Raw genomic sequence first — 115,343 nt, 5'->3', positions numbered from 1 at the left:
TGTCTGACAGTCCGTTACCTGGTCAAAGATGTCAGATAACGAAGGAGGAAACAGAACAATGGCTAGAGGGACAGGACCAAAGGGAAAAAAAGTGACAGTCAGATTAACAGAAGATGAGTACAACAGACTTAACAGTGAAGCAAACAATAATCATATAAGTATCAGTGAGCATATCAGGAAAAAATTAGAAAATAATATTCAAAATACAGAGTTATTAGTACAACTGTGCAATTATTCGACATCATTAAACAAGATTCTTAATAAATATGATATTGCACAAGAAGATAAAGATTTTTTGAATCAGGAGGCACGCTTGGTATGGCAGCATTTGAAATAGGGATTCCCAAAGGTAATTATAAAAATGAAGATGCGGTAAGTAGGGTAATTGACTATATCTGTAGGCTGAATAAGCCTGAACAGGTAGGAGGCATGGGAGTATTTCCGCTGTATGTGGAAGATATGGTAAACCAGTTTTTGGCCGTAAAGCGGATATACCATAAAGAAGAAGGAAAGCAGGTATTCCACATTTTTATATCCTTTGAAAAAAGCCTGGGCTTTACGGTTGATGAAGTAATGGAAATGGGGTATGAGATAGCGGCATATTGGGGATATGACAGGCAGGTCATGTTTGCCGTACATGATGATACGCAAAATATACATATCCATATGGCGATTAACACAGTTGCGTATACGAATGGTGAATACAAGGCTTATTATCCTATCGAAGATATCATAGAGTATGTAAAGCCTATTGTAAAGAGGAAAATCTCAAGTAAATGGTTTGGGAAATAGCCGATATTAAAGAGAAGGTAGGGTAATGCATAATTGTAATGATTGGGAATATCTCGGTTGGCGGGATATTCCTTGCTTTATGCGGCATATTGTAATTGTTATGGTTGGGGACTTTAATTGCATATTATTCTAATGATATCAATAAAAGGGCTGGACTGGGATGTCCAGTATTTTTGTGCTTATCGTAGTAACTTTATCATTCTATTTTAAATTTAGTATTGGAGGTAGAAAAGATAGTGAGAAGTAAAGAAAGGATGAATCAGGTACAGGATGATAGGGCATTAGAAAGTCTGGATTATGTCATGGATTGCTATGAGACGCCAGATTTTGTGGAAGTGACAGGCAGTATGGGCGAGGACGTGATTACTTACAGAGTCTTTGACGATGGCAGGATGTATGTGAAATAGGAGGATGATATTAGAAAAAAGAGTTAGGGCAGAGAATGTTCTGGCTTTTTGTCTATGTGCTGCCGGAAAAGATAGAGAGGGAGAATTTCAGATTATGGAAAAGCCTATGACAACGAAAGAATTATTCTGTAAGATTCTTGATATTTTAAAAGACAAGGGCAGGCTGCCGGAGATTCTGGATTACAGCCTTGCGGATGGAAACCCGGTTCCAATCAGAACTTATGAATTTGAGTTGAGCAGCAATCTTAATTATGGAGGCAATGAGGGGATTTATTTGGACTTATGGATTGAGTATTTTAACAAAAGGGAAAAATGCCAGCATGGCCTCGGTACATTCAAGACGTTATATGAAGATAATAAGGCCATGTATAGGATGGCCGAACTGCTGGCGGATTTTGTGATGGAAGAACGTGCTTACGTCAATGGGAACCTGGATGATTTTACATGGGAAGGGGCGGATGTTTATGTGTTAGATGATGAAGGGAAAAGGCTTCCCTGGGGATATTCCTGCGGCAGTATGGAGAGGGCTTTGAAAAGGAAAGACCAAATGCTGGAAAAGTATCATCAAGTAGTGGTAAGGGACAATGCGACACGGAAGGAGGAGCGGTTTCAAAACCAGAGAAAAAGATAAGGTGTAAATCTGAATGAGGGTTATCTATACATTAATGGACGAAGTCCACCAGCCCGAAGGGCATGTATTACGGTATGCCCTTTGGGTATGGTTTAGGGTGTCCGAATCGGACACAATTTTTTAGTATGAAGGATTAAATATTACGATAGGATTTCTAGCGGAACTTTGATAGAGGGATTGGGAAGATAAGCTATTGAAGAATAGATATTTTTAGAAATTGTGAGTATATTCCTTCTTCGTCATTTTAAAATCTCTTAGAGTCGATGCCATATGTCTATGCCATATCATAATAAAAAATCAGTAAAAATATAGGATTTCAATTATATATTATTCTATTGATACTTGTAAAAGTACCAGAGTAGTAACATTCTAACTTTTGGTATGTTTCATTTCAGTAAAAATCTGATATGGACAGTATCTGTACTATATAGATATATGAAGAAATTGGTCATAAAGATTTCAAAGCAAAAGGAGTAGAATTGTTGGACAAGAAACGGAAGGAGATGTTATGGGTAAAAGGAAAAGGATGGCTATTTGCGAGTTCTGTAAAAATTTAATAGCGACCGGAGAAGGGGATTTCCTCTGCTGTGAATGTGGGGAACCTGTAGTTGTAATCAGCAATTACATATCGACCAAAGATTATCTCAAATGCAGAAACAGTAAATTCAAAAAGACGGGGAGACAAACATGTGCGTAAAGAGATTAGAAACCGATAATTGAAACCCCAAATGAAGTATGGTAGTATAAAGATAAAGGAAAGGCAGGTGCAGGAAAATGGAGAAGGAGAACCGAGAACATAAAGATAGTCTCTTTGTTGACCTCTTTTACCAGGATGAAACGGCAAAGAAGAATCTGCTGAGTTTATATAATGCGTTGCATGATACAAACTATGAGGATGAAACGATCATTCGGAAGGTAAAGATTGATGATGTCTTATATAAGAACTTCAAGAATGACATTTCTTGTGAGGTGAATGGTCTGGTGCTTGTTTTCGGAGAACATCAAAGCACTATCAATAGAAACATGCCCTTGCGCTGCTTGATGTATGTGGGAAGGGCATATGAGCAGTTGGTAGACAGCAAGGCACGCTACAGGACGACATTGGTGAAGATACCGACCCCAGAGTTTTATGTATTTTACAATGGCGAGAAGGAACAGCCGTTAGAGCAAGTGCTGACTCTGTCAGACGCATTTATGAATCCGGTAGGAGAAAATTCTGTAGAATTAAAGGTGAAGGTTATTAACATCAATTCCGATAAAGCGCATGGGATTCTGGATAAATGCGGGATACTAAGGGAGTATAGCCAGTTTATCAGTATGGTGAGAAAGTATTCGGAGGAAGAAAGCGCCATTAAAAAGGCAATCAAGGAATGTATTGAAAAGGGGATTCTGGCAGATTATTTAAAGAGGAAAGGAAGCGAGGTGGAGAATATGTTGATTGCGGAGTATAGTTATGAGGAAGATATGCAAGTGAAATTGCAGGAAGGAATATGGCAGGGAATCACGTTATCGGCAGATATTTTCCAGATGGTTAAGAAGAACCCGGATTTAGCAAATGTGCAGATTGCCGAGAATCTTGGCTGTAGTGTGGAAGAGGTCGAAAGTACAAGAAAAATGTTTGGCATTTAGTTTTATAATCGTTTTTAACGCTATCGGAGTAAATCTGGTAGCGTTTTTTTGTGTGCAGAATTTCTAAAAAATACAATTTATCAAATATAAATCAAGGATGGTGAGGAATGGTATGAAAACGATTAGTTTGCTAAATTTAAAGGGAGGGGTTGCGAAAAGTTTTACTTCGGTAAATATGGCTTATGAATTGTGGCGCAGGGGAAATCGGGTCTTATTATGGGATAACGACAAGCAGGGGAATCTGAGCAAGGCATTTGGCCGGTATGAGGCAGAACAGACTGCACCTACCGCAAGGATATTAAGTGGTGATTGGCAGAATCCAGAGGAATTGATACAGGCAACAGATTATGAAGGGATAGATATTATTACGGCGAATCTGTCATTGTTTGGCGTTTCTTGGAATCTGATGAAAGAGAGTGGGGAGGACATGACAGGGAAATACCGGAGATTTGTAAAAGCCAGTATCAATAACCAGACAGAAGATAATATTTGCGGAAGATATGATTATTGTATCATAGACAATCCCCCGGATATTGGAATCAATGTAGTCAATGCCCTTGGGGTGACGGATGAAGTTATCGTTCCTGTGAAGATTGATGAAAATGCGTTAGAAGGGCTGGATATTGTGGACGGACAGATTGAGGACGCAAAGGCGCTGAATCCGTCTTTGACATTAAAAGGCGTACTGATTACGATTTACCAGAATACGGACGGAGAAGCGGCAGGGTTAGAATGGCTTAGGCAGGAATGGGACAATGCAGAAAGCAAGCATTACAGGCAGTATAAGGTTCTTGGCAGGATTCGGTATTCTGCAAAGGTGGCAGAAAATTCCTTTGTGAAGAAACCAATCTACGAGTACAGCCCATGCTGTGGTGCGGCGCAGGATTATAAGCATTTCGTGACCAGTTATACGGGAATAGGGAGATGATGGGGCATGGCGAAATTTGGAATTAACGATTTGATAGACATTAAGAAAAAGGAGTCCGAGTCAGGGACAGTGAATGCGTGCAAGGAGATATGGCTGAACCCCATGGATGTGAAGCCTTCGGAGAGTAATTTTTATTCGCAGGAAAATATAGAAGAACTTGCAGACAGCTTCCTTGCGGTGGGACAGCAGCAGCCGACGGTCTTGGCGAGAGTGAATGGGGAGTTTTGTATCGTGAGCGGGCACAGGCGTAACCTTGCGAATATCAAGAACCTTGAACGGGGGTATCGGGAATACGAGAAGGTGCGCTATCTATACAAAGACATGACTCCTGCAATGCTGGAACTGTCCCTTCTGATGGGAAATGCCTTGAATCGGGAACTATCGCCATGGGAGAAGACACAGCAGGCACAGAGATTGAAAGAGGCATTGATAAGGGCAAGGGATGAAGATGGATTGGAGATACAGGGAAAGCTGAGGGATATGGTAGCAGACCTTATGAATGAAAGCAGTTCTGGTATTGCAAGAATGGATCGGATTCATAATCATGCAGTGCCAGAGATTCAGGAAGAGTTCCGGAAAGGAAACTTGAATATCAGTGCGGCATATGAGGCGTCGAAATTACCAGAGAAAGAACAGAAAGCCATTGCAAAGGCAGTGGCAGAAGAAGGCGGTATGAAGGCAAAGGAGGTCACAGAGAGGGCAATGAAGAACCAGGAAGGAAAGGATGGAAGAAAAAATGAGGGATTTTCCGTGGTGTCCAAATTGGACACCGATTTACAGCCCCAAAGTGGGAAAGAAATACAAAAGAATGATTTTGCGGGTAAAATAGAAAAAAAGAAGAACGAATGGACTGCAGGAGGCGGGAATATTAGACAGTTCAAGAAAGGAAACCGCCATCAGGAGATATTGCGGGAGTGGGGAAGGGAAAATGTGAGCCTGACAGTCATTACACAAGCCGTTACGGAGGCAATGCAGAAGGTGTCTAAATTGGACACATCAGAAGAATGGTCAGACATAGAGTGGGCAGTATTCCTCACAAGGGCGATTATGAATCGGGCGGATTGCGTAAGCGAGGAAGATTTGTATCTGCTTCACGATATTATGATCCGGTGTCAGGAAGAATTGTGAAACGACAATAGAAACATGCGGTGTCCAAATTGGACACCATATTATATAGGCAGAAATAGATAATGAGATTAAGAAATAGCGAAGCCGGGGCAGAAATGTCCCGGTTTTTTGATGCTTGGGAAGGGAGAAGGAAATACAGATGAAAAATATGCGCATATTGACAGAGGAACAGAAGATATTTGCAGAACAGCACCATGTACTGGTGGAACGTTTTTTATGGAAGAATCATTTAGAACGGTCTGAGTTTTACGATGTGGTAATCTTCGGCTATCTGGAGGCTGTTCAAGAGTATCTGGAAAAGCCGGAGTTATCAAAGTATCCGTTTTCCTCTATTGCGTGGAGAAAAATGCGGTTCTGCATAATAAACGAATATATTTATCGGAACTGCCCGAAACGAAATGCCCTTATGGAGACATACCGTGAAAATTATGACTGTGTGTTTTCAAGAGAGCAGGTTTTAGAGCAGGTGAATTGCGTTGCGAGTGAATTGGAAGATCGGGTGCAGTTACAGCAGTTGATGTCCCATATGACGGTGAAAGAGAAGGAGGTTGTCTGCATGAGGGCGGCAGGATATACTTATCGGGAGATTGCAGAGCATTGCAATATTACCATGCGGGGAGTTTCCGCAAGGCTGATAAGGATGAGAAGAAGATTCCGGGCATTGGCGTTGATTTAGATGGAATTGTGTGAGATAGGAGAAAAGAGAATGAGGTATCAAGCAAATGAACTTCGTTATGAACAGGTCACAGTATTGGAGAAGGAGGCAATTTTTACAGAACTGAGAGTATTAAGGGATTCCGTACCGAAAGGGTTTTCCTGTTATGAGATCAGGCATGATGATGAATGTCAGGGAAATCCAGTAGAGATTGCAAAAGGAATCTTAGTTAATTTTTATGGAACCTTATTGGTTCAGGAAAGTCTGGAACAGGTGGAGAAGGAGGGACGATGTTTTCTCGAAAGAGAGGACTGGAACTATAGCGGAGAAAGAAGTTTTACGTTAGAAGAATATATGGAGGTCAGGGGGATTGGATAGTGGGAAAAGCAGGAGTGAAAAATTACGTGCCGTTTGTACGGGTAAGGATGGTTCGGGAAAGAGAGCTTCCGTATGCGATGGAAGAAATTGACGGACCGGAAAAAGTTGCGGCATTTACAAGGAAGTTTCTGGCGGGTGCAGACAGGGAGTATCTGCTGGTGCTGTCCATAGATAATGCAGGGATGCTGGCGGCAATCGAGGTGGTGTCCATCGGGACGGTAAATGCGACATTAGCAGAGCCAAGGGAAATCTTCAAACATGCGGTTCTGGCAAATGCGGCAGGGATTGTGATGGTGCATAACCATACGTCGGGAAGGTGCGTGCCGAGTGAGGAAGATATGGCGATGACGAAAAGGATAGAAAAGGCGGGAAAAATCCTTGGGATACCGTTGATGGACCATATCATTGTGGGGGACGGGTATTTTAGTTTTCAGACAGAGGGCTTGCTGGCATAGGGGAAAGAGGTAAAAGTCTTTTATGTCGATTTTTATCACGTTATTTAAAAAAATATCGATTTTGTCAGCATATGTCGGATATGCTGTAAATTAGTTTATAATGTGTTTTAGTAATATAGCATAAAAGAGCTTTTGGTATGAGGAGGAGATAGGTGTGAAGGAACAGGAAGAATGGATAGGAAATTTAGAACATGATATATATCAGGAAATCGTAAGGATGACGCAGCCCTTCCCAGTAAAGGAACAGCGGGCAATCCAAAGGGCATTGGCTGAAATAGTAACCAAAGCTCAGGATAAGGCGTTTATGAGGGGATATGAGTATGCCATAGAAGTGTTGGAAAATGGGCGTGCGGAAAAATAACCGCTTATATCCCCTTGATATCGTCAATAATCTGGCGGACATGGGCTAACTGTACATCGGTAAGGCCGGTTACTTCAATGTAACTCCGGCTGTCCAGTTCAAGCAGGTAGTCGGTACTTACGGAAAAGAACTGTGAAATCTTGACCAGCATTTCTATGGAAGGGAGAATGTTATTATTCTCCCAGTTGGAAACCGTCTGTTTCGAGACGTTGAGCGAAACCGCAAGCTGGACTTGGTTGAGGCTTCGGGACTGCCGTAAATTTTTAATCATATCACCAAACATAAGAAAACTCCTTTTTCATAGGCTACTCTAAAGAAAGTATATTTACAAAATACAAAAGTATTGATATAATGGACACTGTAAGATGTCAAAATCTGTAAAAAATTGGCAGTCAAGTGGAAGGGGAGATGTGAAAAAGTGGGAAGGATGGTGAGAAACCAAAGGAAAAGAGAAGTAGTGCAGGTAGTAACTACAGGGAAAAAATGTATCATGATGAAAATGAAAAGGAGTAAATAGCGAATGAAAAGAAAATTGATAGCCGCACTGATGGCAATGACGCTAACCTTATCGTGCGGTGTGACAGCATTGGCAGAGGAACCGTCAGAAGGTGAGACGGAGATATCACAGGTTGGAAATGGAGAGGATGAAGATGAGGGAAAGGTAGAAAGAGAGGGCATAGTCCCCAATGATTCTGCAAATCCGTCAAAGGATGATACGGTTGTAACAAAGGATAGTCTGAAAGAAATCGAGGAGAAGGATACGGAAAAGCCGAATCCTGCTGCGGACGGAGAGGATACGGCAGAACAGGAACTTCCGATTGATGAGGCACATTTTCCGGACGCAAATTTTAGGGAATATATCAAGGATAAAATTGATTTGGATGGAAATGGCAGTTTAAGCCAGGAAGAAATTATAGCTGTTGAGGAAATTTCTCTAAGTTCGATAAATGGGAAAGTTTTTAGTGATGTGTCTGGAGTTGAATATTTTATTAACCTGAAAGAGTTTTCTTGCTTTGATTGTCAACTAACAAGTCTAGATTTGAGTAAAAATCTGAAATTAGAACGCTTGGTATGTAGCAAAAACCAATTAACAAATTTAGATGTAAGCCAGAATTTAGAGCTGGATACATTACAGGCTTGGGGAAATCGGTTGACTTCATTAGATGTAAGCAATAATAGGAAATTGAGGTTTTTGGTTTGTGGAAAAAATCCATTAGCAAAGTTGGATGTAAGTAATCTTACAAGTTTGGAGCTTTTAGATTGTCGTGAGTGTAGGCTTACAAATCTAAACTTAGATAATAATAAAGAACTTATTGAACTGGATTGCGCAGGAAATCAGTTGGTTAGTTTAGATATTAGAAATACAGCTTTGTATGCTTTGTGGTGTGCCGATAATCAACTTAGAAATTTGCAGACAAATTCTAAGTTAATATATCTGGAATGTGATGGCAACACTTTATCTAATCTGGATTTAACTAATGAAACAAAAATGACAATGCGGGATGATGAGAAAAAAGGTGGAGGTGTTGCACATCATGGAGAATTAGCAGGGGCATATGTAACTCCACAGACCTTATCCAGAACGGTTAAATCAGTGAATGGAGTGTGGACGTTAGATATGGCTTCTATTGTAGGCAAAAGTTATCTGGACAGGGTAACGCTTGCTACAGAAGGTGCGAAGATGTCAAAGGATGGTCTGGTAACGTTCCAAGGCAGCGAGGCTCCGAAGGAATTGGTCTATCACTTTGATACCAAGAACCCAGTGGAAACGACACTGATGGAAGTTACGGTTGCACTTTCCGGTGTGAATGACCAGACAAAGGAAGAAGTATCTGTGGATACAAGCGGCATGGATATAGACAGCATTTGCAAAGACAATAACGTAAGCCCGGACAATGCAGAGATTGTCGTGTCACAAGAGACTCCATCTAAGGAAAACTCTGACAAACTGGCAGGAGAAGCAGCTTCCAAGGGACTTAAAGTGACGGCTACATATGAAGTTCTGTTAAAATTATTTTCACAGGGAAATGAGATTGCCCAGATTACAGAGAATTTCGGCAATGTAACTTTGACATTACAGGCTGGAAAGGAATATGCAGGACATAAAGCCGTTATTTTCCAGTTACATAACGGGCAGGTAATTGAGCATGACGGACTGACCGTAAAAGCAGATGGAACAGTTTCAATTACTGTGGATAAATTTTCGACCTTCGCAGTTGCAGTAAGCGAGGAGAAGGATTCCAACATTGAGAAGCCGGGACAGACTCTGGGTACGGCGAATCCACCGACAGCCAATCCGAAACCAGTATCTACCGATAACAAGAATAAGACGACGGGTGCAGGAAGTGTCAAGACAGGAGACGAGACAAATATCGTATACTGGATGGTACTTGGGATGATTTCGTTAGGTGTATGCGGATTCTTTGGCAGGAAGAAATTTTACAGGGGCTAATAAGAATCTGTGAAAAATCAAATGAGTTTAGCTTTATGATAAAGAACGGCAGGGAGACTAGAGACTAGCTTCCTGCTGTTTCTTTCACAGAAGCATTGTAAGAGATTTGAATGTTGTTAGGGTAACAGAAAACAGCTATGATTAAAAAGAGGGCTACAAGGAATGAGTGAAAGAGAAAAAGCAATTCAGTTAATAAAAGAAATGCCAGAAAACAAAATGATATTTGTAGTGAAGATACTTCGGGATATAAAAGGTTTGCCGGCAGAAGAAAATGAGCCGGATGGGGAGAAGCAAATACGGGAAGAAGCATTCCTGCAATTAGAATCGGTGAGGAAAAATGTACCAGACTTGGATTATGGGAAAGAACTGGCAGAATACCAGAAGGGAAGATATAGTAGATAGAACAATTAAGGGTAGATGGAAATGACACTGAGGATAGTTGTGCTTTTTATCAATCATGTAATAAGGCGAGAGTTTGTGAAGGCTCTTAGGTTCCCGTATCTTAGAAGCGAAATATTTTCAGATGAAAGAGGTGTCCAAATTGGACACCCTATTTCTATTAGTGGTAGTTTTCAGAAGTATCAGTAAAAGTAGCAAGGTTCAGTTATATATTATTATCATGAAACCATTCATTGAAGTGGCAGGAGGAAATCATCTTCTTGCCATTTGTTATGCCCAGAGAGGAGGAATGGCATATCTGGGAGATTATCATTATAGTAAAGAACATTGGCAGAGCTATCGTTAGGATTGTCCTGCCGTGTTGGGGAAAGGAGGCAGAAGGATGAAAGGAATTGAGATTGCTTTATTCATTATCGGGTGCGGCGTTAAGCTGGCAGAGATTATAGCGGAAGAAGATTAATTAAGAAATATCGTCTGATAGTTGCCGGAAACTGGCGGCAGTCAAATTTAATGGGACTGAGCTACCGCCAGAACCGGCAAGAGGTAGAAAAGAATACAAAAACAAAGGTTGATTGAGAGAGGAGATTTCGATTATGGCGGCAAATGTTGAGAGTATGTTTTATGTAAGGGAAACCCCATGGCATGGGTTAGGGACGAAGGTATTAGAAGCCCCGGCTTCCAAGGACGCATTGCAGTTGGCAGGATTGGACTGGCGTGTTTTGCAGGAACCGATTTATACAGCCATGGAAGAACTGGTAGACGGCTACAAGGCAAATGTGCGGGATTCTGACCGCAAGGTGCTTGGCGTTGTCACAGACCGTTACCGGGTGATTCAGAACGACGAAGCCTTTGCGTTTACGGACGAATTATTAGGGGCAGGTGTGAAATACGAGACAGCCGGAAGTTTGCAGGGTGGCAGGAAGGTATGGCTGCTTGCCCATATGCCCCATGAGTACATCATATCCGGGGAGAGAATCAGCCCCTATCTTTTGTTTTCCAATACCCATGATGGCTCTGGTGCAATCAAAGTAGCGTTGACACCGATTCGTGTCGTATGCCAGAACACCTTGAATCTTGCGTTGGCAAATGCGAAACGTTCATGGTCTATGATTCACACCGGGGATATCAAGGAGAAAATGCAGGAGGCGAGGGATACCTTGTTCCTGGCAGAAAACTACATGGACGAGCTTGGCAAAGAGTTTGAAGCACTCCGCATGAAGAAGCTGACGGATAAACAGGTCATGGAATATATCGAGATTTTACTTCCGATTGAAGACGGTTCCACGCCTCAGCAGGAGAAGAACATGAAGCGGTTACGTGAAGATATGAAAATCCGTTATTTTGACGCACCGGATTTACAGGGCGTGGGGAAAAATGCCTACCGCTTTGTCAATGCGGTATCTGATTTTGCGACCCATGCAGAACCTCTCCGTAAGACGGCGAACTATAAAGAGAATTTGTTCTCCCGTACCGTGGACGGGAATCCGATGATTGACAAGGCGTACCAGATGGTAAGTGCGGCATAACAGGGTTGGGAAAAGCAGAAAAATTCAGTTTTCAAAAGAGATTATCTGATATATAATAGAAGTAGCGAAAGAAGGTGGCATTTTGAGTACAGCGGCGCAGATACATCAACAGGATTTAGAGCGTCTGAAATCACTTCGGTATATGGAGGATGATTTTATGACCGTCTGTTTGGCAGATAATTTTGAGGGCGTAGAACTGATACTTCGGATTGTTTTAGGACGGGCAGATATCACGGTTAAATCGGTTCGGACACAGGAACTAATGAAGAACCTGCAAGGACGTTCTGCTGTTTTAGACGTCCATGCGGTTGACAGTGCCAATCAAGAATTTGATATAGAAATACAAAGGTCAGACGCAGGGGCAGGCGCAAAAAGGGCAAGGCATAACAGCAGCCTGTTAGATACGCATATATTAAAGCCTGGAGATGATACAGAGGATATTCCCGACAGTTATGTGATTTTTATTACAGAAAATGATGTCATGAAAGGAAACCAGCCCCTATATCCGGTAGAGAGATATGTTGTGATTGGGGAAGAAAAAGTATTATTTGGAGACGGTTCGCATATTTTATACGTGAATGGGAAATACAGGGGCAATGATGAAATCGGAAAGTTAATGCATGATTTTAGATGTACCAATCCCGAAAACATGAATTATGAGGCGCTTGCTAAAAGAGCCAGGTATTTCAAACAGGACGAGAAAGGAGTTGCTGTCATGTGTAAAATTTTGGAAGATATGAGAAATGAAGCTGCATTAAACAATGCAAGAGAAACCGCCGAACGACTGATAAGAAAAGGGAAAATGACGCTTGAGGAGATTGCAGAGTGCATTCCAATGTTATCACTGGATGAACTAAAAGAGATTGAAACGAGAGTCATGCAGTTTGTATAATCAATCCTGTCAATGAAAATAAAATATAGTAACAGCGTCAGGGCATATAGAAACCGGAAATCTATATGCTCTGTTTTTTGCTATAAAGAGAGAGGTATGAGCGATAAGATTTAGGCTTATACCACAGGGCAGATACCATTTTGTTTACATCAGATGGTAAATGCGGTGTCACAGGATTGGGAAAGGCAGAGAAAACAGGTATATGTATAGGAAACAGTTGGAACAAGCCTTCTGCTTGAAACTAAGCGGAGAATTAGCAATCTTCCGGTATGAGATTCTTGAGAAGGAAAAGGAGACCATTTATGAAGCAGCTTATCAGATTGACAGTATCATCAGCATTTATGAACTTCTGGCAGAAATGAGCAGCAGGTTATCAACCGAAACATTAGAGGCGGCGGTGATGTTTCCCAATATCCTTACCTTCCTTTATCGGGAATGGCTAGGATACGAGGATTCCTATACCGCAGATATCCAGTATTGCTTAGATAAGGAACTGGCAAAACTTAGGAGGGATTACAGGGATATAAAGGAGGAGAACATTATATGAAGAAATTGGTATCCACATTGAATATGGAAAAAGCAGAATGGCTAAAGTACCGGAAACAGGGGATTGGAGGCTCTGACGCCGGGGCGGTATGCGGGTTCAACCCCTACCGCACAGCCCTGCAGGTGTACCAGGACAAGACCACGGACGAAACCGAAGAAATCGACAATGAGGCAATGCGCCAAGGGCGGGAGTTTGAAGATTATGTGGCAAGGAGATTCACGGAGGCGACAGGGAAAAAGGTACGCAGAGCCAACGCCATGTTTTATGATGAAGCCAATCCCTTTATGCTGGCAGATGTAGACCGGATGGTAGTCGGGGAGAATGCAGGGCTGGAATGTAAGACCGCAAGCCCCTACATGGCAGATAAATGGAAGGATGGGAAAATTCCCTTATCTTACCAGATTCAGTGCTACCACTATATGTCCGTCTGCAATGCGCAGGCTTGGTATATCGCAGTTCTGATATATGGAAGGGATTTCAAGTTTTACCGCTTGGAGAGGGATGAAAAAATGCTTGCTGATTTGGTAAGGATTGAGGAGGATTTCTGGGAGAACCATGTATTGAAGCGTGTCCTGCCCGACCCCGACGGTTCCAAGCTGGCGGACAGCGTGATTGCGGAGTATTTCAAGAAATCCTCGGCTAAGACCATCCCCTTAAACGGTTTCAATGAGAAATTAGAACGTCGGCAGGAATTGGTGGACATCATGGCAGAGATGGAGACGGAGAAGAAGCAGATAGAGCAGGAGTTAAAGATGTATCTTGGGGAGGCAGAGCTGGCGGAGAATGAGAAGTACCGTGTATCATGGAAAGCGGTAGACAGCCAGAGGATAGACGAGAAACGTCTGAAAGCAGAGAAGCCGGAGGTATATGCAGAGTACCAGAAGATTGTCCGTAGCCGGAGGCTTACGGTGAAAGCAGCGTAGGGGAGATTGTGATTTTACAGATATAAAAAGTGTATAAACGGAATATGCAGGTATGGAAGGTATTTGGATGAGACTGAAATAAAGGAAGTTTCTAATAGAATGAAGGATTTCGTGAGGAGAGGCAGAAAAAGTCTCTCCTTATCTTATATTGTGGAGGTGAAGTATGCCAGATATCAAAGAAGAATTAGCAAAGAGAGCGTCAAGCCTCAGAAAGAAGGAGTCTGGGGATGAGCCGGAACGGGAAGAAACCGTTGGCGAGGTAGACTGTGAGAAAGCGTTTGTCCGGTTATTGAGGGCAGACGAAATCGAATGCCGGGTATCGACCATCAATGAAAGGGGCTTGAGCCTTCTTTTATTTAAGGACGCACGGGTAGACCAGAAGATTCTGGATGAGACGTTTACGCCCTTTGGATGGAAGCGGACACATCAAATCATAGATGGGAATTTATATTGCACCGTGGAAATCTGGGACGGTGAGAAATGCCAGTGGATTGCCAAGCAGGACGTAGGGACAACCAGCTATTCGGAGAAGGAGAAAGGGCAGGCTTCGGATTCATTCAAACGGGCCTGCTTTAACTGGGGCGTGGGAAGGGAATTGTATACGGCGCCGTTTATCTGGATTGGTGCGGGAAATGCCACGATTCAGAAGAGAGACAATAAGTTTACAACCAGTGACAGGTTTTCGGTACAGTCCATTTCTTACAATGAACAGAGGGAGATAACTGCCCTTGTGATTGTAAATGGAAAAGGCGTTAAGGTGTTTGAATTAAAGCCGAGGCAGAAAAGCAGACAGGATACAGGAAACCAGCAGAATACCGGAGGTAAGCCAGATGAAGGACAAAAAGCAGAATGTAAGGAGAATACCAGCCAGGAGACGGGAAACAGGGAGAAAGCCGGACAGGAATTGGAAAATCGGCAGAATCCCAGTCAGAAGCCAGAGGAAAGCCGGATTACGGACATGCAGAAAACCGTTTTAGAGCAGGAGTTAAAGCGTACAGGGGTTCCGGTTGAGAATGTGTTAGCCAGATACAAGATACATAAGCTGGAACAGATGACGCCGGAGATTTATACGAAGGCATTAAGCGGGCTGAAAAAAACCAAAACAAAAGAAGCGGCATAATGCTGTATTTACAGAGGAAAGGATAGAGTCATGTTAATTAGAGATATCTATAATAGAATATTTGCAGAAACAAAAGAGATGGAGAAGAATGACCATGAGATAAGCGATGAATTGTCTGCGTTGTTCAAAAATGTGGATTTAAAGGAGATTACAGATGAAGAATTTACAAATCTGATGTGCCAGGCATGTGCCATCGGGGAACGGCAGGGATTTGTATCCGGATTCCGTGTTTTCGCAAAAATCATCTGCGAAGCCATCTCTTAGGAAGAATAAAGATTATTTATGTATGGAAAGGGAAAGAAAATGGAGAAAAAACGAATGAATTATGCGGAGTTTAAAGAAGCGTTAAAAGACGCCCTGCAAACACGTTTCCTTGGAAGGGCGGAAGTATATTTTCAGAGTGTGAAGAAAACAAATGATACGGCAAAAGAAGCAGTCGTTTTATGGAAGAACCAGAAAGAACCATGCCCGACCATCTATCTGGAGGAACTGTATCAAGGATACCAGCAGACAGGAGGTTTTGAAAAATATGTAGAAATGATTGTACAGATATGCGAGAATCCTTTGTTTTCCGTTAAAGAACAGATTCCAAAGAAGTGGGAGGAGGTAAAGCACCGGCTTCAAATGCGGGTCATAAATAAGAACTGGAATACAGAGCTTCTAAAGCAAGTACCTTATAAGGAATATCTGGATTTTGCAGTTGTATTTTATATTCTTGTGAAAGAAGAACAGGAAATGATAGCCTCAGTGCTTGTGAATTGGGAACAGATGGAAACTTGGAAGGTAGGGTTAGAGGGGCTGTGGAAAACAGCTCTGAGAAATCTAAAGAAAGAAAGTTTCCGAGTAGAATCCGTAATGGAATTTGTTAGGAAAAAGCTGCTTCGGGAAACGGCTGACCCAGGCATGGCAGAACTGCTTACGAAGCAGGTAGAAGCAGGAGAAATAGAGGCTTGCCTGGCAGGGCTTGAACAATTACATGTGGTGAAGAATCCAAGCGAGAGTTATGGAGGGAGGGCAATCTTACGGGAGGATTTGCTGCGGGAATTTGCGCAAGAGCAAGGTGGGGATTTCTACATCCTGCCTTGCTCGGTACATGAACTATTGTTACTGAAGGATACCGGACGAGTCACAGCAGAGGAATTGAAGAAGATGGTTTGTGAAATCAACCATGGTTTCGGTATGGTAGAGCCAGAGGCAAGGCTGTCGGATTCTGTTTATTATTACAACAAGGAGACGGAAAGAGTTGAGATAGTTGCATAACAGGGTAAAATGAAACGAACAGGGGAGGACGAAGCCATGCAGAGAGTCTTTGGATATGCAAGGGTCAGTTCAAAAGAGCAGAATCTTGACCGTCAGATTGGCCGTTTAAAGCAGTTTGTCTTACCTGAGAATATCCTGATGGACAAGGCAAGCGGAAAGGACTTGGACCGACCGGCATACCAGGCATTGAAGGGGACATTGGGATTACGTGCAGGGGATACGCTTATCATTACATCATTAGACCGCCTGAGCAGAAGCAAGGCGGATATACGGAAAGAATTACAGTGGTTCCAAGACCATCAGATACGGTTAAAAGTTTTGGATTTGCCTACATCACTGGTGGAAGTGCCGGAAGGCCAGGAGTGGATTGTGGAGATGATTCATAATATACTCATCGAAGTGCTTTCGTCTATGGCAGAGCAGGAAAGGCTTCTAATTAGAAAGAGACAGAGTGAGGGAATCGAGGCGGCGAAGAAGAAGGGAAAACATCTTGGACGACCCAGAATGCAGATTCCGGAGGAGTTCCCAGAGGTTTATGCCAAGTGGAAGGAGGGACAGCTCAGTGCGAAATCTGCCATGATAATGCTTCGGATGGCAAAAACCAGTTTTTATCGGCTGGTGAACCAGTATGAAGCATGTGTAGTTCCAAAAGGTGTAGATTGATTGGGACATGTTCCAAAAATAAAAATAGACTTTTGGGGAGGCCAATCCGAGGCGGGATTGGCCAGTCCCAAAAGGTAGAGGTTTTGGAATGGATATTTTAGTTTTATACCCTTCTATTTTTTCGGAGTTTATGATAATCTAAGATATAATAAAAATAGTTGTATGAGAAAAACAGACTCGGCGGTATCGTAATAGAAGAAGCATTTCAATATGAAATGGATAGGTTAATAAGGGAGAGTGAAGGGAATGGTAAGAGATAATAATCCGTTTTATATATTGGCAAAAAAGTTTGATGAAGAAGGATGTATTGCATATAAATGTAAGAATATGAATGAAGCAAGAAATGTTCCGAATACATTGGAAGCGCTCAGAGGTAAAGATGTGCAGATTGTGATATTAGATAACCCCGAAATATATTCAGAGTATGCGCCATATAAATATATTGACGACCTCAGAGAATTCATGAATCAGGCCGGAAATTTGAATCTGGTAGTATAGTTGGTTCTATTGATACGGGTTTTAGTGGTTAGATAAATGAATTATATTTTGGCAAAATACTCTAATAAAAAAAATTAGTGAAGATAGGCTCAAAAATAACCGTTATAATTGATAGGTGATAGATGATTTTTTTAAAGTGGAGTATTTTGTATTTACGAAAGAAGGTTAATAATATGGAACGGTATTGTTTTGCAGAGAAAGAATTAAGTGGAAGTAAGTTGGAAGTTTGTCCGTATATTAGAGTTGATATTTTTACGATGATGGAGTGTGCTAAAAATTATGCGCCATCTAATTTGGCAGGAAGTGAAGGAGTAGTGAAAGAAATCTTACCGCTATTTCCAGAATGTGAAGCAGAGATACAGAAATTGTTTTCTCCTAGAAATGATGAGGATTATGCAGAGTCAGATAAAGACATGTATTATGATATTTTGGATTCTAGCTTTTCTTCAAAATTAGTAGACTTAGATGTATATCTACATATTTATTATACATTATTATATAAACAAAATAGAGATTGTTATATACCATTCACAGAAACAAGATGGCCACCAGAGCAGATAAAGAAAATACGTGAAAAAAGAAAAGACTGTAAAAAATATATTAAGGACCATCCGGAAAAGGTTATACCTTTTATCATTAAAGAAGAAAATATAGAAACTTTTAAAGAGGCGAAAATACAGGATTTTGCGCCTAATGTTACTAGGCTATATTATCTATCTAGCAAATTTCGGTTGCTTTTTACGGATACAGAAAAAACAAATGCAGGAAAATATAGTTATGAAGAAATGAGAAGAATTTTTGATTCAGATGATATTTCAGTTAATAGAATAGAAGAAATTTGGCTATGTGAATATTTAGTGGGGATTAATCTAGCTATGATGTTTTATTCCTTTTTTAATCCAATATTGAAAGATATTGGTTTCCCGGTTATTGAAAAGGAACTTAGTGATATAATATGTAAAATTATCCGGGAAATTATGAAGGTGGACGGGATATATACTCGGTGCTTATTAGTACATAAACTGAAGATAGTATATGAAATAAAATTAAAGTCAGAGTTATTTAACAGTAAATTTAATTATAAGGAATTATTGTATTATATATATGAAGAAATATTGCATAAAAGAATGACTGTATATGTTGAAACAATGGAACAGTTAAAAAGAGAGGTACTCAGCTATGGAAATGGTGAGGAATTGGAAAAAACTTTTTTAAAAGAGTTGAAAGAAAGCAGTGAATCGTTAATTCAAGAATATTTAGGCTGTTCGGATGGATATTACTTGCTAAAAAAATTACCAAGGGTTACTGTTGGTGAAAAAGACAGAATGTATATGTTAATTCAAAAGATAATATTAAGTGAAAGAAAAGAATGGGTGCTGTCCTAGTGGGCAGCACTTTTTGTATGATTAGACAAATAATATTTAATATGAGCAAAAGTTTTTAATTGCTTCTTTTGTGTCAAGCTACGAGGGGAAAAAATAGATGGGGTGTTTTTAAAGTCCCCTTTTGTGAGTGGATTTTGTTTGGTCTATAATTGGGGTACAAACATTAAAGGAGGCAGACGAAATGGTATCAATTTTTGATGAAGTACCCAACCGGAATGATATGGCAGAGCTGATACATGAGGTCAGAGAAGGAAATGGGCTGGCTGTAGAGATGGCGCAAGCCTTGAATCAGCGTATAGACCAAGAAGCAAAAAAATACCGGAAAAAGAGGCGGAAGGAGGTGAGGTCATGGATGATAGCACAGGCTGATCGGTTTAGTATTGTCAAACATTATGATGATGATACACAAGATATCGAAGATTTAACGCTGAATATTATCCCGGATTGCGAAACATTTCATATCAAATTTCAAGGAATAGACGCTGAATTTCTCTATGTTGGCTTCTATTTTACATCCTCTGATTTTTGGATTTTTGGATTGAAGGGGAAAATTGATGGGAAGTTTCTGTATAATGCAATGATTGCAAATGGTGTTGTTTTCAATGCAAGAATTAGACAAGGTACTATTCAAGATTTACTATTTCAGTTTTTTAAACCGGAGATTGCAAAAAGTAAAAGAACACTTGAAATTCCGGCTTTGGGAGGCTGGTTCAACAAAGTTTTTTATTACAGGGAAATGTTTATGTTTCGGGAGGAAGAAGGGCTACCGAAGTTGCCGATACATAAGAAGAGTCTCAGCGAATATGAGAAAAATGAAGGGTGGGAAAAGAGATATTTCGATAAAATTAACCAAATTACGGACTGGGAAATTCGACTATTGGTGGTAACTTATTCGCTTGGTGGTATGCTTAGCAGCTTGTTGGAAGAGGGCGGATTATTCCTTGAAAAATTTTTAAATTTTGTTCTGTTATCTGATTTGAAAATTGGCGAATTGACAACTTTTTTTCAAATTTTTAATAGAAAAAAGTTAGAATTTAAGGCTCCCACCATAGAAAAAGCATTGGAAGCGAAAGATGAAATTTTCCTGTTGGATGCACGTTTGGATGATTCTCGAACACCATACAAACAGAAGCGGCAAGAAAATCAGTGCAAAGGAATTGCGGAAAAAATTGTGAAAAGAGAGTGCACTTCGGAGGATGGTTATGTGGTAAGTTGTCCGGTTGTTGTTTTTTCAGACCATTTATCCAGAAGCCGTTACGCCTGTAACATTTTCATTGATGAATTTATGATTCATAAATCTAATAGCAAGGATGAAAATGATGTAATCGGAGTCTTTTTCTATCAAATTGCAAAGTTCTGTGAAAAGAAATATGATGTCATCAAGGAATTATTCCAAAAAGCCGCAGTAGAGAATCACGAAAATGCGTGGTTTTATGCAGCCTTTAGAGTTTATAAAGAATTTTGGTTTTATTTAGGATTCGATGTCAGAGAGAGGTTAAATCTTCCGCAAGAGATTAACTTCGATGAGCTTTTACAGGATATGATGACCTTAAACGATGATTTTGTCGATGATTTTGTGACGGTTATTCGCCGGGGAATCTCAGATTTTCCAGTTAAGGAAAAACGGCGTGGCGAGAAAATCGAGGGGTATATATGCTATACGGAGGAAGATTTAATAATTCCGACCGATATATTAAACCAAATGCTGGAAACTTACGGCTTATTGCGTGAAAAAAAGAAGATGTTATCAGAATTGCGTGAAAAAAATTATCTTATTGCAGATGATGGAGGCTATTCTAAGCAAATTAAAAGCGGAGAGAAACGTATCGAAGTCGTGCAAATTAAGCGTCGAATCTTTGAGCGACAAGGGTTGGCAGATATTGTTGACTTAGGAAAGGAGGAAAAATACGATGATTAAGGACAAGGAGGGACATGAGGTTCATTTGATGGGGGAAGCGAACGGACATAAACTGATTTACGGCAATTCTGGTCAAGGGAAAACGTTCTTCCTTATGCGGGAGTTGGAAAGCTATTGTGAGCAAGGAAAGACAATCTTGATTCTGGATTATTCCGGAAGTTTTACGGAGAAAGAAATGGTGGAGAAGAAATTTTTATATCCAGATAAAGTTAAACGCTTCAACTTAGACGAGGAGGAGTCGTTTCAATGGACATTCTGCGCCGACAGCATAGAACTGTGCATAAAAAATGTCGCAGACGCTTTGGGGGAAGTTTTGAATTGCGGCAGCTATTATCAGAAAAAGTTACTGGAAGAAGCCGTTAGGCGTACTGTGGAATCTGGAAACGGTCTTTGTATTTCACGTTTGCTGAGGATTGTCGAGGAAATGCTTCTGGAACGGCAAATAAATGAGAACGCTGGCAGAACAGTGGAGAATCTACAGCATTTGTTGACGAGATTATTTCCCTATGAAGATATCGACAACTTTGTAATAAGAAATCAAGAGGCGCAAATAGATATGGATGACCCTCTTACTATCATTGATATTAGTTGTTATCCTGAAGGTCAGAGGCGGTTTTTGACAAGATTAATAGTATCGTTGTTATGGAGAGAAGCATACCGCCCCAAAGCGAAAAGCCGGTATGAGATTCTGGTGCTTGATGAAATGCAGTTTTTAGCTGTGAAAGAGGGCAGCACACTGAATTCCATGTTGCATGAAGGCAGGAAAAAAGGATTATCCCTTCTTCTCAGCACACAATACATCAGCCATTATGGTGAGGATGAGAAAAGTGCGCTTCACCAGGCGGATACGAAGATTATCTTCCGTCCGACCCCGGAGGACCGCAGATATTCGGCAAGGATAATCGCCCCAATGAATCCTCGGATATGGGAAAGGGAGATGGAGAGTTTGAAAAAAGGCGAGGCGCTATTAAAGGGGCATTACCGCTTGGATAACCGAAACAGAATTCTTGATACGCCGCTTATAATCAAAGCATTTCCGTAAAACAGTGCTAAAAAGCCATGAGATGGCATACGTTAGAGAAACCAGTTGAAAGAGATAGTAAGGGAGGCGGAGACAATCAGCAAAAAAAGTAAATTAAATTTTAGATTCCACAATCCAAACACCCCAGAGGCGACGGCAGATTACATAGTTCAGATTTTTATTGCTGCTAACACGGGGAGAGTGGAGAAGGTTTTAAATCAAAATGCCTCCAAGGGAGACAAAGAAGAAGAAAGAGGAGAAGGAGAGAACCGCTGCGTAAGTTAGCGGTTCTCTTACTTGTATGGAAAAAGCAAAGGTATCATAAAATAGCCTTGTCTTTTTTTCCGCTACATTATATAATGGAGTTGTAACAGAACGCTATTATTTAGTTAGAAAGGTCTAAGATATGAATATTGCTGCTTATTGCCGTGTTTCTACAGATAAATCCGACCAGCTCAATAGTTTAGAGGCACAAAAGAAATTTTTCACTGAATATACGCAGAAAAATGGTCATGACCTTGTAAAACTATATGCAGATGAAGGAATTTCCGGTACAAAGATTAAAAACCGCAAAGAATTTCTCCAGCTTATGAAGGATGCGAAACAAGGATTATTTGATATGGTGGTCGTAAAGGACATATCCCGTTTTGCGCGTAATACGGTAGACCTTTTACAGAGTATCAGGACTTTGAAAGCATTAGGTATTGAAACGACGTTCCTGACGGCGAATATGACCGTCTTGGGGCAGTCGGAGTTCGTTCTGACAATATTCGGCGCACTGGCGCAGGAAGAAAGTGCGAATACTTCCAAACGTGTGAAGTTTGGGAAAAAGATGAATGCCGAGAAAGGACGAGTGCCGAATATTGTATACGGTTATGATAAGACAAATGGCGACTATTTTAACTTGGCAATTAATAAAGAAGAAGCAAACATAATCCGCCAGATATTTACATGGTATATCGAGGAAGGATATGGGGCAGCTAAGATTGCGAATATGCTCAATGAGAGAGGATGTAAGACGAAGCGGGGCTATAGCTTTAGCCAGAATGCAATCTGTCGTATTTTAACGAATGAACTGTATACCGGAAAGATTATTAATGGGAAAGAAGAAGTAACGGATTTTTTGACTGGCACAAGAGCAGAAAAAGACCAGTCTGAATGGCTGGTAAAAGACCGCCCGGATTTGAGGATTATTGAGCCGGAACAATTTGATAAAGCACAGGAAGTATTGGCAGGACGCCATGGGGCATTTAATATGAAGCGAGAGAGACAAAGCAACAAATATCTTTTTAGTACACTGATAAAATGTAAGGAGTGCGGGTGGTCGTTCCGGCGGACAGTCCGTACCTATAAGAACACATATGTACGGTGGGTATGTTCCGGGCATAATGGAAAAGGTGCGGATAACTGTCCAAATGCAGTCACGATTGATGAAGAAGAATTGATACGGGCATTGGAAGAATATTTTGCAGAAATGCTGAAATCAAAAAAGAATGTCATTGCCCATGTAGTAAAAGAATTTGTCAAGATTTACAAAGCAAAAGATGAAAATGAGAATTATGAGAAGGAATTAAATGACAGCCTTGCAAGAATGAAAAAGACCCGGCAAAAATATATGGATATGTATACGGATGATTTAATCAGCAGGGAAGAACTGAATGAGAAGATTGGAGGGATGAAGGCAGAGATTGAGAAGTTGGAAAATAATCTGAAGCTGGTTCAGTATAATCTGGACAAAGGCGGCCAGTTAGAAGATGTGATAAGAATGACCTTCAAGCGTATAGAGGATATCGTGTCTGTCAGGGATATGACGAATGAGCAGTTAAAACAGATTGTCCAGAAGATAGAGGTAGACAAAGAAGGAAATGTTGATATTTACCTGCGTCTGTTTGGAGATTTGGGACTGGATGAAACCGTTCTAATTAGCAACAACCATACATAAAGATGTAACAGAACGTCTCCTCCAAGTCAATCCGTCCTTAGCGGCGGAAGCCCGTAAAATACTGGATCTCAACAAGTCCGAGCGTCACATCCGCGGTGGACTTGCTACCCGGGAGAAATATCTCCATCTGGAACACAGCTAAAGGAGGCTGCTGCAAAATGTAAAGGGTATCAGCAGCCCCGTCCCAACTGAAAAATCAATTCGCTACACGTATTGATAAAACAGCCCATGCTTCGTACAATACCATAGCAGTTTTCCATGTGCAAATGCAGGTATCCGCACCTGAAGATCCCATTCCGGATATTGTTTGCGAAGCATAATGCTGTCGCCCGTCAAGAGCGCCGTAAACGCAATATAGTGTTCCCGCGTCATCGGATGATTGCTTGTAATAAAATAGTTATCATCAATCATTTCTACATTCAGTTTCTCGTCCTCACCTGCTTTTATTGGCTGCTGAGGACTTAGCTTTTTGCCGCAGCAAGAAACGTTCGTATCTGTCATTGCGGTAATCATATTACCACAAGCCGGACAGATATAAAAATTCATTTTCTTCATATTCCCTCCTAAAATCTCATTTTCATCCATCTCCCCGGAAAGCAGTTTTTCCAAATCCACATGAAATATATTCGACAAATCCGTAAGCAAAGAAACATCCGGACAGCCCATGCCCCGCTCCCATTTTGAAACCGCCTTGTCACTGACGCCCAATTGTTCTGCCAACTGCAATTGAGTCAGCCGATTCTCTTTCCGCAGCCTGTAAATGAGCTGCCCGATTTTTACATTATCCATCTTATTTTGCTCCTCCTCATACCATTATAATACAGAAACTTTTAATTTCAATAAACGTTCCGTAGAGAATGCTCAAAGGTGTGCTTGATAATATGAATCGTAAGGAATATAATATGTTTACGTAGCAACCGTAAAGTTCTGTAAGCGTACACAGGAACGCGAATTTTGAAAGGAGAAGGCGCTTATGTTTTGGGATAAAGTATCTGGATTTTATGATTTTTTTGAAACAGTGTATAACCGTAAGGTGTACCGTGGATTAGGTAAAAAAGTGGCAGAGGAAATTATGCAAAACGACATTGTCTTGGAATGTGCCTGTGGGACAGGCGCAATCACCAGATATATTGCACCGAAATGTAAGCGAATGATTGCAACGGATTTATCCAAAGGAATGTTAAAGCAAACTTCAAAAAAATGCAGGAAATATCAAAATATTAAAATAAAATGTGCAGATATGACACGGCTCAACTGCTATGATAATAAATTTGATAAAGTAATCGCAGGAAATGTGATTCATTTGTTGGAAGACCCCTATCGAGCAGTCAAAGAGCTGGAGAGAGTATGTAAGCCGGGCGGTAAAATCATTATTCCCACATATATTAATATGTCTGACGGGGGAAATAAAAGAGCAGTGCGTCTGCTTGAGGCGGCGGGCGTAAATTTTAAGCGACAGTTTAACATCGATTCCTACCGAAAATTTTTTGGAGATGCAGGGTATAAAAATGTTGAATATTCTATCATTGACGGAAGAATACCTTGTGCCGTAGCCGTCATTACAAAGCAATAGGGGAGAAACTTCATGCAGATAGAATTATTTTCAAATCAATATAAAGTCCTAAGGCTTGCCGACCGGAACGTGGATGAAATATATGGGCTGCTCAGTAAAAATGTCTTATACTATGAATATTGCCCGCCCTTTGTTACGCGGGATTCCATTCGTGAAGACATGAGAACTTTGCCGCCCGGAAAGGACGGTAAGGACAAATATTATGTCGGATTTTATCAGAATGAAAAGTTGATTGCAGTTATGGATTTGATAGACGGATATCCTGAAAATGACATTGCGTATATCGGATTTTTCATGACAGATATTTTGCGGCAGAACGAAGGCGTCGGAACCGCAATCATTGAAGAGCTGTGCGGTTATCTTGCAGAACAAGGATATCGTTCTGTCCGTCTTGCATGGGTAAAGGGAAATCCGCAGTCGGAACATTTTTGGATGAAAAACGGTTTCATTCGGTTAAGGGAAACGACGAGTAATGCGGCAGACGAGGTGATTCTGGCTGAAAGAATTCTAGACACGAAATAACCTTAGGTTATACTTGTCTGTTTCCGCCAATGGTACATGCCGAAAAGCCTCAGCGTAGCCCGCTGCTTGGCTCAGCGGGCTGAATCCGTCGGCGGAAACTTACACAATCCAGCGCTGGATATCTTTTGCACCGGCATATTTTTCCAGATATTTCTTCCCGTATTCCATTGCCTGCTCCAAATCCTGATTCTCTGAGAAAGAATAGATAAGGGTTAAGACTTCGGCTGCCTCTTCCGTAATCATGGCGCGTTCAGAGTCGCTGGTAGAGCTTCCGATTGCCCCTTCGTCATCTGCCAGCACGGGAAGCCCGCCAATCTTGATTTCATCCTTTCCGATGCCCTTATAAGTCTCATTGTCCCTGCCCACACGGAAAATTAGCTCAGCCCCGATTTTGCCTGCGTCATACGAACCCACCGAGAACCCGGACTGAATAGAAATTAGGTTGTTGACGTCAACCACCGTATTTACCTCATAAAGCCCTTTCCCCTGTCCAATTCTGCGAATCAGAGCCTCGGAGGAAACGCGGTAACGGCTGGGGTCTTTCCCGAACGCCTTGTAAGCCTGGCGGGATTCCTTGATATTGGGAATCTCATTGACACCGTAGTCAAAAATTGCGTCCTTCACTTTTTTGAAAATTTCCTTCTTGAGGTATTTCCACATCTCTTCGTTCTTCTTCTCCACTTGAACGCTGTACTGAAAGCAGCCTACCCTTGTTGCAGGCCAGAGCGCTTTCATATTCGGATCAATCTGTAAATGTTTCATTGTATCGACTCCTTTTTTCGATTCTGTAATATCAGTGGCATTATCGGTATCTTTTGATATCATTTCTGCTTTTTCTATCATAAATCTTTTCCCTGTGTTTTGCAACTTTGCGGCTGTAAAAATATTGCGTTATGTTCTTTTGTTTTTTATAATAGATAGTGAAAGGTAAAGCGTATGGACGAAAATAAGGAGGAGAAATGAATCATTTAAACATGTATGCGGCAAAACAGGAACGTTATGAGAAAATGGAATATCACAGAGTAGGCAGGAGCGGATTAAAATTCCCGGCAGTTTCGCTGGGGCTTTGGCACAATTTTGGCTCTGGGGACTCCTATGATAATATGCGGGCAATGTGCAGGACTGCTTTTGACAACGGCATCACCCAGTTTGATTTGGCAAATAATTATGGGCCTGACAGCGGCAGCGCGGAGGAAAATTTGGGGAGGCTGATGGAGGACGATTTCAGGCTCTACAGGGACGAACTTTTGATTACCACAAAGGCAGGATATCATATGTGGGAAGGACCTTATGGAGATTTTGGGAGCAGAAAGTATCTGATGGCAAGCCTTGACCAGAGTTTGAGGCGGATGAAACTGGATTATGTGGATATTTTCTATCATCACCGGATGGACACGGAGACGCCGCTTGAGGAGACCATGACTGCGCTTGCGGATATCGTAAGGAGCGGGAAGGCGCTCTATGTGGGAGTGTCCAACTATGATAAGGAATATACGGAAAAAGCCTTGCATCTTTTGCGGGAACTGCATTGTCCCTTTATTGTGAACCAGAGGAGGTATTCCATATTCGACAGAAAAATCGAGGAGGACGGGGTGAAATCATTCTGTAAAGAGAATGGAGTCGGGATTATTGCGTTCAGCCCGTTGGCACAGGGACTTCTGACGGACAGATATCTCCATGGAATCCCTGGGGACAGCCGGATTGCCCGGGACGGCAGGTTTCTTCATGAAAGTGATTTGACAAAAGAGCGGCTGAACCAGATTAAAAGGCTCAATGAGCTGGCAGGACAGCGAGGGCAGACGTTGGCGCAGATGGCGCTGTCCTGGGTCTTGAAGGATGATGAAGTATGTTCGGTTCTGATCGGCGCATCGAAGCCGGAGCAGATTTTAGAAAATATTTCCGCTGCGTACAGGGCAGACTTTACGCAGGAAGAGTTGAGGGCAATAGAGGAGATTTGCGGCAGTATATCTGCGTGAAAAGCATTGTTTAAATGAGTTTCAGATGTTTTTTCCTGTAAAAATAATAGAGTATCAGCAGAACTGCCGTAGCTATCCATGACATGGGATAGCTGACGAGTATTGCCGACAGATCGTGCCACCGGGGAACAACCAGCAGAATCCAGGGAAGGCGCACACAGCATACGCCGCCCAGCGTAATCAGGGTTGGAAACAGCACGTCGCCGATTCCGCGCAGCGCCCCGGAAAGAATTTCGACGAATACGAAAACAATATAGCTGGGCGTTATATAGCGCAGCATATAGACTCCGATGTCAACCACATTTAAGTCCGTCGTAAATATATGGTACAGCGGTCTGCAGAAGACCATCAGGAATACCAGCAAAAGCCCGCATATGCCAAGGGACATGCCGAGACAGACGCGGACGCTCTTGAATACCCGGTCGTACCGCCTTGCTCCGTAATTCTGGCCGGAAAATGTGGTGATTGCGATACCGAAAGCCCCGCATACCGTCCAGAAAATGGCGTCCAGTTTGCCGTATGCCGCCCATGCCGCGGCGGTATCCGTCCCAAGTCCATTTACCGCTGCCTGAATAATGATATTAGTAATACCGTACATGCAGGATTGAAGCCCGCTGGGGAATCCAATGCGAAGCTCGGATTTCAGCATGACGGGAGCGATGCGGATAGCGGGAAGGGACAGTTTCAGCGCGTCGTAACTGGTCATCAATGCCCGCGTGACCAAAACAGCGCTGACTGATTGGGAGATTACGGTTGCAACTGCGACGCCGGCGATGCCGAGATGGAAGACCAGAACCATGACGATATCCAGAACAATGTTCAGCAGGCAGCAGATAATCAGGTAGTACAAGGGACGTCTGGAATCCCCGATTGCCCGCATGATTCCGGAACCCATATTGAAAATCAGCACAGAAATCATTCCCAGAAAATAAATCCTGAGATACAGGATGGAATCGGTCAGTACGTCTGCAGGTGTTTTCAGGGCAGTCAAAAGCCAGGGGGTCAAAAACCAGCCGAGAACAGCGATTGCCAGGCTTGCAATGATTGAAAATGCATAGGCTGTATGTAAGCTCTCGTGGAGGTTCCGTTCATTTTTGGCGCCGTAATGCTGGGAAATGATGACGGTCGCCCCGGCGGAAAGCCCGGTAAAAAATCCGATAATCAGATTGGACAGAACGGCGGCCGAACCGCCCACGCTCGCTAAGGCTTGTTTCCCTACGAACCTGCCCACAATGACGGCGTCTACCGTGTTGTATAGCTGTTGGAATAAAGTCCCTATTACGATTGGAAAAAAGAAGATTAATAATTGCCGCCAGATAACGCCTTCGGTAATCTGGTTTTTTGCTGTTGCTTCATTTGTCATGTTATACCCGCTCCTTTGTACCGACTATATCATATTTGGGAAAATAAGACAAGCTGTCTGGGAAGTTCATGTGTTGGTAGAGCAGCTCGCTTGCGTAAAAAGATTTCTTTTTTATGCCAAATATGTTAAAATACAAAGTACAAGCAAATAGAATGCTAAAAAAGTTTGTGAAGACGAGGTGCTTTTATGAACATATTAATTATTGACGCCCAGGGGGGCGGCATGGGAAGACAGCTTGTCACTTCTGTAAAAAAGGAATTCCCACAGGTGGAAGTTACGGCCGTAGGCACGAATGCCTTGGCGTCATCTAATATGCTGAAAGCAGGCGCAGATCATGCGGCGACAGGGGAGAATGCAGTGATTGTTGGATGCAGAAGGGCGGATTTGATTATCGGTCCCATTGGGATTGCTATTGCGGACTCTATGTATGGTGAGATTACTCCTGCGATGGCGGCGGCGGTCGGGCAGAGCAATGTCAAGAAGCTGCTGATTCCAATTAACCAATGCAATAATGTGATAGTCGGGGTAAAGGATATGTCCATGAGCGATATGCTGGAGGCTGTGATTGAACAGTTAAGGGAAATCATTGACATAAGAGGAATTAAGGTAGTATAGTATTTTTGATGTAAGAAATTGGCAAGCAGGTGAATCGGAAGGCAGAAGTCTTCCAAAGAACACAGAAGTGTTGAAGATATCGCGATGCAATTCAATCATTACATGAAAATAGAGTATGTCAGAAGGCATACGAATTCCCAGAAGGGAATTTGTGTGTCTTTTTTATTGTGCAGACCCGTGCAGAGGAAATATGTCCCTGAGGCGGAGCACGGGCCGCGCAGCGTGTAGAGGAAGATGGCTCTTCCCTACTCGGTTTTGGGATATATTTTCTGTGGAAGAAAAGGCATTTTAGGAGGGAGAAGAATGGAAGTAAAAGAAGTATTGGAGCAGGTAAGAACCGGCGAAATCTCAGTAAATGATGCGGAGGCCTATTTCCGCAGACAGCCATTAGAGGAATTAGGCTATGCAAAATTGGATACCCACAGAAAAATCCGTTCTGGCTATGCAGAGGTGGTATTTTGCAGTGGCAAAGCAGATGAACATCTGGTTCAGATCTATGAGAGAATCTATGCGGCGGAAGGAGAAGTGCTTGGAACAAGGGCATCCAAAGAACAGGCGGCATTGATACAAAAGAAATGGAAGGACGCGGAGTATGACCCTCTGTCAAGAATCTTGAAGATTGAGAAGAAAGATAAGGCAAGAGTAGGAAAGATTGCGGTATGCACGGCGGGTACAGCGGACATACCGGTAGCAGAGGAAGCGGCACAGACGGCGGAATTCTTCGGAAACCATGTGGAGCGTATCTATGACGTGGGAGTCAGCGGCATCCACAGGCTGCTTTCAAAGGTGGAAACCATCCAGAGCGCTATGTGTGTTGTGGCAGTGGCAGGAATGGAGGGAGCGCTTGCCAGCGTGATTGGAGGATTGGTGGATAAGCCGGTAATCGCAGTCCCGACCTCCATAGGGTACGGAGCCAGCCTGAATGGGCTGTCGGCACTTCTGACTATGATTAATTCCTGCGCAAATGGTATCGCAGTGGTCAATATTGATAATGGATATGGAGCCGGATACATGGCGGCGCAGATTAACAGGCTTGGTGTACACGCAAATGTGTAAGAGGAGATTTTGGTGAAGCAATATATCCAGATTTATTATAGTCTGAAATAGGGAGGAAAAAAGATATGCATATGGCGGACGCGCTGGTATCACCAGCAGTAGCAGGAACCATGTATGCAATGTCAGCAGCGGCAGCGGCGTACGCGGTAAAAAAAATAAGACTGGATGATTTGGAGCAGAAAGTGCCGATGATGGGAGTCATGGGAGCTTTCGTGTTTGCAGGACAGATGATTAATTTCACAATTCCAGGAACAGGCTCATCCGGGCATTTGTGCGGAGGAATGTTGTTAAGTGCGGTTATGGGACCCTACGCCGGTTTTTTGACAATGATTGCAATCCTGGCAATCCAATGCCTGTTGTTTGCAGACGGCGGTTTACTTGCATTGGGATGTAATGTATGGAATATGGCATTTTACGGATGTTTTGTCGGAGGCGCGATAATATGGCGCGTTATGACAGGCAAGAGGATGACGAAAGGAAGGATTGCGGCGGCATCCGTACTCGGGTGTGTACTCAGCTTGCAGTTAGGTGCATTTTCTGTTACGATAGAAACATTGATTTCTGGAATCACAGAACTGCCCTTTCCTGTGTTTTTAGGGATGATGCAGCCGATACATCTGGCAATCGGGCTGGTAGAAGGACTTATCACGGCGGCGGTGTTAGTGTTTGTCTACGAGGCACGTCCGGAAATCCTGTATGGTTATCGGCGTGAAATGGGTGCGAAAGGCCGTATGAGCAGGAAAAGAACGGCGATTGTGCTGGCAGTGCTGGCTTTGGTAATTGGAGGAGTCGTCTCTCTTTTTGCATCCGCAAGCCCAGACGGGCTGGAATGGTCGATGGAGAAGGTTGCGGGAACGACGGAACTGTTGGCAGACGGCAGGCTCTATGAACTGGCAGAGAAGGTGCAGGGACTAACTGCGCTTCTGCCGGATTATGGGTTCCAGGCGTCAGAGAGCGCAGCCGGGACGTCATTTTCCGGAATTGTCGGGGGCGTGGCAGTGCTGGCCGTGTGCCTTTCTGTATGCCTGGCAATCAAACGGGCGAAACAAGCCGAATTAAAGAAAAGGAATGCAGTAAATGAATCGAATTAGAGAGGCAATTTCTGATTTATATAAGATGGATATGGAGGCGGGAAAAACCGGATGGCTGCAGGAAATCCATCCGGTTTCTAAGCTTCTTGTTACGGTTCTGTTCATTTTGCTTACGGTTTCCTGGGGAAAATATGATTTGCCTGGGCTTTTGAAAATGGGGAGTTATCTGGTCGTATGTTTCGTGCTTGGCGATATTTCCATAAAGCTTCTGTTGAAAAGGATGAAGCTGGTGCTGGTCGTAGTGTGTATGGTGGGGATTGCGAATCCGTTTTTTGACAGGGAAATTATGTTCAAGCTGGGGAGCCTGGGCGTCACAGGCGGAATGGTTTCGGCTGTGACGCTTATGATAAAGGGAGCCTGCGCGGTTTCTGCCTCATACCTGCTGATGGTAACAACTTCTATGGATGATCTGTGCTATGCCCTGAGGAAGCTTTGTGTGCCGAAAACAATTGTGACAGTCCTTATGCTGGTATATCGGTATATCATTGTTCTTCTCAAGGAGACGGAGCGGATGACGGACGCCTATATGCTCCGTTCGCCGGGGCAGAAAGGACTGCACTATAAGGTCTGGGGGACGATGGTCGGGCAGCTTCTTCTGCGCAGTATGGACCGGGCGCAGATAGTCTATGACAGTATGCGGCTTCGGGGATACTGTGGAGAGTTTCATCTGAGGTGCAAAAAGGCGGCGCAGATGGGAGATTATCTGTATGGACTTGGGTGGAGTGTAGTACTTACGGTAATCCGGTTTATTTAACTGGGGAGGATGCAGAAAATGAATATATTAGAAATAGAGAATCTTTCTTTCGGATATGGGAGTTTTCATCAAAGGTTGGGAGATAAGGTTTTAAAAGATATTAATTTTTGTATTGATGAGGGAGAGAGCGTAGGGCTGATTGGGGCAAATGGAGTCGGAAAATCTACGATGCTCAAACTTCTTTCGGGTCTGTTAGATATGCAGGAGGGCAGAATCCGGATTGCCGGGCTTGAGATGAAAAAGGAGAACTTGGCACAGATCCGCGCGGAGATTGGTTATGTCTTTCAAGATTCTGACAGCCAGCTTTTTATGTCAACCGTTTATGAGGATGTTGCGTTCGCTCCCCGCAATTACGGGAAGAGAGAGGAGACGGTGGAACGGTTGACGATGCGGGCGCTTGGGCAGGTGGGGATGGAAGGGAAAAAGGACCGTCAGATTTACCGTTTGTCCGGAGGTGAGAAGAAACTGGCGTCAATTGCCACCGTTCTTGCTATGGAGGCGAAGCTCATGCTGTTGGATGAACCGTCTGTGGCATTAGACCCTAAGAACCGCCGGAATCTGATACAGGTATTAAAGGGGCTGCCGGGAGCGAAGATTATCGCAAGCCATGACCTTGATTTTGTATATGATACCTGTGAGCGGGTTTTGCTGTTGTCCAATGGATGTATTGTAAAGGAAGGGGATGCAAAAGAAATTCTGACCGACCGGATACTGTTGGAATCTCAGGGGCTAGAGCTTCCGTTATCATTTTCACGGCTTCCCTGATTCATTTATAATATATTTCTTATGGCAAATAGATGAATGTGTGCAAGACGAGAGAGGAGATAGAGTATGATATTAATTGCAGCGGTAGACGATAATTATGGAATGATGTTCAACAACAGAAGGCAAAGCCAGGATCGAGTAATAAGGGAGCGGATTCTTGAATTGGCGGCCGACAGATGTCTCTGGATGGATTCGTATTCAAGGAAACTGTTTGGAGAGATACCTGATAAACCGAAAATAAAAACAGATGAAGATTTTCTTGAAAAAGCGCCGTCAGGAGATTATTGTTTTCTTGAGAATCATTCGGTTTCTACGTGTGAAAATAAGGTTGAAAAGATTATTTTGTTTAAATGGAACAGAAGATATCCGTCGGATTTTTATTTTGACCTCAATTTAAAGCAGGGATGGAGTCTTACTTCGTCTGAAGAATTTGCAGGATACTCACACGAAAAAATTACAATGGAGGTATACGTTAGATGAAGAAATTCAATAGAATTTTAGCGCCGTTTCTTCTCATTCTAAGTATGATGTTGTCGGGATGCGGAGGGGATGTGGGAGGTTCTCAGACGGAAGAACCTGCAAAGTCATCGGATATGCAGGAAGCATCTGCAGCACATCAGGATGTAAAAGAATCGGAAACAACTCCGCAGGAACCGGCGATAAGTTTGGCGGATATTCCGGATTACACAGGAGATGCCGCGTATGTAGTAATTAATGGAAATGTACCGGATTTTAAGGATTCAGATATGGTTACGGATTCTTTTGAGACCTATAGTGAGTTAGACAGTCTTGGGAGATGCGGCGTGGCATATGCCAATGTGGGGACAGATCTTATGCCAACCGAAAAACGGGGAAGCATAGGGCAGGTGAAGCCGACAGGCTGGCATACTGTAGAATATGATAATGTAGATGGGAATCATCTATATAACCGATGTCATTTAATCGGGTATCAGCTTACGGCGGAAAATGCCAATGAAAAGAATCTGATTACAGGAACCAGGTATATGAACGTAGATGGAATGCTTCCTTTTGAGAATATGGTGGCAGATTACGTCAAAGAAACGAATAACCATGTCTTGTACAGGGTAAGCCCGATTTTTGAAGGGGATAATCTGGTGGCATCCGGTGTGCAGATGGAAGCAATGTCTGTGGAAGATGGCGGAGAAGGGATTCTTTTTAATGTGTTTTGCTTCAATGTCCAACCGGATATTACGATTGACTATCGGACTGGTGAAAGCAGCCAGGGTAGTAAAGGAACGGAGAATGTTTTGCCTGCTGGACAGGCCCAGGATAATACAGGAAACGAAACGGGCATAGAGAGTACGGAGGAAACATATATTCTCAATACAAATACAATGAAATTTCATTACCCTGCATGTGGAGATGCTGAAAAAATGAAAGATGCAAATAGGAAAGAATATATAGGGAATCGGGAGGATTTAGTAAATCAGGGATATGCACCTTGTAAGCGTTGTAATCCATAGAGGAGTCGGCTTTTCAATAAATAAGTTGTATCATGAGAGATGATTTCGATGGTGATGTCAGAGAGATAAATGACCTTCTGTAACATTTCCCTCAGCAGTTCATCTTCTGCAAAGTCCTTGCTACAATTCAATAAAGGCTTAACACCACAATCACCGATTGATATAATAAAAGTATCAAAGTAAACGGCACTTATAGAAAGTAGGTGAAAAAAGATGTCAGACAAAGAAATGATGAAAGTATCGGTTGAAGAGTTTGCAAGGGTACAGAAATATATGATTTTAACTGATAATAAGGATTCGGCCGCTTATAAGGAAATGCGGGGACGTTATATTGAGTTAAAAGTTATCTTAACAGCTTTCGGTATTAATCTGGCAGAGCTTGATGTAATTAAAGAGTAGTAGTAATCAAGGTGTAAAGTCTTTATTGAATTATTATAGACTTCGCACCTTTTTCTTTACCTGTGGTGGTAAACTATTTAAATAGCGAACAGCAGGAGTTAGGGAATATTGGATTGTTGATCCAGCAAAAAAGTTAGTGATGGTATATCAGTTTGAAAAGGAGACGATAATAGACCAGTTCTAAGTTGTGGACTGGTTTTATTATGATAGACGCTCAAATGAACAAGTTGAAGAACAACTGGAAAATGCGTTTTGTATGAAAGGGATTAGTATATTTAACAAAGGAAAAAATAAAAGAACCCTTGAAAACCAAGGATTCTTATACTTATAAAGGATGCGGAGAAAGGGACTTGAACCCTCACAGGATTGCTCCCACTAGAACCTGAATCTAGCGCGTCTGCCATTCCGCCATCTCCGCTAACAAAAATTATTCTATCACAGAAACCCTCATTTGGCAAATACTTTTTGAAAAAATATTCTAAAAATTTTATAAAATTCATAAGATAAGATATCAAGTTGATAATATGAGAAAGATATGATAGTGTGTATATGCACAGTAAATACGTACATATTTTCAGAAGGAGGGTCATAATGTTTATTCAGGAAAAGCAGGCAGAAGCAGAGGCGGTAATCCAGACAGCAAAGTCAATGTGTCAGGCGGCAAGGACGGCACCTAAGGCGAAGGGAATGGATTTCGTACATACGGCAATCCTGACTGACGAGGAAAAAAAGAAACTTGCAGACGAGATGGATAGGCTTGCGGACGTATTTGGCTACCAATTCTTCCATAGAGACGCAGACAATCTCCGCAAAGCGCAGGCGGTAGTCCTGATTGGCCAGGAAAATGCAGTTCATGGATTGAATGAAGGATGTCAGTTCTGCGGGTTTAAGAACTGCAAGACATGTCTGGAAGCAGGCGGAAATTGCGCATACACGTCAATGGATCTGGGAATCGCCATCGGTTCGGCAGTCAGTGTGGCAACGGATGCACGGGTGGATAACCGTGTGATGTTCTCCATCGGACGGGCTGCTATGGAAATGAAACTGTTAGGGGACAGGGTATGCCAGATGGTGGGAATCCCGCTGAGCGTCTCCGGGAAATCCCCTTTCTTTGACCGTTGAAAGATGCGCACATAAGGGAAGAAAGCAAAATTGCGAACTACAGATTCCATACTATGGGCAGTATGAGAAATGCAGCTCGCAATTCTTCGTTCCTATTTGTGGATTTCGATTCCATTTACCTCCAGATGGTCGTCAATCGCGATGACCAGACAGCGTCTCCCGTCGATTTCCCTTGTCTCCACAAGGTCGGACCGTTCCGGATTCACCTTCACGATTACATCCGGCGTCTCAATCTGGAAGGTCTTGACGCTTGCGATATTCGATGCAAGCAGCGTATTCTTTTCCCCGACCGTCTCCTCGAATTCTTCATCAAAGGACGTAAGCCGCTCCTCAGGTACGCCGCTTTTGGCAAGGAGCCTGCGCACATCCGGCTTGGACAGCTTCAGCGGTTCCGGCTCTTCCTTCGTCTCTTCAATCATTTCATTCAGGTTATCGTGGATATTCCGGATAACTTCGTAATCACATTCTTCCCCAAGAGTATCGCTGATGATGGTCTGGAACGTCGTCTTCTGGTCGCCGGCAGTCAGCGGAATCGTGCTGCCGAGTACATTTGCAATCAGCTCCGGCTGGATGTCTTCCGGTTTCTTGGTGTAATACAGGATGCTATGGATGTCGCTTGAACGGTCCTGGAAGGCGGGAAACAGGAATCCTTTTACCGGAGCTTCCACAATCCAGTCCCGAATCCGGTCTTCAATATGATTGGTCTGTGCATTATATGTAAGCCCTGCCTTCGTCAGATTTACAGGACAAATGCTGCACAGGATATGCTCATATACCGTATCCGAAGCGTCGAACATCTCCATGCCGTCCGAGGATTTGCCCGGAACGTCATATACGGCATGAATCAGGATAATGTAATAATTTTCCGCGTAAATGTAATTATCAATCACCCTGTCATAGAATTCCTCAAGCAAGAGGTCGTCTTGCAGCTTGCTGTCCCGAAGCTTCAGGAGAAATTCCTGAGTGCCCCCCTCAAGCTCCTGATCGAGAGGGAAATCCATATTGATGAGGTTCTTCCCCAGGGAGCCGGACAGGGTATGTTTGAAAATGTCAAAGTATTTGAAAGCCTCTTCCTCCGGCAGGGACAGGAAGGCTTCCTTGAGTTCCGTTTTCTTTTCTTTTTCATGGTCCACATAACAGCCGCAGATACGTGTGATGGCACAGTTCTCCGGAGTAAATTGTTTGCGGATTTCAAGCACTTCTTTCTTATTCATATTATTTACACTCCCCTTTCAGAAACTTCTCCAATCTTAGCATATTTGGGGCAGTTTTACAAGAACCCTGTCGGGACATGGAAAACGGCGCACATTATTATGATTTTTTTATATATTATTTTATAAAAGAGTAGGAGAAGAATAAAAATGGAGGAAAAAAAGAAAACAATCGCGTGTAACTGTAATTTCGCCGGAATGCGTCCTGCTATGGCAGATTTGCCTTATCCGTCGATTCAGGTATGGGGAAGGAATCCGGCATACGCTAACCTGCTGACCATCGATTATTGCGGGCAGACATCCGAATTATCTGCAATCATGCAGTATATTAATAACGAAAACCGTCTCTCGTATGAGAATTGTTCTGTGGCGCGGACCTTGCTTAGCATCGCTATGGCGGAAATGATGCATTTGCAGAAGCTGGGAGAATTAATCGTACTCCTTGGCGGAAATGTGAATTATACGGCAAAGCACCGGAATGGGGCGAAACGGATGTGGACGCCTGAGTACCTGACGATTCCAGAGCATGCCGCCAAGATGATCCAGGCGGATATTGCGGCGGAAAAGGATGCAATCGAACAGTACCAGATGCATATCAAGATGATACAGGATGACTGTGTGGACGCTGTGCTGGCAAGGATTATCAAGGATGAGGAGTATCATATTATGCTGCTTCGGAACCTTCTGGAAGAATTGTAGAAGAATAGAGTGGGCTTTTGTACCTGCTATGATAATAACCGCTCAGAAAAAATCAGAAGAATCCCACAAGAGAAGGAAGACCCTAAGTTTCCTTTAATTCTTGTAGGATTCTTCTAATTTAATGTTCACATATCGCTTACAGATTCAGCTCGAAGGGACCGGACAAGACTTCCCGCGTTACATAAAGCGTCCGGTCCGGACGTGTTGCCAGCGTCCATTTCACCAGTTGGATTTTAAGACTTGCAATCTCAATGCAGGTGACGCATCTCGGATGCACGCAGCTTCCCGTATTACAGTAGGAAACTGACTCATCCAGCATGGGTCTGTGGGTATGCCCGGTAATAAGCACGCACCCAGTCTGCCCCGCCCAGTGGGACAAGGTCTGCTCCACTTTCTTCTTTTTCGTATTATTTTTTGCCGCGCTGGTAGGGTCCAGAAAACCGGCTGCTTCCAACGGTTTCCAGAGATATCTGACCAGAAAGCGGGAGGTGCGCCATAGGACGCTGTTGAAGAAATCCGCCTGATGGCCGTGGGTCAGATACACTTCCTTTTGGCAGTTCGCATTTTTCAGAATCACACCGGGGTAAAAGACCATTCCCGGAAACAGCTCCTCCTCGTGGCATGTGCTGCAAGGATAGGAAGCACAGTTTTGGTCTGCGAACTTGGGGTTCCGTTTGACAATATCATGGTTCCCATACAGCATAATCAGGCGGCGTTCCTGATAGAACCGGGACAAAAGCCAGAACACATTGTTGTGGATAGACTTGATGGCGCCAAAGGAACGGTTCTCCCATAATTCATCACCGTCCCCCAGTTCGACATAAGTGAAACCACGTTTATAGTAATATTTCAGCGCCGCAAAATACAAGTTCTGGTTCTTCAGGAAGTTATCGTTATTCGTACCGCATCCTCTGTGGCAATCGCTGAACAGGACGTAGCGGGAGGAAGAAGTAAGGGGAAATACGGGCGCGTGGGCAAACGCAGCGTTAAGCCGTCTGTCAGCAGACATGTTTCTTTCTCCTTCTTCGTTTCTTCTTCTTGTGCCGGATGTGCATCATGTGCCGGAATGCAAACGGCAGATACTCATACAGGTACAGCAATTTGTCCATGGTAAAACAGAAATGTTTTGTGACATGACAGTAAATCTTCAGGAAAATGCGGTTTTTCCACATCGCAAATGCGTTGCGGATACCGTGTATGCACCTGGGCTGCCTGGTGTGTGGACGCGAGAAGCTAAATGCAACCTGTAAGTTCCATACATGAATGTCTTCTTGGGCATAACCGCAGTCAATCAGGCCTCGCACGAACGCATGCTGCATTTCGCAGGATGGGAAGGTAATCTCCGTCTTCATGAGCAGGCAGTCAGGACTTACATACTGTCCCATACGGAAACCGGTCAGCCACCAGTGGCGCTGGGCAATCCGGTACATTGCACAATTATCTTGGTACAAAGTATATTCAAAGAACGGCAGGTCGCTGTCTGGTACGGTGTGGAACATGGCGGCAGTGCGCTGATGCCTGGAAACAAGGCCGTCTGCCCGATAGATTCCAATCTCTGCGCCTGCGTTGATGCCGTATTGTCCTTTCCACAGCTCAATCATCCAAGTGCATCCTTCATAGTCGAAGTAAATGGGTTCACAGTCGAATACCATATTGAATAGGTCCGCACTTTTGTCATAGAGCCAGCAGTAGCCGAAATCTCTCTGCCAGGCATCCTTGCATGAAGTGAAAATGTCCTGGGAAAGCAGATATTCAAATCCGAACGGATTTACCAGTTCATTTAACCGGCAGAGCTTTTCCTGAACGGACATGCAGCATATTTTCTTGATGATACATTTTTTACGCCATACCATCAGAAGGGCGCAAAGCACCATGATGAACAGGATACATGGAAAAATAATATACATAATCGGCTCCTTTCTTTCATACTAATATTAGTTACTGCATTGTATGCCGGGAATGTGACGGATGTGCTATTGGCAATTATAGTTGTAGAGTGAATTGATGATTGTAAACGCCATTCGTTTCAAGTATAATAAAAGAAAAACATGTCAAAATAAGAAAGAAAGAGGAAGAAAAAATGGGAAGTATATTTGACATCTTAGGACCGGTCATGGTAGGGCCGTCAAGCTCCCACACAGCAGGAGCGGCAAGAATCGGGATGGTAGCCAGACAGCTCTTCGGGAGACAGCCCGAGAAGGCGGCGGTGTATCTGCATGGCTCATTCGCGGCGACAGGAAAGGGACATGGGACAGACCGGGCGCTGATTGCGGGACTGCTGGGCATGAAGCCGGACGACATGAGGATTCCGGACAGTTTTGAGGTCGCAAAAGAAGAAGGAATGGAGTTTACCATTGAGTCGAAGGAAATCAAAGAGGCTCACCCGAACACCGCGCTGGTCTGTATGGAGGCGGAGGGTGTGAAGCCCATGAAGATTCAGGCGTATTCCATTGGAGGAGGCCGCATCAGAGTATGTAAGCTGGACGGGCTGGACGTGAGTTTCAGCGGGGAGAGCAACACTTTGATTATCCGGAACGTGGACGAACCGGGACGGATTAAGGAGGTGGCGTCCGCGCTTGCCAATGCGGAGATTAACATTGCAACGATGCAGGTGTTCCGCGACAAGCGGGGCGGCTCTGCGATTATGGTAGTCGAGACGGATCAGATCGTACCTAAGGAGGCAATGGAGGAACTGGAAAGCAAGAAAGGAATTATCAGGGTGAAGTTCCTGATTGCGAATTAGTATTTGTGGAAAGAGAGGATAACAAGGAGTTATGTCTTATCAATCGATGGAAGAGGCACAGTTAAGGTGCGAGAAGGAAGGAATCGAATTCTGGAAGGCGGTTCAGTTAGAAGACGCCGATGAGCGGGGAGTCACGGAGGAAGATTCCTGGAAAGAAATGAAGCGTATGTGGCAGGCGATGTTAGACGGACTTGACGCCTATGACCCGGAACTGATGTCCAGGAGCCGGATGGTAGGAAGAGAAGGGGGACTGATGGACGCCTACCGGGAGGCGAAAGATACATTGTGCGGGGATTTCATGGCGAAGGTCATGAGCAATGCGCTGAAGATGGGATGCAACAATGCCTGTATGAAGCGGATTGTCGCCGCGCCTACAGCGGGGGCGTGCGGCGTGATGCCGGCGGTCCTGGTCACATATTACAGGGAGTATGACGTGCCGGAGGAGAAGATGATAGAGGCGATGTATGTGGCGGCGGGAATCGGACAGATTATCGCTAACCGCGCCTATCTTGCGGGGGCATCCGGCGGCTGTCAGGCGGAGATCGGTTCTGGTTCCGGTATGGCTGCATCCGCAATCTGTCATGTTAAGGGCGGAGATACGGCAAAGATTGGCCATGCCTGCGCAATGGCGCTCAAGAACCTGATGGGGCTTGTCTGCGACCCTGTGGGCGGATTGGTGGAAGTTCCGTGTGTGAAGAGGAATGTAGGAGGCGCTTTCAATGCGATTGCGGCGGCAGATATGGCGTTGGCAGGGATTGAGAGTCAGATTCCGGTGGATCAGGTGATTGACGCCATGAAGGAAGTGGGCGACAAGATGGACGTGAGCCTGCGGGAGACCGGTTACGGCGGCGTGGCAGGAAGCGCGAAGGCGGCAGAGATTGTTGAGAGGATGAATATGTAAACCTAGTGTGCTGACACATTTACTTTCAGTCAAATGACGCAGAATGAATTTTCAGTCTGCAAGGCGGAGGAGGGAGGCGATGCGGTGGCATCGTTGACCGACAACAACGTGGCAGATGGAAATTCAGGCAAGTCATTTGACGAAATGTAAATGTGTCAGTACACTAGTACTCCATCCGGCTAGAAATTGAACTCCTGAACTGTCTGATCCGCACCATTGCGTCGTTAAAAGTTCTAGTCGATGCGCCCACATCGCCGTCGAACTTTTGCCTAGCACTGGCACGAACCAGCCAGCTCATTAGTTCAATTTCTAACCGGACGGAGTACTAAGAGCAGCGGGGAAATGCTGATAATGGCATTTCTCGCTGCCCCATTTGCATGTGGGATAGAATACGGCTTATAGTTTTGGCCGCTCCGTTGTCTCCCGCCGTATAAGGACGGGCGGGATAATCTTATGAATCGGCTCGTCTAAGGGAACAGGTTTCCTCTTTTTGCGTTCATTCATCTGCTCCACCAAAAGACTCACTGCTTCATAGGCAATTTTATCAATCTGCTGTCCGACGGTGCTGATTGGAACCACTGCCTCCTGTGAAATCGGCGAATTGTCGAAGCCCACGATCAGGTAATCGAAAGGAAATTTGCCATGCTTGCGGAACAGCAGGTTTAGGAAAATATTTGCGTGGGTATCATTGGATATAAAGATTCCTTTTTTCTGCCCGGCATAGTCCCGGTCAAGATCGTCAATGATTTCGTTAAACTCTGCCTGTATGGAGTCATAGTTCGCCTTCAAATCCTTGGATATAATCCGGTGTTTCAAGCCATGCTCCTTGCAGAAATCCAGAAATCCCTGAATACGCCCGTATGCAGGAACATTTTTTTCAGTAGGCGAATTAATGTGAATCAGGACGTCGCAGCCATGGCCTGCAAGCAGGCCGGTGGCCTGTATGCCCCCCATATAGTTGTCCGTATTGACGCTGCAGATAAATTCGTCCTCCCGCTCAATCGAAACGATTGGGATGGAGAGCGCTGCCAGAGATTTGGATGGGATGGTATGGCTCAGCACAATCAAGCCCTCAATCTTATAGGCAAGAAGTTCCTGAATGTATTGCTTTTCAATCTCTTTCTTTTCATTTCCCACAAAAACAAGAAATTTATATCCGAACGTCTCATAGGTAGAAAGAATCTGGTTCAATATCTCGGAATAATAGTGAAGATAAAGGCTTGGGATAATTATACCGATGAATTCCGTTTTCCCATTTGCAAGGATACGGGCGACCTTATTCTCCTTATAATTCAGCTTGACAAGGGCGTCCGAGATAATTGCCTGATTTTCGAGGGTAAGGGAGTCTGGATTGTTGAAATATCTTGAAATCGTCGTCTTGGAAAAATGTGTGTATTCTGCAATATCGCTGAAAGTTACGTTTTTTTTCTGTGCCATGGTAAATCAATTTCCTTAAATCTAAATAGTTTCTGTATTTAGTATAACAAAAATCAAGAAAAAGAACAATAAATAACTGGTTAAGTAACCGGTTTTGTGAAGAATATACAATTTTGGATATGGATTATGGTATAGGATTCACAAAGATATTTTTTATGATTGACGGTATTATGGAAGCGTGTTATGATAAGTCTATAAAGTAACCGGTTACTTTACCGATTACTTAACCGGTTATAATGTAGTTATAAATATGCAGAGAATGCAGGAAATCAGGAGGAATGGTCATGAAAAGAAAACTTATGACAAGAGTTACGGCATTTGGGGTTGTAACTGCGCTGGCCGCCGTTACGCTGACCGGATGCAGATTCGGGTTTGCCAGTGACCCGGACGATCCCAATGAGGTGGAGAAGGAGATTCCCATCGATACCTCTGTGGATACGTTTGAGTATGATTCCGCATTGGACGGGACGAGTATCACGCTTTTGAATTCAAAGGCAGAGATACAGGTGGCGTTAGAGAAGATGGCGGCAGAATTTGAGGATAAGTCCGGCGTCCATGTGGAGGTCATGCCTGTGACAGACGGAGATTCCCCTTACACAAAGGTCGTAAGCATGTATAACTCAGGAAATGCGCCGACACTGTCGATCTTAGATACTACGGATGTCATTGCCCTTGCCAAGGAGAAGGCGGAGGATTTGACCGATGAGGAATGGACCTTGGAGGCAGAAGGGTATCTGACAGAGGTTGACGGCAAGGTGTACAGTTTCCCGCTGTGTATTGAAGGCAGGGGGCTTATCTACAATAAGGCAGTCATCGACGAGGCTTTAGGAGAGGAATTTGATCCGGATTCTATTACGACGCAGGGGGAATTTGTGGAACTGCTTGACCGTTTGGTGGAGGGAGGCATTGCGAAGCCGGTTTCCTTGGCGAAAGAGGATTGGTCGCTGGGAGCGCACCATTTACAGTACATCTATGAGACGAACGAGGGCACGTCAGAGGGCGCGCAGGAGGTCATTGAGTCTATCAAGGACGGGAAGATGGATCTGGATTCTTATGACCGTCTGTCAGATTTTTTGGATATGTTCGATGTGCTTAGGAAGTATAATGTGGCCAAGGGAGACCCTCTTGGCGCAGATTACGACGAGATGGCCATTGACCTTGTGGACGGCAAGACGGCAATCTGGTTCAACGGGAACTGGGCGTGGCCCAATCTGGAAGAGGCAGGAGCCGAGACGGAGGATGAATATGGATTCCTTCCCTATTTCATGAATGATGACCCTAAGGATTTTGCGAACCAGAAGATTCAAGGCTCTCCTTCCAAACAGATTATGCTGGACGGGCAGCTTGCCACGGAAGACCAGAAGGAGGCGGCAAAGGAATTCTTGAACTGGATTGTGTTTAGTGAGATTGGGCAGCAGATGCTGGTAAAGACATGCAGCATCATCCCGCCCTTCAAGAACAATCCCTATGAGCCGAACGACCCGCTGAGCCGGGATATTTACGAGAAAGTGCATGAAGACAAGGCGTTCAATGCCTCGGCAATCGTGCCGAATGACCACTGGGCAGTCCTTGGGGCGGCGATGCAGAAGTATCTGGCCCAACGCAGCGACAGGGAGGAGCTTACAGAGTCCATACAGGAATACTGGGACGAGCAGGAGTAAGGCTTGCAAAGCCGGGGAGATTGAGAAATCTATATTACTTAGACAGGAATAGAAAAGAGGGATAAGACATGAGATCAAAAAATAACGGAAAAGATTTCTGTATGTTTGCACTTCCGGGGATGTTCTGTTTCTTTGCAGTGGTCATAGTTCCATTTATCTATGGTATCTATCTGACGCTGACGGACTGGAACGGAGTCGCGAAGGAAAAGAATTTTATCGGCCTGAAGAATTTTGCCGGGGTAGTTAAGGACGGTCAGTTCTGGACGTCGTTATTGCTGACTTTTAAGTATGTAATTCTGGTGGTGGTATTGGTAAATGTGCTTGCGTTTGCCATTGCGTACCTTCTGACCAGGGGGATGAAGGGGCAGAATTTCTTCCGGGCAGGTTTCTTTACGCCGAACCTGATTGGGGGTATCGTACTTGGATATATCTGGCAGTTCGTGTTCTCAAGGGTCTTTGTGAGTATCGGAGAATCTACGGGATGGAGCCTGTTTGAAGTGTCGTGGCTTTCAGACCCGTCGAAGGCGTTTGCGGCGTTGGTGCTGGTGTCTGTATGGCAGTTGTCGGGATATATGATTCTGATTTATGTTGCGGGGTTCATGGGGCTGAGCGAGGATGTCATGGAAGCCGCAAGCATAGATGGGGCTTCCGGGTTTATCAAACTTAAAAATATTATTATGCCGCTGATGATGTCATCTGTGACCATCTGTCTGTTCCTGACGCTGTCCCGGGCGTTTATGGTATATGATGTGAACCTGTCATTGACGGCGGGCGCGCCTTACGGGACAACGGAGATGGCGGCGATGCATGTATATGAGAAGGCATTTACCTCCAGGCAGTTCGGAGTGGGGCAGGCAGAAGCATTTATCTTGTTCATTATCGTTGCATGTATCAGCGGTATCCAGGTTTATCTGACGAAGAAACAGGAGGTCGAGGCATAATGAAAAACACGACAATCGGCGGAAATAAGAGAAAAGCTGTGAATTTTCTTGCAATAACGGGACTGGTAATTATTTTTGCGGCATATATGTTCCCGTTCCTTATGGTGGTGATTAATTCTCTGAAACAGAAGAGGGATATTATTAAGAGCCCGTTTTCCTGGTTATACACTATTAAGGGACTGTCCTTTGATAACTTTGTAAAGGCATTTACACAGATGGATTTCCTGAATGCCTTTAAGAACTCCTTAATCGTTACGGTTTCGGCAACGGTGCTGGTGACATTACTGGCGGCGATGCTTGCATACTATATTGTGCGTCACAATAATGGGATTTCCAAGCTTACGTTTGCCTTGATGGTAGCATCCATGATCATTCCATTCCAGGCAATCATGATTCCTCTTGTCAGCATATACGGAGGTACGCTGAATGTTCTGAACCACAGGATTACCTTGATTTTCATGCACACAGGATTTTCCATGGCAATGTCTGTGTTCATGTTCCATGGGTTCATCAAGGGGAATGTCCCGATTGCGCTGGAAGAAGCAGCGTACATAGACGGCTGCACACACTCTCAGACATTTTTCAAAATCGTGCTTCCGTTGCTGAAACCGATTATATCAACGATGGTGATTTTGAACTCGATGGCTTTCTGGAATGACTTCCTTCTGCCGTCGCTGGTGCTGTCAGATAAGAAGCTGCTGACGCTGCCGCTCTCTACCTATAGTTTCTATGGAACGTATTCGGCGGATTACGGCACGATTATGGCTGGGCTTTTATTGTGCGTAGTGCCGATTCTGGTGTTGTATGTGGCACTGCAGAAACAGATTATCGGCGGCGTCGTTGCAGGGGCGGTAAAGTAAATAAGATATGGTATGGGAAAGGGGGCTTTTATTGCCCTCTTTTTTTCTTTCTCAGACCGGCCGGTATCTTGCCGGAGAGGAGAAGGAATAGTATAATGGTATCTTAATAGAATGGTGGTGGTTAAATATGAAGAGAGATAGATTGCATTTGAGGGCGCCGGGGAATTGGATGAACGATCCTAACGGGTTTATTTATTTTCAGGGGAAATATCATCTGTTTTATCAGTATTTTCCCTATGCCCCGGTGTGGGGGACGATGCATTGGGGACATGCGGTGAGCGAGGATCTGGTTCATTGGGAACATCTGGGGACGGCGCTGTTTCCCACGAAGGCATATGACCAAAACGGCGTATTCTCCGGGAGTGGGTTAGAGAAGGACGGGAAATTATATCTTTATTATTCGGCTGTGAAATATCTGGAAACGGATGAGGAGAATATCCATGTTGCGTATCAAGACCGGTATGAGACCAGCCAGGTAATCATTGTGTCCGAGGATGGGTATCATTTTGATAACTGGAAGGATAAGAGGAGGATAGTTCCGGTTATTTCAGATAAGGAGATTGGGGATAGGACGCATACAAGAGACCCCAAGGTCTGGAGGGATGGAGACACTTATTATATGGCCCTTGGAAGTACTTATGAGGAGCAAAAAGGGCGTGTGTTGTTCTACCGAAGTAAGGATGCAAATGAGTGGGAATACGTGAACCAGTGCCGGGCGGAAGGGTTTGGAAGGATTTTGGAGTGTCCGGATTTGTTTCAAGTGTCCGGCAGTTATGTTTTTATTGGATCGCCCATGTATGCCACGGAAGATGGATTGGAGTATGCCCATCATGCAATGTGTGCTTTGGCCAAGTTTAGGTCTTTGGATTGCGAGATGGGACTGCTTTCAAAGAGCAGGCTGGTGGATTATGGAATGGATCTATATGCGCCTCAGACCAATGTGGACAAAGAGGGAAGAAGAGTGATGATTGGGTGGATGCGTATGCCGGAAGCGGTGGTAAAGGAAGGGGAGGAGCCATGGATAGGGATGATGAGCCTGCCGAGGGTCGTGGAGGTGGTGGATGGGCATATCTATTTCCGGGTGCATCCGGAGGTTGACAGATATTTTGAAGATGAGGTTCCGTTAGGGGAGCTGTATGACGGAAAGCGTGCCGTAATAAAGCGTCCGGCATTGCGGCGTCCGGTATGTGGGAGGGAAGAACAGGAAGATGCCGGACAGGCTTGTGACGATGTGCCTTACCGCCTGAGGACAGAGCTTTGGGAAGGCGGAGAATTGAATATCGGCGGATACCGTCTTTGGAGGGAAGGAGATATTGTCAAGGCGGACAGAAGTCAGGTGTATAGAGGGCTTACCGGATATCGCCTGACAGGAAGTACGCCAAAGCTTGGAGGAAGGTGTGAGCTGGATATATTTATAGATGGGAATCTGATAGAGGTATTTGTCAACGGGGGACAGTATGTACTCAGCCATGTAGTATACGGGCTGGGGGATGAAATCGAAGGGCATATTGAGCATGTGTATGTAGGTAAATGAGAAGTCGTTGGAAAAGAGGAGTGAGATGGGGAGAGTAGAGAAATGTATGTCGGAGTGCATATTGTGTCCCAGAATGTGCCGCGCCCATCGGATGGCGCAAGAAACGGGATTTTGCCGGGAGACCGCAGGGCTTGTTGTTGCAAGGGCTGCGCTGCATATGTGGGAAGAGGAGTGCATATCCGGTGAGAATGGTTCCGGGACGGTATTTTTTTCCGGGTGCAGTCTGGGGTGTATTTACTGCCAGAATCAGAATATTTCCAGGGCAAAAGCTGGAAAAGCGATTACAGTTGGAAGGCTTGCAGAGATATTTCTGGAATTGCAGGCACAGGGGGCGAATAATATTAATCTTGTGACACCCACCCATTATGTCCCTCAGATTATTGATGCGTTGGAGCTGGCGAAAAAGGATGGGCTGCGCCTTCCGGTCGTATATAATACAAGCGGATATGAGAGGGTGGAAACACTGGGGATGTTAAGGGGGTATGTGGATATCTATTTGCCGGATTTCAAATATTTGGAGGAAGAGCTTGCAAGAGAATACTCCTATGCGCCGGATTATCCCGCGTATGCAAAGAGTGCGTTAAAGGAGATGGTTTCCCAGACAGGGGAGTTTCGGATGGATGAGGAGACGGGGCTGCTGAAAAGAGGGGTGGTTGTCCGCCATTTGGTACTTCCCGGGAAGGTCAAAAATTCAAAAGAAGTGATACGATATCTGCATGAAACCTATGGGAACCGTATCCTGATTAGTATCCTGAATCAGTATACGCCGATGCCGCAGGTAGAGAACCATCCGTTTCTTGGGCGGAAGGTGACGAAAAGAGAGTATGGGAAGGTCGTGGACTATGCTCTGGATATTGGCGTGGAATATGGGTTTATTCAGGAGGGAGGGACGGCGCGCCAGAGTTTTATCCCGGAGTTTGACGGGGAGGGGGTTTTGCCAAAAAGAGGGGGCAATTGACCGCAGCTTGCTGCGAGGTAGTTTATCGATAAAGAGTTGTACAAGAAAGAGTTTTTGCGAGAAAGATTCTGCATGGATTGAAAATCATGACCTGCTATGCTATCATAAAACTAGAGGAGGTATCCGGATGGCTGAAAAAGACATGGTTGAAAAAACGTTGGAATCGTACAACGATGTATTCGCAGATATTGTGAACGTACTGCTTTTTAAAGGCGCAGAGAAGATAAAAGAAGAAGAACTAAAGCCAGCCGTTGTGAGGTCTGTCTACAAAGTTGATCAGAAACTACGTGAGCAGGAGCGGGATACGGCAAAATATTGGAAAAAACACAACCTTAGGATTTCGCTCTATGGGTTAGAGAATGAAACCAGTCCGGAAGACGATGTACCGCTAAGAGTGTTTGGATATGACGGGGCAGCTTACCGAGATCAGATTTTCTATGAAAAAGGGGAAGACGGGAAGTACCGGAGGAATACCAATCCACGCTATCCGGTTATCACGCTTGTTTTATATTTTGGGACTAAGCATTGGAATAAGCCTACTACGATATACGAATGTGTGGCTGACAATTTAGACGAGGATATGAAGCCTTTTGTAACGAACCTCAAGATTAACCTGTTTGAGATTGCATTTCTGTCAGATGAACAGGTGGCTATGTTTAAGAGTGATTTTCGTATAGTAGCTGATTATTTTGTGCAGATTAGGAAGAATAAGAATTATATCCCTACAGACACGCAGTTTGGGCATGTAAAGGAAGTCCTGCAGATGATGTCTGTGCTGACAAAAGATAACCGGTTTGAAGAGGCAGCCAATGCTGCCATAGAAGGAGAGGTTGTAAAAGATATGTGCGATGTATTAGATTATGTAGAGAGACGGGGAGAGGAGCGCGGCGAAAAGCGGGGAGAAAAGCGCGGCGAGGAACAGGGAGAAAGACGGGGAGAGATGAAAAAGGCAAGGGAGATAGCCGTAAATTTAAAAGCGCGCGGTTTTTCTAACACAGATATCGCTGACTTAATTGGCGTAGAAATCGGAATCGTAGAGAACTGGTTTCCGGGTGGATTGGCAGCCCCGCAAAAGTAGTAAATTTATTTCAGAAAATATTCAGGCAAGCCAATTATCGCTATGGCGGTATGGCTTGCCTGAACTGTATAAAATCATCTCTCATTCGTTTCTCAAAACGTCTGAAGCGCCTCCACAATCTCCGTGAACTGCATCCCATGGGAGGCCTTTACAAGGATATTATCGCCTTCTTTGATAATCTCCCCCATAGCAGCCAGAAAATCCGCTTTGGACTCGAACCAGACCCCTTGCGTGGCGTCGGAACGATTCTCTGCCCCATCTACCAACTCTTTAGAAATCTTACCAATCCCGCACACAAGGTCAATCCCTTTTTCTGCCGCATAGGCGCCGACCTCTCTGTGAAGTTCCCCGGTATTGTCCCCCAATTCTCCCATATCGCCAAGAATAGCGACTTTACGTCCGAGCGCCATATCCAGTACGTCAATAGATGCTTTCATAGACACTGGATTCGCATTATAGCAATCATCTAAAATCATGAGACGTTCCGTCTTAATAATATTGTTGCGCCCCGGAATAGAAGGAAGCCCTTCAATCCCAGCCTTAATCTCCTCCGGCGTAAGTCCAAGGGCATAACCCACTGCCGCCCCCGCAAGGGCATTGGAAACCATATGGATGCCAGGCAGCGGAACGATACAGTTAAAGGAAATGTCCTCCGGAAGATAGATGGTACATGCAGTCCCTTTAAGCCCCTGCGGTCTCATATGGCCGGCGCGGAATGTATTCTCCTCCCCCATGCCAAAGAAAATGGGACTTGCGCCCTTAATGGGAGCAGTCTGGGATAAAAGGTCGTCATCCCCGTTCAGAATGATTTTCCCGCCGCTTTTCATATCCTGAATCATCTGTGTCTTTTCCCTGTAAATGCCTTCTCTGGTCTTAAAAAATTCCAGATGGGCCACACCGATATTCGTAATCACGCAGATATCCGGGCTTGCGACCGAAGAAAGGCGGCGCATTTCCCCGAAATGATTGACACCCATCTCAAGAATCGCGACCTGATGTCCTTCCTCCAACCCGAAGATGGTAATCGGAAGCCCCCACTCGTTGTTAAAATTCCCCAGTGTCTTATGGACGGAGTATTTCTGGGAGACGACAGAAGCAATCATCTCCTTGGTGCTGGTCTTGCCCGCGCTCCCGGTAATGCCCACGACCTTGATATCGAAGGAATCCCGGTAGAGCTTCGCAATGTCAAGCAGCGCCTGACCGGTGGATTCCACAAGAATATAAGGAAAATCCGTCTCCCCAAGGTCTTCATGGGAAACCACGCATAGCGCTCCCGCTTTGACGGTATCAGGGATGAATTTATGGGCATTGACCTTCACCCCGTCAATGGCGACGAAAAGATAGCCGGGCTTCACCTTCCGGCTGTCGATTACGACACCTTCTACCTCCTGGCAAAAAAGACTTTCATCTCCGTAATAAGTCCCCTGACAGGCTTTTGTAATATTTTCAAGCGTAAGGTTCTTCATATAGTCACGCCTCCTTATGCCTCTGTATGGCTTACCGGACGAAGTCCATCGGCATGCATTGTGGTGTGCCCCTGGATATTCTCATTGGCGCCGTAACGTGCAAGGAACGACTCTTCGATAATCCGCTCACACAGCACGTCGTATGCCAGTCCGTCTGCCTTTGCAGCTTTGGGCAGCAGGCTTGCAGGAGTCATTCCCGGCAAGGCATTGACCTCTAAACAGTAGAAGCTGCCGTCCTCATCGTCAACGATAAAGTCAGCCCGAGAGTATACATCCATTCTGAGGGCCTCAAAAGCCGCTTCCCCTGCGCGCTGTATCTTCTGCTGTGTCTCCTCATCGATAGACTGGGGAGGACAAATCTCCTGCGCTCCTCCGTCTTGATATTTATTCTCATAATCGAAGAATCCGCTCTTAGGAATAATCTCCACCAAAGGCAGGGCCTTCCCGGCAATGATACCGCAGGCGAACTCCCGCCCTTTGATATACGGCTCAATGACAACTTCTTCTTCTTTGTCAATGTCAAAAGATTTATGTATTGCCTCTTCATACTCTTCCTCTGTATGTACAATATAGACTCCGATACTGGAGCCGCTTGCACAAGGCTTGATGACAAGAGGCAGATAGTAACCAAGTTCGGCAAGAGGCGTATCCTTAGTCTTTCTCGTGAGGGAAGTTCCCCGCGGGGTCGGCACACCGGACATCTTAAAAATCTGCTTTGCCACCAGCTTATTCATGGACAGGGAGCATCCAAGGGCATTCGGTCCGGTGTAACGGATGCCGAGAACGTCAAAAGTGGCCTGAAGTTTGCCGTCCTCCCCGATGGAACCGTGAAGCCCCATGAAAGTAATGTCAGCCATCTGGCACAGCTCAATTACATTTGGCCCAATCAGGCTGTCAGACTGATCCGGACGGGATTTTCTAAGAGCCTCAAGGTCTGGCGCCGTGGTCTTGATGCCCTCCGCTATCTCAAGCCCATGCCCCGGAAGGTCGAATACGTCTTCAAGCTTATCCGAATCACAGGGATATCCGAAAAACACATCCATCAAAAACACCTGATGACCTTTTTCCAGCAAAGTCTTGCAAATCCCTGCGCCTGAGGTCAGCGATACGTCGCGTTCCGGGCTGAGTCCGCCCGCTAATACAATTATCTTCATAAAAAATGTCTCCTTTTATTCGGTAATGCTCATCTGGTTCAGCAAAGCAGTCTTCACTTCGTAAAGCTTCGGCGATAGGTCCACATAGACCCGGTGAGGGTAGAACAGACGCTTCGTCTCTTCCCACAGCGTCTTCTTTTCCTGCCTGCAATAGTCCGCAATCTCAGTTACAGAAGGCGATTTGTAGATACATTCGCCGTTTTTGAAGACCGGCACAAGAATCTCGCGCATGGTGTAGGAGCCGCCCGGAAGTTTCGTCTTCTTCCACGTCTCGATTGGGTCGAACAAAAGCATATCTTCGCTGGTATCGAAGGTTTCCTCCGCAAAACAGATGAGGTCTGCCTTTACCTTTCCTGTTGTTTTATCATAGATTCTAAAAATAGTTTTGTTACCGGGATTGGTGATTTTCTCCGTGTTTTCGGAAATTTTTATCTTGGGGACAAATGCGCCTTCCTCATTCTGGATGGCGGCAAGCTTGTACACGCCGCCAAAGGACGGGTTGTCCTTGGAGGTAATCAGGTTCGTCCCCACGCCCCAGGAGTCGATGGCAGCGCCCTGCATCTTCAAGTCATGCAGAAGGTACTCGTCCAAATCATTGGAGGCACAGATGGACGCGTCGGTAAAACCGGCGGCATCTAACATCTTGCGGGCCTCTTTGGACAGGTAGGCAAGGTCCCCGCTGTCCAGACGGATTCCATATTTTTTAAATGGTTTCCCGGCGTCCCGGAATTCCTGGAATACACGGATTGCATTGGGGACGCCGGATTTTAAGGTATCGTAGGTGTCCACCAGCAAGGTGCAGTTGTCCGGATACATTTCTGCGTAAGTCCGAAACGCCGTGTATTCATCCGGAAAACTCATAATCCAGCTATGGGCATGGGTTCCCATTACCGGGACGTCAAAGAGCCGCCCGGCAAGGACGTTGGAGGTGCCGACGCATCCGCCGATCATAGCCGCCCGTGCGCCGTACAATCCGGCGTCCGGGCCTTGGGCCCGCCTTAATCCGAACTCCATGATTCCGTCCCCGGAAGCGGCGAAGACGATACGGGACGTCTTGGTGGCGATGAGGGACTGGTGGTTAATGATGTTCAGGATTGCAGTCTCCACCAGCTGCGCCTCCATGATAGGAGCGATGACTTTCAATAAAGGTTCTTTTGGAAATACGACCGTTCCCTCGGGGATGGCATAGATATCACCGCTAAAATGAAAACCGCTTAAATATTGAAGGAAATCTTCGCTGAATATGCCAAGCCCCCGCAGGTAATCCACGTCTTCATAGGTAAAGTTAAGGTTCTTAATATACTGGATGACCTGTTCAAGCCCGGCGCAGACCGAGTAACCGTTGTTGCAAGGGTTCTGGCGGAAGAACACGTCGAAAATGACCTTCTCGTGCTGGCCCTTCGCATAATATCCCTGCATCATAGTCAGTTCATATAAGTCTGTCAGCAAAGTTAAATCTTGTCTGTTCATCTCTACTTTTGCTCCTTTGGCTGTTAAGCTGAATTTTTTCTATTATAGCACTTGTATGTGTAAATGTAAAATGTTGAATCGAAAAAAGAAAGATGAAACCAAGTAATTAAACAAAAAAGTAAAATCTTAGTGACTCATTAATAAAAATTTGTTTGAGGTCACTATTTGAATATCATGACCATAATTTGCATAATCAGCATCGTTAGTAATTAATATTGCGATATGTTGTCGTGCAATTTCGACAAGAAGCGAATCATTAAAATCGTATGAAAATCCGTATACGAAAATATTTTGACGATTCATTTGACTAAAACCGTCATCAATAAATATAAAATTGTCTGATATATCTGTTTTGATTATATCTAAAATGGCATTCATTTTTTTACGGTAATCATTTGTGGAACGATAATCCCTTTTGAATTCCAATGTAGTGTCTTTTGTTGCGTTTTGATATAATTTAAATTGAATTCTGATACACCTATTAATGAATTCAGATATTTGGATTGAGGAAATTAATAGATGCGATTTTTTCTTAATTAAATTTTCAAACAGCATTTCATATTTATTGCTTGTTGATTCAAAATCTAAAGGATAAAATAAATTCAATAAAATGTTAGTTATTTGTTTGCAGCTCATATATTTCACTATCAGAAATCAATATAAAAGATCCATTATTATGTTTAAGAAAATCTAATAATGTACTAAACCCAAGTCCGCCGGGAGCTTCCAATGCCTTTGTGGAGTTGCCTGGAATAATTGCCCATTTCAAAGCATTACTAGGGATATCCATGGAAGTAGTTCTTAAATACGACGTTACATTCTCAGAGATTGTTTTTCCTATATCAACAATGGAAAAGCACAAATTCATACTTTTCGGAAAAAATTGTCCGCACACATATAAATAAGAGCTATTGGCATGGTCAATCACATTATTGAACATTTCTAGAAAGTTATCTATAATACTATTTTTATAAACAGAATTCATTATTGGCAAATTATTACGAGAAAAAACATTTAGCAAAAGGTAGCGTTCAAAATCGCCTAAATGTTCATCACTGCTTTTATTTTAGGATGTAAATTTCGTAAAGCTATCTTTGCTGGTCAAGTGTATTGAGGATATGGTATAGTTCAATGAGTTTGCTATATGTGGCTTTATTGTTTTTCAAATTATTTTCAAAAGAAAAAATGATTTCATGTTGTTCAATCATTAGTTTTGCCCCATTATTTAATATTTTACTCTTATTATAGAAATATGTTAGTGTTTTTGGTAACTTTACTGCTCGTAACACACTAGGGTACTGTCTGCATTATATTCAGTCAAACCTTCTTGTCTATTCGCCCATCTGTCGCGTTGGATTTTCTAGCCGTAGCCACCGCTACGCCGTCGAAAATCCGCCTTGCATATGAACGAATATCCTGCGAAGTTTTGCCAAATAAAATGTAGACAGCACACTAGCAATTATTATAATAACGCATCGGTTTATCATCAAAATAAGTCTTCCAATGTTGCTATACAGCAGATTAAGGACAGACAATATCCGCAGTCGCCAACATGATTTTCGGGAGAAATCCTGTTGGTGGGCATTAACTATACCAATGACTGATTGCGGTTGATAGTTTCCTGTATTAAATTCTGGCAATAGGGCGCAATCCGTTTGCGTGTCTCCTTATCCAGCTCTTTGGGGTAGATTGGCTTGCCATATTCAATCACAACATGGGTCTTCTCAATCTTAGGGATATGCTGCTCGAACATGGTGTGCGTATTATTCAGGCTGATTGGCACGATAGCGCAGCCTGATTTCTCTGCAATCTTGAAGGAGCCGCTGTGGAAGGGGAGCATGCTGAGTTCTTCCCCGTCGTTGCGCGTCCCTTCCGGGAAAATGCAGATGGAAATTCCTTTTTTAATGTGGTCGATTGCTTCGAGGATGCTTTTCAGTCCCTCTTTCGGGTTATCGCGGTCTAAGAAGAGACAATACAGCCGTTTCATCCAGTCCCGGAGGATAGGGTAGCGGAGCATCTCCTTTTTCGCAACGTAGCCGGTCAGACGTTTACAGCGGGAATAGGTCAGCAGGATGTCAAAATAACTCCTGTGGTTTGCGATAAAAAGTACCGGTTCGTCCGGTACGTTTTCTTCGCCGATTACGGTTACTTTTACTCCGGTAATCCATAAGATGACTTTAAACGCCCACTGTACCACACGGAGACAGCGGTAGTCGCTTGCTTCTTGATTGAAACGCTTCATGCATTTGCTAAGCGCCCATTCAATCACAAGCATGGGGATTCCGAACAGCAGGAAGGAAAAAAGGAAAAGGACTAGAAATATAAACCTAATCATCAGCTTCATCCTCCAATCCGGACGTCAGTTTATTTTCCCCATTGAAATCCGCCTCCGAATCCTCTTCCGTCAGTGGCTCCTCCTCTGCCTCCGGCATTGGAAGATGATACCTTCCATATAACATCGTATCCTCCCTGAGCGTCTCCGCCAGTTCCTCCCTAAGCGCCCCTTCCGAGAAGCGCCAGCTCCAATTACCCGAAGCAGTTCCGGGAGTGTTCATCCTTGCCGAAGAGCCGTATCCCAGCACATCTTGGAGCGGAAAAATCACATACCCTGCGATACTGCCCAGTGCGGCTGCAATCAATTCCCGGCAGATTCTTGTGTCATCATCCGTACAGCGTACATACCGGCGAAGCCTGCGCTGACAGTCTTGGCTTAGGGTTTTGTACCAGCCAAGCGTGGTGTCGTTGTCATGGGTTCCTGTATAGCAGACACAGTCCGGGTCAGTGAACCGGTAAGGCAGGTAATCACTTTCTCCAAGGTTATCGAATGCAAACTGCAATACCTTCATACCGGGGAAATGGAATTCCTTTCGCAGTGCGTCTACCTCCGGCGTAATAATCCCTAAATCCTCCGCAATAATCGGAAGGTCGTCGCCCAATGCATCCTGAATTGCATGGAACAGCTCATATCCCGGCGCAGGAATCCATTTTCCATTAATAGCGGTCTTCTCGCCGTAAGGAATGGCCCAGTAAGACTCGAACCCGCGGAAATGGTCGATGCGCAGGATATCAAGAGACTTCAACTGATGCCGGATACGGGAAATCCACCATGAGAAACCTTCCTTCTCATGGGCCTCCCAGTCATACAGCGGATTCCCCCACAACTGCCCGGTGGCTGAAAAATAATCCGGAGGGACGCCTGCGACTTTCAGAGGGAATCCTTTGGAATCTAACTGGAACAAATGCTGGTTTGCCCAAACGTCGGCGCTGTCCATGGAAACGAAGATGGGAATATCCCCGATAATCCTCACGTCGTGTTCATTGGCGTATGTTTTCAGTGCATGCCACTCTTTATAGAAGATAAATTGGAGGAACTGATAGAAACCAATCTTTTCCTTCAATGTACTGCGCAGTTTTTCCTTGAACTCTGGGGCGGGCATCCGATATTTGTCTTCCCATTCAAGCCAGCTTACCCCGCCGTTTTCCGATTTGCACGCCATGAACAGGGCGTAATCGTTAAGCCAGCCCTGCTCTTCCTGTATAAAATCCAAGTATTCTGTGTAAAGAGGAAGCTCCTTGGGACCTGCATTCATGAAATGTGCGTATGCCTTCTCATACACGGACTGCTTCCACGGAATAATGGCGCCGTAATCTACAGAATCCGGGCAGCAGGGCGGGACATCCGCAAGGTCGTCAGCCGTAAGAAGCCCAAGCTCCATCAAGTGGGCGGGGCTAATCAAAAGCGGCTGCCCCGCATAGGCAGAAAAACTCTGATATGGGGAATCCCCGTATCCGGTGTGGGTCAGGGGAAGAATCTGCCATAGATGCTGTCCTGCCTTTTTCAGAAAATCTACAAATCTGTATGCCGCATCTCCCAAATCCCCAATCCCGTATGGGGACGGAAGAGAGGTGGGATGCAGCAGAATCCCGGAAAGTCTCTCACTATTTTTCATAAAAATCTCCTTCATCCATTTTCATAATCACTAATAAAACCAATTATACTACAAAATTGGAATTTTTCCTAGACTTGGAGTGTATGATGTAGAGAGAATATATTGTGAGAAGTTACCGCACGCCCTGGCGCTTCATTGGCGCAGGGCAGAATGGAACTTGGCAAGAGGTCCTTATGAAAAGATGCTATACCTTACTGGACAAAGTCCACCCGCCCCGCATGGGGCATGCATCGCGGTGTGCCCTTGGGTATACCTTTTTGGCCCTGCCCATCTGTATCCTGATATTATCGGCATGTGCCGCAGGAAAGACAGATAACGGGAAAATAAGAAATGTCGAGTTTACCGTGGTTGACAGGGAAGACGTTCCTCAGGAATTTCAGGCTCAGATCGAGGAAAAAAAAGAAGGAGAGATGAAGCTTTATTACGGCGACAAAGGATATCTCTATGCCGCCAGAGGCTATGGAGTCCGGGAAACCAGCGGATACAGTGTGACAGTAGACCAGTGTTTTGAGACGGAGCAGGAGATACGGATTGGGACCAGTCTCTTAGGCCCAGGAAAAGAGGAGAAAATCCTCAAGAAAAAAACCTACCCTTATGTGGTGATAAAGATGGAGTATACGGATAAGCAGATTGAATTTGAGTAGGAGGCAAAAGGCATGGAATATGTAACCAGACAGATGCAGACTTACAGGACAGGAAACAGAATCACCGACCAGTTCTACATTGACGATGATTACAATGTACCGGACGCAAAAAGTGACGTCAAGAAAGTAATCTTAGGAGAAGGGACCCTCGCCGTAGAGGATATGAAGGTGGTGGAGAATTACATAAGGGTATCCGGGAAAATGAATTTCAAGGTCCTGTACGTGACAGACGAAGGGGAAACCAGGCTTTCCTGCCTGGAGGGCAGGATTCCTTTCGAGGAAATGATTTATCTTGAGCAGGAGCCGGTGGGAAACCTGTTCGTCCAGTCCTCAAGCGCAGACCTTACGGTTACGGCTATCCATTCCCGGAAGCTGAGCATCAAGACGTTAGCGGAGCTTACGGTATGCTCGGAAGGGAAGCAGGAGTCGGAGCTTACGACGGATATCGAGTGCGGGCAATCCTTGTACAAGAGGTTCGAGAGCAAGGAATTTTTGAAGGTATTTGCGACGATGAAGGATACCTACCGAATCAAGGAAGAAGTGTCCATCGGAGGGACGAAGGAGAATATCGGCGCGCTTTTGTGGACGGAGGTGACGAGCCGGAAGCTTGACACCCGCCTTGAGGCAGATGAGCTGCGGATACAGGGAGAGCTGCTTTTGTTCTGTTTCTATGAATCTCTGGATGGTAAAACAGACTGGATTGAGCAGACGGTTCCTTACGAGGGGCGTATCGAGTGCTATGGGGCGCAGGATAAGATGTACCATCAGATTTACCCGGAGCTTAACGACGTCAATATTGACGTGCGGATGGACGAGGACGGTGAAATGCGTCTAATCGGGGTGGAGGCGACCTTGGAGGTACGGCTGATTGTTTACGAGGAGGAACGGCTTGAGATACTTGCAGACGCCTATTCATTGGAGCAGAACTGCACGCCTAAGATTACGGAGGAGCAGATGGAGCGGCTGCTGCTTCAAAATCATTCTAAATGTAAGGTTACGGAACAGTTGTCATTGCCGGAGATTAAGGATGACATCTTACAGATATGCCACAGCAGCGCGCGGATTCAGGTGGAGCATACTGAGGCGGCGGAGAATGGCATCCAGATTGAAGGGGTGCTACATATTAGTTTCCTGTATGTGAAGGCGGACGACGCGATTCCTTTCGACACATGGCAGGGAATGGTTCCGTTCTCCTATCTGTTAGAAAGCAACGAGACGGCGGAGAATATGACTTATGGGCTGACTTATGCGGTGGAGCAGCTTTCCATCGGGCTTCTGGGGACGGATGAGATTGAAATCAAGGCGGTGCTGGCGTTCCATAGTTTCCTGAAAGAGCCGGTTTGTATCCGGAACATCCGGGAGATAGAATTTACGCCCTTTGATATGGAAGAAATGGAGAAACGCCCGGGCATTACGGGGTACATCGTCCGCGACGGCGATATCCTGTGGGATCTCGCTAAAAAATATAACACGACGGTAGAGGGGATTATGGAGGTAAATGAACTGCCTTCGGAAGAGATAAAAGCGGGTGACAGGATATTGATTTTTAAGGAAAATATGAGTATACTATAGGTACACTGTATACAGGATACAAGGAGAATGTGGATGGATAAATTAGAGTTAAAGGCACTTGGGAAGATTAATCTGGGACTCGACGTGTTGGGGAAACGGGAGAATGGATATCATGACGTGCGTATGGTAATGCAGACGGTCTATCTCTATGACCAGATTTGGATGGTGAAGACGAAGGAGCCGGGAATCCGGCTTAGCGCCAACTTATTCTATCTTCCGGTCAATGAGAATAACCTGGCTTACCGGGCCGCGGATTTGTTGATGAAGGAGTTTGGGATACGGGAGGGTGTGAAGATTGTGCTGGATAAGCATATCCCTGTGGCTGCGGGGATGGCTGGGGGCAGTTCTAATGCGGCTGCGGTCTTGTTCGGGATGAACCGTATGTTTTCGTTGGGGCTGTCCCAGAAAGCGCTGATGGAAAGGGGCGTTTTGCTGGGGGCAGACGTACCTTATTGTATCATGAGGGGGACGGTACTCGCGGAAGGGATTGGAGAGAAACTTACGCCTCTTCCTCCTATGCCTAAGTGTTTTGTACTGCTGGCAAAACCGTCTATCAGCGTTTCGACGAAGATGGTGTATGAGAAGCTGGACTCCCATGAGATTGCCGAACATCCGGATATTGACGGGATTATCGGAGGGCTTAGAGGGCATGATCTTTTGCAGGTATCTTCCTGCCTTGGGAATGTCCTTGAGAAGGTTACGGCAGAAGCCTATCCTGTGATTGAGCAGATTAAGGATACCATGAAGAAGAACGGCGCGCTCAATGCCTTGATGAGCGGCAGCGGGCCTACAGTCTTTGGACTGTTCGATGATAAGAAGGCGGCTAAGAAGGCGGCGTTTCGGATTCGGGAGCTGCAGCTTGCGCGGCAGACATACGTGACCGGCGTACACAATACGAGGAGGAGATAGGGGATGGAACTAAAGGTCAACATGAGCGAATATCTTCCGCTGCGGGACGTGGTGTTCAATACCCTGAGGCAGGCGATCCTGCGGGGAGAACTGAAACCGGGAGAGCGGCTGATGGAGATTAAGCTGGCCAATAAGCTTGGCGTCAGCCGGACGCCGATCCGGGAGGCGATCCGGAAGCTGGAGCTTGAGGGGCTGGTGCTTATGGTTCCGCGCAAAGGCGCAGAGGTGGCGGATATATCCGAGAAGAGCCTGCGGGACGTCTTAGAGGTCCGCAAGGCGTTAGAGGAGCTGGCGGTGAAGCTGACCTGTGATAAGATTAAGTATGCGCAGATACGGGAGCTTAGACATGCGGCGGAGGAGTTCCGGAAGACCTTGAGGAGCAGTGATATTACAGAGATTGCCGAGGCAGATGTGCGTTTTCATGATGTGATTTATGAGGCGACGGATAACCAGAAGCTGGTGCAGCTTTTAAATAATTTGCGGGAGCAGATGTATCGGTATCGTATAGAGTATTTGAAACGGCAGGAGGCGTATCCGCAGCTTTTGGCGGAGCATGAAGAGATTATTAAGCGGATTGAGGGGAAGGAGAAGGAACTGGCAGCGGAGATTGTTTGTAAGCATATCGATAATCAGGTGGAGGCGGTTATGGATGTGATACGGATGAAGAAGGGGGAGTGATGAGGATTCTGGCGGCGGAGGCGGTGAGTTTTGCGTATGGGTGGACGGCAGTTCACAGCTGCCTGTATACTGGCAAAATTTACGGTCGCAGGGTGGGAAGAATCCTATCAGGCTGGGAGCGTAGGGTGTTTGGGCGGCAGATGGTGGAAAAGTCGCAGGGGTTTTGTGTATGGGCGGATAGTTTATGGTTGCCCTTCCGATGGGTATTAGTGTGGCAATCAAGGAATAGGGCAGTGATATGGTTTCGGAGAGATTCTGATAAGAAGGATGGATAATGGGGAAAGAATTTTAGGTGTTTTGTATAAATGGTAGGTTATATGTCAACACTTCTTATATAACTTGAGTGATTATTGTATAAGGAGGGTGTTACATATGAATAGAGAGTTTTGGGATTGTGGTAAGGTTCGGCGGGTGGTTTGTCTGGTGTTTGGGATCTGTGCTGCGGCTTTGTTGACGGGGAGCTGTGTGGAGCGGGGGATTGAGCGGGTCGAGGCGAAGATGGAGCGGACGCAGAAGACGCTGGCAAAAGAGGTGCTTAGGTTTCATGTGCTTGCTAACAGTGACAGCGAGGAGGATCAGGCTGTCAAGGTGAAGGTTCGGGACGCTGTGCTTGCTTATATGGAGGAGAGCATGGGGGATGAGCTCTCGGGGGAGCCGGATGCAGAGGAGACGAAGGCCTGGGTGGAGTCACATTTGCATGAGCTGGAGGATGTGGCAGATCGGACGGTCGAGGCGGAGGGGTATTCTTATCGGTCTGAGGCGGATGTGGAAGTTAGTTATTTCCCGGATAAGTTGTATGGGGATGTCTTCTTTCCGCAGGGAGAGTATGAGGCGCTGAAGATTCGGCTGGGCCAGGCGAGAGGACATAATTGGTGGTGTGTCCTGTATCCGAGCCTGTGTTTTACGGATACGGCCTGTAAGGTTGTAAGCGACGAGGGAAAACAGGGGCTTAGAGAAGCCTTGACAGCGGAAGAGTATGAGATGGTGACGGCCACGTCTGATTTTAAGATTAAATGGTTTTTCTTTGGGGAGGGTGCGGATTAAGGTATGCCTTAGAATTCCCTTTTCAGGGATACATTAAGAGGAACATGGAGGAAGTTCATGACGGATTTTTTGGTAAGGATTTTTATAAAAGACCATACGGAAATCGAGAGGGTGTCTGTCAGGACCGCCTACGGTGTGTTGGCGAGTGCGGTAGGCATCCTTTGCAATGTGCTTTTATTTGTAGTAAAATGTTCGGTAGGGTATCTCTTGCATAGTATTTCGGTCATGGCGGATGCGTTTAACAATCTTTCGGATGCGGGTTCGTCTGTGATTGGTCTTGTGGGAGTGAAGATGGCTAGTAAACCGGCGGACAGGGATCACCCGTTTGGGCATGGCAGGATTGAGTATATTGCGGCGTTGATTGTGGCGTTTCTGGTCATGGAAGTGGGGTTTTCATTTTTTAAGGATGCTGTGGCGAAGATCCGGGAACCGGAGGTGCTGAAATTTCAGGCGGTGTCTGTGGTGGTTCTGGTCCTGTCGGTGGGCGTCAAGCTGTGGCTTGGGTTCTTTAACCGGAAGCTTGGGCAGAGGATTGATTCTAAGGTGATGATGGCCACCGCTGCGGATGCCATGGGCGATGTGATCACCACTACTGCGACGATTGCGTCCCTTCTGTTTTTCTGGGCGACGGGGGTGAATATCGACGGATTCGTGGGGCTTGGCGTGTCTCTGGTGGTGATGTGGGCCGGTGTCGGGATTGCGAAGGATACGCTGGAGCCTCTGATTGGTAAGGCAGTGGAGCCTGAGGAGTATGCAAGGATTACGGATTTTGTGGAAGGATATGAGGGGGTTCTTGGGAGCCATGATTTGATTGTCCATAATTATGGGCCGGGAAGGAGTATGGCTTCTATCCATGCGGAGGTTCCGAATGATGTGGAGATTGAGGCGTCCCATGAGGTGATCGACCGGATTGAGCGGGATGCGCTTAGGATGCTTGGCGTGTTTCTGGTGATTCATATGGACCCGGTGGAGACGCGGGATGTGAGGGTCATTGAGGCAAAAGGGCAGGTGGAGCGGATTCTTGAGGCGCTGGATGCGGCTGTGACTATCCATGATTTCCGCATGGTGAGCGGGGAGGAGCAGGTGAACCTGATTTTTGACATGGAGGTTCCTTATGAATATGACGGGAAGAAACAGGAGGAGCTGAAAAATACGTTGGTGAAGCTGCTCAAGATTACGGATTCGCGGTATCAGTGCGTCATTACGACAGAAAGGAGTTACATAGGCAGTGCAAAAGAGTAACAGATATACGTTGGAGGGCAGGATTCGATTTAGCGAGGTGGATCATACGAGACGGATTACGCTGCCGGGGATCATTAATTATTTTCAGGATTGCAGTACATTTCACTCGGAGAGTCTGGGCGTCGGGCTCTCCTACTGTGCTAAGCGCCGGAAGGTTTGGATTCTGTCGGCATGGCAGGTGGAGGTTGAGCGTTATCCCGTGATGGGAGAGCCGGTGAAGATAAGTACCTGGGCGACGAAATTTGACGGGCTGTTGGGACTGCGTAACTTCTGTATGGAGGATGAGGGGCAGAAGATGGCTGCGTGGGCGAATTCTGTGTGGGTCTATATGGATGTGGAGAAGGGAAGGCCTGCAAGACCGGACAGGCGGGAAATTGAACTCTATGGAACGGAGGAACCGCTGCCTATGGAGTATGCGCCGCGGAAAATTGAGCTGCCGGGGAATTTAGAAGATGGAGAGCCGTTCCCGGTGCGGAAGTATCATATAGATACGAACGAGCACGTGAATAACTGCCAGTATGTGCAGATGGCGCAGGAAGCGCTGAAAGAGCCGATGGATGTCAGGAAACTGCGGGTGGAGTATAAGAAATCAGCTGTGTATGGCGATATCATTTACCCTAGGACGGCGTATGAAGAGGATAGAGCCGTAGTGGAACTGTGCGACGGGGCGGGGAAGGCTTATGCGGTGGTGGAGTTCTCTTGATGGAGAAATGTGAGTTTAAGATACAAGTACACGTAACACAAAGGAGAGGGAAATACAGATGTCATTATCGGAGAATTTGGGAAAGAAAGTAAGGTTGATGATTGTAAAAGAAGTGGAGTTCGGCGTTTATCTCGGCAACAGCCAGGAGAAGGTGCTGCTTCCTAAAAAACAGGTCCCGCGGGGGTTAGAAGCAGGCGATCCGGTGGAGGTGTTCTTGTACAAAGACTCTTCGGACAGGCTGATAGCCACCACGAACGAGCCTAAGATCACCCTCGGGGAGCTGGCGGCGCTGAAAGTCGTGGATGTGGGACGGATCGGGGCTTTTCTGGACTGGGGGCTTGAGAAGGATTTGCTGCTTCCATTCCGGGAGCAGACGGCGAAGGTCAGGAAGGGGGACGAGGCGCTGGTGGCTTTGTATGTGGACAAGTCAGGAAGGCTTTGTGCGACGATGAAGGTCTATGAGCGGCTGCGTCTGGATTCCCCCTATCAGAAGGACGACCAGGTGGAAGGAATCATATATGATACCAGTGATAATTTCGGGGTATTTGTCGCTGTGGATGACTGTTATTCCGCATTGATTCCCAAAAAGGAGGTGTACGGCGACCTGAAAGTGGGCGACCGTATCCATGCGCGGGTCACAAGGGTCAAGGAGGACGGGAAAATGGATCTCGCCGTGAGGGAGAAGGCGTTCCTTCAGATGGACGTGGATGCGCAGGCGATTATGGAGCGGCTGGAAGAATCCGGAGGCCGGCTGCCGTTTACGGATAAGGCAGAACCGGAACGGATCAAGGAGGAATTTGACATGAGCAAGAATGCGTTTAAGCGCGCCGTGGGGCGGCTCTTGAAGGAAGGCAGGATAGAAATTTGTGAAAAATCTATTGAAATTCGCAAGAGATAGGGTATAATAGGAAAGACGACGAAGGTAAGATAAGGAAATCAGAAAGGAGCTTTTGGAATCATGAAAGTGCAGAACATTACGAACATTGACAAATTTTTTTCTGTAATTGACGATTGCTCAGGAAAAGTAGAATTAGTGACGGGAGAGGGCGACAGGCTGAATTTGAAGTCGAAGCTGTCCCAGTATGTATCTATGGCGAATATTTTCTCTAACGGTGAGATCCCGGAGCTGGAGATTATTGCATATGAGAAGAAAGATATAGACAAGCTGGTGAAGTTCATGGTGGACGGCGAGTAGGCAGGTAATCAGCGGCAGATACATGAAAGAGGTGTTCCCGGAAGGCTGGGGGCGCCTTTTTTATCATAGTAGGAAACTTCGTATGTATTTACACAAAAAGGAGAAAATATGAGTTTTGCACATCTTCACGTCCACACGGAGTACAGCCTGTTGGACGGTTCAAATAAGATAAAAGAATGCGTAGCCCGTGTGAAGGAGCTGGGGATGGACAGTGTGGCAATCACGGACCATGGCGTCATGTTCGGGGTAATCGACTTCTACCGGGCGGCGCGGGCGGCGGGAATCAAGCCTATCCTTGGGTGCGAGGTCTATGTAGCTCCGGGTTCCCGTTTCGACAAGGAGGCCTTAGGTAACGGCGACGACCGTTACTACCATCTGGTCTTGCTTGCGGAAAATGACGAAGGCTACCATAACCTGATGAAAATCGTTTCCCGAGGATTTACGGAAGGGTACTACTATAAGCCCCGTGTGGACATGGAAGTATTGAAAGAGTTCCACAAGGGAATCATCGCCCTGAGCGCCTGCCTTGCAGGGGAGGTTCAGAAAAATATCCTGCGGGGCATGTATGACGAGGGAAAGAAGGCGGCTTACCGGTATCAGGAAATTTTCGGGAAGGGGAATTTCTTTTTGGAATTACAGGATCACGGGCTGCAGGAGCAGAAGCTTGTGAACCAGTCCCTTCTTAGGATGTCCAAGGAGACAGGGATTGATTTGGTGGCCACCAACGATATCCACTATACCTATGCAGAAGATGAGAAGCCTCACGACATGCTTTTGTGCATCCAGACAGGGAAGAAGCTCTCCGATGAGAATCGGATGCGCTATGAGGGCGGGCAGTATTACATTAAGTCAGAGGAAGAGATGAAGGAGTTGTTCCCTTATGCACAGGAAGCCCTTGAGAACACTCAGAAGATAGCCGACCGCTGCCATGTGGAGATTGAATTCGGCGTAACGAAACTGCCGAAATACGATGTGCCGGAGGGATTCACATCCTGGGAGTACCTGAACTATCTGTGCCAAGAAGGAATGAAAAAACGTTATCCGGAAGGCGGGGATGAGCTCAAGGAACGGCTGGAATATGAACTGTCCGTCATCAAGTCCATGGGTTACGTGGACTATTTCCTGATTGTATGGGATTTTATCAAATATGCAAAGGACCATGATATCATGGTGGGACCTGGGCGTGGTTCTGCCGCCGGAAGTATTGTGGCGTACTGCCTTGAGATCACCAGTATCGATCCCATCCGGTATCAGCTCCTGTTCGAGCGTTTCCTGAACCCGGAGCGTGTGTCCATGCCGGATATTGACGTAGATTTCTGCTTCGAGCGGCGGCAGGAGGTTATTGATTATGTGGTGGAAAAGTACGGCACCGACCGGGTCGTACAGATTGTCACCTTTGGTACGATGGCGGCGAAGGGCGTGGTGCGGGACGTGGGGCGTGTTATGGATCTGCCCTATGCGTTTGTGGACGGAATCGCGAAGATGATACCGAGGGAGCCGGGAGTCAATATCACACTGAACCGGGCTTTAGAGATGAATCCGGATTTGCGGAAGCTGTATCAGGAGGATGAACAGGTCCATGAGCTGATCGATATGTCCAAGCGGCTGGAAGGCCTTCCAAGGCATACTTCCATGCATGCGGCAGGCGTAGTAATCAGTCAGAAGTCCATTGATGAGTATGTGCCGCTGTCCCTTGGGTCTGACGGTTCGATTACGACCCAATTTACCATGACAACGTTAGAAGAGCTGGGGCTTTTAAAAATGGATTTCCTTGGGCTTAGGACGTTGACGGTGATTCAGGACGCCGCAAGGCTTGCTGGGGAGAGCAGCGGTGCGGCGGTTGACTTGGAGAAGATTGACTATGACGACAAGAAGGTGCTTGGCTCTATCGGGACGGGACGTACGGACGGTATATTCCAGTTGGAGAGCGGCGGGATGAAGAGCTTTATGAAGGAGCTAAAGCCACAGAACCTGGAGGATGTCATTGCAGGAATTTCCCTGTACCGTCCCGGTCCGATGGATTTCATTCCCCAATATATCCGGGGGAAGGATCATCCGGAGACGATTACCTACGACTGTCCGCAGTTAGAGCCAATCCTGGCCCCTACCTACGGCTGTATCGTGTATCAGGAACAGGTCATGCAGATTGTGCGTGATTTGGCGGGGTATACTCTTGGGCGGAGTGACCTTCTGCGCCGCGCAATGTCCAAGAAGAAGGGGGACGTGATGCAGAAGGAACGCCAGAGCTTCGTCTATGGAAATGCGGATGAAGGGGTCCCGGGGTGCATTACTAACGGGATTGACGAGAAGACGGCGAATAAGATTTACGATGAAATGATTGATTTTGCCAAGTATGCGTTCAACAAGTCTCATGCGGCGGCTTATGCCGTAGTGGCTTACCAGACGGCGTGGCTGAAATATTACTATCCTGTAGAGTTCATGGCGGCGCTCATGACATCCGTGATTGATGCGCCCAGTAAGGTAGCGGAGTATATTTACACCTGCCGCCAGATGGGGATTGAGATCCTGTCGCCGGACATCAATAAGGGCGAGGGGAATTTCTCGGTGGATGGAGGAAATATCCGGTATGCGCTTACTGCAATCAAGAGTATCGGGCGGCCTGTGATTTCCGCGGTCATTGAAGAGCGAAAGGCGAGAGGACATTTCCGTAATCTGAAGGATTTTATTGAGCGGATGGCGGGGAAGGATATTAACAAGCGGACGATAGAGAACTTTATTAAGTCAGGGACATTCGACAGCTTAGGAGGGACCAGGAAGCAGTACATGGTCATCTATGTGCAGATTATGGACCAGGTGAATCAGGAACGGAAGAATTCCATGGACGGGCAGATGTCGCTGTTCGATATGGTGGGAGAGGACCAGAAAGCCGAATTCGATGTGCCGCTGCCGGATGTGGGAGAGTATGAGAAGGAGACGAAATTTGCATTTGAGAAAGAAGTGCTTGGGTTCTATTTAAGCGGGCATCCCATGGAGGAATACGAGGAGAAATGGAGGAAGAACATTTCCAAGACTACGCTGGATTTCCAGATTGACGAGGAGACGGGGCGGACGAAGGTACACGATGGGGCAAGGGAGGTCATCGGCGGCATGATTACGTCCAAGACCATTAAGTACACGAAGCAGAATAAGGTGATGGCGTTTGTTACCCTTGAAGATTTGGCGGGAGCCGTGGAGGTAGTGGTATTTCCCCGGGATTTTGAGAAGAACCAGCAGTACTTGAATGAAGATGAAAAGGTCTTCATCCGGGGAAGGGTGTCGGAGGAGGACGAGGCGGCGAGTAAGCTTATCTGTGAGAAGGTAATCCCCTTCGGGCAGACGAAGCGGGAACTCTGGCTTCAGTATGCCGACAAGGAGTCCTATCTTGCGGGGGAACGCAAGCTTTTCGAGCTGCTTGGTGATTCGGACGGGCAGGATATGGTGGTGATTTACTGTAAGAAGGAGAAGGCGGTGAAGCGTCTGGCTGCAAACAGAAGCGTCAATGCAGATAAGCTGCTGCTGAACAAATTGACGAATTATCTGGGAGAATCTTGTGTAAAAGTAATAGAAAAACCCATTGAAAACCTTTGTTAAATAATGTACAATGAGGGGCGAGAGAGACAGATAGAAAATGATTCCGGTGGAATGTCATTTTGCGCTGGGATCATGGATGCTCAACATGAAATGACTACACATGGAGGAATGATTTATGGCAAAAGTAATTCGTACAATCGGAGTATTAACCAGTGGAGGCGATGCGCCAGGAATGAATGCGGCAATCCGTGCCGTTGTTCGTACGGGACTTGGCAAGGGTCTGAGAGTCAGAGGAATCAGGAAGGGTTATCAGGGATTGTTGGATGAAGAAATCATTGATTTGTCTGCGCGGGATGTTTCCGATACGATCCAGCGCGGAGGTACGATTCTTCAGACGGCGCGGTGTGAAGAGATGCGCACGGAGGAAGGGCAGCAGAGGGCGGCTGCAATCCTGAAGAAGTACGGTGTGGACGGGCTGGTGGTAATCGGCGGAGACGGTTCCTTTGCGGGCGCCCAGGCGTTGGCGAATCTTGGAATCAACACGATTGGTGTCCCGGGGACGATTGACCTTGACATTGCCTGTACGGAGTATACGATTGGGTTCGATACGGCTGTGAACACGGCGATGGAAGCGATTGATAAGGTACGTGATACGTCTACTTCCCATGAGAGATGTTCCATCATTGAGGTAATGGGAAGGGATGCAGGCTATCTGGCTCTGTGGTGCGGAATTGCCAACGGTGCGGAGCGTATCCTGCTGCCGGAAGAGCATGGTTACGATGAGAGTGCGATTGTGGCCGACATTCAGGAGTGCAGGAAGCGCGGCAAGAAGAATTATATCATCATCAATGCGGAAGGTATCGGCGGTTCTATTGAGATGGCGGAGCGTATTGAGGAAGCTACCGGCATGGAGACCCGTGCGACGATTATCGGCCACATGCAGCGTGGAGGAAGCCCGACCTGTAAGGACAGGGTCTATGCATCTATCATGGGCGCGATGGCAGTGAACCTTCTGATTGAAGGGAAGACGAACCGTGTTGTGGGATATAAGCATGGACAGTATGTGGACTTTGATATTAATGAGGCGCTTGGCATGCAGAAGGGCATTCCGGTCTATCAGTATGAGATCGCGAAGGATTTGGCGCTGTAGCAGGCGTATTTTAGAGAGTGAAAAGGAGTTGTCAGAAGAGGTAGTATTTTCTGGCAGCTCCTTTTGTTATAAATGGAATCCGTAAATCTTTCCGTTAAATCCGTTGTTATAATCTTACAGATTGCTATTTTTTACTATACGTTGTATAGTAAATATTGACAGACAGGGAAGGCTGTCTGCGAAGATGGTATTTTTCAAAATTTACTGCTTTATATGAATAATTATGATTAGCAGAAGTTTCTGTAAATTCAGGAAAGGAGTGAAATTCCACAGGAAATAGGACGCGGTCTGTGGAAGAGGTGGGTTTCATATGGAGAATCAATTAGTATGGAAAGAAGAGTACAATATCGGAGTAGACGTTATTGACAAGGAGCATCAGAGGCTGTTCAAAATTATTAACAAGCTATTTGCATTTGGGAAAGAGGAGAAGAAGAGCCAGTGGGCGTGCCAGGAAGGAATCAAGTATTTCAAAGACCATGCGGTGAAGCATTTTTTAGAAGAGGAGAAGTATATGATGTCGGTCGGGTACGAAGGACTTGCCGCGCACAGGCATCAGCACGAAGGATTCCAGAAAAAGATGCTGCCTGCCCTTGAGGCGGAGCTGGAACAGACGAATTATTCAGAAAATGCAGTGGACCATTTTTTAGGTGTCTGCGTCGGGTGGCTGATCGGGCATACTTTGACAGAGGACCGTGCGATTACGGGAGAAGGGGTAAGCAAGTGGGAGAATCTTCTGCCGGAGGAAGAGCTTGAGGCGATGAAGAAGGTAATCGTCCAATTGGTTTATGATATGTTCCGGCTGGAGTCCCGCGTACTCAGTGACGGTTACAGCGGAGAGAAGTTTGGGAGAGGAATATATTGCCGCCTGGTCTATGGTATGGAGCAGGAGGAGGAAAATAGCGAGATTTTTCTGGCATTTGAGGAAAAGCTGCTGATCAACACTGTCGGAAAGGTCATGGGAATCGAGACGAACCGGCTGGATACGATGTTGGTCAATGCAACCAGATTAACGGCGCAGCAGTTCGTAAAACGTGTGATGGAGCATCTGCCGGATGCGGAAAGATGCGAGATCAAGGAAGAGAACCTTCTTACATATGAGCAGTTCCAGGATGTGTTTGAGAAGGAGAAGATGCAGGCCAGCCTGTTGTTCGATACGGGAGAAGGGTATTTTGCCTACTGTGTCATTGCACCCCATATGCTGGAAAAAGGCGCGGTGACTCCAATCGGCGTGGAGAATGCCATGGAGGAGGTCGAAGAATATCTCAAGAAGAGGGATATCCCCCAGAGAAAGAAGATATTGGTGGTAGATGATTCCATGACGATCCGGCAGGGAATGAAGCAGTTGCTGTGCGAAGATTATGAGATTGCGGTGGCGGCGTCGGGAATGTCGGCGATTCGTTCGATTGCTCTGGATAGTCCGGATCTGGTTCTTCTGGATTATGAGATGCCGGTCTGTGACGGGAAACAGGTTTTGGAGATGATTCGTTCTGAGGAGGACTTTGCCAAAATCCCGATTATCTTCCTGACGGGGAGGGCGGATCCGGCGACGGTGAAAAAACTGGTATCTTTGAAACCGGACGGGTATCTTGCGAAGTATCTGAAGCCAGAGGAGATTAAGCAGAAGATCGATGCTTACTTTACAGGAGAAGGGGATTTCGCCTTCTGTGTCATTGCGCCCCATATGTCGGGGAAAGGTGCGGCGACTCCGATTAGCGTGGAGAATGCCATGGAAGAGGTCGAAGAATATCTCAAGAAGAGAGAAATACCGCAGAGGAAGAAGATACTGGTGGTAGATGATTCCATGACGATCCGGCAGGGAATGAATCAATTGCTGTGCGAGGATTATGAGATCGCGATGGCATCGTCGGGAATGTCTGCAATCCATTCTATTTCCATGGATCGACCGGATCTGGTGCTGCTGGATTATGAGATGCCAGTCTGTGACGGGAAACAGGTCCTGGAGATGATCCGTTCCGAGACGAACTTTGCCGGAATCCCGGTCATCTTCCTGACGGGAAGGACAGATCCGGCGACAGTGAGAAAACTGATATCATTGAAACCAGACGGTTATCTCGCGAAATATCTGAAGCCAGAGGAGATCAAGCAGAAGATCGATGCTTACTTTGAGAAGAAAAAGGATTGAGATTTTCGGTGAAGAAGGAGAGGAATAGTCGGATGGGGTATTGATTCCCCATCCTTTTTTTGTTGTTTCGCTGATCACTATATCAGATATGCGTAAGCCGCCTCGCAGACAAATACGACGGCACAGCATATGGCGGCGATTCCCATCATATTGATTCCCCGCCATGCGGCGATGATTCCCGCAGCCAGCGCAAGGATACCTGCCGCCGGGACCTGGGGCGCCGTGATGATTGCCGGGAATGTCATGACCGCAAGGGTTACATAAGGCACATAGTAGAGGAATGAGCGTATCAGCGGGTTTTTAATCTTCCCGCGTATCAGCGTCAGCGGAAGCACACGGATGAAGCAGGATACCGCCGCCGCGACCAATATGTAAATGTAGATATTATGAGTCATATTCCACTGCCTCCTTATCTGGGTCTGTTGCCGCAGTATGCCCTTCCTCATCCTTCACGGGGAATAATACGGCTGCAAGTCCGGCAATGATTACCGTCAGCAGGCTAATCTTCATACTGTCGGACATAGAATCGAACAAAGGAATCTTGGATACGGCATAACTAACCACAAAGCTTACAAGTACGACGCCGCCGACAATCTTATTCTGTTTGGAGGCGGGAACGATAATTGCCACAAACATGCCGTACAGCGCAACGCTCAGGGCGCTTACGACAGACGGAGGCAGGACGTTGCCGGCAACAATCCCCAAAGCTGTTCCAAGCGCCCAGCTCGGCAGTGCGATTGCCATTGCGCCGTAATTATAATAAGGGTTCAGCTTTCCGGTCCTTCCGATGCTGATGCCGAAGATTTCGTCTGTAATCCCGAACCCCACTAGGAATCTGTGCAGGAGGGAAGTGTCTGTGGCAAATTTCTGGCTCAATGCGCAGCTCATCAGCAGATAACGTATATTCGTGACCAGAATGACAAACGCCATCTCGAAATAAGGCGCGTTCGCAAGGATTACCGTAAATTCTGCATACTCTCCTGCGGAGGCATGGTTCAAGAGACTGGACAGGAAACCCTGAATGGGATTCAAACCGGCTTTTTTTGCCACTATCCCCAGTGAAAATGCAACCGCAAAGTATCCCAGTGCAATGGGGATTCCGTCCCGTATTCCATTAGTAAATGCATTCTTGCTACGACTCATTGTTTCTTCCGCTATGCAGGCAAAATTGCCGGTAAGCCTCTCCGTTTAAATTTTTCCATGTAAATACCCCGTCTTCCAGCATCATATAGCTGTGTTCGCTTCCGTCCTTAGGGATGGAGACAGAACCTGGGTTTATGTAATACTTGCCGCCGAAATCTTCTATTACAGGGATATGGGTATGCCCGTGAAGCAGGATATCGCCCGCTTTCAGCATGGGTGGATTGGCAGTATTATGGATATGTCCGTGTGTTGCAAATATCATATGTCCCTGCTCGTACAGGATACAGTAGTCGGCAAGGATTGGGAATTCCAAAACCATCTGGTCTACGTCTGTGTCGCAATTCCCGCGGACGCACAGGATGTCTTCCTTCATGTCATTTAGAAGATCTATGACTTCTTTTGGGGCGTAGCCTTCCGGAAGATCGTTCCTCGGACCATGGTAGAGGATATCTCCAAGGAGGAGCAGCTTGTCCGGCTGTTCGGCCTGATAACGTTTCAGTAATTGTCTCAGATAGTAAGCGCTTCCGTGAATGTCAGATGCGATCAATATTCTCATGGTATCTAAAGTCCTTTCCGTAAAATAGATTAGGCAATCGATATTTGTCGATTCCCTGCATAATAGTATAGTCTGTATGAAGGCGGGTTTCAAGGAAAAGTTAATTTTTCCCCTGCAGGCAGAAAATCTTTGGATAAATACGGCGTTTCTTGTATAATAGAAGAAGATACATATGCAAGAGGGAGGGAAAACCGTGGAGAGAGATACGTCAAGTACAATTAAGCGCGCCGAACATTTTCAGATCGTATTGATTGGAGAAGGCCTGATTGTCGGAGGCATTGCCGGGCTTGTGATGGTGCTGTACCGGATGTTCCTGGAATATGCGGGGAAATGGCTGAATATGATTCTTGGATTCTGCAAAGGGAATCCGGTGCGGATTGCAGGATGGTTTCTGATATTGTTTGTGCTGGCATGGCTGGTAGGAAAGCTTTTGAAGTATGAGCCGATGATATCAGGCAGCGGGATTCCGCAGCTTGAGGGTGAAATGATAGGGAAATTAGACCAGAGATGGTGGAGGGTTCTCCCGGCAAAATTCCTTGGAGGCTTCTTATGTCTCCTTGGCGGCCTGGCATTGGGCAGAGAGGGACCGTCCATCCAGCTTGGGGCGATGGTGGGAAAAGGAGTCTCCAAAGGAATGGAGCGGGGAGTGACGGAGGAAAAGTACCTTTTGACCTGCGGGGCAAGCGCGGGGCTTGCGGCGGCGTTCCATGCGCCTCTGGCGGGCGTTATGTTCTCGCTGGAGGAGGTGCATAAGAATTTCTCCGTATCTGTACTGGTATCCGTCATGACGGCATCATTGACGGCTGATTTTATGGCGACTACGGTCATGGGAGTGGATTCTGTGTTCCAGTTTGAGATTGTCGGCGCGCTGCCGCCGGAACATTACGGACTGATATTGTTATTAGGAATCGTACTGGGGGCGCTGGGGGCGTTCTATAACTGGTTTACCCTAAAGGTGCAGTCGCTCTACCGCAATGCAAAGAGGCTCAGTGTGACGCAGAAGCTTATGATTCCGTTCTTCTGTGCCGGCGTCCTTGGATTTACGATGCCAGAATTCCTTGGAAGCGGACATGCCCTGCTTGATTATCTGACGACGGAAGACGTCATGCTTGGTACGGTATTATTCATTCTGGCAGGAAGGTTTATCTTTTCGGCAGTCTGTTTCGGCTCCGGCGCTCCGGGAGGCATCTTCTTCCCGCTGCTGGTGTTGGGAGGCTTTATCGGGGGCGCGTTTGCAACGGTAGGCGTCCAGTATATGGGACTGGATATGATGTACATCAATAATTTTGTTGTGCTTGCCATGGCGGGGTATTTTGCGGCGATTGTGCGCGCCCCGCTGACTGGTATTATATTGATTTTCGAGATGACCGGGACGCTGAGCGAGATGATGACATTGTCGATTGTGTCGATTGTGGCATATATGGTGGCGACCCTGCTTCGGTCGAAGCCGATTTATGAAAGCCTTCTTGAAAGGATATTGGAGCAGCAGAACGGAGAAAAGGCTGTGGATCATGGAGAGAAAGTATTGCAGAATTTTGTGGTGCTTCAAGGCTCCAAACTGGAAGAGTCATTGATGAAAGAGATTGAATGGCCGGGGAATTGCCTGATTGTCGCGATTCAGAGGGGATCTGACGAGATTATCCCAAGGGGAAGTACGAAGATGCAGACCGGGGACGTCATTGTGGCGATGACCAACGAAAGAGAAGCCGCAGCCGTACATGATGAGTTGGAGAGACTGTGCCGGGAGGTGTTTTAAAGAAGTGTATTTCGTTTGTGAAAGGGGGCGCCGGAAAATCCGACACCCCCTGATAGGTAAAGACATTAGCGGCATAAACGTCTGGTTTAGAATCCTACGGTTCTCCCTTTTTCCATCCGTGTAAGCTGCCGTTCCCCTTCGTCCGCAATCGTGCGGAAGTCCTGAATCGTCTGTGCCATCTGCGGCAATGCCTTAGCCTTGTAAGTGCTGATGTCATCCAATGCAGACAGGGTGTCCGCAAACGCCTGTTTCAGGGTATCCGGCGAGATGCTTGCCTCCACGGCTTCCCGCTGGATAGCGGTTCCCTGTTCTTTCAGCATCCGGGATGTGGCGCTGATCATATCATTGGTGGCCGCATTGAGCATCTGGACTTTTTCCAGTACAATCTTCTGGTTATACAAAGCGCCTGCAACCGTCACCGCCACACGAAGGGCTGCGACCGTCACCGTCTGCGCCCGATCTACGGCGCGGATCAGTTCCAGATTGTTCTTCCGTATCACTTCCATAGCGATGATTCCCTGCTGGTTCACCACCAGTAATTGCTGGAAATCCATCAGCCTTTGCCGGAGCGGGAAAATGATTTCTTCTTCAACGAATTTGATACGTTCCTCAGAATCACCGGAAATCTTTGCGTTTTCCACGGCGTTTGCAAGGTAGCTGTCAAGCTGCGAGCCAAGCTCAATCTTCTGTGTCAGCTGCTTCGTCAAATCCCGCATTGCCGCCTGTTCAATTTCCAGAGTGGTATTGTCATTTTTTAAAACCGTCCGCCCCTTTTCCAAAGTTTTCACGATACCCGCAATCTCAGCGTCGGCGGTCTTGAACCGCTCGAAATATCTGCGGATAGGGTTGAAGACCTTGCCAAGGACGCCCGTCTTGGTAAAATCGAGCCCTGACGGGTCTAAATCACGCATCTTGATGGACAAGTCTTCGAGTCCCCGTGCAACTTCGCCGGATTCTCCTCCGGCGCGGCTAAAATCCCCCATCCGTTTCTGCAAAATGCTGTTCTTTGTCTGTGACTGCCGCACCAAATCCGAGCCGAATGTCTCGACCACTTGGACAAATTCCCGGCGCTGGGCAAGAGAATCCAAATCAACTGCCATAATCTGGTCAGCCTTGTCTTTGACCACATTGGTAATGACCGTCTTCTCCTCAGGGGTAGGCGCCAGTTCTGCGGCAACCTCTTTCTTGATTGCTTCTGTATCCGGCAGATCCAGTGAGAATCCGCCGGAGCTTTCTTTCGTGGTTGGTAAATCCAGTGAAAATCCGCTCATAATTGTTCCCTCCTAAGTGGATAGATGATGAAAGCTGCATATGTAAAAGCTGCCTTCCGACTTCTGATTGAATAGAGTTACATATTCGCATTAAATAAAGTTTTCAGCTGGTAAACGACGTCGTCGGTGGACGCGTCGATACTTGCCGCCTCATTTACGGAGCTGATGCTCTGCAAAGCGGACAGGTCGGCATTGTAGCCAATAGTATAGACCGGAATCTTCAGGCCGCTTAAAACATCCCGGATATCGTGCAGGTTATAACCCACATTGGTCTCTCCGTCGCTCAGTACAAACAGCATGGGCTTTGCGTCCGGGTATTCCTCCATCTGCTTGCGGATCATATCAAGCGCAACGCAGATTGCGTCAAAGGTTGCCGTGCCGCCGGATGCGTAGAGGTTTTCTACGCTTCCTTTAAAATAAGTCTGCTGCTCCAGATTGAACTGCCCGATTGGAAGTTCGATGGTCACGTCGTCTGCATAACTCACAAGGCCGATATAATTTTCCGGGTTGATGTATTTCATGCTGTTAATCAAGGATGTCTGGAGGGCAATCAGCGGTTCGCCGTCCATGCTTCCGGAAACGTCCGTCACGAACACGCCGATGACCGGCCTTCCGTTATCTTTGTTGGTCTTGTAAAGTTTCTGGGCGGCTGTCAGGATATCCCCGGAGACAGGCTGGTATTCGCAGGTATAGTCCTTCATGCCGTTGAAGCCGTACTCCGTTGCCCGCGCCATAGCTTTTTCCGTCCCGCAGTATTCGGAAAAAAGTTTCAGAATCTCCTTTTGCTCCGGGCTTGCAGAGTCTACGCTGACCAATGGGTTGTCATGGCGGTAGCCGTATGGGGTAAAGGTGTAATTACTGGACAGAAGGGTATCGTTGGAATAGGACTGGTACTCCATGATAAAACCGTCCAGAGAGCCGTTTTCCGCTGCTTCCCGCATCTGCATAGTGGTCAGGGCCACAAAAGGCACATTTTTCTGGAATTTCTGGAACCCGGCTGTAGCAGTTTCAGACAGCGGATTCTCCAGATCGTACCGCTCCAGGGTGCAGATTAGGAAATTCAAGCCTGCGCTGCTGGCAAAGGGATTGGTATACCCCATTGCGAATTCTCCTGCCTCGGTTGCCTCCGTGATGGCTTTCAGGTCTACGCTTCCGTATTTCTCTACGATTTGTTCGTTGGTCTTGGAGGAAAGCAGGATACCGGCTACGTTGCCCACCAGGCTTTCGGAAATCGTTTCCGTAGCGGTTCCTTTTGCGTTCAGCATGTCTACCCAGAGCATGCTGGAAGGGGCGAAACCTTCCGGAACGGCTTTCCCTGTGGCGATGTAATCCAACGCCTGCCCGCTGTTGACGTTGCGGATCTGGACGGAAACCTTCTGCCCGCCCACCTCGTAGCCGTGTTCGTTGAATTCCTCTGCCATCTCGCAAAGCCAGCCGTCCGTTCCGCTGCCCGCCTTCTCCGGGGAGGAGTAAATCTCGGCGTACAGGCTGGTTTCTGCCTCCACCATGACTTTACAGGTGTCGATGTCCGGCAGCTCGTCGGCTTCATCCTCGGCAGAGTCGTACTCGATTGGGGATTTGACAGGGGTTCCGGTCTCCGGGTTAATCTTGTCTACCATCTTGGCGAGACGCTTTTCGGCGCTTTCTTCTGATATTACTTTTTCTGATTTCCCGATATTGCGTGTGACATAGATGCCGCCGAAGACTGCGGCGCATACAATTACAATGACACAGGCTAATATCCCGATTGCTTTCTTGTTCATAGGTAGTCCTCCTGATTCAGGTAATGCTGTTATTGATAATATTTTGTTTCGTCGATGAGACGTTCGATTTCACCGATTAGCTCATTGTTGGCGTCTGCGTCTTCCCCGGAAGAAGACGAGGCGATTTCCATGGTGAGCGCGTCCAGTTTCAGCAGTATCTTTTCGTTGTGGGCGATGGTTGAACGGACGTCGTCAAAATTCTTCTGGTACAGGCGGAGCTGTTCCTCCTGGATGTCGTCGGGGATGTCGTCCTCCCGGTAATGCTGAAGCCTGGCATATTCTTTCTCGTCGAAGAGCCGCATCCGGTTTGCCATTGCGACTACATTTTTGATAGCGGAAGATTCCGCCGCTGCCCCTACGCTGTCAAACTTGTCGAAGCTCATGGTTCCCCGGGTGAACTTCTGGGACAGGATGCCAGAAAGCCGTTGTCGGCACTGGAAAATGCGGTCAAGCTGTTCGGACGCCGTCCTCGCCAGACTTCCAAAATACTTTCCTTCGCAGTGGCTTCTCAGGATATCCTTGGCTTCGTCAAGGTCATGGACGTCGTCTAACAGGACGGGGTTCCGGTCTGGTTCCCGAAGGAGCCGGATATTGATTAGAAAGAAGGCAAGGATGAGGAGCAGCGCTGCGATGATGGACATTCCTGCCCGGAAAATGCTGTAGTCGGACAGCCTTAGATTTATCAGGCCCGGCGAATACAGGACGATTGCTGCGGCTGCGATGGATAGGTTTGCCAGGATTAATTTTATATATTTTTTCATACATCCCCTCCCGTTCGGCTTAAATCGTTAAGCGATAATTGTATATTCTACATTATACGACACATATTGAATTCTGACAAGTTGACAGTTTCTTGTAAGTAAGCAATATTTTGGAACACTAAGCGCTCGTTGAAATGTGGGATAGTATTGCTATTTTCAACAGTTCTATTTATAATAATATAAATAGAACCCAAAGTTTTTAAAAGACCAGAAGGGTCAATGAGGAGGAAATATTATGGCTGTGATGAAGAAGCTCCCGATAGGCGTTGAGTTTTTTCGGGATTTCAAATCCGAGCATTTTTACTATGTGGACAAAACCGGGTTCATTGCAGAGCTTCTCAGGACAAGAGGGAGTGTCAATCTCTTTACACGTCCGCGGCGTTTTGGTAAGAGCCTGAATATGGATATGCTCAAGTCATTCTTTGAAATAGGCGCAGACGCATCTTTGTTTGAAGGGCTTGAAATATCAAGGGAGAAAGAGCTTTGGGAGCGGCATATGGGTAAGTATCCGGTGATTTCAATCAGCCTAAAGGATGTGGAGGGCGAGAATTTCCAGGCAGCGTATGACCTGCTTGGCGCACGTATCAGTGAGGAGGCGGAAAGATTTGGGTTTCTTCTGGAAAGTAATAGGCTGACAAGCTCCCAGAAGGCAAAATTCAGGAAACTTTTGGATGAGGAATTTGAAAAGAACTCTGTCCTTTATGGCAGTATAAGGCTGATGACAGAAGTACTCGGCAAACATTATGATTCTAAGGTTCTTGTTTTGATTGACGAGTACGACGTGCCGTTAGACAAAGCCCATCAGGCAGGGTATTACCCACAGATGATTCAATTGATCCGGTCATTGTTCAGTCAGGCTCTAAAGACAAACGTGAATCTATATTTTGCCGTAATCACAGGCTGTCTGCAGATTGCAAAGGAGAGTATTTATACAGGGCTGAATAATTTTAAAGTTCGATCGGTTTCAAATACGGATTATGCGGAATATTTTGGCTTTACGGATATGGAAGTGAAAGAGATGCTGAGATATTACGGCGCAGAAAAATGCTTTCCTGCTATGAAGGAATGGTATGATGGATACCATTTTGGTAATGTGGACGTTTATTGCCCATGGGATGTGATTAGCCAGTGCGATATGCTGAGAGTCTCAAAGGATGCGGCGATGGAGCCGCACTGGGCTAACAGCAGCAGTAATGCGATCATTCAGGATATCCTTAAAAATGCTGCGGAATCTACAAAAGCGGAAATCGAGATGTTGATTTCTGGAGAATGTATAGAAAAAGAAATCATTCCGGAACTGACATATACTGATTTGGACAGCAGTGATATCAAAAAGAGGCAGACATATCTGTGGAGTGTTCTTTATGCCGCCGGATATTTGACGGATAAAGAGAAGCCTAATGGCAGAATCCATAGGCTGGTAATTCCCAATAGAGAAATCCGTGGAATTTATGAAGACAAAATACGTTCTTGGTTCGAGGGGGAAATAACCAAGAAAACAGAACAGTGGAGACAGTTTTGCGCTGCAATAAAAGGCGGCGATGCAGAGAGCGTCCAAACGCTTTTTAACGAGTTCCTTGCGGATTCAATCAGTATCCGTGACACGGCGGTAAAGAGTGAAAGGAAAGAGAATTTTTACCATGGTCTGCTTTTAGGTCTTTTAAATGTAGAAAGCAGTTGGGTTGCCAAGTCTAATATAGAGTCTGGTATTGGGTATACGGATATAAAGATTATAGTTCCGGCTGAAAAAATTGGGTGTATTATTGAGGTAAAGTATGCGGAAAATGGTGCATTTGATGCGGCGTGCCGAAAAGCAATAAAGCAGATTGAAGATTGCGGGTATAGTGTATCCCTGAGGCAGGAGGGAATGGAGACGATTCATAAATACGGAATTGCGTGTTATAAAAAGAGCTGTAAGGTTATATACGGGCAGTAAAGAAATATTCATTTGCCATAACAGCAGATGGGAAAGTGCTTGATATGAGGATGTATTATTTGCTGAAAGAAGAGGGAGGGACAAATGATGACGAGGGAAGAGCGGGTCGAGAGTTTGATTCATTATCTGAAGCATGAAAGGGAAGGCTATGAGACAGTCCCGGAGCCTGTGGGCTATGAAGGGAAAAGGCGGCTTCTGCGAAGTCTTATGAACGTGCGTTTTCCGGGGGAGGCCGCAGAGGATTTTCTAGAGATGCAGGATGAGCTGCTTAAAGACGAAGCAGAAGAAAAAGGGATTGTGGATATACCGGAGATTCCGGTAATCCGGGATATTTACCCGTGCAGGGAAATCCGTAATGCAGACAGAATCTCTCTGTGGCGAGGGGACATTACAAGGCTTGGGGCAGATGCCATCGTCAATGCGGCAAACAGCCAGCTTCTCGGGTGCTTTGTGCCATGCCACGGATGTATTGACAATGCGATCCACTCGGCAGCAGGAATCCAACTGCGCAATGAGTGCGCCGCTATTATGGAGAAGCAGGGGCATGAAGAGCCGACAGGGAAGGCGAAGATTACGAAGGGGTATAACCTTTCGGCAAAATATGTCCTCCATACGGTAGGGCCGATTGTAGGGATGAAAGTGACGGAAAAGCAGAAGGAGGAACTGAAATCCTGCTATCTTAATTGCCTGAAACTGGCCGAGAAGAAAGGGCTTCATTCCATAGCATTCTGCTGTATCTCGACTGGGGAGTTCCATTTCCCGGGCAAGCTGGCGGCAAGGATTGCAGTCGATACCGTAGACCGCTATCTGTCGTCTTCTGCCCTTGAGCGGGTGGTATTCAACGTGTTCAAGGAAGAGGACTTGAATATTTATAAGAAGATATTTCAATGACGAAAGATATATTTTCGATTTAAAGCAAGGATGACGGATGCACCCTTGCTTTTATTGTTAAGAATGATTTATGATAAATGAATCTGAGTGAAAATGCGAAGGAGGCATACGGCATATGGAAAATCTGATTTTTAGTCTGAATGCAACGGTTCCGGTCTTCTTAATGATGGTTTTGGGTACATTTCTTCATAAAATAGGATGGATTGACGATGGGTTTGCGTCGAAGATGAATCAATTTGTGTTCCGCGTCCCTTTGCCGCTTTTGCTGTTCGGGGATTTGGCGGCGGTGGATTTCGCCGAAGTGTGGAATCCTAAGTTTGTGATGTTCTGTTTTGTTGTGACTGTGCTCAGTATCGGCATCTCGGCGGGGATATCATTTCTCTGGAAAGACAGGGCCATACAGGGGGAGTTTATTCAGGCATCCTACCGGAGCAGCGCGGCAATCCTTGGGATTGCATTTATCCAGAATATCTACGGAACATCTGGGATGGCGCCGCTGATGATTATCGGAAGCGTTCCGCTGTATAATATTATGGCTGTGCTTGTACTTGCGTTGTGCAGGCCCGGGCAGAAGGGGCTGCACCGGGAAGTACTCTGGAAAACCTTAAAAGGAATCGTGACGAATCCCATTATCCTTGGGATTGCGGCGGGACTTTTGTGGTCGGCGTTTCGGATTCCCATACCGCAGATTTTGGATAAAATGGTATCGAGCGTGGCAGGGATGACGACTCCTATGGGATTGATTGCCATGGGGGCGGCATTTGACATACGAAAAGCATTTGCGAAAATGAAGCCGGCGTGTACTGCCGCATTGATTAAGCTGGTAGGATTCTGCGCAATCTTTCTTCCTGCCGCTGTGGGGATGGGATTTCGGAGGGAGGAACTGGTGGCGATTCTGGTCATGCTGGGCTCGGCAACGACGGTGAGCTGCTATGTGATGGCAAAAAATATGGGACATGAAGGGGTGCTTTCTTCAAGCGTGGTCATGCTGACTACTCTGCTGAGCGCATTTACGCTGACGGGATGGCTGTATGTGCTGCGAAGTTCGGGGCTGATATAGGGATTCTGATGTATAAATATATGACAAATTTTCCATAGTGTGGTAAAATAGGAACATACGAAAGCAGAGTAAGACCCTTTGAGGTATCAGGGAGTAGGAGATAAAGTATGAGAAAATGGGTTGAGTATGCCGTAGAGAATTATAAGGGGAAGAATTCATTTGGGTTTCAGCTTGCAAAGGATTTGAAGGAGAAGCAGATTGAACGTGCAATCGAGCGGTATGCAAGGGGCGTGCAGCCGAGGGAAGTTGCGGCGGTTCTGGATACGTCTGCGTTCAAGTCAGGGAAGACGGGTTTTTTATTGACAGACCGCTATCTGTACAGTGACAAATGTAAGGACGATGGGCCGATTGGCCTGATGTTTCTGAAAAGTGTTTCCGTAAAGCCTGAGAATAACAGTTGTTGTGTGCTGACGTTTGAGGACGGCAGCAGGCGGGAGATTGATATCTCTGTGTTTCTGGATGTGGCAGACGTATTGAATCTGATTATTGAGCAGAAAGAGAAGTATGAAGCAGAGGAAAAAGGACGGGAATCGGAAGGAATGGATTCTGATTCAGGTGAAGCCGGGCATTCAGAAAGCGAGGCCGTTTCGGAGGGCGCAGGGAATCAAGGTGCGGGAACGGACGTTCCCGAAGGGCTTGAAATCAGGGTGGAGTTTGACTCGATGAAGAGTTACCCGGATTTGGAAGGCCAGGGAACGGATGAGAAGCCTGGGATTGAGAGAGAGACAGAGACAGGAGTTTTTGGGGATTCTGGAATTGCGGAAGAAGCAGGGACAGGGAGGAATCATGGAGTAGAGATAGGTATAGGAGTTTCAGAGGAATCCCCAATTGCGGCGGTGCCAAGAATGGCAGGAAAGCCTAGGATAGAGATAGAAGCGGCGGGGCAATCTGGAATAGAGATAGAATCAGTAAGAGAAGTTCAGGATAGAAAAGTAAAAGAAACAATGACTTTCGAGAAACTGCACGAATCGGGAACCCATGGGACGGCAATCGAGATTGTACGGATGGAAGATTTGGATGAGCCGGAGGAAACCGAAGAAGCCCGTGAGATGCGCTGGCTGGCAGATTTTATCCAGTCCGAGGAATTAGACTGGGGAGACGACATGGGAACTTCCCAGACGCTGCCGCTGGAAAAGGATTGGATTGACGAGATAGATGAGAAACCGTCGGAAGCTGCAAAAGAGGGGAATCCTGCAGGACAGGAGAAAACGGCAGAGGAAGAGGCCAGGGAGGAAGCAGCTTTATATGAAGAGCTGCTGAACCGGGCAGAGTCGGGGGATGCCGAGGCGATGTTCCGGGCAGCGGAATTTTATTACGCGGGACAGTATACGGCGAAGGATGAGAAACAGGCTTTGCGTTGGTTCCGCGAATCTGCTAAGTTAGAATATGTTCCTGCCATGCTCAGGATGATGAGATTCTACGAAAAGGGCGAGCTGGTGAAACAGAACTTTAAACTCAGCATGAGCTGGGCGAAGAAGGCGGCGGCGACAGGGGAAGCGGAAGGGAAGTATGCCCTTGCCGAGGCATATATTTACGGGGGCGCAGGAAAGCAGGATGTAGAAGCCGGATTGAAGATTCTGGACGAGATGGCAGCAGGTGGCGATGAGACGGCATTGCAGAAAGCGGAAGAGATACGCGGGAAAGTCAAGCGGGCGAAAGAACGGTTTGACGATGGAATCCGGCAGCCAAGCACTGCCTCCGGCAATTATGAGATGGGGCTGTACTGCCAGACCGGGGACGGTTTCTATACATATCCCAAGGAGGCGGTTCAATATTTCCTGAAAGCTGCTGAGAAGGAGCATGTTCATGCCCAGTATCAGCTTGCATTGGCGTACCATACGGGAGAAGGCACGAAGAAGAATGAGGACGAGTGTGTAAAATGGCTTGAGAAGGCGGCGGCCAAGAGCCATAAGGAGGCGATGGAGCTGCTGAATGAGATTCAGGAGAAGCAGCGGACGAAGCGGGAGAAGACAGAATTTAAGAATCACCTCAGGCAGGCGGAAAAAGGCGATGCCTATGCGCAGGCGAAAGTGGCGGAGCTGTACCTGAACGGAATCGGAGTCAAGGAAGATGTGGAGAAGGGCATCGAATGGTACGAGAAGGCAAGCGAGACGGACGAAGGGTATGCGGCAAGGCAGTTGGCGAAGATTTACAGCGAGGGAAAGTATGTGCCGGAGGATAGCGAGAAGGCGGCTTATTGGAGAATGATTGGCGGAGTGCTGGATGAATTATAGTTTTATGTTTGATAGAGAGAATATAGGGGGGATTTGGCGTTTATTCGGGTTAAGATGTAAAAATAATGCGATTCAGGTAAACCTCGTATTTTAAAAGAAAGTTTATATATGGAAAAATAGAGTTTCCCACCTCCTCACTGAACTCTGTTAGATTCTGTTCTGCCAGCCATGCCCGTTTCTTTTCCCAGTAGGATATAAGGCGTGCATAGTAGGATCCCAAATATTCTCTGTGACGGAGTTCTTCATCACAGAGAGTGACCAATACCTCGAAGTTCTTCACCATATATCATCACCTTCCTTTCTTAATGGTGCAGATATATGGTCTCATATGAATTTTTTTATGTAAAGAAATCCCGGCTCAATTCATTATATTTACTGGGTTGGGCCGCCATTTCTTTACATAACGAAAGTCTTTACATAAGCTTTGGAGGCACCGTCCCGTACTTGTGTATGTAACAGGACGGTGCCGATGGAACCGCAGATCAGGGAGAGCTGCGCACCCATGTAGCTGCAGCCGTTGTCAACATAGAGCTTAGACGGGATTCCATGAGCGGCCACGGCATCCTTGAGCACCTTCTGGAAGTTAAGAAAGATTGCAAGCTGGCAATGAAGCGTGGGCTGGACGTTGGACTGTTGGAGAGCGTGATTGCCGACCTTGCCATGGGAATCCCCCTCCCGTAGAAAAACAGAGACCATGCCCTGTCCGGGAACTGGGCCGGACACCGTGAGTGCCATGTGTTGCCCGACTGGCTGCGTATCTACCGCATTGAGGATGACGTTCTGGTGTTGACACTATCCCGAACCGGGTCGCACAGCGATCTGTTCGGAAAATGTTTTTTACCCGCTGCCGTATGGGGTGTTTCCCTGTACGGCGTTGCAAGATAAATGATATATCAGTTGTAAAACAACAATATGCGACTGCAAATAACTTATTCATTAATTTGTGCTTGTTCCACGATAATACTTTCTGATTTTTCAGAAGGAATGGTTGCAACGACAAAAGATAATATAGGGAGGTTATGGGATGCAATATATGAAGTTAGGAAATGCAGACCTGACGGTTTCACGGATCTGCATGGGCTGTATGGGATTTGGCGATGCAAAAGGCGGCCAGCACTCTTGGACGGTTGACGAGGAACATTCCCGTGAGATTATAAGGAGGGGGCTGGAGCTTGGCATCAACTTCTTTGATACGGCGATTGCTTATCAGAGCGGAACCAGCGAGCAGTATCTTGGCAGAGCATTAAAGGATTATGCAAAGCGGGACGAGGTTGTGGCGGCAACGAAATTTCTTCCCCGGACGCAGGATGAGATAGACGGAGGAATCTCCGGACAGGAGCATATCCGGCGGATGTTGGATAAAAGCCTTGAGAATCTGGGGATGGATTACGTGGATCTGTACATTTATCACATGTGGGACTACCAGACGCCGCTCTATGATATCATGGAGGGCTTACATCAGGCAGTAAAAGCGGGAAAGACCCGTTATATCGGTATTTCCAACTGTTTTGCATGGCAGCTTGCAAAGGCAAATGCGCTGGCAGAAAAAGAGGGATTTACCAAATTCGTTTCCGTGCAGGGGCATTATAACCTGATCTTCCGGGAGGAAGAGCGGGAGATGGCAGCTCTTTGCGCAGAGGACAATATCGCCATGATGCCTTACAGCGCTCTGGCGGGCGGAAGACTCTCGAAACATCCGGGGGAGTCTTCCAAGCGTCTCCGGGAAGATGATTACGCAAGATCAAAATACGATGCCTTTGCAGGACAGGACGAAGCGATTATATCTCGAGTAGCGGAGCTTTCCAAGAAACGGGGAGTCAGCATGACGGAAATCTCTCTGGCATGGCTCCTTACCAAAGTAACGGCTCCAGTGGTGGGAGCGACAAGACTCTCTCATGTGGAAGGCATGGCAAAAGCAGCGGATTTGAGTTTAAGCGACGAGGAGGTCCGGTATCTGGAAGAGCCTTACGTTCCCCATGCACTGGTTGGCGTTATGGCACAGAATACAAGGAAAGCGGCGAAGGATGCCCATGTATGGCAGTAGGACGGGCATATCAACCGATGGCTTGCAGCAAACTGCTTTGGGGATTATTATACAAGAGGCGGCCTTGATTTAAAGCAGCGGGAGATGATCACTTTCTGCTTTCTGACGGCGCAGGGCGGCTGTGAGCCGCAGCTTACTGCCCATGCAAAGGGGAATATGAATCTTGGAAATGATAGGGATTTCCTGCTCCGGGTGGTATCCCAGTGCCTTCCCTATATTGGGTATCCGCGTAGCCTTAATGCGATAGAATGTGTCAATAGAGCGGCAGAGTAAAGAGAGGGAAAGGGCGGCAGAATAGAAAGATTATACACCCTGTTTTAGAGAAACAAAAATCTGCCGGGAATCTCATTCCCCGGCAGACCATCCGACTTACACAATTAATGAATTGCTGTAACCGCTCGCTCTCTAATCTCATCCGACCCTAGGATAGGAACAATATCCGATTTACTGCTAGACTTTTTATAATCTGAATACCCCAAACGGCTAAATCGTTTCTTGTCACACTCTAAGTCAAAAAAGTCTTTCAATTTCTTCTCCATATCGTCAGACTCCGCAATTCTGGATATCAAATCATGACAAGCCTCCTGACAATTCATATAAGTCTTAATATTATGTTTTTTTCCTCTTTCACCATCGTACACAACCCAGCTTGCGGCATTCTTTACAAGACAGATGGCCTCCTCCGCAAACTCTCCAAAAGACCAAAAATCGTCCCGTATATCAAATGCTTTGAAAGTTCTTTTCAATATTTCATAGAAATCAAGATTCTCTTTTTGTATGTGTGAAGGTTCACGTAATGTTTTTCCCATAACTACATCCTTTCTAACATGCCTTTTCTGACGGCTTCCCTGATTGTAATGGGATGGTAATACTGGACTGCACCGCCTTCGCTGTCAAACCCCGGAGCCACAATCCCTTTTTCTACGATGCATTTAATACAAACATTGTCAGAAATTACTTTATATTCATTATATTCCATGGTTTCCGGAATATATGGCAAAGATAATTTCTCATATGCAGTTCCCTTGGGAGCTGTAAAACGGCCAATCTCATTTCCGTATCTAATTATTATGCTTCCATAAGGTAAAATAAATTCAATCGTATATTTTCCATTACTTTCTATATTTCTGGTATCAAATCCATTGTCATCTGCATGTTTTGATAAATAACTCCAATTTATTACTGGCTGACCATGCCGATCTTTTTTTCCTGTGCCATATTCCTTCTTTTTCAGTTGGCGTATTCCGCTGATTGATTCACCGTTATAGTTTTTCATTCGTCGTACTTTCTTTCTGAAATTCTTTCTTTTATTGAAGTATAGCACTGAACATAGTGGATTGATAGATGTAAGTTATAAACCTGTAGTAAATACAACTGTATTATAATAATATAGTATAATAAAATCACGATGAAATCGAGACCATTGGACAAGATCTGATCATTGCAAAGCAAGATTTATAAATGTGTAATAGGGTGTAATTGTGTGGGGAAGAGGGGAAGGGAGTGTAGAAAATGTGTATGATACAGAAAAGAGTGTTCATCGCAGCAGAACGCATCGTGCGAAGGAGAAGAAAAGGAGCCGCCGTATCTAAGTTGCTATACCAACTTAGATACGGCGGCCCGTTTAAGAACCTATATCGGTTCATGAAAATACTGAATTCAGGAATTAGCAAGTAGCTCCTCCGACTACATTTTTCTCAAGAATCTGCTTCTTATCAATCTTGCTGTTCAAAAGCTTGTCCTGCACATAATCGAACCCAAGCCTTGCAATGGTATCCGCGAACCGTTCCCCGGAGTTCCCTTCATCACGGAAGAACAGAATCGCCCGTTCCACCACGTCGATGACTTCTTCTTCCGAGGTAAAAATCCGGTCTAACGCACGTCCTTCCGCAACCTTCTTGCCCCAACGTCCGCCAATATAGACCTTGTAGCCTGTCACAGATTCCGTCACTGCTCCGAACGGACATTTATCAATACACCGCCCGCAGTGGTTGCAGCTCTCCTCAGGAATCCGAATCTTCCCGTCCGCGAGCTTCGCGACTTTGATAGGGCAGCTATTTTCAACCTGACAGACCTTGCAGCCCTTACACTTGGACAAATCAATCTCCGGCTGACGCTGTCCGATAATCCCCAAATCATTCAAATCCGGCTTCACGCAGTTATTCGGGCATCCGCCTACCGCAATCTTGAATTTGTGCGGCAAAGACACATCATGGTAGCCCGTATAGTAGAGGTCATGCAGCTTTTCCGAGAGTGCAAACGTATCAATCAGCCCATACTGGCAGGTCGTTCCCTTACAGGATACTACCGGGCGCACCTTAGAGCCGGTTCCGCCGGTCTTTAGCCCTGCGTCCTCAAGAAAGGCAAAGAGAGGTTCCAGATTATCGTAATTCACCCCTTGGATTTCCAGCGTCAGGCGGGTCGTCATGGTGATTTCCCCGGAACCGAACTTTTCAGCGGCCTCGGCAATCTTAATCTGTTCTTCGGTGGTGAGCTTCCCGTTCCTGGTAATCACACGTACATTGAATACATCGCCGTACCGCTTATCCTGCAGGCATCCAAGCCCCTTGACCCGTTTGATTTCTTCGGCAGAAAGCTTCTTCCCGTCCCGGGGAACTTTTACTTTATTGAAAAATGCGCCTCCCTCCAGAACTTTGGTGTTCGTGTATCCTAAGGCTTTCAGGCGGTTCTGTAAGAAATATCCCCGTTTGCCCTTTGCGCATACCAGCAGCAGTTTGGCGTCTTTGTCAAATCCCTCCAGCGGTCCATTTACTTTGGACAGGTCAATCCATGTTGCTCCCGGGATGGCCGGGGCAGGCTGTACGTCCAGTACCGTATATCCTCTGGCGTCCCCTTTCGCATATTCCGCCGGGCTTATGGAGTCCAGCAGACCTTCCATCTTATTTTCCAGAATATAACATGCTGTGACGAAGGGATGGATTGCCGTGGAAAAAGGAGGCGCATAGGCGAAGTCAAGGGTATCGAAGTCATGAAGCTTCATCCCTTGGGAAATGCCTACCGCAGCAATATCCGCCATCTTATCTACGGCTCCTGCACCCAACACCTGTAAGCCCAGTAATTTTCCGGTTTCCGTCTCAGCGGTGAGTTTGACGATAAATGAGGATGCGCCCGGATAGTAATGAGCCTTATCGTCCAACACGCAGATAACAGAAGTCGCGGCGTAACCGGCTGCATTTGCCTGGGCTTCCGTAAGTCCCGTACGTCCGCCGTTCAGGGTTGGAAGCAGGCGTACCACGCCGGTGCCGAGGCAGCCTTTATATCCCTCGCCCGCATTGTTTAAGGATTTTGCCATGGCGCGCGCCGCAAGGTTGGCGGTGGAACCCATGGCAGACCACTGTCCTTGCCCGGTCAGCGCATTCTTGACCATGGCGCAGTCGCCTGCGGCATAGATATCCGGCAGGTTGGTCTGCAAATGCTCGTCCACGAGAATCGTTCCTTTGAACATCTCAAGGCCGGAATCTGCCAGAAATCCTGTGGCAGGACGGACTCCGATTGCAAGGATTACCATATCGGCGTCAAATGTGCCGTTGTCAGTCACCACCTTCTCGGCTTTGGAATCGCCTTCGATTCCTGTCAGGCTGGTGGAGGTCAGCACGCGCATGCCGGCGGAGAGGAGCTGTTTCTTCGCATAGTCAGCCATTTCCTCGTCGTAGGCGTTAGGCATAATCTGGGGCGCAGCGTCAATGACCGTTACCTGCATGCCCTGTGCCATCAGGTTCTCCGCCACCTCAAGGCCGATGAACCCGGCGCCGCAAACCACTGCCTTCCGGCATTTCTGTTCTTCTATGTAAGAGCGTGCCGCCACGGCATCGTCCGGGGTGCGCACGCAGAACACGCCGGGAAGCCCTACGCCGTCTACGGGAGGAACGAAGGGGACAGCCCCTGTTGCAATGATGAGTTTGTCATAGGTTTCCGTAAATGTCTCGCCGGAGGATTTTTTCAGGGAAACGGTCTTAGCGGCGCTGTCGATGCCCGTCGCCTCACAGCCGGGGAAGACCTCTGCGCCGGTAAGACCGCTGTAACGTGCCGGAGTGTTGACAATCAGGCTTTCACGGTCTGGGATGTCGCCGCCGATGTAGTAGGGCAGCCCGCATCCGGCATAGGAAATGTCTTCTCCCTTGGTATAGACTCTGACGTCTGCGTTCCGGTCGCAGCGTTTCAGCTTGGCGGCGGCTTTCGTGCCTGCGGCAACGCCGCCGAGGATTACATATTTCATAATAGTTCGTCTCCTTTCGTTTACAATTAATTCCTATAGAAAAGTATAATATAAAATCCATGATTTTGCAAAAGCCTACGCATTAATCCGGTCAAGTTCTGACAGGTTCACTCCTGCAATGTTAAGGATTGCTTTCAAAGAAATATACTCTTCCTTTAACGCTGCATATGTCTTCTCAGCGTTTTCGTCTTTTGCTAATACCATATAGCGTTGTATTTTATTAAAGTTATCTATGGCATTTTTGGCAATTTCTAAACTACTTGGCATATCTCTCACCTGCTTTCTTGAAATATCACTTCTTATGTGTACAATACGTTATTTTGCGGCCGCTCCCACATGCGGTATCTGCCAGGGCTCAATGCAGCACTGGTGTTTTTTCGTCTTAGGGTCATAGCTGACACCTACAAGAAGCAGATTCCCGCGGTAATCTGCCAGGGACTCCACATAGCATTTGTCTTTAATCTGTTGGATTGCGCCGGCCGCAGAATTATCCCATTTCAGTTCAATCACAAGGGCAGGCTTCTCAGGATGATTTTTTCGGGGAATGTATACAATATCGGCAAAACCCTTCCCGGTGGGAAGCTCTCTGAAAGAGAGATAATATTCCCTTGCACTGTAATAGGCAAGAGCAATCGTGCAGGAGAGGGCGTTTTCATTGTTATAAGTCAGTATGGATGTCTCCATGTGCGCTGTTTCAAGGCCAGCGGCTACGGCGTCAGGGTCTTGGCGTATGGTCGCCTCTAACAGCTCGTCCGATTTCCTCACTGCATCAGCCACCGTATCCCATCCCGCAGATTCAACTGCATTGCAGAATTCAGACGCAATCTCGGAATTGGGAATAAAGACTTCTTTTGTTTTGAAATCATATCCTAGATATCCAAGATGAATTAATAAGGTAAGGACGTCGTCCGCAGAGGAAAATGTGGTCATATCATTGGTAAAGGTTGTGGTATTGATTTTCTTGCGTATTCCGGCAAGAAGTTGGGTAACGATGTCTTTCAGCCCTTTGAAATTCAGGATGATGTAATCCCGGAGAGCTTCAAAAGTCTCGGTCTTATTCCAGAAATTATCGAAGCTTCTGGTGAGCATGGCGCTCACTACGGAGCGGGGGCTGTAGATGTGGGTCGTGCCTTCAAAGCAATAACCGTCGTACATGCGTTGCACTTCTTCGTAGTCCATCTGGTAAACAGAGCATAACTCTCTTACTTCTTCGTCCGTAAATCCCACGTAGGAAGCCAGCGGCCCGGGATTGGTCATGGAAAATTCATCGAACATATTCAGGGCGGAGTGGGTTCCGTATTTCTTGATTGGAAGGATGCCTGTCATATATGCAAGGGCTACGTACGGCTGGTCTTTCAGCAGGTTACGGATGAAGTCCAGATATAGCCGTTGGGCTTGGACGTCATGTTTGTATTCTCTGAAAATGCAGTCCCATTCGTCGATGATGAAGATGAAGGAAGTTGTTTTATTTGCAGAAATTGTTTGCAATACGGAGGTTAATGACGAAGGGTTAAAATAGTTTAATTCCGAATATTCCTCCAATAATTCCCACAACAGCGTTTTTTCAATCAGTTCTTTTAAAGCTGGAATACTGCTTGTCTGACTTAAAAATTGCTGGATATTTAAAAATATAATATTGTACTGGTTTAAATGTTCTGAATAGGTAGTGTTTTCGGCAATCGCCAGATGGTCGAACTGCCCGCTGGAATCAATATTTTTTCCATAGTAAGCCGCAAGCATTTCTGCGGCCATAGATTTGCCGAAACGTCTTGGGCGGCTGACGCAGACAAATCGCTGCGCCGTATTAATGACAGAATTTGTATAGGCAATCAGTCCGCTTTTATCTATATAAATCTTAGAATTGAGCGATATCTGGAAACTTCTGTTTCCCGGATTCAAGTAGATTCCCATAGACACAATCTCCCCTTTCGTTGTTATCTGCTATTTTACCCGATGTTACAAGAAAAAACAATCTGCAAGCATCAAGCTAACAGTTCCCCCAGACAGTGCAAAAGCCGTTCATTATCCTCCGGCATCATAATACAGAACCGGATATATTCCCCGGGAAGCCCCGCAAAGGAAGAGCAGTCCCGAATCATCATGCCCTTTTGAATCGCATGCTCAAACACATCAAAGGAAGATATGCCATCCTTCAAAAGCTTCATGAGGATAAAATTCCCATAGGCAGGATAGGCTTTTACGTAACGGAAATCATTTAACACAGCCATGCATTTGCTCCGCTGGGAAAGAATCAGCTCTCTTGTCCGTCGGATGTAATCCGTATCCATCAGCATCCGCTCCCCTGCAAAAGCGCCGAGGCTGTTCAAAGACCAGGGATTCTGGTGCCGCTTCAGGTTAGTGAGAAATGCCCGGTTACTGGTCATCCCGTAACCCAGACGAAGCCCCGGGGCGGCAAAGAATTTGGATACGCCCCTTAGAATCATCAGATTATCATAGCGGGGAATCAAAGGAACAGCGGAAATCTCGGCTACGGAAGGGGCAAATTCCACATAGGTTTCATCAATCATCACGAAAATCCGGCGTTCTTTGCACAGCCCGACCAGCGCGTCCAGTTCATTGCAGTTAAGGGCAGAGGAAGTCGGGTTATTGGGATTGCACAGAATCAGGAAATCAACATCGTCTGCAAGCGCCCGTTCCAGATATTCCAGATTGAGACGGAAATCCCGTTCCTCTTCCAGATAGTAATTGGTAATCCGCCCGCCGGTCAGGGACAGCTCCCTTTCATATTCCGAGTAAGTAGGACCGATGACCAGGGCGTGTTTGGCATTTCGCTGGCTGATTAGCAGGGAAATCAACTCCGTAGAACCGTTCCCGGTTACGACGTAATCCATGTCCGTACCGCAGTATTGGGCGATTGCCTTGCGCAGCGCCTTATATTCTCTGTCCGGGTAACTGGTGATGATGTCCAGATGTTCTGCAAGGGCGTCCCGCACCGCGTCAGATAACCCGAGAGGGTTTACGTTGGCTCCGAATTTTACGATGCTTTCCTTGGGGATTCCATAGTATTTCTCAATCTGCTCAATGTCGCTGCCATGGAATGCAGGGCGAGTCTGTGGCATATTATCTGGCATGTTGTTACCTTCTTTCTTCTTAATTATATATTCCATCAACATTATTTTCCCATGTTCGGATTTAATTTTCAACTTTTTTCTAAATTTATATAACATTTCATACGTTTTTAAAATGGATATGTTAGAATAAGGGAGGTTAAAGCGAAAGGGAGGTTACATGATTATGAAATTCCGAATGAAAGTATTATGTAGTTTATTAACTGCGGCCATGTGCTGCACGCCTGTTTTGAGCGGCTGTTCATCTCAGGAGGAGCCTTCTTTGGCCCAGGAAGAGGCAGAAGGGAAGGAACAGGATGTTTTGGATGAGACGGATGGCGCTGCCGGAGAGGGCGCAGGTAATCTGGGAAAGTTCTCTATGGAGGACATAAATGGCAGCGCCTATACGGAAGAATTGTTTGCAGACCATGACTTGACCATGGTAAATGTGTTTACGACTTGGTGTACGCCTTGTATCAGGGAGATTCCGGATTTGGAGAAGCTTCACAAGGAAATGGAGGGCCAGGGCGTAGGTGTAGTCGGTATTGTGTTAGATGCAATAGGCAGTTCCGGCAAGGTGGATGAAAAGGCAGTAGAGAAGGCTAAGATTCTGGCAGAAAAGACAGGGGCGGCTTACCCGTTCCTGATACCGGACGAAGGGTATCTGGGCGGCAGGCTTGCCGGGATTGCCGCGGTTCCTGAGACATTTTTCGTAGACAAGGACGGAAATATCGTTGGAGAGACGTATTCTGGCAGTCGTTCTTTTGAGGACTGGAAGGGAATCGTGGAAAAGGAACTGGAAGGGGTGGCAAAATGAGCCGCTTCTTACGGTCTCCATGGGCAGGAATCTGTATCGCTGCCTTAGGTTTAGGGTTGATGGGGATTGGGATTTACCGGGGAGAGATGGCGGTGGCGTGGGAAAAAGCAGTAAATATATGTATGGAGTGTATCGGAATTGGATAAGAGAAAGAATTACGAGTGGAAACGCCATAGAATGCAGGCATTATGGGGGCTTCTTACCAATAGTTACCTGACAGGATTCGTTCAGGGGAAAATATATAAAGGGAAGTTGAAGAATCTCTGCGCTCCCGGTCTTAACTGCTATTCCTGCCCGGGAGCCTTGGGAGCCTGCCCGGTCGGGGCGATGCAGGCGGTGATTGGGAATTGGAATTTTAAGTTCGCGTTTTATGTGGCTGGGTTCTTGATGTTCATAGGCGCGCTGATGGGAAGATTCGTCTGCGGCTGGCTGTGTCCTTTTGGGCTGATTCAGGATTTGCTGCATAAGATTCCATTTCCTAAAAAAATAGGGACGTTTCGGGGAGATAAGCTGCTTAGGAAATTAAAATATGTAATACTGGCGGTATTTGTCATACTTCTGCCTATGTTTCTGGTGGATGTGCTGGGACAAGGCGCGCCTTATTTCTGTAAACTCATCTGTCCGGCGGGGACGCTGGAGGGAGGCCTGCCGCTGGTGCTGCTGAACAAATCTATGCGCAGTGCATTGGGCTGGCTGTATGTGTGGAAGAATGTATTACTGGCAGTGACGATTGTACTTTCGGTTTTGATATACAGGCCGTTCTGCAAATATATTTGCCCCTTGGGAGCCGTTTATTCGGTGTTCAATCCAATATCGGTGTTCAGGTACAGGGTGGATAAGGACAAATGTACGGGATGCGGCGCCTGTGCCAAGGCATGTAAGATGCAGGTAAATCCGGTGGAGCATGCAAACAGCCCGGAATGTATCCGCTGCGGGCTGTGCAAAAAAGTGTGCCCCGTCCATGCAATCCAATCTCCGCTTCCGGCCAAAGACGTTAAACGTCAGTGTGAAACGAGTAAATGAGAGAGGGATATTTCCATGGAAGATGCTTATGTATTACAGTTATCCAACCGGAAGTTTTCTGAATTATATCTGTGCATGTGCGGCTACAGTAAATGCAAGCCGCTGCACAGTTTTGGACCGGCGGTCCGTCCGGATTATCTGATTCATTTTATTTTAAAAGGAAGAGGCAAGTATCACAGCGGGGACGCCCGGTATTGCCTGGAAGCGGGGCAGGGCTTCTTGATTGAGCCGAACGTTCTGACCTTTTATCAGGCGGATGCGGATGAACCTTGGGAATATCTGTGGATTGGGTTTAACGGAACGAATGTCGCGGAATATCTTCTGGATGTTGGGCTTCACAGCAGGCAGTTGATTTTCAGGAGCGCCCATGGCGCAGAGCTGAAACAAACGGTGGTGGAAATGCTGAAGAATACCACCAGCAGTATCAGCAACCAGTATGAGAGGCAGGGGCTTCTCTATTCTTTTTTTGCGATTCTGTCAAAAAATATCAATATAAATGTCCCGCGGGAACAGGACGGGGAGAATATCCATATCAGCAGGGCGGTGGAGTATGTCCGTAACAATTATTTTGACGCCATACGGGTGACGGACATTGCGAAATATGTGTGTGTTGACCGTACGTATCTCTATGAACTGTTCCGCCGTTATCTGAATGTCTCCCCCCAGGAATATCTGGCAAATTACCGGCTTACCAGGGCGGCGGAGCTTTTGACTCTTACGGAGCTTTCCATGGGAGAGATTGCCCTGTCCTGCGGATATCAGAATGCGTATTCCTTCGGGAAAGCGTTCAAGGCGAAGCGTGGAATATCGCCTGCCAGATACAGGGAAAAGAACCGGAGTGAAAAAAAGGATTATCTGGAGAGCCATAAGGATAATCTGGAAAAGTTATAGCCAACATTTGGACATTTTTCCCCCACATATGGGCATATGCATCCGCAGGTTTCTCTTATACAATTTAATTTATGAAGGATGCGGAAATTGCGCGGCTTTTGGGAAATCGGGTATGGAGCGTAAAAGACATCCGAACATTTGTATAAGAAGGAGGTTTTGTATGAGTATTTTATTTAGCGAAAGCACAAAGACATTTCATCTGTATAATCAGGAGATTAGTTATATTATGACGGTTCTTCCGAACGGGCATATGGGACAGCTTTATTTCGGAAAAAAGGTTCATCACAGGGAGGATTATTCCTATCTGTATGAGACGGTATGCCGGCCCATGGCGTCCTGTGTGTTCGAGGGGGACAGAAGTTTCTCTTTGGAGCATGTAAAACAAGAGTACGGCGTATATGGGACGACGGACTACCGCCGTCCTGCAATCGAAATATTACAGCCAAACGGAAGCCGTATCTGTGATTTCAAATATCAGGGTTACGAAATCCAGAAAGGGAAACCAGCGCTTACAGGGCTTCCTGCCACTTATACGGAAAATGAGGATGAGGCGGAGACGCTTTGTATCACGTTGGCAGATTCGCTGACCGGGGTGGTTTTGGAGCTGCTCTACACGGTTTTTGCCAAAGGAGGTATTCTTGCCAGAAGCGCCAGAATCTCAAACAAAGGGGAGGAGGAGCTCCATCTGACGACGGCCATGAGCCTTTGTCTGGATTTGCCGGACTGTGACTATGAGTGGCTTCAGTTTTCCGGGGCATGGGCGCGGGAACGCCATTTGAAGGTGAGAAAATTAGAGCAGGGAATCCAGGCGGTGGACAGCCGCAGGGGAAATTCCTCCCATGAGCATAATCCATTTATCGTGCTGAAACGTCCGGCGGCAAATGAATTTCAGGGAGAGGCCATTGGTTTTAGTTTGATATACAGCGGAAATTTCCTTGCCCAGGCGGAGGTGGATACCCATGACACGACGAGAGTCCTGATGGGGATTCATCCTATGGGATTTGACTGGAAGCTGGAAAAGGGAGAGAGTTTCCAGACGCCGGAGGCTGTGATGGTTTTCTCGGAACAGGGGCTGAACGGTATGAGCCAGACGTTCCACCGTCTGTATCAGAAGCGTCTTGCCAGAGGATACTGGCGGGATAAGGCAAGACCGATTTTGAATAACAACTGGGAGGCGACCTATTTTGACTTCACAGAGGACAGGCTTGTAGAGATTGCAGGCAAGGCAAAGGAATGCGGGGTGGAATTGTTCGTGCTGGACGACGGGTGGTTTGGGCAGCGCAATAACGACCATGCGGGTCTGGGCGACTGGGTGGCGAACCCGAAACGGCTCTCCCGGGGGATTACGGGTCTTGCAGAGCGTATCGAGGGGTTAGGCATGAAGTTCGGGCTTTGGTTCGAGCCGGAGATGGTGAACAAGGATTCTGACCTTTACCGGGCGCATCCGGACTGGATTCTTTCCACTCCGGGAAGAAGTGTTTCCCATGGAAGGAACCAGTATGTGCTGGATTTCTCCCGGAAAGAAGTGGTGGACTGTATCTATGGGATGATGGCGAAGATTTTGGGCGAGGCGAAGGTTTCTTATGTGAAATGGGATATGAACCGGAGCATTACGGAGTGTTATTCTAAGGCTCTTTTGCCGGAACGCCAGGGGGAAGTGTTCCATCGCTATATTTTAGGGGTGTATGAATTGTATGACCGGCTGAACCGGAATTTCCCTCATGTGCTTTTTGAGTCCTGCGCAAGCGGCGGCGGACGGTTTGACCCGGGTATCCTCTATTATGCCCCGCAGGGATGGGCGAGCGATGATTCTGACGCGGTGGAGCGTCTGAAAATACAGTACGGCACGTCCTTTTGTTATCCGATTAGCAGTATCGGCAGCCATGTGTCTGTTGCGCCGAATCATCAGGTGTTCCGTAACACACCGCTGCATACCCGGGCAAATGTGGCTTATTTCGGGACGTTCGGATATGAGCTGGATTTGAATAAGCTGACGGAAGAGGAGCAGGAGGCTGTGAAGGGGCAGATTGCATTTATGAAGGAATACAGGGAGCTTCTGCAGTTTGGCAGATTTTATAGGCTGGTCAGTCCGTTTGAGGGAAATATTACCTGCTGGATGGTAGTAAATGATGAGCAGACGGAAGCGGTTGTGGGATGGTACCGTACTTTGAGCCATGTGAATATGCCGTATACCAGGGTGCGTCTTTGCGGGCTGAATCCGGATTTCTGTTATGAGGAACAGGGCGCCGAGAGGGTTTATTATGGGGATGAATTGATGAATATTGGGCTTATTACGTCTGACGGCATGTCCGGGCAGGTGGAGGAGCTGACTGGGGAGTATGGAGATTTTGACTCCAGGCTTTATGTCCTTAGGGCGGTGCAGGACAAGCAGATAGCAGACAAATAACCTCTTGCCATTGGGTGTTGTCGGCAGCGATGGACGTATGGCGACTGCCTGGTCTGCCGTTGCATCGGGGTAGGCAGAATGATAACTGGCAGGATGTTTGGGAGCGGACGCCGGGGCAGATGGATGGTGGATGTGCCGGATACAGAATATACATTCGACCTATGAAATGAAAGACTTGGAAAGGATTTCTTGTTCATGTTGTACATTTCCATTTCAGGGAAATTATGATATTATCGTCTTTGAAAAGGAGAGGTTGTTATGAGCAAAATGATTGTAGTATTTCAGAATCCGGACGACATCTTAGAGTTTGTGCAGAAGGTGGAAAAATATCCATATAATATGGATATGAAACGCGGCAAGTATGTAGTTGATGCAAAATCTCTGTTAGGGTTGATGAATCTTGGCTTCCATAAGGAGATTGAGCTGGCGGTCTACGAAGAAAAGTGTGACGATCTTCGTAAGGATATAGAAGAATTTATTGCTGCGTAAATGTAATTTGATACTTGTATAAGGGGACTCCTCGTCGTATAATATGCGATGGAGGAGTCTTTGTTATGAATAAACTTACGAAAATTGACCGAAGCGGTTATCTGTTCGATAACCGGTCGCTGGTGGCGTTGATTATTCCGCTTGTGGTCGAACAGCTTCTTGCCGTACTTGTAGGGATGGCGGATTCGATTATGATTGCGAGCGTGGGTGAGGCTGCCGTGTCCGGTGTTTCGCTGGTAGACCAGGTCATGGTACTGCTCATCAATATTTTTGCCGCGCTTGCTACGGGCGGGGCTGTAGTGGCAGGGCAATATCTTGGACATAGGAAGAAGGATGCGGCGTGTGAATCGGCGACCCAGCTTGTCTGGTTCATAACGATTTGTGCCGTTGTCATTACGGCATTGGTATATGCGGGGAAGAGCCTGATTCTGCATGGGGTATTCGGGCAGATTGAACCGGATGTCATGCGCCATGCGGACGTTTATCTTATGATTGTGACGATGGCGATTCCGTTTATGGCATTGTATAATGCCGGGGCGGCAGTGTTCCGTGCCATGGGGAATTCCAAGGTTTCTATGCAGATATCGATTATTATGAATGTGATAAATGTAGCGGGAAATGCAATTTTGATTTACGGTTTCCACCGGGGGACGGAAGGGGTGGCGATTCCGACGCTGGTATCCCGTGCTGTGGCGGCGGTGCTTATCATTGTCCTTCTCTGTGATGAGAAGCAAACCTTACATATCAAACGTACTTGGCGGTATCGGGTGGACTGGTCGCATGTGAGGAAGATTCTCAGTGTGGGCGTGCCGAACGGGTTGGAGAACAGTATGTTCCAGCTTGGGAAGATTCTGGTCTTGAGTCTGGTTTCTACCTTCGGTACTTATGCCATTGCGGCAAACGCCGTAGGAAATTCGATTGCGATGTTCCAGATTCTTCCGGGCATGGCGATTAATCTGGCGGTTACGACGGTCATTGCGAGATGTGTGGGCGCCGGGGATTATGAGCAGGTAAAGTATTATAATAAGAAATTGTTGTTGATTACACATATCGGTACGGCGGTGATGGCTTTTAGTGTGTTTGCGGTCCTGCCGTTGATTTTAAAGGCTTATCATCTGTCGGATGTTACGGCAGAGGCGACGAGGCAGATTATCTATTTCCATGGAATCAGTGCGGTGTTGATATGGCCGTTGTCATTTACCCTTCCGTCAACGTTCCGGGCTTCCGGGGATGCAAGGGCTTGTATGATTATTTCTATGGCGTCTATGTGGCTGTTCCGTATTATTTTCAGTTATGTGCTTGGAGAATATTTTGGGATGGGCGTGTTCGGCGTCTGGGTGGCGATGGTCATCGATTGGGTGTTCCGGGCGTTGTGTTTTGTGATTCGGTATTATAGAGGGGGATGGAAGAAGCAGTCGTTGGTGTAATTCTGTTTTTCTTCTTCTCTCTAACGCAGTATTGTCATTGGGGCAGTGGAGTAGAAAAAAGATTGTGGGATGAAAAAGCGGGTTATTGATAGTGTGTCTAACTGTTGCAGCCGCATGTGAAGGTTGCTGAAAAGATTGTGAGATGAAAAAGGAGCAGAAATGGAAATTCAGGGAGGGATGCAAGTGAAGAGAGAATTGGTGATTGTGTTGGATTTTGGGGGACAGTATAACCAGCTTGTGGCGAGGCGTGTCCGGGAGTGCAATGTGTACTGTGAGATTTATTCTTATAAGACGGAGCTTGAGAAGATTAAGGCGATGAATCCTAAGGGGATTATCCTGACGGGAGGACCGAACAGTTGTTATGAGGCGGATTCTCCGACGTACTCTAGGGAGCTTTTTGAGATGGGGATTCCTGTTCTGGGGCTTTGTTATGGGGCACAGCTTATGATGCATGTGCTTGGGGGAACCGTGGCGCGTGCGGATGTGCGGGAGTATGGCAAGACGGAGGTTCTGGTGGACAAGAGGGAATCTAGGATTTTCCGGGATGTTTCGGAAAAGACGGTGTGCTGGATGAGCCATTTTGATTCTGTTTTTAAGGTGGCGCCGGGATTTGAGGTTACTGCCCATACGGTGGATTGTCCTGTGGCTGCGGCTGAAAATACGGACGCAGGATTATATGCGATTCAGTTCCACCCGGAGGTGCTGCATACGGAGGAAGGGACGAAGATGCTTTCTAACTTCGTGCTGGATGTATGTGGTTGTGCGGGGGACTGGCGGATGGATTCGTTCGTGGAAGAGTCTGTGCGGCAGATTCGTGACAAGGTGGGAAGCGGAAGAGTACTCTGTGCGCTGTCGGGCGGGGTGGACTCTTCGGTGGCTGCGGTCTTGCTGTCCAAGGCGGTCGGAGAGCAGCTTACCTGTGTGTTCGTGGACCATGGGTTGCTTCGGAAAAATGAAGGGGATGAAGTGGAGGCTGTGTTTGGACCGGAGGGGGAGTATGACTTGAATTTTATCCGTGTCAATGCGCAGCAGAGATTTTATGATAAGCTGGCGGGGGTGTCTGACCCGGAACAGAAGCGGAAGATGATTGGGGAAGAGTTTATCCGTGTGTTTGAGGAGGAAGCGAAGAAGATTGGCGCGGTGGATTTCCTTGTGCAGGGAACCATTTACCCGGATGTGGTGGAGAGCGGCCTTGGCGGGGAGTCGGCTGTGATTAAATCCCATCATAATGTGGGCGGATTGCCGGATTATGTGGATTTTAAGGAGATTATTGAGCCTCTTCGGGATTTGTTTAAGGATGAGGTTAGGAAGGCGGGGCTGGAACTGGGGATTCCGGAGTATCTGGTGTTCCGCCAGCCGTTCCCGGGACCGGGACTTGGCGTGCGGATTGTTGGGGAGGTTACGGAGGAGAAGGTTCGGATTGTGCAGGATGCGGATGCGATTTACCGGGAGGAGATTGAGAATGCAGGGATTGCCCGGGGGATTGGCCAGTATTTTGCAGCTCTTACGAATATGCAGAGTGTCGGGGTCATGGGGGATGAACGGACTTATGACTATGCGGTGGCACTCCGGGCGGTGAATACGGTTGACTTTATGACGGCGGAGGCGGCGGAGATTCCGTTTGGGGTGCTTAAAAAGGTTATGGGGAGGATTATTAATGAGGTTAAGGGGGTTAATCGGGTGATGTATGATTTGACGAGTAAGCCGCCGGGGACGATTGAGTTCGAGTGAGAGGTAAAATCCTCGCAAGTCTTGAAAAATCAAGGCTTGCGGGGATTTTTTAGGTGGCGGTGGGTACGATTTGGGTACAAAAATTATCTTCTGCTTCTTTTATCATTTAATTCAAATTGAAGATAATTTGTGCCTTCAGTAAGATAAGTAGTATCATTAGAAGTGCTTTGGGTTGATTTTAACCCTAAATCTTGAGGAGTTATGGGACCGCCTTGTTGGCACTTTGCCCATAATTCATCATCTGATAAACTGTTTGTATTATTTGACATAATAGACCTCCTTTCTAATAGATAAATCCGCTAATAAATATAAGTAATATGGAAATTATTATTATAGGTATTATATAATTGACGCAATCGTTGAATTTCTTGAATTTTTTTTCGAGAATTTCATTGTTTGAATCAATACATATATTATATTGCGAACAAATATATCTTGCAACAGTTTTTGAGTCAGAGTTGATCATATCTCTGCTTAGAACAGATGTGGGATTAAAGCGTCTGATAGATATACCTTTTAATAATTTTGTGAGTTGAATTAATGTAAAAACATATATTAAAATATTGATTGTTAATAAGACCGAGTATGTAATAATAAGTGCTAATTGTGAAGCAGAGGTAGGAAATGAAAAACTCTCGATTTTCTTTATAACATCACATATTAGAACAAAAATAAAGGCAAAGACAGTTAGTATGATATATATTTTATTATCTAATTTTTCTGAACGTTGGACACAATGCTCATATTCAGATTTGATAGATTCATATGATAATTCTTCTGAGAATGCTGTGTTGTTTGTGCTTTCTATATTGTTGCTTTTCACGGCAACAGAATATTCTTTATCATTGATGTTTACAGTATATTCTTTCATTTTGATACTCCACTCCTTATGGTAATTGCATTTGGTTTTATGGCTTAGAATTTAGTCCAATTTTATCCATAGTTTCATCGTGAACTTTTTGAATGTCAAGCCGTTGTTGCCAAGGCTCCGACTCCGGATAAATATCCATCCAAAGATTAAAAGCCGCCTCCGCCTTTAACAACGCCTCGCCACGCTTTTTTATATCTTTAATTGAATTACACTTCTCTACTTCTTTCATATATTCCTCATAGCGGTCACACCATGAGCGCATCAAAGAAAGCGTACCAAAGCTGACAGCGACCATATCATTACCGTCCTGATCCTGATATTCAAATAAATGCCCGTCATATTGGCGGAACACTTGAAAAAGTCTGTGCATAGCTTTGATACCGCCAAAGTCAGAGTTAGTTAATACCTCCACATTGACAGCAAGAGCTTTTGCAATAGTTTCAAGGGATTTGGGCTTAGGATTGCGTCTGCCGCTTTCGTATGCACGAATATATGCTTCACTTGCGCCAACCAATTCTCCGAGTTGCTTTTGAGTTAAGTTTCTTTCCTGCCTGATTCTTCTTATATTTTCTCCAACAGTCATAACGACCTCCTGCAAAGTAACTTCCAAAATTAAAAAAGTATAAATATAGCATACCACATAAAAAGGGAAAAATAAAGAAAAAGATATTGACACGAAACAAATGTTGCGATAGTATATACATACAACATTACAGAAACAAATGTTGCGCAACAGAAACAAAAATAAGAAAGAGAGGAAACAACATGAACGAAAAACTTTATTACAATGCCGCAGACATTGCGGCGATGCTCGGCATCAGCATGGGGAAGTCTTACAAGATTTTGCGGGAAATGAACAGCGAATTATCTTCCAAAGGATTTCTTACAATCGCAGGCAAAATTCCGGCAGCTTATTTCAAAGAGAAGTGGTACGGAGCGGCAAAGGAGGTAGGTGCATGAGTTGTAGCGCAAAGAAAGATCCGAACGGCACATGGCGGATACAATACCGCTGGACGGATTGGACAGGAGCGAAAAAGAAGTCGCAGAAGAGAGGGTTCAAAACAAAGAAAGAAGCGGAAGAATGGTATGCACATTTCTTATTACAGCAGTCCTCTGATCCGACAATGACGCTTGCTGATTTTTGGGAAATTTACAAGGCGGATATGGAAAAACGTCTGCGGAAAACTACCATGAAGCAGAAAGAGTATGTGATGAATGATAAGGTGCTGCCTTACTTTGGAAGCACACCAATCAATGAAATCACTGCTCCTATGATAAGAAAGTGGCAAGGCGAGATGATGGAGAAAGGCTTCAAGCCTACCTATCTGAAAACTATACACAACCAGCTCAGTGCCATTCTGAATTATGCAGTTAATTTTTATGATTTGCGCTCCAATCCATGCCGGAAAGCAGGAAGCATGGGAAAGAGCAGGGCTGATGAAAGACCATATTGGACTTTAGAAGAATTTCAGAAGTTTTCGGATGCAATTATGGATAAGCAGGATTCGTGGGTTGCATTTCAGATTTTATTCTGGACGGGGATACGTCTGGGAGAGTTGCTTGCGCTTCAGGTAAAGGATGTAAATTTTGAGGAAGGTACGATTACGGTTGATGAATCTCTTGCGAGGATCGATGGGGAAGATTTGATAACCGCACCGAAAACGGAAAGTTCCATAAGGGCAATTACCATACATAAGGAATTGCAGGAGGCGATAAAGGAGTATATTGCAACGCTCTATCGGGCGAGGGCAGGAACACGGCTTTTTGCCGGGAGAACAAAGAGTTTCTTTGAGCATGAAATGGAGAGGGGAATTAAGCTGTCAGGTGTAAAAAAGATAACTGTCCATTGTACCCGCCACAGCCATGCGAGTATGCTTGTGCAGATGGGATTCAGCCCGGTAGAGATTGCAAAGCGGCTAGGGCATGGAAAAGTTACAACTACGATAGAAACATACTGTCATCAGTCTATGGATGCACAGATAAAAATTGCGGACAGGCTTGGAAAAGTGGAGAGGGGGGAAGAAGGTGGCGTGTAGGCGTGAGGACAGGTTCCGGCGGAATACAATCGCTTTTTGGCTGAGTGATGAGGAAAAAGCGCAAGTAGAAGCGAGGATTATATTGTCAGGACTTCCAAAAGGCGATTATTACCGGAAAGCCGTATTGGGGCAGGAAGTGATGGTAACTGCCGGAAATTATATGTCTAACCGGGTTGCAAAAGTTTTAGAGCAGATATTAGTACATCTGGAAAGCGGAAATACAGAAGATGAAAAATTACTGCTGGAACTGGTAAAGCAGTTGTTAGAAATTCAGCAGAATAGAAATGCCCCTGCTGGTAACAGGAGCATTCCGGAAACAGATTAGGTTGTTGGCGCAACTTAATCTGAGAGCAAAAAGGACAAAGCCTCTTTACATATATTGCAGATTTATTATAACAGAGGCTTTTCCGGATGAAAAGGAGGAGCAATCGTAAAATTGAATATTTTTTCAGAGGTAAAGGAATATCTGACAGCAAGACAGGCGGCGGAATACTATGGTTTGCAGGTTAAAAAGAATGGCTTAGCCTGTTGTCCGTTCCATGATGATAAGCACCCAAGCATGAAGATTGATAAAAATTATCACTGCTTTGCCTGTGGCGTCGGTGGAGATGTGGTTGATTACGTTTCCCGTATGTTTGGATTGTCACAGTATGATGCGGCACTAAAGCTGATAGAGGATTTTTCTCTGCCTGTTGATGCGAAGGGGAATGCAGAGTTGAGTGTGCGGGAAAAAGAGCGCATCCGCAGGGAAAAGGCAGAGCGTGAAAGGGTAACACGCATTCAGGAACGATTTGGAAAATGGTGCAGACAGACCGTTGATATATTGAGGGGCTGTATTTCAGAGGTTGACAGCGTAAATCACTTTCTGATTGGGAAACCGCCTGACATTATTTTTTCGGAAGATTATGCGCAGATGCTTCATGCAGAGCCGTTGATCAATTACTGGCTGGATATCCTGTGCATGGGAGATGTTTCAGAGAGGCGGGGGCTGTTTTTGAAGGATAGAAAGAAGGTGGAGGAAATTGCAGGAAAAATCGGTGCAGGCAGAAAGCGAATTATGGAATGCAGTCGGGGAAGCGCTTGATGCAGAAATGAGTACCGTAGAGGACGTACTGGAGTCGCTTGCAAGAACGCAGAAAGGGAATGTGAAATCTTCCATCGAAAACTGCATGACTATTTTATACAGAGATCCGGTGCTGAAAGATGCCATATGTAAAAATGAGCTGACAAACAAAACTGATATTGTAAAGCAGTTATCGTGGAAACGGAACGGGCGCTGTGTCACTGATGTGGATATGTACCAGATTCAGCGATACATAGAAACAAATTATGGTATTTCCAGTGATAAGGCAATTAACAAAGCAATCAGTATTGTTGCAAGCGAAAAAAGCTACCATCCGATTAAAGAATTTCTTGAAAGTCTGCAATGGGATGGAAAAAACAGGATTGCAAATCTTCTTCCACGTTTTCTTGGAGCAGATGATAATGAATATACGAGAGAAGTCATGCGTCTTTTGATGCTGGCGGCAGTCCACCGGATTTATGAGCCGGGCTGTAAGTTTGAGATTATGGTCTGTCTTGTGGGCGGTCAGGGCGCGGGAAAGTCTACATTTTTCCGTTTTCTCGCTGTCGATGATGAATGGTTTACGGACGATCTGAAGCGAATGGACGATGAAAATGTTTACAGCAAGATGCAGGGGCATTGGATCATTGAAATGTCGGAAATGCTTGCTACTGTCAATGCAAAAAGTATTGAAGATATTAAATCGTTTTTGAGCAGGCAGAAAGAAACCTACCGCATTCCATATCAGACTTATGCAGAGGACAGGCCGAGACAGTGTATTTTTGTAGGCACATCAAATAACCTTGATTTTCTTCCGCTGGACAGGACGGGAAACAGAAGGTTTGCGCCTGTTCTGGTTCATCAGGAGCGTGTGGAGAAACATATTCTTGAGGACGAAGAGGAGTCGAGGGAATATGTTGTGCAGGCGTGGGCGGAGGCAATGGTTATCTACAAGAACTGTTCACATGAGCTGAAACTGTCAAAGGAAATGGAAGAGTATCTGAAGGAGATGCAGAAACAGTTTATGCCGGAGGATACAAAGGTGGGCGTTATTCAGGCATGGCTGGATGATTGTACGGAAGAATATGTGTGCAGCGAAATGATTTACAGAGAGGCGCTTCGGCATGAGTACGAGGAACCGAAACAATGGGAGATTAAAGAAATTAACAGTATTATGAATACTTGCATAAATGGGTGGGAGAAAATCAGTTCCCACAGGTTCGGCAGGTACGGACTACAGCGTGGCTGGAAACGTAAAACAGATACACAGGGATTTGCGTCGCTGCCGGATAATGCGCAGACACCTTTTAAGGGGTAAATGGAAAGATGTTTCAAACTCTTTTTTTAGCTGGTTTACGAGGTGCGTTTACATTTTTGTAAACGGTGGGTTTACAGCAGAATATAGGAAAGTCAAGGTTTTCTGACATTTGTAAACGGTGTAAACAGAAAAAACAGAAAACGCAATAATGAGATTAACAACAATATGGAGGGCATTTATTATGCAGAAATATAACAGCAATACAAAAATAGTCATTGGTTTGGATCATGGTTATGGAAACATGAAAACAGCACACAGGGTATTCCGAACAGGGGTAGAATGCTTTGAAGAAGAGCCGATAGTCAGCATGAATTATATCAACTACAAAGATAAGTATTATGTAATCGGGGAAAATCATTTGATTTATCAGGGCAACAAGACTGATTCTCAGGATTTCTTTATCCTTACATTGGCAGGATTAGCGGAAGAATTGAAATTCAGAGGTCTGCATGAGGCGAAAGTGGTGCTGGCGGTTGGGCTTCCACTTGCATGGGCAAAAAGTCAGGCAGCGGATTTCAAGAAATATCTGATGCAGGAACAGGAATTATTTTTCTCATTTCGCAAAGAATGCTACAGAGTGCATTTGTGTGGAGTGGAGGTATTCCCGCAGGGATTTGCGGCGGTATGTAATGCCGGAGTGATGAAAGGCTTCAACATGATAGTGGATATCGGGAATGGCACAATGAACGTGATGCAGATTGTGGACGGCAGACCGTTAGAAAAAAGCCTTGTGACGGACAAATTCGGTGTTTCTATCTGCATGAAAGAAATACAAAAGGAACTGTCTAAATCGGCAGGAGAAAGCATACCGGAGGTTCTGGTTGAGCCGATGTTGATAAACGGGTTACAGGGCAGAGCGGATGCAACCGCAAAGGTGGTAGAGCGAATTGCTGCAGGATATGTAGAGAATATTTTAAAACGCCTGATTGATTATGGATATAAAGAAAATCTGGTGCATCTCTATGTGATTGGCGGAGGCGGCTGCCTGCTCAGGCATTACAGTGATGTTGCTGCAAAAGGGAATGTGACTTTTATTGAGGATATCTGCGCCAATGCAAAAGGATATGAATATCTGGCAATGCAGAAACAGCGCAGGCGGGCAGTGTAGAAATGAGGTTATCGGATGAAAAAGGTCTATAAATGCAGCAATATAAAATTTTGCATGGAGGATGAAAACCAGCGCAGGACATGGGAGTATTTGCAAGGTATTACACGAAAAGATGGTTCTTATGGGAAGATACTTTCTGATGCGTTTATAGCGGTTCTTGACGGGCAGATACAGTCTGAAACTGATGATGTGGTGCATGATTCTGCTATTCTGCTGGAGCAGGATATAGATATTCTTGGGAAGATGCTGGACAGGGTGTTGGAACAGAAATTTCATGAAATGCTCCAAGAACTTCGAAAAGTTTTTGCAGAGCAGATCGGCAACGGTTTCAGTGAATATGTTTCCTCAGTTCATTCTGATGCAGGAAAACTTATGGAAAAGGATGATGCTGATGGAATAGGGCAGATGCAGGAGACAGAATTATCCGAGGATATGATGGCGTTTGCATTTGCAATGGGCGAATAGGCGGTTCCGAATTTTTATATTCGGTACTCAATTTCGAGAAGGGAGCCTATGGAACGGTGCCGGAAAGTCTTTGTTCGGCACCGTCGCCCATAGCGAATGATGGCGGTATTTTGCCGGAATGAGCAGTCTGACGTGGGAATTTTCACGACAGATTACGGATGCCGTCAGGCAGCCGGTGTTTGCCGCCGGCAAACACTACCCTCGGAGAGCGCCTTACTTCTGATGCGTATGCGTCAGAAGTAATAAGGCGTTACTTTTGACAAAAGTAACAAAACCGTAGTTATTCTTTATACATAAAAATATGAGAAAGAGAGTGATGCATTGGCGGCAAAAACAATTTCTTTTCCAAAAGGAAGAGGACATCTTACGCATAACAACAGGGATTTCATTTGCAACAATGTGGTGCCGGAAAGAACAACTTGGAACCGGATATACATACGGGAATCATTAAAAGATGCTTATGAGAAATGCTTCGGACAGGCGCTAAGGGATTATAATGCAACGCAGAAGCGTAAGGACAGGCAGAAAAACGATTATCTGAAAGAGATAGAGAACTCCGGCAATAAGGAAAAGACATTTTATGAAAATATCGTCCAGATAGGAAAAAAGACGGATACTCCGGTTGCGGACGAAAACGGAGTGCTGACAGAGGAGGCAAAAAGGGCGATAGAGGTCTTGGATCGCTACGCAAAGACCTTTCAGGAGCGTAATCCGAATTTATATTTATTTAATTGTGTGATGCATTTGGATGAAGCAACACCGCATCTGCATATAGACTATATTCCAGTAGCAAATGGATATAAAAATGGGATGAAAACTCGCAACAGCCTGACGAAGGCATTTCAGCAAATGGGATTTGCAAAGGCAGTCAGCAGAAAGAAGAATGAAACGGTTGCGTGGCAGGAACGGGAGAGGGAGTATCTGACGGATTTGTGCAGGGAGCATGGGATTGAAATAGAAGTTCTTGGTGTACAGCGGGATAACCTGTCGTTGCCGGAATATAAGGCGGCAATGTGTGAGGTGGAGCAACTGGAACAGCAGGCGGAAGCGCTGGACAGTCAGAATGAGGCATTAGAGAAGCAGAACGATGATTTGACACAGCGTACATCAGAACTTGCCGCACAAGCGCAGGAAATGGAGGCACATAATAATGAGTTGCTTATGCAGGCGCAGGAGCTTACGGAGCAGATTGAAAAAGCAGAACAAAAAGAGAAAGAGGCAAATGAGATTCTTTCTAAACATGATTTAAGGGCAGAAACATTTAAAACGATTTCAAAGGAAGTGAATGCAGAAACAAAAAAGATGAAAAGCGTGGCTGTTCCGATAACCAGTCTTTTTGGTGGAGAGGAATATGTCAAAGTAAAGAAAAGTGACTGGAATAAAATGTTGGATGCTTTCAGTAAAGCAGTATCAAGAAATCATCTTTTGGAAAAGTATGAGAAGAAAATTTCCAGTCTGGAGAAAAAGATAGCTGTGCTTACAGATCAGGTTGAAAAACTAAAGAAGTTTGTAGCATCAAGAGGACTTGGAGAGGCATTTGTAGAATTTATAAAATCGCTTGCCCCAAAGACGATGAAACAAAAGCTGGAAGATGCAAAATTGGATGCGGTTGAACATAACCGCCAGAGAAAAAATCAGCAGGTATTGCCTGAAAAGAATAAGCGGTGGCAGCAGGAAATGTAAGTTTTATAGAAAGAGAGGAAGGGAAAATGAACATAACTTATGAGAAATGTGGAGATTATTTGATACCGAACTTAATTCCCGATCCAGAGCCGGAGGGGGAGTTGAGGAAATTTGGATTGATGCGGAAGTCTTATTTGGAGAATTATAGGAGAGAAATTTATTCGGGATTGTTGTTATCCGGAGAGTTAAAGAAGCATCTGTTGATGATACAGGAATAGGCAGAAGAAAGATTTGATTCGCTGGTGGAGCAGATGGCAATACAGGAGGGAGTGACAGAACAGTTAAAGGCACAGAAACAGGTGCTTTGGGTGCGGAGAATGAATAATATTCGGGCGAGGGTGGAGGAGATTGTGAGGGAAGAAATTATATACACATTATAAAGAATTAGAATGGGGCAGAGGGCATCTGTCCCATTTGTAAGCTTTATGCAATTTTAAGAAGAATCTAAATGACAATTTGGATATTTTGTAGTAAAATTATTTTGGAAAATTATACAAGGAGGTTGTCCGATGATTGACAACAAGAAAGAACAAGAGAGAGAGGAACTTCATCGTACCATATGGAATATGGCGAATGATCTTAGAGGAAGCGTAGACGGTTGGGATTTCAAACAGTATGTGTTAGGCATGCTGTTTTATAGATATATTTCTGAAAATTTTGTTAGATATGTAAACGCTGGAGAAATTGAGGCAGGGAATGCTGATTTTGATTATGCTAATCTTTCTGACAGTGATGCAGAGCCTGCAAGAGAAGAATTGGTTGATACAAAGGGTTATTTTATTTTGCCGAGTGAACTGTTCTGCAATGTGAGGGAAAAGGCACCACAGGACGAGAACTTGAACGAAACACTTGAAAAGGTGTTCCGAAATATAGAAAGTTCTGCACAAGGACATGACAGCGAAGATGACTTAAAAGGTCTGTTTGATGACCTTGATGTAAACAGCAACAAGCTTGGTGGAACAGTGGAAAAGAGAAATGCGAAACTGGTAAAACTCCTGAATGGTGTTGCTGAGATGAAGTTGGGAGATTACCAGGACAACACCATTGATGCATTTGGTGATGCTTATGAATATTTAATGGGTATGTATGCATCCAATGCCGGAAAAAGTGGCGGAGAGTATTATACTCCGCAGGAGGTTTCTGAACTTCTGACAAGAATTACGGTGCTTGGAAAGAAAAATGTAAATAAAGTGTACGATCCGGCATGTGGCAGTGGATCACTGCTTCTTAAATTTGCAAAGGTTTTAGGAAAAGAGAATGTTCGACAAGGATTTTTCGGACAGGAAATTAATATTACTACATATAATCTTTGCCGTATCAATATGTTCTTGCATGATATTGGCTATGAGAAGTTTAATATTGGACATGGCGATACATTGATAGAACCTCTGCATTGGGACGATGAGCCTTTTGAGGCGATTGTTTCTAATCCACCGTATTCGATTAAGTGGGAAGGAGACGATAATCCCATTCTTATCAATGATGAAAGATTTTCTCCGGCAGGTGTGCTTGCGCCAAAGTCAAAGGCTGACCTTGCATTTATTATGCACTCATTATCATGGCTTGCGACAAATGGAGTGGCTGCTATTGTATGTTTTCCAGGGGTAATGTATCGGGGTGGTGCAGAAAAGAAGATTCGAAAATATTTGATCGATAATAACTATGTGGAGTGCATTATTCAGTTGCCGGGCAATCTGTTTTTTGGTACAAGTATTGCAACCTGCATTATGGTTCTGAAAAAGAGCAAATCAGAAAATAGTACATTATTTATTGATGCATCAAAAGAATGT

The 115,343-nt window shown here is 46.0% G+C and carries 114 protein-coding genes, 1 tRNA gene and 4 pseudogenes (1 of these 119 cut by a window edge); 89 read left to right on the top strand and 30 right to left on the bottom strand.

The window, feature by feature from the left end:
• Window positions 1-58: 58 nt before the first annotated feature.
• The 11 genes from AC6I3O_RS23145 (at window position 59) to AC6I3O_RS23095 (ending at window position 7,364) form a co-directional block, all read left to right on the top strand.
• Window positions 59-337, top strand: coding sequence for a plasmid mobilization protein (locus AC6I3O_RS23145; RefSeq protein WP_497852881.1), 279 nt, complete (start codon window positions 59-61; stop codon window positions 335-337).
• A complete protein-coding gene (locus AC6I3O_RS23140; protein WP_497852880.1) occupies window positions 319-792 on the top strand; it encodes a relaxase/mobilization nuclease domain-containing protein in 474 nt (157 codons plus the stop codon). Before AC6I3O_RS23145 ends, AC6I3O_RS23140 begins: the two co-directional genes overlap by 19 nt.
• Window positions 793-1,028: 236 nt before the next feature.
• Entirely contained in the window at window positions 1,029-1,199 is a 171-nt protein-coding gene (locus AC6I3O_RS23135) for a hypothetical protein (RefSeq protein ID WP_497852879.1), read from the top strand.
• Window positions 1,200-1,293: 94 nt separating this feature from the next.
• Window positions 1,294-1,830, top strand: coding sequence for a hypothetical protein (locus tag AC6I3O_RS23130; RefSeq protein ID WP_497852878.1), 537 nt, complete (start codon window positions 1,294-1,296; stop codon window positions 1,828-1,830).
• A 774-nt stretch (window positions 1,831-2,604) separates the two neighbouring features.
• On the top strand, window positions 2,605-3,459 hold the full coding sequence (locus tag AC6I3O_RS23125; protein ID WP_497852877.1) for an RpnC/YadD family protein: 855 nt from the start codon (window positions 2,605-2,607) through the stop codon (window positions 3,457-3,459).
• 112 nt (window positions 3,460-3,571) lie between these two features.
• A complete protein-coding gene (locus AC6I3O_RS23120) occupies window positions 3,572-4,387 on the top strand; it encodes a ParA family protein (protein WP_497852876.1) in 816 nt (271 codons plus the stop codon).
• Window positions 4,388-4,393: 6 nt separating this feature from the next.
• Window positions 4,394-5,515 (top strand): ParB/RepB/Spo0J family partition protein, encoded by a 1,122-nt coding sequence (locus AC6I3O_RS23115; protein ID WP_497852875.1) that lies wholly within the window; start codon window positions 4,394-4,396, stop codon window positions 5,513-5,515.
• Between the two features lie 139 nt (window positions 5,516-5,654).
• Window positions 5,655-6,191 (top strand): sigma factor-like helix-turn-helix DNA-binding protein, encoded by a 537-nt coding sequence (locus AC6I3O_RS23110; RefSeq protein WP_497852874.1) that lies wholly within the window; start codon window positions 5,655-5,657, stop codon window positions 6,189-6,191.
• Between the two features lie 30 nt (window positions 6,192-6,221).
• On the top strand, window positions 6,222-6,548 hold the full coding sequence (locus AC6I3O_RS23105) for an LPD28 domain-containing protein (RefSeq protein WP_497852873.1): 327 nt from the start codon (window positions 6,222-6,224) through the stop codon (window positions 6,546-6,548).
• Window positions 6,548-7,003, top strand: coding sequence for a JAB domain-containing protein (locus AC6I3O_RS23100; RefSeq protein WP_497852872.1), 456 nt, complete (start codon window positions 6,548-6,550; stop codon window positions 7,001-7,003). Before AC6I3O_RS23105 ends, AC6I3O_RS23100 begins: the two co-directional genes overlap by 1 nt.
• Window positions 7,004-7,157: 154 nt before the next feature.
• Window positions 7,158-7,364 carry a hypothetical protein gene (locus tag AC6I3O_RS23095; protein WP_497852871.1) on the top strand — a complete coding sequence of 69 codons (207 nt, stop codon included), beginning with the start codon at window positions 7,158-7,160 and terminating at the stop codon, window positions 7,362-7,364.
• Between the two features lie 4 nt (window positions 7,365-7,368).
• On the opposite strand, the gene AC6I3O_RS23090 is transcribed toward AC6I3O_RS23095, so the two are convergent.
• Window positions 7,369-7,647 (bottom strand): helix-turn-helix domain-containing protein, encoded by a 279-nt coding sequence (locus tag AC6I3O_RS23090; RefSeq protein WP_334637134.1) that lies wholly within the window; start codon window positions 7,645-7,647, stop codon window positions 7,369-7,371.
• Window positions 7,648-7,884: 237 nt separating this feature from the next.
• Here AC6I3O_RS23090 and AC6I3O_RS23085 point away from each other — a divergent pair, with 237 nt between their 5' ends.
• From AC6I3O_RS23085 to AC6I3O_RS23000, 18 genes and pseudogenes are all read left to right on the top strand, one after another.
• Window positions 7,885-9,816, top strand: coding sequence for a leucine-rich repeat domain-containing protein (locus AC6I3O_RS23085; protein ID WP_497852870.1), 1,932 nt, complete (start codon window positions 7,885-7,887; stop codon window positions 9,814-9,816).
• A gap of 162 nt (window positions 9,817-9,978) precedes the next feature.
• Window positions 9,979-10,218, top strand: a complete 240-nt coding sequence (locus tag AC6I3O_RS23080; protein WP_497852869.1) for a UDP-N-acetylenolpyruvoylglucosamine reductase — start codon at window positions 9,979-9,981, stop codon at window positions 10,216-10,218.
• A gap of 139 nt (window positions 10,219-10,357) precedes the next feature.
• The gene (locus tag AC6I3O_RS23075) at window positions 10,358-10,561 is read left to right on the top strand and encodes a hypothetical protein (RefSeq protein WP_497852868.1); all 204 of its coding nucleotides are present in this window, start codon (window positions 10,358-10,360) and stop codon (window positions 10,559-10,561) included.
• Window positions 10,562-10,808: 247 nt separating this feature from the next.
• Window positions 10,809-11,741, top strand: coding sequence for a DUF932 domain-containing protein (locus AC6I3O_RS23070; RefSeq protein WP_497852867.1), 933 nt, complete (start codon window positions 10,809-10,811; stop codon window positions 11,739-11,741).
• Between the two features lie 82 nt (window positions 11,742-11,823).
• On the top strand, window positions 11,824-12,633 hold the full coding sequence (locus AC6I3O_RS23065; protein ID WP_497852866.1) for a nuclease/transposase family protein: 810 nt from the start codon (window positions 11,824-11,826) through the stop codon (window positions 12,631-12,633).
• Window positions 12,634-12,835: 202 nt separating this feature from the next.
• Window positions 12,836-13,180, top strand: a complete 345-nt coding sequence (locus AC6I3O_RS23060) for a DUF3848 domain-containing protein (RefSeq protein WP_497852865.1) — start codon at window positions 12,836-12,838, stop codon at window positions 13,178-13,180.
• Window positions 13,177-14,103, top strand: a complete 927-nt coding sequence (locus AC6I3O_RS23055) for a YqaJ viral recombinase family nuclease (RefSeq protein WP_497852864.1) — start codon at window positions 13,177-13,179, stop codon at window positions 14,101-14,103. Before AC6I3O_RS23060 ends, AC6I3O_RS23055 begins: the two co-directional genes overlap by 4 nt.
• A 163-nt stretch (window positions 14,104-14,266) precedes the next feature.
• Complete coding sequence (locus tag AC6I3O_RS23050) at window positions 14,267-15,223, top strand: hypothetical protein (protein ID WP_497852863.1); 957 nt, start codon at window positions 14,267-14,269, stop codon at window positions 15,221-15,223.
• A 30-nt stretch (window positions 15,224-15,253) separates the two neighbouring features.
• Entirely contained in the window at window positions 15,254-15,487 is a 234-nt protein-coding gene (locus AC6I3O_RS23045; protein WP_491866774.1) for a hypothetical protein, read from the top strand.
• 54 nt (window positions 15,488-15,541) lie between these two features.
• The gene (locus AC6I3O_RS23040; protein WP_497852862.1) at window positions 15,542-16,483 is read left to right on the top strand and encodes a DUF5688 family protein; all 942 of its coding nucleotides are present in this window, start codon (window positions 15,542-15,544) and stop codon (window positions 16,481-16,483) included.
• 9 nt (window positions 16,484-16,492) lie between these two features.
• Window positions 16,493-17,146, top strand: coding sequence for a recombinase family protein (locus AC6I3O_RS23035; RefSeq protein ID WP_497852861.1), 654 nt, complete (start codon window positions 16,493-16,495; stop codon window positions 17,144-17,146).
• Window positions 17,147-17,392: 246 nt separating this feature from the next.
• A complete protein-coding gene (locus tag AC6I3O_RS23030; protein WP_497852860.1) occupies window positions 17,393-17,644 on the top strand; it encodes a DUF6718 family protein in 252 nt (83 codons plus the stop codon).
• Between the two features lie 173 nt (window positions 17,645-17,817).
• Window positions 17,818-19,029: a hypothetical protein gene (locus AC6I3O_RS23025; protein ID WP_497852859.1), complete on the top strand. Its 1,212-nt coding sequence runs from the start codon at window positions 17,818-17,820 to the stop codon at window positions 19,027-19,029.
• A 181-nt stretch (window positions 19,030-19,210) separates the two neighbouring features.
• A complete protein-coding gene (locus AC6I3O_RS23020) occupies window positions 19,211-20,947 on the top strand; it encodes a hypothetical protein (protein WP_497852858.1) in 1,737 nt (578 codons plus the stop codon).
• Complete coding sequence (locus tag AC6I3O_RS23015) at window positions 20,940-21,989, top strand: ATP-binding protein (protein ID WP_497852857.1); 1,050 nt, start codon at window positions 20,940-20,942, stop codon at window positions 21,987-21,989. The genes AC6I3O_RS23020 and AC6I3O_RS23015 overlap by 8 nt, the downstream gene beginning before the upstream one ends.
• Window positions 21,990-22,034: 45 nt before the next feature.
• The gene (locus tag AC6I3O_RS23010; RefSeq protein WP_497852856.1) at window positions 22,035-22,253 is read left to right on the top strand and encodes a hypothetical protein; all 219 of its coding nucleotides are present in this window, start codon (window positions 22,035-22,037) and stop codon (window positions 22,251-22,253) included.
• A 121-nt stretch (window positions 22,254-22,374) separates the two neighbouring features.
• Entirely contained in the window at window positions 22,375-23,910 is a 1,536-nt protein-coding gene (locus AC6I3O_RS23005; protein WP_497852855.1) for a recombinase family protein, read from the top strand.
• A pseudogene (locus AC6I3O_RS23000) lies at window positions 23,897-24,052 on the top strand (sporulation transcriptional regulator SpoIIID); the annotation flags it as partial. The gene AC6I3O_RS23005 and the pseudogene AC6I3O_RS23000, both read left to right, overlap by 14 nt.
• 62 nt (window positions 24,053-24,114) lie before the next feature.
• Here AC6I3O_RS23000 and AC6I3O_RS22995 read toward each other — a convergent pair.
• Complete coding sequence (locus AC6I3O_RS22995; protein ID WP_497852854.1) at window positions 24,115-24,699, bottom strand: helix-turn-helix domain-containing protein; 585 nt, start codon at window positions 24,697-24,699, stop codon at window positions 24,115-24,117.
• 184 nt (window positions 24,700-24,883) lie between these two features.
• Here AC6I3O_RS22995 and AC6I3O_RS22990 point away from each other — a divergent pair, with 184 nt between their 5' ends.
• Complete coding sequence (locus tag AC6I3O_RS22990; RefSeq protein WP_497852853.1) at window positions 24,884-25,483, top strand: class I SAM-dependent methyltransferase; 600 nt, start codon at window positions 24,884-24,886, stop codon at window positions 25,481-25,483.
• A gap of 12 nt (window positions 25,484-25,495) precedes the next feature.
• Window positions 25,496-26,005 (top strand): GNAT family N-acetyltransferase, encoded by a 510-nt coding sequence (locus AC6I3O_RS22985; RefSeq protein ID WP_497852852.1) that lies wholly within the window; start codon window positions 25,496-25,498, stop codon window positions 26,003-26,005.
• A gap of 99 nt (window positions 26,006-26,104) precedes the next feature.
• Here AC6I3O_RS22985 and AC6I3O_RS22980 read toward each other — a convergent pair whose 3' ends face one another.
• Entirely contained in the window at window positions 26,105-26,848 is a 744-nt protein-coding gene (locus tag AC6I3O_RS22980) for a B3/B4 domain-containing protein (RefSeq protein WP_497852851.1), read from the bottom strand.
• Window positions 26,849-26,979: 131 nt separating this feature from the next.
• Between AC6I3O_RS22980 and AC6I3O_RS22975 the strand changes: the two genes are divergently transcribed.
• The gene (locus AC6I3O_RS22975) at window positions 26,980-27,981 is read left to right on the top strand and encodes an aldo/keto reductase (protein WP_497853577.1); all 1,002 of its coding nucleotides are present in this window, start codon (window positions 26,980-26,982) and stop codon (window positions 27,979-27,981) included.
• Window positions 27,982-27,991: 10 nt separating this feature from the next.
• Here AC6I3O_RS22975 and AC6I3O_RS22970 read toward each other — a convergent pair whose 3' ends face one another.
• The gene (locus AC6I3O_RS22970; RefSeq protein WP_497852850.1) at window positions 27,992-29,344 is read right to left on the bottom strand and encodes an MATE family efflux transporter; all 1,353 of its coding nucleotides are present in this window, start codon (window positions 29,342-29,344) and stop codon (window positions 27,992-27,994) included.
• Between the two features lie 186 nt (window positions 29,345-29,530).
• On the opposite strand from AC6I3O_RS22970, the gene AC6I3O_RS22965 reads away from it, so the two are divergent.
• The 8 genes from AC6I3O_RS22965 (at window position 29,531) to AC6I3O_RS22930 (ending at window position 35,508) form a co-directional block, all read left to right on the top strand.
• Window positions 29,531-29,959 carry a DUF3842 family protein gene (locus tag AC6I3O_RS22965; RefSeq protein ID WP_497852849.1) on the top strand — a complete coding sequence of 143 codons (429 nt, stop codon included), beginning with the start codon at window positions 29,531-29,533 and terminating at the stop codon, window positions 29,957-29,959.
• Window positions 29,960-30,262: 303 nt separating this feature from the next.
• Entirely contained in the window at window positions 30,263-31,015 is a 753-nt protein-coding gene (gene larB / locus AC6I3O_RS22960; RefSeq protein WP_497852848.1) for a nickel pincer cofactor biosynthesis protein LarB, read from the top strand.
• A gap of 65 nt (window positions 31,016-31,080) precedes the next feature.
• Window positions 31,081-32,106, top strand: a complete 1,026-nt coding sequence (locus AC6I3O_RS22955; protein WP_497852847.1) for an energy-coupling factor ABC transporter permease — start codon at window positions 31,081-31,083, stop codon at window positions 32,104-32,106.
• Window positions 32,093-32,860: a cobalt ECF transporter T component CbiQ gene (gene cbiQ / locus AC6I3O_RS22950; protein WP_497852846.1), complete on the top strand. Its 768-nt coding sequence runs from the start codon at window positions 32,093-32,095 to the stop codon at window positions 32,858-32,860. Before AC6I3O_RS22955 ends, cbiQ begins: the two co-directional genes overlap by 14 nt.
• 18 nt (window positions 32,861-32,878) lie before the next feature.
• A complete protein-coding gene (locus AC6I3O_RS22945; protein ID WP_497852845.1) occupies window positions 32,879-33,625 on the top strand; it encodes an energy-coupling factor ABC transporter ATP-binding protein in 747 nt (248 codons plus the stop codon).
• A gap of 66 nt (window positions 33,626-33,691) precedes the next feature.
• On the top strand, window positions 33,692-34,105 hold the full coding sequence (locus tag AC6I3O_RS22940; protein WP_497852844.1) for a ribonuclease Z: 414 nt from the start codon (window positions 33,692-33,694) through the stop codon (window positions 34,103-34,105).
• Entirely contained in the window at window positions 34,102-35,109 is a 1,008-nt protein-coding gene (locus tag AC6I3O_RS22935) for a DNA/RNA non-specific endonuclease (protein WP_497852843.1), read from the top strand. The genes AC6I3O_RS22940 and AC6I3O_RS22935 overlap by 4 nt, the downstream gene beginning before the upstream one ends.
• Window positions 35,110-35,322: 213 nt before the next feature.
• Window positions 35,323-35,508 carry a hypothetical protein gene (locus AC6I3O_RS22930; protein ID WP_497852842.1) on the top strand — a complete coding sequence of 62 codons (186 nt, stop codon included), beginning with the start codon at window positions 35,323-35,325 and terminating at the stop codon, window positions 35,506-35,508.
• Window positions 35,509-35,843: 335 nt separating this feature from the next.
• Here AC6I3O_RS22930 and AC6I3O_RS22925 read toward each other — a convergent pair.
• A tRNA-Leu gene (locus tag AC6I3O_RS22925) sits at window positions 35,844-35,926 on the bottom strand.
• Window positions 35,927-36,099: 173 nt separating this feature from the next.
• Here AC6I3O_RS22925 and AC6I3O_RS22920 point away from each other — a divergent pair.
• On the top strand, window positions 36,100-36,630 hold the full coding sequence (locus AC6I3O_RS22920) for a ferredoxin domain-containing protein (protein ID WP_497852841.1): 531 nt from the start codon (window positions 36,100-36,102) through the stop codon (window positions 36,628-36,630).
• A 92-nt stretch (window positions 36,631-36,722) separates the two neighbouring features.
• Here AC6I3O_RS22920 and AC6I3O_RS22915 read toward each other — a convergent pair whose 3' ends face one another.
• Window positions 36,723-37,844 (bottom strand): DUF4317 domain-containing protein, encoded by a 1,122-nt coding sequence (locus AC6I3O_RS22915; protein WP_497852840.1) that lies wholly within the window; start codon window positions 37,842-37,844, stop codon window positions 36,723-36,725.
• 147 nt (window positions 37,845-37,991) lie between these two features.
• On the opposite strand from AC6I3O_RS22915, the gene AC6I3O_RS22910 reads away from it, so the two are divergent.
• Window positions 37,992-38,540 carry a ferritin-like domain-containing protein gene (locus AC6I3O_RS22910; protein WP_497852839.1) on the top strand — a complete coding sequence of 183 codons (549 nt, stop codon included), beginning with the start codon at window positions 37,992-37,994 and terminating at the stop codon, window positions 38,538-38,540.
• Window positions 38,541-38,676: 136 nt separating this feature from the next.
• Here AC6I3O_RS22910 and AC6I3O_RS22905 read toward each other — a convergent pair whose 3' ends face one another.
• Both AC6I3O_RS22905 and AC6I3O_RS22900 read right to left on the bottom strand, forming a co-directional pair.
• Window positions 38,677-39,549: a metallophosphoesterase family protein gene (locus tag AC6I3O_RS22905; RefSeq protein WP_497852838.1), complete on the bottom strand. Its 873-nt coding sequence runs from the start codon at window positions 39,547-39,549 to the stop codon at window positions 38,677-38,679.
• Window positions 39,539-40,447 carry a DUF4474 domain-containing protein gene (locus AC6I3O_RS22900; protein ID WP_497852837.1) on the bottom strand — a complete coding sequence of 303 codons (909 nt, stop codon included), beginning with the start codon at window positions 40,445-40,447 and terminating at the stop codon, window positions 39,539-39,541. Before AC6I3O_RS22900 ends, AC6I3O_RS22905 begins: the two co-directional genes overlap by 11 nt.
• Before the next feature lie 173 nt (window positions 40,448-40,620).
• Here AC6I3O_RS22900 and sdaAB point away from each other — a divergent pair, with 173 nt between their 5' ends.
• Together sdaAB and sdaAA are read left to right on the top strand one after the other, a co-directional pair.
• Window positions 40,621-41,283, top strand: coding sequence for an L-serine ammonia-lyase, iron-sulfur-dependent subunit beta (sdaAB, locus tag AC6I3O_RS22895; protein ID WP_497852836.1), 663 nt, complete (start codon window positions 40,621-40,623; stop codon window positions 41,281-41,283).
• 31 nt (window positions 41,284-41,314) lie between these two features.
• On the top strand, window positions 41,315-42,184 hold the full coding sequence (gene sdaAA, locus AC6I3O_RS22890) for an L-serine ammonia-lyase, iron-sulfur-dependent, subunit alpha (RefSeq protein ID WP_497852835.1): 870 nt from the start codon (window positions 41,315-41,317) through the stop codon (window positions 42,182-42,184).
• 396 nt (window positions 42,185-42,580) lie between these two features.
• Here the strand turns inward: sdaAA and AC6I3O_RS22885 are convergent, their stop codons facing one another.
• Window positions 42,581-43,621 carry a LacI family DNA-binding transcriptional regulator gene (locus tag AC6I3O_RS22885; protein ID WP_497852834.1) on the bottom strand — a complete coding sequence of 347 codons (1,041 nt, stop codon included), beginning with the start codon at window positions 43,619-43,621 and terminating at the stop codon, window positions 42,581-42,583.
• A gap of 284 nt (window positions 43,622-43,905) precedes the next feature.
• Between AC6I3O_RS22885 and AC6I3O_RS22880 the strand changes: the two genes are divergently transcribed.
• From AC6I3O_RS22880 to AC6I3O_RS22855, 6 genes are all read left to right on the top strand, one after another.
• The gene (locus AC6I3O_RS22880; protein WP_497852833.1) at window positions 43,906-45,282 is read left to right on the top strand and encodes an ABC transporter substrate-binding protein; all 1,377 of its coding nucleotides are present in this window, start codon (window positions 43,906-43,908) and stop codon (window positions 45,280-45,282) included.
• Between the two features lie 68 nt (window positions 45,283-45,350).
• The gene (locus tag AC6I3O_RS22875; RefSeq protein WP_497852832.1) at window positions 45,351-46,223 is read left to right on the top strand and encodes a carbohydrate ABC transporter permease; all 873 of its coding nucleotides are present in this window, start codon (window positions 45,351-45,353) and stop codon (window positions 46,221-46,223) included.
• Window positions 46,223-47,083: a carbohydrate ABC transporter permease gene (locus AC6I3O_RS22870; protein ID WP_497852831.1), complete on the top strand. Its 861-nt coding sequence runs from the start codon at window positions 46,223-46,225 to the stop codon at window positions 47,081-47,083. The genes AC6I3O_RS22875 and AC6I3O_RS22870 overlap by 1 nt, the downstream gene beginning before the upstream one ends.
• A 127-nt stretch (window positions 47,084-47,210) precedes the next feature.
• The gene (locus AC6I3O_RS22865) at window positions 47,211-48,617 is read left to right on the top strand and encodes a glycoside hydrolase family 32 protein (RefSeq protein ID WP_497852830.1); all 1,407 of its coding nucleotides are present in this window, start codon (window positions 47,211-47,213) and stop codon (window positions 48,615-48,617) included.
• A gap of 25 nt (window positions 48,618-48,642) precedes the next feature.
• Window positions 48,643-49,575: a radical SAM protein gene (locus tag AC6I3O_RS22860; RefSeq protein ID WP_497852829.1), complete on the top strand. Its 933-nt coding sequence runs from the start codon at window positions 48,643-48,645 to the stop codon at window positions 49,573-49,575.
• Between the two features lie 127 nt (window positions 49,576-49,702).
• Entirely contained in the window at window positions 49,703-50,653 is a 951-nt protein-coding gene (locus AC6I3O_RS22855; protein WP_497852828.1) for an Rpn family recombination-promoting nuclease/putative transposase, read from the top strand.
• A gap of 92 nt (window positions 50,654-50,745) precedes the next feature.
• Here the strand turns inward: AC6I3O_RS22855 and AC6I3O_RS22850 are convergent, their stop codons facing one another.
• From AC6I3O_RS22850 to malQ, 6 genes are all read right to left on the bottom strand, one after another.
• On the bottom strand, window positions 50,746-52,119 hold the full coding sequence (locus tag AC6I3O_RS22850; RefSeq protein ID WP_497852827.1) for a UDP-N-acetylmuramoyl-tripeptide--D-alanyl-D-alanine ligase: 1,374 nt from the start codon (window positions 52,117-52,119) through the stop codon (window positions 50,746-50,748).
• A gap of 14 nt (window positions 52,120-52,133) precedes the next feature.
• Window positions 52,134-53,273, bottom strand: a complete 1,140-nt coding sequence (locus AC6I3O_RS22845) for a D-alanine--D-alanine ligase family protein (protein ID WP_497852826.1) — start codon at window positions 53,271-53,273, stop codon at window positions 52,134-52,136.
• Window positions 53,274-53,288: 15 nt separating this feature from the next.
• Complete coding sequence (locus tag AC6I3O_RS22840) at window positions 53,289-54,743, bottom strand: nicotinate phosphoribosyltransferase (RefSeq protein ID WP_497852825.1); 1,455 nt, start codon at window positions 54,741-54,743, stop codon at window positions 53,289-53,291.
• A gap of 126 nt (window positions 54,744-54,869) precedes the next feature.
• Window positions 54,870-55,379: a hypothetical protein gene (locus AC6I3O_RS22835; RefSeq protein ID WP_497852824.1), complete on the bottom strand. Its 510-nt coding sequence runs from the start codon at window positions 55,377-55,379 to the stop codon at window positions 54,870-54,872.
• 952 nt (window positions 55,380-56,331) lie between these two features.
• Window positions 56,332-57,078 carry a lysophospholipid acyltransferase family protein gene (locus AC6I3O_RS22830; protein ID WP_497852823.1) on the bottom strand — a complete coding sequence of 249 codons (747 nt, stop codon included), beginning with the start codon at window positions 57,076-57,078 and terminating at the stop codon, window positions 56,332-56,334.
• Complete coding sequence (gene malQ / locus AC6I3O_RS22825) at window positions 57,071-58,693, bottom strand: 4-alpha-glucanotransferase (protein ID WP_497852822.1); 1,623 nt, start codon at window positions 58,691-58,693, stop codon at window positions 57,071-57,073. Before malQ ends, AC6I3O_RS22830 begins: the two co-directional genes overlap by 8 nt.
• A gap of 173 nt (window positions 58,694-58,866) precedes the next feature.
• Between malQ and AC6I3O_RS22820 the strand changes: the two genes are divergently transcribed.
• From AC6I3O_RS22820 to AC6I3O_RS22765, 12 genes are all read left to right on the top strand, one after another.
• On the top strand, window positions 58,867-59,337 hold the full coding sequence (locus tag AC6I3O_RS22820; RefSeq protein ID WP_497852821.1) for a protease complex subunit PrcB family protein: 471 nt from the start codon (window positions 58,867-58,869) through the stop codon (window positions 59,335-59,337).
• Window positions 59,338-59,349: 12 nt separating this feature from the next.
• Window positions 59,350-60,909, top strand: a complete 1,560-nt coding sequence (locus AC6I3O_RS22815) for a DUF3794 and LysM peptidoglycan-binding domain-containing protein (RefSeq protein WP_497852820.1) — start codon at window positions 59,350-59,352, stop codon at window positions 60,907-60,909.
• 33 nt (window positions 60,910-60,942) lie between these two features.
• A complete protein-coding gene (gene ispE, locus AC6I3O_RS22810) occupies window positions 60,943-61,818 on the top strand; it encodes a 4-(cytidine 5'-diphospho)-2-C-methyl-D-erythritol kinase (RefSeq protein ID WP_497852819.1) in 876 nt (291 codons plus the stop codon).
• 3 nt (window positions 61,819-61,821) lie between these two features.
• Window positions 61,822-62,496: a GntR family transcriptional regulator gene (locus tag AC6I3O_RS22805; RefSeq protein ID WP_497852818.1), complete on the top strand. Its 675-nt coding sequence runs from the start codon at window positions 61,822-61,824 to the stop codon at window positions 62,494-62,496.
• A 372-nt stretch (window positions 62,497-62,868) separates the two neighbouring features.
• Window positions 62,869-63,540 carry a stage II sporulation protein R gene (spoIIR, locus tag AC6I3O_RS22800; RefSeq protein ID WP_497852817.1) on the top strand — a complete coding sequence of 224 codons (672 nt, stop codon included), beginning with the start codon at window positions 62,869-62,871 and terminating at the stop codon, window positions 63,538-63,540.
• Window positions 63,541-63,597: 57 nt separating this feature from the next.
• A complete protein-coding gene (locus AC6I3O_RS22795; RefSeq protein WP_497852816.1) occupies window positions 63,598-64,782 on the top strand; it encodes a cation diffusion facilitator family transporter in 1,185 nt (394 codons plus the stop codon).
• Window positions 64,769-65,485 carry an acyl-[acyl-carrier-protein] thioesterase gene (locus tag AC6I3O_RS22790; RefSeq protein WP_497852815.1) on the top strand — a complete coding sequence of 239 codons (717 nt, stop codon included), beginning with the start codon at window positions 64,769-64,771 and terminating at the stop codon, window positions 65,483-65,485. The genes AC6I3O_RS22795 and AC6I3O_RS22790 overlap by 14 nt, the downstream gene beginning before the upstream one ends.
• 58 nt (window positions 65,486-65,543) lie before the next feature.
• The gene (locus tag AC6I3O_RS22785; RefSeq protein WP_497852814.1) at window positions 65,544-66,383 is read left to right on the top strand and encodes a CvfB family protein; all 840 of its coding nucleotides are present in this window, start codon (window positions 65,544-65,546) and stop codon (window positions 66,381-66,383) included.
• A 60-nt stretch (window positions 66,384-66,443) separates the two neighbouring features.
• Window positions 66,444-66,680, top strand: coding sequence for a polya polymerase (locus tag AC6I3O_RS22780; protein ID WP_497852813.1), 237 nt, complete (start codon window positions 66,444-66,446; stop codon window positions 66,678-66,680).
• 108 nt (window positions 66,681-66,788) lie between these two features.
• A complete protein-coding gene (locus AC6I3O_RS22775; RefSeq protein ID WP_497852812.1) occupies window positions 66,789-70,271 on the top strand; it encodes a DNA polymerase III subunit alpha in 3,483 nt (1,160 codons plus the stop codon).
• A 115-nt stretch (window positions 70,272-70,386) separates the two neighbouring features.
• Window positions 70,387-71,361 (top strand): 6-phosphofructokinase, encoded by a 975-nt coding sequence (gene pfkA, locus AC6I3O_RS22770; RefSeq protein WP_497852811.1) that lies wholly within the window; start codon window positions 70,387-70,389, stop codon window positions 71,359-71,361.
• Between the two features lie 310 nt (window positions 71,362-71,671).
• Complete coding sequence (locus AC6I3O_RS22765) at window positions 71,672-73,504, top strand: response regulator (protein ID WP_497852810.1); 1,833 nt, start codon at window positions 71,672-71,674, stop codon at window positions 73,502-73,504.
• Between the two features lie 77 nt (window positions 73,505-73,581).
• Here the strand turns inward: AC6I3O_RS22765 and AC6I3O_RS22760 are convergent, their stop codons facing one another.
• Genes AC6I3O_RS22760 through yfcE form a run of 3 tightly spaced genes read right to left on the bottom strand, consistent with a single transcriptional unit; the run spans window position 73,582 to window position 75,203 of the window.
• Entirely contained in the window at window positions 73,582-73,899 is a 318-nt protein-coding gene (locus AC6I3O_RS22760) for an AzlD domain-containing protein (protein ID WP_497852809.1), read from the bottom strand.
• Complete coding sequence (locus tag AC6I3O_RS22755) at window positions 73,889-74,647, bottom strand: AzlC family ABC transporter permease (protein ID WP_497852808.1); 759 nt, start codon at window positions 74,645-74,647, stop codon at window positions 73,889-73,891. Before AC6I3O_RS22755 ends, AC6I3O_RS22760 begins: the two co-directional genes overlap by 11 nt.
• Window positions 74,637-75,203 (bottom strand): phosphodiesterase, encoded by a 567-nt coding sequence (gene yfcE / locus AC6I3O_RS22750; protein ID WP_497852807.1) that lies wholly within the window; start codon window positions 75,201-75,203, stop codon window positions 74,637-74,639. The genes AC6I3O_RS22755 and yfcE overlap by 11 nt, the downstream gene beginning before the upstream one ends.
• A gap of 193 nt (window positions 75,204-75,396) precedes the next feature.
• Between yfcE and AC6I3O_RS22745 the strand changes: the two genes are divergently transcribed.
• A complete protein-coding gene (locus AC6I3O_RS22745; RefSeq protein ID WP_497852806.1) occupies window positions 75,397-76,959 on the top strand; it encodes a ClC family H(+)/Cl(-) exchange transporter in 1,563 nt (520 codons plus the stop codon).
• 86 nt (window positions 76,960-77,045) lie between these two features.
• Here AC6I3O_RS22745 and AC6I3O_RS22740 read toward each other — a convergent pair whose 3' ends face one another.
• The 3 genes from AC6I3O_RS22740 to AC6I3O_RS22730 form a co-directional block, all read right to left on the bottom strand.
• Window positions 77,046-78,230, bottom strand: coding sequence for a toxic anion resistance protein (locus AC6I3O_RS22740; protein WP_497852805.1), 1,185 nt, complete (start codon window positions 78,228-78,230; stop codon window positions 77,046-77,048).
• A 77-nt stretch (window positions 78,231-78,307) separates the two neighbouring features.
• The gene (locus AC6I3O_RS22735) at window positions 78,308-79,993 is read right to left on the bottom strand and encodes a vWA domain-containing protein (protein ID WP_497852804.1); all 1,686 of its coding nucleotides are present in this window, start codon (window positions 79,991-79,993) and stop codon (window positions 78,308-78,310) included.
• 29 nt (window positions 79,994-80,022) lie between these two features.
• Window positions 80,023-80,754, bottom strand: a complete 732-nt coding sequence (locus AC6I3O_RS22730; RefSeq protein WP_497852803.1) for a hypothetical protein — start codon at window positions 80,752-80,754, stop codon at window positions 80,023-80,025.
• A gap of 235 nt (window positions 80,755-80,989) precedes the next feature.
• On the opposite strand from AC6I3O_RS22730, the gene AC6I3O_RS22725 reads away from it, so the two are divergent.
• The 7 genes and pseudogenes from AC6I3O_RS22725 to AC6I3O_RS22695 form a co-directional block, all read left to right on the top strand.
• A complete protein-coding gene (locus AC6I3O_RS22725; protein ID WP_497852802.1) occupies window positions 80,990-82,690 on the top strand; it encodes an AAA family ATPase in 1,701 nt (566 codons plus the stop codon).
• Window positions 82,691-82,777: 87 nt separating this feature from the next.
• The gene (locus tag AC6I3O_RS22720; protein ID WP_497853575.1) at window positions 82,778-83,581 is read left to right on the top strand and encodes a protein-ADP-ribose hydrolase; all 804 of its coding nucleotides are present in this window, start codon (window positions 82,778-82,780) and stop codon (window positions 83,579-83,581) included.
• A gap of 115 nt (window positions 83,582-83,696) precedes the next feature.
• Window positions 83,697-84,641, top strand: a complete 945-nt coding sequence (locus AC6I3O_RS22715) for an AEC family transporter (RefSeq protein ID WP_497852801.1) — start codon at window positions 83,697-83,699, stop codon at window positions 84,639-84,641.
• A gap of 107 nt (window positions 84,642-84,748) precedes the next feature.
• The gene (locus AC6I3O_RS22710) at window positions 84,749-86,875 is read left to right on the top strand and encodes a tetratricopeptide repeat protein (protein ID WP_497852800.1); all 2,127 of its coding nucleotides are present in this window, start codon (window positions 84,749-84,751) and stop codon (window positions 86,873-86,875) included.
• Between the two features lie 546 nt (window positions 86,876-87,421).
• Window positions 87,422-87,760 (top strand): annotated as a pseudogene (locus AC6I3O_RS22705) (type II toxin-antitoxin system YafQ family toxin).
• A gap of 139 nt (window positions 87,761-87,899) precedes the next feature.
• Window positions 87,900-88,919 (top strand): aldo/keto reductase, encoded by a 1,020-nt coding sequence (locus tag AC6I3O_RS22700; protein WP_497852799.1) that lies wholly within the window; start codon window positions 87,900-87,902, stop codon window positions 88,917-88,919.
• A gap of 6 nt (window positions 88,920-88,925) precedes the next feature.
• Window positions 88,926-89,192, top strand: a pseudogene (locus AC6I3O_RS22695) (carboxymuconolactone decarboxylase family protein); the annotation flags it as partial.
• A gap of 104 nt (window positions 89,193-89,296) precedes the next feature.
• Here AC6I3O_RS22695 and AC6I3O_RS22690 read toward each other — a convergent pair.
• A complete protein-coding gene (locus AC6I3O_RS22690; protein WP_497852798.1) occupies window positions 89,297-89,728 on the bottom strand; it encodes a hypothetical protein in 432 nt (143 codons plus the stop codon).
• Window positions 89,729-89,730: 2 nt separating this feature from the next.
• Entirely contained in the window at window positions 89,731-90,195 is a 465-nt protein-coding gene (locus tag AC6I3O_RS22685; RefSeq protein WP_497852797.1) for a TNT domain-containing protein, read from the bottom strand.
• Between the two features lie 242 nt (window positions 90,196-90,437).
• On the opposite strand from AC6I3O_RS22685, the gene AC6I3O_RS22680 reads away from it, so the two are divergent.
• Window positions 90,438-90,596 carry a hypothetical protein gene (locus AC6I3O_RS22680; RefSeq protein WP_497852796.1) on the top strand — a complete coding sequence of 53 codons (159 nt, stop codon included), beginning with the start codon at window positions 90,438-90,440 and terminating at the stop codon, window positions 90,594-90,596.
• Here the strand turns inward: AC6I3O_RS22680 and AC6I3O_RS22675 are convergent.
• The 4 genes from AC6I3O_RS22675 to AC6I3O_RS22660 all read right to left on the bottom strand — a co-directional run bounded on the left by AC6I3O_RS22675 (window position 90,586) and on the right by AC6I3O_RS22660 (window position 96,248).
• Window positions 90,586-93,156: an FAD-dependent oxidoreductase gene (locus AC6I3O_RS22675; RefSeq protein ID WP_497852795.1), complete on the bottom strand. Its 2,571-nt coding sequence runs from the start codon at window positions 93,154-93,156 to the stop codon at window positions 90,586-90,588. The genes AC6I3O_RS22680 and AC6I3O_RS22675 overlap by 11 nt on opposite strands.
• A 75-nt stretch (window positions 93,157-93,231) precedes the next feature.
• Entirely contained in the window at window positions 93,232-93,423 is a 192-nt protein-coding gene (locus AC6I3O_RS22670) for a hypothetical protein (RefSeq protein ID WP_497852794.1), read from the bottom strand.
• A gap of 48 nt (window positions 93,424-93,471) precedes the next feature.
• Window positions 93,472-95,067: an AAA family ATPase gene (locus tag AC6I3O_RS22665; protein WP_497852793.1), complete on the bottom strand. Its 1,596-nt coding sequence runs from the start codon at window positions 95,065-95,067 to the stop codon at window positions 93,472-93,474.
• A 71-nt stretch (window positions 95,068-95,138) separates the two neighbouring features.
• The gene (locus AC6I3O_RS22660; protein WP_497852792.1) at window positions 95,139-96,248 is read right to left on the bottom strand and encodes a pyridoxal phosphate-dependent aminotransferase; all 1,110 of its coding nucleotides are present in this window, start codon (window positions 96,246-96,248) and stop codon (window positions 95,139-95,141) included.
• 163 nt (window positions 96,249-96,411) lie between these two features.
• Here AC6I3O_RS22660 and AC6I3O_RS22655 point away from each other — a divergent pair, with 163 nt between their 5' ends.
• The 8 genes from AC6I3O_RS22655 to guaA all read left to right on the top strand — a co-directional run bounded on the left by AC6I3O_RS22655 (window position 96,412) and on the right by guaA (window position 105,009).
• Window positions 96,412-97,041 (top strand): TlpA family protein disulfide reductase, encoded by a 630-nt coding sequence (locus AC6I3O_RS22655; RefSeq protein ID WP_497852791.1) that lies wholly within the window; start codon window positions 96,412-96,414, stop codon window positions 97,039-97,041.
• Window positions 97,038-97,187, top strand: a complete 150-nt coding sequence (locus tag AC6I3O_RS22650) for a CD1871A family CXXC motif-containing protein (protein WP_497852790.1) — start codon at window positions 97,038-97,040, stop codon at window positions 97,185-97,187. The genes AC6I3O_RS22655 and AC6I3O_RS22650 overlap by 4 nt, the downstream gene beginning before the upstream one ends.
• 31 nt (window positions 97,188-97,218) lie before the next feature.
• The gene (locus AC6I3O_RS22645) at window positions 97,219-98,064 is read left to right on the top strand and encodes a 4Fe-4S binding protein (RefSeq protein ID WP_497853573.1); all 846 of its coding nucleotides are present in this window, start codon (window positions 97,219-97,221) and stop codon (window positions 98,062-98,064) included.
• Between the two features lie 15 nt (window positions 98,065-98,079).
• Window positions 98,080-98,955 carry an AraC family transcriptional regulator gene (locus AC6I3O_RS22640; RefSeq protein ID WP_497852789.1) on the top strand — a complete coding sequence of 292 codons (876 nt, stop codon included), beginning with the start codon at window positions 98,080-98,082 and terminating at the stop codon, window positions 98,953-98,955.
• A 160-nt stretch (window positions 98,956-99,115) separates the two neighbouring features.
• Window positions 99,116-101,362, top strand: coding sequence for an alpha-galactosidase (locus tag AC6I3O_RS22635; RefSeq protein WP_497852788.1), 2,247 nt, complete (start codon window positions 99,116-99,118; stop codon window positions 101,360-101,362).
• A 258-nt stretch (window positions 101,363-101,620) separates the two neighbouring features.
• The gene (locus AC6I3O_RS22630; protein WP_159754656.1) at window positions 101,621-101,851 is read left to right on the top strand and encodes an HPr family phosphocarrier protein; all 231 of its coding nucleotides are present in this window, start codon (window positions 101,621-101,623) and stop codon (window positions 101,849-101,851) included.
• A gap of 65 nt (window positions 101,852-101,916) precedes the next feature.
• Window positions 101,917-103,278 carry an MATE family efflux transporter gene (locus AC6I3O_RS22625; RefSeq protein WP_497852787.1) on the top strand — a complete coding sequence of 454 codons (1,362 nt, stop codon included), beginning with the start codon at window positions 101,917-101,919 and terminating at the stop codon, window positions 103,276-103,278.
• Window positions 103,279-103,461: 183 nt separating this feature from the next.
• Complete coding sequence (guaA, locus tag AC6I3O_RS22620; protein ID WP_497852786.1) at window positions 103,462-105,009, top strand: glutamine-hydrolyzing GMP synthase; 1,548 nt, start codon at window positions 103,462-103,464, stop codon at window positions 105,007-105,009.
• Between the two features lie 83 nt (window positions 105,010-105,092).
• Here the strand turns inward: guaA and AC6I3O_RS22615 are convergent, their stop codons facing one another.
• Genes AC6I3O_RS22615 through AC6I3O_RS22605 form a run of 3 tightly spaced genes read right to left on the bottom strand, consistent with a single transcriptional unit; the run spans window position 105,093 to window position 106,463 of the window.
• Window positions 105,093-105,278 (bottom strand): hypothetical protein, encoded by a 186-nt coding sequence (locus AC6I3O_RS22615; protein ID WP_497852785.1) that lies wholly within the window; start codon window positions 105,276-105,278, stop codon window positions 105,093-105,095.
• Window positions 105,279-105,292: 14 nt separating this feature from the next.
• Window positions 105,293-105,880, bottom strand: a complete 588-nt coding sequence (locus AC6I3O_RS22610) for a hypothetical protein (protein ID WP_497852784.1) — start codon at window positions 105,878-105,880, stop codon at window positions 105,293-105,295.
• 37 nt (window positions 105,881-105,917) lie between these two features.
• Window positions 105,918-106,463, bottom strand: coding sequence for a helix-turn-helix domain-containing protein (locus AC6I3O_RS22605; protein WP_497852783.1), 546 nt, complete (start codon window positions 106,461-106,463; stop codon window positions 105,918-105,920).
• Window positions 106,464-106,645: 182 nt separating this feature from the next.
• Between AC6I3O_RS22605 and AC6I3O_RS22600 the strand changes: the two genes are divergently transcribed.
• The 10 genes and pseudogenes from AC6I3O_RS22600 to AC6I3O_RS22555 form a co-directional block, all read left to right on the top strand.
• Window positions 106,646-106,840 carry an ICEBs1 excisionase gene (locus AC6I3O_RS22600; RefSeq protein ID WP_497852782.1) on the top strand — a complete coding sequence of 65 codons (195 nt, stop codon included), beginning with the start codon at window positions 106,646-106,648 and terminating at the stop codon, window positions 106,838-106,840.
• Window positions 106,837-107,916 carry a site-specific integrase gene (locus AC6I3O_RS22595; RefSeq protein WP_497852781.1) on the top strand — a complete coding sequence of 360 codons (1,080 nt, stop codon included), beginning with the start codon at window positions 106,837-106,839 and terminating at the stop codon, window positions 107,914-107,916. The genes AC6I3O_RS22600 and AC6I3O_RS22595 overlap by 4 nt, the downstream gene beginning before the upstream one ends.
• Entirely contained in the window at window positions 107,906-108,241 is a 336-nt protein-coding gene (locus tag AC6I3O_RS22590; RefSeq protein WP_497852780.1) for a plasmid mobilization protein, read from the top strand. The genes AC6I3O_RS22595 and AC6I3O_RS22590 overlap by 11 nt, the downstream gene beginning before the upstream one ends.
• Before the next feature lie 111 nt (window positions 108,242-108,352).
• Window positions 108,353-109,000 (top strand): CHC2 zinc finger domain-containing protein, encoded by a 648-nt coding sequence (locus AC6I3O_RS22585; RefSeq protein ID WP_497852779.1) that lies wholly within the window; start codon window positions 108,353-108,355, stop codon window positions 108,998-109,000.
• A 7-nt stretch (window positions 109,001-109,007) separates the two neighbouring features.
• Window positions 109,008-110,297: a virulence-associated E family protein gene (locus tag AC6I3O_RS22580; protein WP_497853571.1), complete on the top strand. Its 1,290-nt coding sequence runs from the start codon at window positions 109,008-109,010 to the stop codon at window positions 110,295-110,297.
• Window positions 110,298-110,478: 181 nt separating this feature from the next.
• The gene (locus AC6I3O_RS22575; protein WP_497852778.1) at window positions 110,479-111,405 is read left to right on the top strand and encodes a ParM/StbA family protein; all 927 of its coding nucleotides are present in this window, start codon (window positions 110,479-110,481) and stop codon (window positions 111,403-111,405) included.
• Window positions 111,406-111,420: 15 nt separating this feature from the next.
• Complete coding sequence (locus AC6I3O_RS22570) at window positions 111,421-111,870, top strand: hypothetical protein (RefSeq protein WP_497852777.1); 450 nt, start codon at window positions 111,421-111,423, stop codon at window positions 111,868-111,870.
• 321 nt (window positions 111,871-112,191) lie between these two features.
• Window positions 112,192-113,553 (top strand): plasmid recombination protein, encoded by a 1,362-nt coding sequence (locus AC6I3O_RS22565; RefSeq protein WP_497852776.1) that lies wholly within the window; start codon window positions 112,192-112,194, stop codon window positions 113,551-113,553.
• A 26-nt stretch (window positions 113,554-113,579) separates the two neighbouring features.
• Window positions 113,580-113,933, top strand: a pseudogene (locus AC6I3O_RS22560) (TnpV protein).
• Between the two features lie 129 nt (window positions 113,934-114,062).
• Window positions 114,063-115,343 carry the 5' portion of a type I restriction-modification system subunit M gene (locus AC6I3O_RS22555; RefSeq protein ID WP_497852775.1) on the top strand. The gene runs 294 nt beyond the window's last position, so the window shows 1,281 of its 1,575 coding nt (coding positions 1-1,281); it begins with the start codon at window positions 114,063-114,065; the stop codon falls past the right edge of the window.

This window comes from Sporofaciens sp. St.21A7 (assembly GCF_059728535.1).
The sequence above is the reverse complement of the archived record's forward strand: the minus strand, read 5'-3'. Positions and strand labels throughout refer to the sequence as shown.

Coding starts and splice junctions, on each gene's coding strand:
- AC6I3O_RS23145 (WP_497852881.1), top strand. CDS start 59: ATGGCTAGAGGGACAGGACCAAAGGGAAAAAAAGTGACAGTCAGATTA.
- AC6I3O_RS23140 (WP_497852880.1), top strand. CDS start 319: ATGGCAGCATTTGAAATAGGGATTCCCAAAGGTAATTATAAAAATGAA.
- AC6I3O_RS23130 (WP_497852878.1), top strand. CDS start 1,294: ATGGAAAAGCCTATGACAACGAAAGAATTATTCTGTAAGATTCTTGAT.
- AC6I3O_RS23125 (WP_497852877.1), top strand. CDS start 2,605: ATGGAGAAGGAGAACCGAGAACATAAAGATAGTCTCTTTGTTGACCTC.
- AC6I3O_RS23120 (WP_497852876.1), top strand. CDS start 3,572: ATGAAAACGATTAGTTTGCTAAATTTAAAGGGAGGGGTTGCGAAAAGT.
- AC6I3O_RS23115 (WP_497852875.1), top strand. CDS start 4,394: ATGGCGAAATTTGGAATTAACGATTTGATAGACATTAAGAAAAAGGAG.
- AC6I3O_RS23110 (WP_497852874.1), top strand. CDS start 5,655: ATGAAAAATATGCGCATATTGACAGAGGAACAGAAGATATTTGCAGAA.
- AC6I3O_RS23105 (WP_497852873.1), top strand. CDS start 6,222: ATGAGGTATCAAGCAAATGAACTTCGTTATGAACAGGTCACAGTATTG.
- AC6I3O_RS23090 (WP_334637134.1), bottom strand. CDS start 7,647: ATGTTTGGTGATATGATTAAAAATTTACGGCAGTCCCGAAGCCTCAAC.
- AC6I3O_RS23085 (WP_497852870.1), top strand. CDS start 7,885: ATGAAAAGAAAATTGATAGCCGCACTGATGGCAATGACGCTAACCTTA.
- AC6I3O_RS23080 (WP_497852869.1), top strand. CDS start 9,979: ATGAGTGAAAGAGAAAAAGCAATTCAGTTAATAAAAGAAATGCCAGAA.
- AC6I3O_RS23070 (WP_497852867.1), top strand. CDS start 10,809: ATGGCGGCAAATGTTGAGAGTATGTTTTATGTAAGGGAAACCCCATGG.
- AC6I3O_RS23060 (WP_497852865.1), top strand. CDS start 12,836: ATGTATAGGAAACAGTTGGAACAAGCCTTCTGCTTGAAACTAAGCGGA.
- AC6I3O_RS23055 (WP_497852864.1), top strand. CDS start 13,177: ATGAAGAAATTGGTATCCACATTGAATATGGAAAAAGCAGAATGGCTA.
- AC6I3O_RS23050 (WP_497852863.1), top strand. CDS start 14,267: ATGCCAGATATCAAAGAAGAATTAGCAAAGAGAGCGTCAAGCCTCAGA.
- AC6I3O_RS23045 (WP_491866774.1), top strand. CDS start 15,254: ATGTTAATTAGAGATATCTATAATAGAATATTTGCAGAAACAAAAGAG.
- AC6I3O_RS23040 (WP_497852862.1), top strand. CDS start 15,542: ATGAATTATGCGGAGTTTAAAGAAGCGTTAAAAGACGCCCTGCAAACA.
- AC6I3O_RS23035 (WP_497852861.1), top strand. CDS start 16,493: ATGAAACGAACAGGGGAGGACGAAGCCATGCAGAGAGTCTTTGGATAT.
- AC6I3O_RS23030 (WP_497852860.1), top strand. CDS start 17,393: ATGGTAAGAGATAATAATCCGTTTTATATATTGGCAAAAAAGTTTGAT.
- AC6I3O_RS23025 (WP_497852859.1), top strand. CDS start 17,818: ATGGAACGGTATTGTTTTGCAGAGAAAGAATTAAGTGGAAGTAAGTTG.
- AC6I3O_RS23020 (WP_497852858.1), top strand. CDS start 19,211: ATGGTATCAATTTTTGATGAAGTACCCAACCGGAATGATATGGCAGAG.
- AC6I3O_RS23015 (WP_497852857.1), top strand. CDS start 20,940: ATGATTAAGGACAAGGAGGGACATGAGGTTCATTTGATGGGGGAAGCG.
- AC6I3O_RS23005 (WP_497852855.1), top strand. CDS start 22,375: ATGAATATTGCTGCTTATTGCCGTGTTTCTACAGATAAATCCGACCAG.
- AC6I3O_RS22995 (WP_497852854.1), bottom strand. CDS start 24,699: ATGGATAATGTAAAAATCGGGCAGCTCATTTACAGGCTGCGGAAAGAG.
- AC6I3O_RS22990 (WP_497852853.1), top strand. CDS start 24,884: ATGTTTTGGGATAAAGTATCTGGATTTTATGATTTTTTTGAAACAGTG.
- AC6I3O_RS22985 (WP_497852852.1), top strand. CDS start 25,496: ATGCAGATAGAATTATTTTCAAATCAATATAAAGTCCTAAGGCTTGCC.
- AC6I3O_RS22980 (WP_497852851.1), bottom strand. CDS start 26,848: ATGATAGAAAAAGCAGAAATGATATCAAAAGATACCGATAATGCCACT.
- AC6I3O_RS22975 (WP_497853577.1), top strand. CDS start 26,980: ATGTATGCGGCAAAACAGGAACGTTATGAGAAAATGGAATATCACAGA.
- AC6I3O_RS22970 (WP_497852850.1), bottom strand. CDS start 29,344: ATGACAAATGAAGCAACAGCAAAAAACCAGATTACCGAAGGCGTTATC.
- AC6I3O_RS22965 (WP_497852849.1), top strand. CDS start 29,531: ATGAACATATTAATTATTGACGCCCAGGGGGGCGGCATGGGAAGACAG.
- larB (WP_497852848.1), top strand. CDS start 30,263: ATGGAAGTAAAAGAAGTATTGGAGCAGGTAAGAACCGGCGAAATCTCA.
- AC6I3O_RS22955 (WP_497852847.1), top strand. CDS start 31,081: ATGCATATGGCGGACGCGCTGGTATCACCAGCAGTAGCAGGAACCATG.
- cbiQ (WP_497852846.1), top strand. CDS start 32,093: ATGAATCGAATTAGAGAGGCAATTTCTGATTTATATAAGATGGATATG.
- AC6I3O_RS22945 (WP_497852845.1), top strand. CDS start 32,879: ATGAATATATTAGAAATAGAGAATCTTTCTTTCGGATATGGGAGTTTT.
- AC6I3O_RS22940 (WP_497852844.1), top strand. CDS start 33,692: ATGATATTAATTGCAGCGGTAGACGATAATTATGGAATGATGTTCAAC.
- AC6I3O_RS22935 (WP_497852843.1), top strand. CDS start 34,102: ATGAAGAAATTCAATAGAATTTTAGCGCCGTTTCTTCTCATTCTAAGT.
- AC6I3O_RS22930 (WP_497852842.1), top strand. CDS start 35,323: ATGTCAGACAAAGAAATGATGAAAGTATCGGTTGAAGAGTTTGCAAGG.
- AC6I3O_RS22920 (WP_497852841.1), top strand. CDS start 36,100: ATGTTTATTCAGGAAAAGCAGGCAGAAGCAGAGGCGGTAATCCAGACA.
- AC6I3O_RS22915 (WP_497852840.1), bottom strand. CDS start 37,844: ATGAATAAGAAAGAAGTGCTTGAAATCCGCAAACAATTTACTCCGGAG.
- AC6I3O_RS22910 (WP_497852839.1), top strand. CDS start 37,992: ATGGAGGAAAAAAAGAAAACAATCGCGTGTAACTGTAATTTCGCCGGA.
- AC6I3O_RS22905 (WP_497852838.1), bottom strand. CDS start 39,549: ATGTCTGCTGACAGACGGCTTAACGCTGCGTTTGCCCACGCGCCCGTA.
- AC6I3O_RS22900 (WP_497852837.1), bottom strand. CDS start 40,447: ATGTATATTATTTTTCCATGTATCCTGTTCATCATGGTGCTTTGCGCC.
- sdaAB (WP_497852836.1), top strand. CDS start 40,621: ATGGGAAGTATATTTGACATCTTAGGACCGGTCATGGTAGGGCCGTCA.
- sdaAA (WP_497852835.1), top strand. CDS start 41,315: ATGTCTTATCAATCGATGGAAGAGGCACAGTTAAGGTGCGAGAAGGAA.
- AC6I3O_RS22885 (WP_497852834.1), bottom strand. CDS start 43,621: ATGGCACAGAAAAAAAACGTAACTTTCAGCGATATTGCAGAATACACA.
- AC6I3O_RS22880 (WP_497852833.1), top strand. CDS start 43,906: ATGAAAAGAAAACTTATGACAAGAGTTACGGCATTTGGGGTTGTAACT.
- AC6I3O_RS22875 (WP_497852832.1), top strand. CDS start 45,351: ATGAGATCAAAAAATAACGGAAAAGATTTCTGTATGTTTGCACTTCCG.
- AC6I3O_RS22870 (WP_497852831.1), top strand. CDS start 46,223: ATGAAAAACACGACAATCGGCGGAAATAAGAGAAAAGCTGTGAATTTT.
- AC6I3O_RS22865 (WP_497852830.1), top strand. CDS start 47,211: ATGAAGAGAGATAGATTGCATTTGAGGGCGCCGGGGAATTGGATGAAC.
- AC6I3O_RS22860 (WP_497852829.1), top strand. CDS start 48,643: ATGGGGAGAGTAGAGAAATGTATGTCGGAGTGCATATTGTGTCCCAGA.
- AC6I3O_RS22855 (WP_497852828.1), top strand. CDS start 49,703: ATGGCTGAAAAAGACATGGTTGAAAAAACGTTGGAATCGTACAACGAT.
- AC6I3O_RS22850 (WP_497852827.1), bottom strand. CDS start 52,119: ATGAAGAACCTTACGCTTGAAAATATTACAAAAGCCTGTCAGGGGACT.
- AC6I3O_RS22845 (WP_497852826.1), bottom strand. CDS start 53,273: ATGAAGATAATTGTATTAGCGGGCGGACTCAGCCCGGAACGCGACGTA.
- AC6I3O_RS22840 (WP_497852825.1), bottom strand. CDS start 54,743: ATGAACAGACAAGATTTAACTTTGCTGACAGACTTATATGAACTGACT.
- AC6I3O_RS22835 (WP_497852824.1), bottom strand. CDS start 55,379: ATGAGCTGCAAACAAATAACTAACATTTTATTGAATTTATTTTATCCT.
- AC6I3O_RS22830 (WP_497852823.1), bottom strand. CDS start 57,078: ATGATTAGGTTTATATTTCTAGTCCTTTTCCTTTTTTCCTTCCTGCTG.
- malQ (WP_497852822.1), bottom strand. CDS start 58,693: ATGAAAAATAGTGAGAGACTTTCCGGGATTCTGCTGCATCCCACCTCT.
- AC6I3O_RS22820 (WP_497852821.1), top strand. CDS start 58,867: ATGAAAAGATGCTATACCTTACTGGACAAAGTCCACCCGCCCCGCATG.
- AC6I3O_RS22815 (WP_497852820.1), top strand. CDS start 59,350: ATGGAATATGTAACCAGACAGATGCAGACTTACAGGACAGGAAACAGA.
- ispE (WP_497852819.1), top strand. CDS start 60,943: ATGGATAAATTAGAGTTAAAGGCACTTGGGAAGATTAATCTGGGACTC.
- AC6I3O_RS22805 (WP_497852818.1), top strand. CDS start 61,822: ATGGAACTAAAGGTCAACATGAGCGAATATCTTCCGCTGCGGGACGTG.
- spoIIR (WP_497852817.1), top strand. CDS start 62,869: ATGAATAGAGAGTTTTGGGATTGTGGTAAGGTTCGGCGGGTGGTTTGT.
- AC6I3O_RS22795 (WP_497852816.1), top strand. CDS start 63,598: ATGACGGATTTTTTGGTAAGGATTTTTATAAAAGACCATACGGAAATC.
- AC6I3O_RS22785 (WP_497852814.1), top strand. CDS start 65,544: ATGTCATTATCGGAGAATTTGGGAAAGAAAGTAAGGTTGATGATTGTA.
- AC6I3O_RS22780 (WP_497852813.1), top strand. CDS start 66,444: ATGAAAGTGCAGAACATTACGAACATTGACAAATTTTTTTCTGTAATT.
- AC6I3O_RS22775 (WP_497852812.1), top strand. CDS start 66,789: ATGAGTTTTGCACATCTTCACGTCCACACGGAGTACAGCCTGTTGGAC.
- pfkA (WP_497852811.1), top strand. CDS start 70,387: ATGGCAAAAGTAATTCGTACAATCGGAGTATTAACCAGTGGAGGCGAT.
- AC6I3O_RS22765 (WP_497852810.1), top strand. CDS start 71,672: ATGGAGAATCAATTAGTATGGAAAGAAGAGTACAATATCGGAGTAGAC.
- AC6I3O_RS22760 (WP_497852809.1), bottom strand. CDS start 73,899: ATGACTCATAATATCTACATTTACATATTGGTCGCGGCGGCGGTATCC.
- AC6I3O_RS22755 (WP_497852808.1), bottom strand. CDS start 74,647: ATGAGTCGTAGCAAGAATGCATTTACTAATGGAATACGGGACGGAATC.
- yfcE (WP_497852807.1), bottom strand. CDS start 75,203: ATGAGAATATTGATCGCATCTGACATTCACGGAAGCGCTTACTATCTG.
- AC6I3O_RS22740 (WP_497852805.1), bottom strand. CDS start 78,230: ATGAGCGGATTTTCACTGGATTTACCAACCACGAAAGAAAGCTCCGGC.
- AC6I3O_RS22735 (WP_497852804.1), bottom strand. CDS start 79,993: ATGAACAAGAAAGCAATCGGGATATTAGCCTGTGTCATTGTAATTGTA.
- AC6I3O_RS22730 (WP_497852803.1), bottom strand. CDS start 80,754: ATGAAAAAATATATAAAATTAATCCTGGCAAACCTATCCATCGCAGCC.
- AC6I3O_RS22725 (WP_497852802.1), top strand. CDS start 80,990: ATGGCTGTGATGAAGAAGCTCCCGATAGGCGTTGAGTTTTTTCGGGAT.
- AC6I3O_RS22720 (WP_497853575.1), top strand. CDS start 82,778: ATGACGAGGGAAGAGCGGGTCGAGAGTTTGATTCATTATCTGAAGCAT.
- AC6I3O_RS22715 (WP_497852801.1), top strand. CDS start 83,697: ATGGAAAATCTGATTTTTAGTCTGAATGCAACGGTTCCGGTCTTCTTA.
- AC6I3O_RS22710 (WP_497852800.1), top strand. CDS start 84,749: ATGAGAAAATGGGTTGAGTATGCCGTAGAGAATTATAAGGGGAAGAAT.
- AC6I3O_RS22700 (WP_497852799.1), top strand. CDS start 87,900: ATGCAATATATGAAGTTAGGAAATGCAGACCTGACGGTTTCACGGATC.
- AC6I3O_RS22690 (WP_497852798.1), bottom strand. CDS start 89,728: ATGGGAAAAACATTACGTGAACCTTCACACATACAAAAAGAGAATCTT.
- AC6I3O_RS22685 (WP_497852797.1), bottom strand. CDS start 90,195: ATGAAAAACTATAACGGTGAATCAATCAGCGGAATACGCCAACTGAAA.
- AC6I3O_RS22680 (WP_497852796.1), top strand. CDS start 90,438: ATGATACAGAAAAGAGTGTTCATCGCAGCAGAACGCATCGTGCGAAGG.
- AC6I3O_RS22675 (WP_497852795.1), bottom strand. CDS start 93,156: ATGAAATATGTAATCCTCGGCGGCGTTGCCGCAGGCACGAAAGCCGCC.
- AC6I3O_RS22670 (WP_497852794.1), bottom strand. CDS start 93,423: ATGCCAAGTAGTTTAGAAATTGCCAAAAATGCCATAGATAACTTTAAT.
- AC6I3O_RS22665 (WP_497852793.1), bottom strand. CDS start 95,067: ATGGGAATCTACTTGAATCCGGGAAACAGAAGTTTCCAGATATCGCTC.
- AC6I3O_RS22660 (WP_497852792.1), bottom strand. CDS start 96,248: ATGCCAGATAATATGCCACAGACTCGCCCTGCATTCCATGGCAGCGAC.
- AC6I3O_RS22655 (WP_497852791.1), top strand. CDS start 96,412: ATGAAATTCCGAATGAAAGTATTATGTAGTTTATTAACTGCGGCCATG.
- AC6I3O_RS22650 (WP_497852790.1), top strand. CDS start 97,038: ATGAGCCGCTTCTTACGGTCTCCATGGGCAGGAATCTGTATCGCTGCC.
- AC6I3O_RS22645 (WP_497853573.1), top strand. CDS start 97,219: ATGCAGGCATTATGGGGGCTTCTTACCAATAGTTACCTGACAGGATTC.
- AC6I3O_RS22640 (WP_497852789.1), top strand. CDS start 98,080: ATGGAAGATGCTTATGTATTACAGTTATCCAACCGGAAGTTTTCTGAA.
- AC6I3O_RS22635 (WP_497852788.1), top strand. CDS start 99,116: ATGAGTATTTTATTTAGCGAAAGCACAAAGACATTTCATCTGTATAAT.
- AC6I3O_RS22630 (WP_159754656.1), top strand. CDS start 101,621: ATGAGCAAAATGATTGTAGTATTTCAGAATCCGGACGACATCTTAGAG.
- AC6I3O_RS22625 (WP_497852787.1), top strand. CDS start 101,917: ATGAATAAACTTACGAAAATTGACCGAAGCGGTTATCTGTTCGATAAC.
- AC6I3O_RS22615 (WP_497852785.1), bottom strand. CDS start 105,278: ATGTCAAATAATACAAACAGTTTATCAGATGATGAATTATGGGCAAAG.
- AC6I3O_RS22610 (WP_497852784.1), bottom strand. CDS start 105,880: ATGAAAGAATATACTGTAAACATCAATGATAAAGAATATTCTGTTGCC.
- AC6I3O_RS22605 (WP_497852783.1), bottom strand. CDS start 106,463: ATGACTGTTGGAGAAAATATAAGAAGAATCAGGCAGGAAAGAAACTTA.
- AC6I3O_RS22600 (WP_497852782.1), top strand. CDS start 106,646: ATGAACGAAAAACTTTATTACAATGCCGCAGACATTGCGGCGATGCTC.
- AC6I3O_RS22595 (WP_497852781.1), top strand. CDS start 106,837: ATGAGTTGTAGCGCAAAGAAAGATCCGAACGGCACATGGCGGATACAA.
- AC6I3O_RS22580 (WP_497853571.1), top strand. CDS start 109,008: ATGAGTACCGTAGAGGACGTACTGGAGTCGCTTGCAAGAACGCAGAAA.
- AC6I3O_RS22575 (WP_497852778.1), top strand. CDS start 110,479: ATGCAGAAATATAACAGCAATACAAAAATAGTCATTGGTTTGGATCAT.
- AC6I3O_RS22570 (WP_497852777.1), top strand. CDS start 111,421: ATGAAAAAGGTCTATAAATGCAGCAATATAAAATTTTGCATGGAGGAT.